This window comes from Enterobacter wuhouensis (assembly GCF_035835995.1).
Lineage (GTDB): Bacteria > Pseudomonadota > Gammaproteobacteria > Enterobacterales > Enterobacteriaceae > Enterobacter > Enterobacter wuhouensis.
Genome location: NZ_CP142124.1, coordinates 2404340 through 2518985, shown reverse-complemented (window position 1 = coordinate 2518985; position 114646 = coordinate 2404340). Strand labels below are relative to the sequence as shown.

Genomic DNA, 114646 nt, shown 5'->3' with positions numbered 1-114646 from the left:
TTAGCGGCGTGCAGACGCTCCTCGCTGAACCGCAGCTGCCCACGATGCTCGGCGGCACGCTTCAGGTGGGGATCGGCGTCGCGCTGGTCAGTGCGCTGATAGGATTCCCCCTGGGCGTGGCGCGCGGCCTGCTGAACCTGCCGCTGCCGCGTCTCTGGGACGTGCTGTTTTTGGTCCCGTTCCTGACGCCGCCCTACATTGCGGCGCTTTCGTGTATGCTGGTGCTACAAACCAATGGCTATTTGCAGCAGCTCACCGGCATCAGCCTCAACGATCTGCTGTTCAGCAAAACCGGCATCGTGCTGGTGATGGCGCTGAATATTTTTCCCGTGGTCTATTTTGCCGTCTCGCGCAGCCTGCTGGCGAGCGGGCAGCGTCTGGCGATGGTCGCCCGCGTCCACGGCGCAAGCGCGGGGAGGGCGTTCTGGCATATCACGCTGCCGATGCTGTCGCCGTCGCTGGCCGCCGGAATGCTGCTGGCGTTTACGCTGGCGATTGAGGAGTTCGGCGTGCCTGCCGCGCTCGGCACGCGCGCGGGCGTGCTGATGCTGACAACGGACATCGAAAAGAAGCTGGCCGACTGGCCGGTCGATCTGTCCGGGGCGTCCATGCTCTCCGTGGTGCTGGTGTTCATTGCGCTTAGCGCCTGGGCGATACAAAAAAAGCTGACCGGTCATCACGACGTAACCAGCATTACCGGCAAACCCACGGAAAACACGGGCGCGGATGCAGGCGTTTTCACGCTGCCGATTGTGGTGGTAATGGCCGCGGTGGGTATGCTCGCCGCGATCCTGCCCGGCGTTTCAATGGCGCTATCCGGCGTGCTGGGAACATTATCAGGCGGTGTGTCGTTCGAAAACGTGACGCTGTCACACTACGGGGCGCTGTTCAGCCAGCAGGGGGATGCGCTTTCCGCCCTGGGAACCAGTCTGTCGCTGGCGCTGGCTACCGCTCTTTTCACCGGAGCCTTAGGCTTGCTGGCCTCCTGGCTGGTGGTGGTGCAGAAGATAAAAGGGCGCGGCGTGCTGGACGCGCTCTCGCTGATGCCCGCCGCGCTGCCGGGGATTGTGGTCGGCGTTGGGCTGATCCTGCTCTGGAACCGTCCTTTCTGGCCGGTTTCGCCCTATAACAGCTGGGTGATTTTGCTGCTTTCCTATTGCTGTCTGCTGCTGCCGTGGCCGGTGCGCTACGTAGGGAGCGCGCTGCGCCAGCTTGGGGGCAATCTTGAGCCCGCCGCGCGGGTTCACGGCGCGTCGGCATTTCAGGCGCTGCGCTTTATCGTGATGCCGCTGGTGTCGCCCGCGCTGCTGGCGGCGATGCTGATGGTGTTTGCGATCGCCTCGCGCGAGCTGGTGACCTCTCTGCTGCTGGCCCCCGCAGGCACCCAGACGGTCTCGGTCTTTATCTGGCGTCAGTTTGAGCAGGGATCGGTCGGACAAGGCATGGCGATGGCAACCCTGACGCTGCTCACGGGGCTGGGGCTGATGCTAAGCGCGCTTGGCATCCTGCAGCGCACAGCGCGACGTTAAAAAGCACTTTTGCGCATATGGGCGTGAGAAAATAGTTTATAAACAGGGAATATCACATCAAGGAGCGAACCATGTCCCCATTTTTGAGTGCTTATTTTGCCCGAACAGGCTGGCAACAGCCTGCTCAGGTTGATATCGACACCCTGCGCGCGCTGCATTTACACCACAACTGCGCGATCCCCTTCGAGAACATCGACGTCGTTTTGCCCCGCGAAATTCACCTTGACGATCAATGCCTGGTGGACAAGCTGGTGACGGCGCGCCGCGGCGGATATTGCTTCGAGCAAAACGGACTGTTCGAACGCGTACTGCGCGAGGTAGGGTTTACGGTGCGCAGCGTTCTGGGGCGCGTGGTTCTTGCTAATCCACCGCAAATGCCGCCGCGCACGCATCGCCTGCTGCTGGTTGAGCTGAACGGTGAGCGCTGGATCGCCGACGTGGGGTTTGGCGGCCAGACGCTGACGGCGCCAATTCGCCTCATCGCCAACGAGGCGCAGGAAACGCCGCACGGTCTGTACCGTTTGCTGAGTGAAGGGAACGACTGGGTTCTGCAGTTCCGCCACCACGAACACTGGCAGTCGATGTACCATTTTGACCTTGTGACGCAGTACTTCAACGACTACGTAATGGGTAACTTCTGGTCGGCCCACTGGCCGCAGTCGCATTTCCGTCACCATTTATTGATGTGTCGCCATCTGCCCGACGGCGGCAAGCTGACGCTGACCAACCTGCACTTTACCCACTGGAAGAACGGGCACGTAGAGGAGCAGATCCACCTGCCGGATGCGAAGGCGCTTTATGCGCTGATGCAGGAACGATTTGGGTTAGGCGTTGACGATCCCAAACACGGTTTCTCGCTGGCCGAGCTGACGGCGGTCATGGCGGGGTTTGAAACGCATCCGCAGGCGGGGAAATAGGGAATAATGGACCCTGCAGGCTGATGCCCTCACCCCGGCCCTCTCCCACAGGGAGAGGGTGCAAACATAAAACGGCAACGAAGGTTGCCGTTCTACTTTTACCTCGCCACCCGACGTATTAACGGCGCGATCTCACCACCTGATACCGACGAGTAAAATACTCAAACGGCGCGCTCCACACGTGCACCAGACGCGTGAACGGGAAAATCAGGAAGATGGTCATCCCCAGCACCAGGTGAAGGCGGAAGATCGGCGCAACGCCGCTCAGCATCTCAGACGATCCGCCCTTGAAGGTCACGATCCCCTGCGCCCAGCCGACCAGCTTCATCATCTCGCTCCCGTCGGGATACTGCGCCGAGAAGGGGATCGTAGTCAGCCCCAGGATGCACTGGAAGAGCAGAATGCTCATGATAATGATATCCGGCGTGGTGGAGGTGGCTCTTACGCGCTGGTTGAACAGGCGGCGGTAGAGCAGCATCGAGCCTCCGACCAGGGTCAGCACGCCGCAAACCCCGCCCGCAATCATCGCCAGCTGCTGTTTCACGGCAACGGGTAAAAACCAGGCGTACATCCAGTGCGGGGTTAACATCCCGAACAGGTGCCCGAAGAATATCCCCAGGATCCCGATATGAAACAGGTTAGACGCCCAGTTCATCCCGCGCTTGCTCAGCAGCTGGCTGGATGAGGCGCGCCAAGTATATTGCCCGTAGTCATAGCGCAACCAGCTGCCGAGGAAGAAAACGGTCGCGCAGATATAGGGGTAAATGTCATAAAAAAACACGTTGAGGTAATGCATCATTTTGGGCCTCCGGCGCTGACGTCCACGTACTGCGGCGCGACGTCCTGGCTAAAGCGTCGTTGATATTGCTGCATCGGCGAGCTGTCGCACGACGTCGCGTTGTCTTCGATAAACTTCACCTGTTCCTCTTCCCAGACGGCGTCGAGCGCCTGACGGGTGTCATCCCGCTTTTCACCTGAAACCTGTTTCGCCACGCTGTCGCTGGTCAGCCGCGTGCCTGCCAGCGTCAGAAGGGCGTCAAAAAGTTGATACTGCGCCACTCCGCGCTGCTTCAGGCGTCCGCCAATCAGCGCCAGAATAGGCGCGACGTTTTGCAGACCCTCCCGCGCCTCCTCGTCGGTCACGATGCTGAGATATTCCAGGTAGAGCGGCAGATAGTCCGGCAGCTCGCGGCAGTCCAGCTGCAGGCCGGCCTTCTCGTACTGGCTCATCAGGTCGACCATCGCCTGACCGCGATCGCGGGACTCGGCGTGAACGTGCTCAAACAGCAGCAGCGAGGTCGCGCGACCGCGTTCAAACACTTCACACCATTCGGCCTGCTTGTCCAGCAGCGGGGCGCTCAGGTGCTGCTGCGCAAACGGCAGCAGCATGGGCGCATCCTGCTCAACCAGAGAAAGCGCCTCATCGCGGTTTTCCCACAGCAGCTCATCGGGATACTCAATGAGCAGCGCGATGATTTTGAGGATCTGCATTATTCTCCCTCCCCGTGTTCGCGCACTTCGGTGATGTTGATCGCGTCGATGCGGCTGCTGTTGAAGAGGTTGAATTTGGTGTCGGAGCCGTGGCAGCCGTCGCCAAAAGTAAAGCCGCAGCCGTTTTTCTCCGGGAAGGCGTCGCGCGCCATTTCGCGGTGGCTGGTCGGGATCACGAAGCGGTCTTCGTAGTTGGCAATGGCCAGATAACGATACATCTCCTCAACCTGCGCCTCGGTCAGGCCCACCTCTTCGATGGCGCGGGTGTCGGTCACGCCTTCCACGGTTTGAGAGCGTTTGTAATGACGCATCGCCATCATGCGCTTCAGGGCGCGCAGCACCGGGCCGGTATCGCCCGCGCTGAGCATGTTTGCAAGGTACTGGACCGGAATGCGCAGGTTCTCTACCGCAGGGAGCACGCCGTCGTTCATCGGCAGGCCGCCCGCGTCGGCGTAAGACTGAATCGGCGACAGCGGCGGAACGTACCAGACCATCGGCAGGGTGCGGTATTCCGGGTGCAGCGGCAGCGCCAGCTTCCAGTCCATCGCCAGTTTATAAACCGGTGAGCGCTGGGCGGCGTCAATGACGTTCTGCGGAATACCTTGTTTGACGGCTTCTTCAATCACCGCCGGATCGTGCGGGTCCAGGAACACGTCGCACTGGCGCTCGTACAGATCGGTTTCATGCTCGGTGCTCGCCGCTTCTTCAATGCGGTCCGCGTCGTACAGCAGCACGCCGAGGTAGCGAATGCGCCCGACGCAGGTTTCGGAGCAGACGGTAGGCTGCCCGGACTCAATGCGCGGATAGCAGAAGATGCATTTTTCCGACTTGCCGCTCTTCCAGTTGAAGTAGATTTTTTTGTACGGACAGCCGCTGATGCACAGGCGCCAGCCGCGGCATTTATCCTGGTCGATCAGCACGATGCCGTCCTCTTCGCGCTTGTAAATTGCGCCGCTCGGACAGGTCGCGGCACAGCTCGGGTTCAGACAGTGCTCGCACAGGCGCGGCAGATACATCATGAAGGTGTTTTCAAACTGGCCGTACATCTCCTTCTGGATCTTCTGGAAGTTGCGGTCGCGGGCGCGTTTTTCAAACTCGCCGCCGAGCAACTCCTCCCAGTTAGGCCCCCAGACGATTTTGTCCATCCGCTTGCCGTCGATGAGCGAGCGGGGGCGGGCGGTCGGGAGATGATCGCCCTCCGGCGCGCGGTGCAGATCCTGATAGTCAAAGGTGAAAGGCTCATAGTAATCGTCGATTTGCGGCATGACGGGGTTAGAAAAAATCTTCGACAGCACGCCGAGCTTGCTGCCAAGACGCGGGGTCAGTTTGCCGTGAATGCCGCGGATCCAGCCGCCTTGCCACTCGTCCTGATCTTCCCAGTTTTTCGGATAGCCGATCCCCGGCTTGGTTTCGACGTTGTTAAACCACGCATATTCCATGCCTTCGCGCCCGGTCCAGACGTTCTTACAGGTGACCGAGCAGGTGTGACACCCAATGCATTTATCGAGATTCAGAACCATGCCAACCTGTGAGCGTATTTTCATTTTTTCGCCTCCTGTACCTGATCCCGACCTTCGCCATCCAGCCAGTTAATGTTTTTCATTTTGCGGATCATGATGAACTCGTCGCGGTTGGAGCCGACGGTGCCGTAATAGTTGAAGCTGTACGCCAGCTGCGCGTAGCCGCCAATCATGTGCGTCGGTTTCGGGCAGACGCGGGTGACGGAGTTGTGGATCCCGCCGCGACGCCCGGTCACCTCTGAACCCGGAATGTTCAGAATGCGCTCCTGGGCGTGGTACATCATGGTCATGCCCGGCGGCACGCGCTGGCTGACCACCGCGCGGGCGGTGAGGGCGCCGTTGGCGTTGAAGGCCTCGATCCAGTCGTTATCCTCGATGCCTAACTCACGGGCGTCGGTCTCGCTGATCCAGACAATCGGCCCGCCGCGCGACAGCGTCTGCATCAGCAGGTTTTCGCTGTAGGTGGAGTGGATGCCCCACTTCTGGTGCGGCGTCAGGAAGTTGAGCGCCTTCTCCGGGAAGCCGTTCGGCGGGATCTCGCGCATATGGGTCACGCTTCGGGTATCGATCGGCGGACGATAGGCCACCAGGCTCTCACCGAAGGCGCGCATCCAGGCGTGATCCTGATACAGCTGCTGACGGCCGGAAAGGGTGCGCCAGGGGATCAGCTCGTGCACGTTGGTGTAGCCTGCGTTATAGGAGACGTGCTCGCTCTCAAGGCCGGACCACGTCGGGCTGGAGATGATTTTGCGCGGCTGCGCCTGGATGTCGCGGAAGCGAATTTTTTCGTCTTCTTTGTTCAACGCCAGGTGGGTGTGGTCGCGCCCGGTTAGCTGGCCCAGCGCTTCCCAGGCCTTCACCGCAACCTGACCGTTGGTTTCAGGCGCGAGGGCGAGGATCACCTCGGAGGCGTCAATCGCCGTCTCGATCAGCGGGCGACCTTTCGCCGGACCGTCGAGCTTGACGTAGTTCAGCTTGCCGAGGAAATCGACCTCGTTTTGCGTATTCCACGAAATGCCTTTCCCGCCGTTGCCGAGCTTGTCCAGCAGCGGGCCGAGAGAGGTGAAGCGCTCGTAGGTTTCGGGATAGTTACGTTCAACGACGGCAATGCTCGGCGCGGTTTTACCGGGGATCAGGTCGCACTCGCCCTTGCGCCAGTCCTGAATATCAAACGGCTGAGACAGTTCCGCCGGGGAGTCGTGCTGCAGCGGCTGCAGCACCACGTCGGTTTCGGTACCCAGATGGCCGACGCAGACTTCGGAGAAGACTTTGGCGAGGCCCTTGTAGATCTCCCAGTCGCTGCGCGATTCCCACGCCGGATCGACGGCGGCGGAGAGCGGGTGAATAAACGGATGCATATCCGAAGTATTCATGTCGTCTTTTTCGTACCAGGTCGCCGTTGGCAGCACGATATCCGAGAACAGGCAGGTGCTGGACATGCGGAAGTCGAGCGTCACCAGCAGGTCGAGCTTGCCCTCGATGGCGGCGGTCTGCCATTCCACCTCCTCAGGCTTCACGTCGTCCGTTGAGCCCAAATCTTCCCCCTGAATCCCGCTTTCGGTGCCCAGCAGGTATTTCAGCATGTATTCGTGGCCTTTCCCGGACGAGCCGAGCAGGTTAGAGCGCCAGACGAACAGGTTACGCGGGTGATTTTTGCCGTTGTCGGGCTGTTCGCAGGCGAAGCGGATATCGCCCGACTTCAACGCCTGAACCGTGTAGTCCTGCGGGGTCATGCCCGCAGCCTCCGCGCGCGCCTTCACGTGCAGCGGGTTAAGGTTGAGCTGCGGGGCAGACGGCAGCCAGCCCATGCGCTCTGCGCGAACGTTGAAGTCGATCAGGTGCCCGGTGAATTTCGACGCGTCGGCCAGCGGGGAGAGCAGCTCCTGCGCGGTCAGCTTTTCATAGCGCCACTGGCTGGCGTGGTTATAGAAATACGACGTGCTGTTCATCTGGCGCGGCGGACGGTTCCAGTCCAGCGCGAAGGCCAGCGGCAGCCAGCCGGTCTGCGGGCGCAGCTTTTCCTGGCCGACATAGTGTGACCAGCCGCCGCCGCTCTGCCCGACGCAGCCGCAGAAGACCAGCATGTTGATCATCCCGCGGTAGTTCATGTCCATGTGATACCAGTGGTTCACCCCGGCACCGAGGATGATCATGGAGCGGCCGTGGGTTTTGTGCGCCGTGTCGGCAAACTCGCGGGCGATTTTTTCTATCAGATAAGCGGGTACGCCGGTAATCTGCTCGCCCCACGCCGGGGTGTAGGCTTTGACCTCGCCGTAGCTGCCCGCCGCGTTGCCGTCTTCCAGACCGCGATCCAGGCCGTAGTTTGCCAGCACAAGATCGTACACGCTGACCACGCGCTTCTGGCTGCCGTCGGCGAGCGTCAGGGTTTTGCTCGGCACGCGGCGCGTCAGCACCGGTTCCTGCTTCACGCTGCGGAAGTGCGGGTTTTCATTGCCGCCAAAGTAGGGGAAGGCGACATCCGCCACGCTGTCATGGGTAATCAGCAGGGAGAGGGTCAGCTCGGTTTCCTGTCCAGCGGCCAGCGACTCCAGGTTCCATTTGCCTTTTTCGCCCCAGCGAAAGCCAATCGAACCGTTCGGCACCACCAGGTTACCGGCTACGTCGAAAGCGATGGTTTTCCACTCCGGGTTATTGGCCTCGCCCAGGCCGTCGGCCAGGTCGGAGGCGCGCAGCATTCGCCCCGGCACCACGCGGCCGTCCTCCTGCTCGTCAAGCAGCACCAGCATCGGCATGTCGGTGTAGCGGCGGCAGTAGTTGAGGAAGTAATCGCTCGGGTTGTCGAGGTGGAACTCTTTGAGGATCACGTGGCCCATCGCCATGGCGAGCGCGCTGTCGGTGCCCTGTTTTGGCGCCAGCCACTGATCGCTCAGCTTGGCGACTTCCGAGAAGTCCGGCGTGATGGCGACGGTTTTTGTGCCTTTGTAGCGCACCTCGGTAAAGAAGTGCGCGTCCGGGGTACGCGTCTGCGGCACGTTCGAGCCCCAGGCGATGATATAGCTGGAGTTATACCAGTCGGCGGACTCCGGCACGTCTGTCTGCTCGCCCCAGGTCATCGGCGAGGCGGGGGGCAAATCGCAGTACCAGTCATAGAAGCTCAGGCAGGTACCGCCGAGCAGGGAAAGATAGCGCGTACCGGCGGCGTAGGAGACCATCGACATTGCCGGAATAGGGGAAAAACCGGCCACGCGGTCCGGGCCGTAGTTTTTGATGGTCCAGACGTTAGCGGCGGCAATCAGCTGGTTTAGCTCTTTCCAGTTCGAGCGGATGAACCCGCCCTTACCGCGCGCCTTCCTGTAGCTCTGCGCCTTTTGCGGATCCTGTTGGATGGCATCCCAGGCCAGCACCGGATCGGTATGTTGTGCCAGCGCCTCGCGCCACAGCTCAATCAGCCTGCGCCGCACCAGCGGGTATTTCAGACGGTTAGCGCTGTAGAGATACCAGGAGTAGCTTGCGCCACGCGGGCAGCCGCGCGGCTCGTGGTTGGGCAGGTCAGGACGCGTACGAGGGTAGTCGGTCTGCTGGGTTTCCCAGGTGACCAGCCCGTTTTTGACGTAAATCTTCCAGCTGCAGGAGCCGGTACAGTTGACCCCGTGGGTGGATCGCACAATTTTGTCGAACTGCCAGCGCTGGCGGTAGCCGTCTTCCCAGTCACGGTTGGTGTTGTACACCTGCCCGTGGCCGTTGGCGAAGCTGTCGCCTTTTGTTTTGAAATAACGAAAGCGATCCAACAGTTTACTCATGACATTTCTCCTGCTTCGATAACATTGCCGGACGGCGCGAGCGCTATCCGGCAAAAGATAATTTGTTATTTTTGTGAGGATTTGCGGCCATACACCAGCCAGGTGACGAACACGCAGACGATGTAAAACACGAGGAATACTTTCATAGCGCCCACGGGCGAGCCGGTCATGGCCAGCGAGGTACCAAACGCCTTAGGAATAAAGAACCCGCCGACCGCACCGATGGCAGAAATAAAGCCCAGCGCCGCCGCGGTTTCTGTCACCGCTTCGTGCTGCGCCTGTTCGTCACTGCCGCCCTGTTGCTTGACGCGGGTGAGGGTGATTTGACGAAAAATAATGGCAATCATCTGGAAGGTGGAGCCGCTGCCCAGCCCGGCGGTGAGGAACAGGCCCATAAAGACCAGGTAGAAGGCAATAAAGCTGCCGGAGCCCGAGCCGGGCAGCGTCAGGAAGATCAGCGCGCTGAAAATGGCCATAAAGACGAAGTTAATCAGCGTTACGCGCACGCCGCCCAGCCTGTCGGAAATCATCCCGCCTGCCGAACGCGCCAGGGCACCAATTAAGGGGCCGAAGAAGGCGAGGTGCAGGATATTCACGTCCGGGAACTGGGTTTTTGACAGCATCGCAAAACCCGCCGAGAAACCGATAAACGAGCCAAAGGTGGCGAGGTAGAGCAGGCTAAGCAGCCAGAGGTGAAAGCGCTTCAGAACCGGAAGCTGGCTGGCGATGGAGGCTTTAGAGCTGGCAATGTCGTTCATACCAAAGAAGGCGGCGATGGTTGCCAGAAGCAGGAGCGGTGCCCAGATCCAGGCCGCGTTTGCCAGCCACATTGTCGAACCGTCGTCCTGAGGTACACCGTGCACGCCCAGGAACGTAAACATCGGCAGGAAGATCACCAGCGGGGCGACCAGCTGCATTACGCTGACGCCCAGATTACCGAGCCCGCCGTTGATTCCCAGCGCGCTACCCTGTTTGGCTTTCGGGAAGAAGAAGCTGATGTTACCCATGCTGGACGCAAAGTTGGCGCCAGCAAAACCGCAGAGGAGGGCAATCACGATAAAGACCCAGTAAGACGTCGCGGTGTTCTGAATCGCGATGCCAAGCCACACGCAGGGAATAATCAGGATCACGGTGCTTAATACCGTCCAGTAGCGCCCGCCGAATATCGGCACCATAAACGAATAGGGTACGCGCAATATCGCGCCAGAAAGGGAAGGTAATGCCGTTAGCATAAAAAGCTGATCGGTGGTGAAATGAAATCCCACTTTATTAAGATTTACCGCAATGGCGCTAAATAACATCCAAACGCAAAACGCCAGCAGCAGACAAGCGACAGAAATCCAAAGGTTTCTTCGGGCAATATGCTTCCCTTTATTCTCCCAAAATTGTTCGTTTTCCGGTTTCCAGTTACTAAGCAGGTAATGATTATTCTTCTCACTTTGTTGTGACATATCGCCCTCTTGCTTACCAAAAAAAAAGAGAAAAATGAAATTAAAACAGAGAGATAACAGAAGAAAAGTCGTTAACGTTATTGGATGTTTTGGGATACTTCTGAAAGGATAGATAAAAAAGCCAACCCCTGAGTTTAGAAAGGGAATAAGGGGTGGCTTTATGTGTTACCAATTGTAACTTTTTTCGGAAAATAATACTTATTAAGAGGTAGCAAACAATTCTAGAGAGATGAGTTTATCGAGATGCTTATTGAACGCGGCATCATCTATTTCGGGCATGTTAAGGACATAAATACCGTCAAGCCCGCATACCAGCCCAATTAGACGCCAGGCAATATTTTCGGCCCGGTCGGTAAGGGTAAATACGCCAGCGTCTCTTCCCGCCCGGATAATGGCAACCGTCTCCTGATGCCACATTTCCATCGTCAGAACATAAGCGCCTTTGATCTCCGCATCGCGGCTGGCGAGGATCTGCGCTTCTCGCCACAGACGGATGTAGGGCTCAAGGCCGCCCTCATCGCTGCCGAGCATGGCGTGCAGGCGCTCGCGCCAGGTTGCGTTTTCGCCGACCACCTCGGCATCCAGCAATTCGCGGATGAGGCGCACAAAGGCCAGCGATTTTAGCTCGCCGCCGGAAGCAAAATGGTGGTGGACCTGTCCGGTCGCGACGCCAGCTTCGTTGGCGATCCGCCGCACCGTCATCGCCCCCAGCCCTTCGGCCAGCGCCACGCGCATGGCGGCCTGCAGAATCTCTTCCCGTCGTTCGTCCTTGCTCAGATAACGCATTTTCACTCACTCTCAATGGGGACGAAACGAGTGTAACAAAGAGCTGGACAAGTGTTCAACTTTACGTAGGATCGCGTTCTGGACATGTGTCCAGGTTTTGAGTGAAAAGGAAATTTATGTTTCGTCAGTGGTTAGCGTTAGTGATTATCGTGCTGGTCTATATCCCGGTGGCGATTGAAGCGACGGTGCTGCACGTGGCGGCGCCGACATTGAGCATGACGCTGGGCGCCAGCGGGAACGAGCTGCTGTGGATTATTGATATTTACTCGCTGGTGATGGCGGGAATGGTATTGCCGATGGGGGCGCTGGGCGATCGCATTGGCTTTAAGCGCCTGCTGATGATCGGCAGCACCTTATTTGGCCTGTCGTCGCTGGCAGCAGCGTTTGCGCCGTCTGCAGGCTGGCTGATTGCCGCACGCGCCTCGCTGGCGATCGGTGCGGCGATGATCATTCCGGCAACGCTTGCGGGTATCCGCACGCTGTTCGTTGACGCGCGTGACCGTAACATCGCGCTCGGCGTCTGGGCGGCTGTAGGGTCCGGCGGCGCAGCCTTCGGCCCGCTGATTGGCGGCATGCTGCTTGAGCACTTCTACTGGGGCTCGGTATTTTTGATCAACGTGCCTATCGTGCTGGTGGTGGTTTCACTTGCCGCGCGCTTTGTGCCCGCCCAGCGAGGGCGACCGGAACAGCCGCTAAACATCAGCCACGCGATCATGCTGATTGTGGCGATCCTGCTTCTGGTGTACACCGCCAAAACGGCGCTGAAAGGGACGCTGTCTCCGTGGATAGTGGCCTGTACGCTGCTCGTCGGGGCGACAATGCTGTTTATCTTCGTTCGCATTCAGCTGCGCGCCCGCGTGCCGATGATCGACATGCGCCTGTTCTGCCACCGCATCATTTTAAGCGGCGTGGTGATGGCGATGACGGCGATGATAGCGCTGGTGGGCTTTGAGCTGCTGATGGCACAGGAGCTGCAGTTTGTGCACGGCTTCACGCCGTTTGAAGCTGGGATGTTTATGCTGCCGCTGATGGTCGCCAGCGGGTTCAGCGGGCCGATCGCCGGCGTGCTGGTCGGTCGGCTCGGGCTGCGTCTGGTGGCGGCGGGCGGGATGGGGCTGAGCGCGGTGAGCTTTATTGGCCTGTCGATGCTGGATTTCAGCACCCAGCAGCTGCTGGCATCGGCCCTGATGGTGCTGCTCGGCTTTAGCGCGGCCAGCGCGCTGTTGGCGTCCACATCAGCCATTATGGCCGCCGCGCCGAAGGAAAAAGCGGCCGCCGCCGGGGCGATTGAAACCATGTCCTACGAGCTGGGCGCGGGGCTGGGGATCGCGATTTTCGGCCTGCTGTTGACCCGCAGCTTCTCGGCGTCAATCGAACTGCCGCAGGGGCTTAACGCGTCGCTGGTCGATAAAGCTTCGTCTTCCATTGGCGAAGCGGTGAAGGTGGCGCAGGATCTCGCGCCGTCGCTGGCGGAGTCGGTGATTGAGGCGGCGAAAGCGGCGTTTATCACCTCCCACAGCGTGGCGCTCGGCAGCGCGGGCGCGATGCTGCTTATGCTGTCCGTGGGGATCTGGTTTAGCCTGGCGAAGGTGCCGAAGCCGTAAAACACGCCCGGTTTGTCCCCTCTCCCTGTGGGAGAGGGTTAGGGTGAGGGCATCAGGACGCAGAAAAGGTTAGATTTCCTGCGCCGCAGCCAACACGCTGTGCAACAGCACGTTGGCCCCTTTCTCTGACCACTCCGGCAGGATCCTTTCCTCTTCGTTATGGCTTATGCCCTTCACGCAGGGGATAAAGATCATGCTGGCCGGCGCGATTTTGCTGACGTAGCAGGTGTCATGCCCGGCACCGGAAACCATCGGCTTCGACGAATAGCCCAGGTCCGCAACGGCTTTCTCGGTACGCGCCAGACACTCCGCATTAAACGCAATTGGCGCATAGTCGAAGATGCGTTCGACGTGAGCGATAACGCCTCGGGCGCTGAGACTCTCCGCAGCCTCATGCAGCGCCGCCTCCATCGCGTCGAGCGCGCTCTGCTCAGGATGACGAAACTCCACGCTGCACACCACGCGGGACGGCACCACGTTGCGCGAATTCGGCGTGATCTCCGCCATGCCGATCGTCGCGCGTCCGTCCGGTGCGTGTTGATAGCCCGTCTCTTCCACCTTCAGCGCAAGCTCGGCAAACGCGGTTAGCGCATCGCGACGGCTGTGCATGGGCGTGGTCCCCGCGTGCGCAGCAAAACCCTCCAGCGTAATCGTAAACCAGCGCTGCCCCATTGCCGCCCGCACCAGTCCGATATCAATGGCTTCATCTTCCAGAATCGGCCCTTGCTCAATGTGCAGCTCGTAACAGGCGTGGACCGGAAACGCGCGGGCAGGCTGTTCGCCCCGGTAGCCGATGGCTTCCAGCGCGTCGCGAACCGTGACTCGCCTGTTGTCCATGCGGGCGTAAGCAAACTCTTCGGTAAGCTGACCCGCCCAGACGCCCGAAGCGAGCATCGCCGGCGCAAAGCGCGCGCCTTCTTCGTTGGTCCAGTTCACCAGCACGATATCGCGTTCGGTTTCAACGCGGTTATCATTGAGCGTGCGCAGCAGCTCAAGCCCCGCCAGCACGCCGTAAATGCCGTCGTAATTGCCGCCGAGCGGCTGGGAGTCGACGTGCGAGCCGGTCATGACCGGGGCAAGATCGGGATTATTCCCCGCGCGGCGGATAAACATATTGCCCATGCTGTCGACGTCGCAGGTAAAACCCGCCTCCAGCGCCCAGTCGCGCAGCAGGTTGCGCGCGATGCGATCCTCCTCGCTTAGCGCCAGGCGGGTAACGCCCCCGGCGGGCGTGCCGCCGATCTGCGCCATCATCGCAAGCGTCGACCACAGTCGTTCTGCGTTTACGCGGATCATGCCGTGTCCTTTTTGCTGCGGTAGCGGAAGTCGCAGCAGGCGCCGCCCTGCATGATGGTGGTGGTGCGGGTTAGCTCGACGTCCGGCGCGTAGCCGACGATGAACTTCTCATCGCGCGCGCACGACAGCAGATGGCCGATCTCGCCCAGACCCATCTCGTGATACATCTCCGCGTAGCGGCAGCGGGTCACGTTGTAGTTGTACTGCCGATCGTCGGCATCGATCACCTTCACGTCCAGGGCGTTATCTTTCTCCCAAAGGTACTGAAGGGCGATAAAGCTCTTTACGTCTGCTCCGTCAGGCTCTTTGCTGGCAAAGGCTTTGCCCGCGTCAATGGCGGCCTGCTCAATGGCCTCGCCGATGACCGCCTGGGCGCGGGCTTTCCCTATCTCGCGCACCAGGATTTCATAAATCGGCTTAATAATTTCCGCTTCAATTTTGCGGCGGGCGAGAATGCCCAGCTCGTTATTATCACTCATCACATTGCCTCGCTGCGGTTACTTCGCTTTCGCGCCGCCCAGCACGGTCTGCGGCTGCCATTTGCCGTCGACAACCTTATAGACGGTGAACGACGGCGATTTGAGGTTGCCTTCTTTATCAAACGCGATCTGTCCGGTCACGCCTGAGTAGCTGATGGCGCGAAGGGCAGGCAGATACTCCGAGGGATCGACGGAGTCGGCTTTTTCCATGGCCGCGACCAGCACGCGAGTGGCGTCGTAGGCGAACGGCGCGTGTAGCTCAATATGCGTGTGGTAGCGCGACTGATACGCCTGCTCGAACGCTTTACCGCCCGGCATCTGGTCAACCGGCAGGCCTGGCTCAAGGGCGACAACGCCTTCACCTTCCTTCTGCGCCAGCTGAAGGAACGTCTGGCTGACAAACCCGCCTGCGCCCATCAGCGTGGCGTTCATGCCGAGCTGTTTAATGCGGCGCGCCAGCGGTGCGGCCTGGCTGTCCACGCCGCCGAAGAAGATCAGGTCGGCATTTTTGCTGCGAATGGCGGTCAGCACGGCGCTGAAGTCCACCGTTTTGTCGTCGACGTACTGACGGTCGACAATTTTCACGCCCTGAGCGTCCAGCGATTTGATAAATTCGTCCGCCAGCCCCTGGCCGAAGGCGGTACGGTCGTCAATTACCGCAATGCGTTTCGCTTTCAGGGTATTGACCGCGTACTGACCCGCAAACTGGCCGCCGTCATCGTCATGGCCCATCACGCGGAAGCTGGTGTCAAACCCCTGTTTGGTATAGGCATGACCGGTTGCCACCGGCGCAACCTGCGCGATGCCCGCATCGTGGTACACGCGCGCGGCCGGAATGCTGGTGCCGGTGTTCCAGTGGCCCACCACGCCCGCCACGCCGCTGTCTACCAGACGCTGCGCGACGGCAACGGCGGTGCGCGGGTCAGACTGATCGTCTTCTGACTGCAGTTTGAAGGTCACCGCTTTGCCGCCGATGGTCGGGTGCTGCTTGTTGATGTCGTCAATCGCCAGCTGCGCACCGTTTTCCAGATCTTTACCGATACGGGCAGACGGGCCCGTCAGCGGGCCGGCCAGACCGATAATCACGGTTTCGCTGTCGGCAGCCCATGCGGCCGAACTGGACAATCCGCTAAGCAGAAGTGCGGCGCTGAGCGCGCTGAGTTTTACTGTTTTCATTGTTATTCCCTGGTGTTGGTTGGTGTTGTTAAACGGGCATTTCGCCCAAATAAATCTGTGCAATCTTGTCGTCTTCGAGCATTGCCTTCGATGCGCCTTGATGAACGATGCTGCCGCTGTCCATCACCCACGCGTTATCGGTCACTTCCAGCGCCAGTCGGGCGTTTTGCTCGATGAGCAGCAGGGCGACGCCGCGCTCGCGCAGCCCGGCGATAACGGCAAAAATGTTCTCGACCATCTTCGGGGCAAGGCCCATCGAAGGCTCGTCGAGGATCAGCAGGCGCGGGCGGCTGAGCAGGGCGCGGTTGAGCGCCAGGAGCTGTTGCTCGCCGCCGGAAAGCAGCCCGGCAAGCTGATGCTGGCGCTCTCCCAGGCGCGGGAAGCGCTCGAAAATGGCATTCATCTCGCGCTTAACGGTGACAGCGTCACGCCTGAGCCATGCCCCCATCTGCAGGTTTTCCAGCACCGTCATGCGGGCGAAGATGCCGCGACCTTCGGGAACCATTACCAGCCCGTCGCGCAGCAGCGCCTCTGACCTGTGCTTGCGCACGTTTTTGCCGTTGAATGCAATCGTGCCGCTAAAGCTTTCGAGCCCGGTAATGGCGCGCACGGTGGAGCTTTTGCCCGCGCCGTTAGCGCCGATCAGCGTGGCCTGTTCCCCTTCGTGCAGGGTGAAGGAGACGTCGCGGACCGCCTGAATGCCGCCGTAATGCACGTCCAGACGTTCAACTTTCAGTAATTCAGACATGGGCATTGCCTCCTAGCCAGGCGGCGATGACCGCCGGATCGCGGCGCACGGTCTCCGGCGTGCCGCTGGCGAGCGTTTTGCCGTAATCAAGCACCGTCAGGCGATCGCAAATGCCCATCACCAGCTTAACGTCGTGCTCAATCATCAGCAGGGTTTTGCCGTCATCGCGGATGCGGGTAAGCAGCTCGCCAAGCGCGACTTTCTCCACGGCGTTCATTCCGGCGGCGGGCTCGTCCAGCGCCAGCAGGAGCGGATCGGTCGCCAGCGCGCGGGCGATTTCGAGACGGCGCTGATGTCCGTAGGCCAGGTCGCAGGCGCGGTAGTGGGCGAATTTGGCAATGCCGGTGTATTCAAGCCAGTGCCACGCCAGCTCGCGCGTCTCGGCTTCTTCTTCGCGGGCGCGCCCGTGGCGGCTAAGCGCTGCCCACAGGCCGTTGCGGGTGCGCACGTGGCGGCCCACCATCACGTTTTCCAGCACGGACATTTCGTTAAAGAGGCGCACGTTCTGGAAGGTTCGCGCAATCCCGGCGGCGGTGACTTTTTCAATCTGTTTCGGGTAATAGGGCCTGTCGGCAATCGAAAACTCACCGCTGTCCGCCGGATACAGCCCGGTGATCAGGTTAAAGCAGGTGGTTTTGCCCGCGCCGTTGGGGCCGATCAGCCCGTAGATTTCACCTTTATTCACGGTGAGCGAAACGTCATCTACGGCGGTAAGCCCGCCGAAGCGCTTGGACATATTGCGTACGGTTAGCAGGCTCATGCCTTCACCTCCTTGTGGCGTACCGGCCAGATGCCTGACGGACGAACCAGCATGACCAGCACCAGCGCCAGGCCGTAGAACAGCTGGCGTAAGATTTCCGGATCGACCAGCACCGTGCCGAACAGCGCCTGCTGAACGGGCGCGGCCTGGCTGCGCAGCAGCTCCGGCAGGGCCGTGAGAAGCACCGCGCCGAGGATCACGCCCGGAATGTGCCCCATACCGCCCAGCACCACCATCGCCAGCACGGCAATAGATTCCTGCAGCGTAAACGACTCGGGTGAGACAAAGCCCTGGAATGCGCCAAACAGCGCGCCCGCCACGCCGCCGAAAGAGGCGCCCATCGCGAAGGCCAGCAGCTTGTAGTTACGTACGTTGATGCCCATTGCGCGGGCGACGTCTTCATCTTCGCGAATGGCGTGCCACGCGCGACCAATGCGCGAATGCTGCAGGCGCAGGCAAACGAAAATAATGGCTACGATGAACAGCATCAGCAGGTAATACCACAGCCACAGGGCGGGCACCTTAAAGCCGAACCAATGGTAGACGCCGCTGAACTTGAGGCCGAACAGGTTCAGCGTATCCACCCCGGTAATGCCTTTTGCGCCGTTAGTAATGTTTACCGGACGATCGAGGTTGCGCATCAGGATGCGGATGATCTCGCCAAAGCCCAGCGTCACGATGGCCAGATAATCTCCCCGCAGCTTCAGCGTCGGCGCGCCGAGTAAAATGCCGCAGGCCGCTGCAGCCAGCGCCGCTATGGGTATAATCAGCAGCCAGGACGTGTGCAGCCCGTCAGGGAACCAGGCGGCAAGGATCGGGAACGTTTCAAGCAGGTGCGGCGAGGCAAGCAGAGCCGCCAGGTAAGCCCCGACCGCGTAAAAGGCGATAAAGCCCATGTCCAGCAGGCCGGTGTAGCCGACCACAATATTTAGCCCTAGCGCCAGCATAATGTAGAGCAGGGCGAAGTCGATCACGCGCACCCAGTAGTTGCCGCCGAGCTGCGTCGCGACGACGGGGGCAATCAGCAGGGCGAGGCAGAACAAGGTCATGCCTGACCAAAATTTACGCGTCGTCGCCGGAGTCTGTAGTTGAAGGGTCGTCATCGTTTTATGCCCTCTGCGCGACGCGCTCGCCCAGCAGGCCCGCCGGACGGAAAACCAACACCAGAATCAGCACCATAAACGCAAACACGTCCTGATAGTTGCTGCCGAACACGCCGTGAGTCAGTTCACCGAGGTATCCGGCGCCCAGCGCTTCAATAATGCCGAGCAGGATCCCGCCGATCATCGCGCCGCGAATGTTGCCAATCCCGCCCAGCACGGCGGCGGTGAAGGCTTTAATGCCGGGTAAAAAGCCCATGGAGAAACTGGCGTTGCCGTAGTTGCTTGCCATCATTACGCCTGCCAGCGCCGCAAAAACGCCGCCAATAGCAAAGGTCAGGGTAATAATGGCGTTCGGATTCACGCCCATCAGCGTGGCGACGCGCGGATTTTCCGCCACGGCGCGCATGCCGCGCCCGAGTCGGGTGTACTCCACCAGCAGCCAGAGTCCGGTCATCACGATGAGCGCCAGCGCGACGGTGACGATACCGGTGACGGTGACAATGGCGGGCGGATGTTCAGCGCTACCGGACGTCACGGCAATCGGCTCCATGGGAAGGATCTGCGGGAACATCAGAGGGTTGCGAGTCCAGATGACCATCGCCACGGTCTGGAGCAGAACGGAGATGCCAATGCCGGAAATCAGCGGCGCCAGGCGTGGCGCATTGCGCAGGCGGCGATAGGCAAAACGCTCCACCGCCATGGCCAGCAGCGCGCAGACGATCGTCGCCACCAGAAGCGCACAGCCCAGCTGTGCCAGTAGCGGCATATGCGGAAAAGTGCCGTTCAGGGCGTTGACGGCCGAGAGCGTGGTTAGCGCACCCACCATCAGAATATCGCCGTGAGCAAAGTTAATAATGCGCAAAATGCCATACACCATGGTGTAGCCCAGCGCGATCAGCGCGTAGATGCTGCCCAGCATCACGCCGTTGATCAATTGTTGTATGAGTGTATCCAACGTTCGTACCCGCAAATGACTTTTTCAGCGGCTACCATCCAATAAATGAATAAAATTGTAAAATACACATATATTATTTCTTATGATAAACCGGTATTGCATTATCTTTATGATTTATATGAAGATGATTCGGAGCGGTTTGAGAGCCAAAAGCCTAAAGAAATCAATATATGAATAAAACAGAACAATCAGAGGGTGCTGCAGCTTACGCAGAAAGTCGCCTGGCGAACGATCCGCCGCTGAGGGCAGTCCGCGCCTTTGAGGCCATTGCCCGGCTTGGCAGCGTGACGCTGGCGGCGCAGGAGCTGGATATTTCGCCGTCCGCCGTGAGCCATCAGCTCAAGGTGCTGGAAGGGTATCTGCAAATGCCGCTGACGGAACGCCAGGGGCGCAGGCTGGCGCTGAGCCAGCACGGGCGGGATTACTATCGTTCTATCCGCGCCGCGTTCAACGTGCTGCGCCAGGCAACGGAACACCTCGTGGAGCAGGCGCAAACGCGGCAGGTGACGATAAGCCTGATCCCGCTCTTTGGCATGGGGTGGTTTATTCCTCGCCTGCCTGCCTTCATGCGCGCCAATCCGCAGACGGAAATTAACGTGGTCTACGCCAACCACCGCAACTACCTGAGCGATGCCTCGGATATGTCCATTCGCTTTGGAAACGGGCAGTGGGCAGGCTATCAGAGTGAAAAGCTGATTTCCGGGCAGATGGTGCCGGTGTGCAGCCGGGCATTTTTACGCATCCACGGGCATATCGACACGCCGGAGCAGCTGCTGCAAATGCCGCTGCTGCACGACGAGGAGCGTTCAACCTGGCAGCAATGGTTTACCCGGCAGGGGGTGAAGCGTCCGGCGCGGCGCAGCGGCCCCATGTTTGAAGATGGGCTGCTGACGCTGGCGGGAGTTCAGGCGGGTTTAGGCTGCGCCCTGATGCGCGAGCCGCTGATTGCGCCGTACCTGGAGAGCGGGGAGCTGGTGAAAATCTTCGATTTACCCATAGATGACGGGCGCGATTACTACCTTTGCGTGCGCTCGGATTCGGATATGACGGAGGATGGGAAGCTGCTGCAGAACTGGCTACGACGGGCGGCCGGCAGCGAGCAGCCGCAGCGCGCGTAAGGCAAAAAAAAGCCAGCTTATTCAGCTGGCTTTTGCACGGGCAAATCTTAGAACTGGTAGGTCAGACCCAGTGCCACGATGTTGTCGGTGCCGATGCCTGCCTGACGGGTAAACTTGTTATCGTCGAGCAGGTTGATTTTGTAATCCACGTAGGTGGACATGTTTTTGTTAAAATAGTAGGTCGTGCCGACGTCTACGTATTTAACCAGATCCTGGTCACCGAAGTTCTCGATGTCTTTGCCTTTAGACTGCAGATAGGCGATGGAAGGGCGCAGACCGAAGTCGAACTGGTACTGAGCAACCACCTCGAAGTTCTGCGCTTTGTTTGCAAAACCGTAGATGTCTGAGCGGTCGCCGTTAGAGGTACCGAAGCGGGTTGCATTGTAGGTCTGAGAATACTGCGCCGCGAGGTACACGTTGTTCGCGTCGTATTTTACGCCGCCGCTGTACACTTCGGCGCGATCGCCTTCACCGTAAACGCCGGCAGCATTCTGGTCAGCGGTACGACGGGAAGAGGACATTGCACCACCCACGCTGAAGCCTTCACCCAGATCGTAGGTCAGGGAAGCGCCGTAGCCGTCGCCGTTCTGGTTCAGCAGGCTGCGACCGTTGGTGTTTTCGCCGCTCACGCTGCCGTTTTTGCCCTGGTACTGCAGAGCGAAGTTCAGGCCGTCAACCAGACCGAAGAAGTCCTGGTTACGGTAGGTTGCAACGCCGTTCGCACGAGACTGCAGGAAGTTGTCTGCACCGTAAGTGTCGCCGCCGAATTCTGGCAGAACGTCGGTCCAGGAGGTCACGTCGTAAATTACGCCGTAGTTACGACCGTAATCAAATGAGCCTGCTTCCGCAAACTTCAGACCGGCAAACGCCACACGAGTCCAGGACTGGTTGTCGCTTTCGTCTTTGTTGCCCTGAATCTGGTATTCCCACTGGCCGTAGCCGGACAGCTGGTCGTTAACCTGGGTCTCGCCCTTGAAGCCGATACGCATGTAGGTTTTATCGCCATCAGCGCCAGCATCGTCAGAGAAATAGTGCAGACCTGTTACTTTCCCGTACAGATCCAGTTTGTTACCGTCTTTGTTATAAATCTCAGCTGCGTTTACAACGCCTGCTGCCAGCATGGAAGTGACCGCCACTGCAACTAATTTAAGTTTCATCTTAAATAATCCTTATAATTTTCTTTAGGTATTTCCTGAGCCATTTTTAAACGAATGCTAAACGAGGCTGCTCGTCAATGGCATGCTATTTTTAAGAATGTTGTAGCTCTCTTTCAATAATAAGTTTCAAATTATTAGCGATAATTTCAATTAGTGTGATCGCGATCGGAAAAATTGCCGTAAAAGGGAAAGGGTGGATTAGATTTTACTCAAATAACGATTATTTACGCGTCAATACCGTTGTGGTGAATATAGTTTTCAGCAGGTGCTATTTCCCGTCGGGACTATTGGGGATTTTAGTTTTCAATGCGATGCTGGAATATAAATACTTCATGATAAACAGGTGCTTGAGTTTATTGCTGTGCAAAATGGCATCGCTTTTTTTGAAACATCCAGAAACACACTATTGCATTTAATGCTATATACGACGTGAGTATATGCCGTGAATTAATAACTAAGGGGTGTCAGTTTGTGTCAATTAATGAAAAGGCGCTTACGGTTGGAGGTTAATATAAACAGAAGCTAAACGCGTTTGCTAACATTCTGATGAATATTTTGACGGGCGATCACATTTTAAATTTATGTTAATTATGTTGCCGGATTGAAATTAATCCGGCAACGGACATAAGAATTATTTTCGGGTGGCGTACCAGCACAGCAGGGAGCCGGCGCATACCATTAGCGCGCCTTGCCAGAAGGCAAACGACAGCGGCGAACTAAGCAATACGGCAGCCAGCGCGGCGGATAATACGGGCGTGAAATAGGAGACCGCAGCCAGTACGGTAACGTTGCCGTGGAGAATGCCGACATTCCATGACGCATAGCCAAATCCGAGCGCAACGCCGCACATTAAAAGCTTCACGACCACCGGGACACTGAACACCATTTCCGGCTGAGCGCTGAGGGCGTATTTCACCCACAGGCTAAGGGCGGTAAGCAATACGAAGAGCGTGATGCCGTTTTGCCCTCTGGCAAATTTGCTCGTCACGGTGCAGTAGGCCGCCCAGATAAAGGCTCCGGCAAAGGCCAGGGCATAGCTCAGCGGGCTGGAGACGACGTTGCGGACGATTTCATCAACGTGCAGCCCATTTTCGCCGCCTAATACCCAACAAACTCCCAGCAGAGAAATCGCTAATCCCGGTATGACCCACAGATTGGATCGTTGTCCGTTAAACAAAATCGCAAATACAATCGTCAGGCTCGGCCAGAGATAATTCACCATGCCCACTTCAATGGCCTGCGAGCGCGTGGCGGCATAGCCCAGGGAGAGCGCCAGACAAATTTCGTAACTGACAAACAGCACGCTGCCCGCAATAAGGTAGCGTGGCGAAAATTTACGAAGATCGGGAAATCCTACCGTCACCAGACACAGCAATCCGCTGACGGTGTATATCATCGCTGCACCGCCAACCGGCCCAAGCCCCTCGCTCACGCTGCGAATCAGGCCCACCATCGTGCTCCATAACAGGATTGCCGCCAGTCCAATGAGCGTTGCTCTTTTTCTGTCCATTACCTTGCCATTGCCATAAAAATCAAAGGAAAAATTTATAGCATTAATTCCGTTGCTGCTGCGAATAATTCTGTTAGTCCGCTAATCATAAAGAGGTAGCTAAATTCAGCGGGGGTGACTATTAAGGGGGCGAAAAAAGATGACCTTGATTTGACGCAAAAAAATCAGGGACTTTGATGTTAGTTTGCGGCCCGAAGTCTTAGCGCCTATCCCATTAGGCTATTTCATTCGCCATTTTGGCAGCGGGCAGTGCTCGAAATCCTCACGTACTACGTGTACGCTCCGGTTTCTGCGCGCTGTCCGCTACCAAACTGGCTTCAACAATTACGCCTACTGGGATAGGCTCTTATTCGAAAACGAGGACAACAATGGACGTCAGCCGCAGACAATTTTTTAAAATCTGCGCGGGCGGTATGGCCGGAACCACGGCAGCCATGCTGGGATTTGCTCCCAAAATGGCGCTGGCTCAGGCGCGCAACTTCAAGCTGCTGCGCGCCAAAGAGATCCGTAACACCTGCACATACTGCTCCGTAGGTTGTGGGCTTTTAATGTATAGCCTGGGCGATGGCGCGAAGAACGCCAAAGAAGCGATTTACCATATTGAAGGGGACCCGGATCATCCGGTGAGCCGCGGCGCGCTTTGCCCGAAAGGGGCGGGCCTGCTGGACTACGTCCACAGTGAAAACCGCCTGCGCTACCCGGAATACCGCGCGCCGGGTTCCGATAAGTGGCAGCGTATCTCCTGGGATGACGCCTTCTCCCGAATCGCCAAATTAATGAAAGCCGACCGCGACGCCAACTTTATTGAAAAGAACGAGCAGGGCGTAACGGTTAACCGCTGGCTTTCCACCGGGATGCTGTGTGCATCAGCGGCAAGTAATGAAACCGGCATGCTGACGCAAAAATTTGTGCGCTCCCTCGGCATGCTGGCGGTAGACAACCAGGCGCGCGTTTGACACGGACCAACGGTAGCAAGTCTTGCTCCAACATTTGGTCGCGGTGCGATGACCAACCACTGGGTTGATATTAAAAACGCTAACGTCGTGGTGGTGATGGGCGGTAACGCCGCTGAAGCACACCCTGTCGGCTTCCGCTGGGCGATGGAAGCAAAAAATAACAACGATGCGACGGTTATCGTCGTCGATCCGCGCTTTACGCGTACGGCATCGGTGGCCGATATCTATGCGCCAATCCGCTCCGGTACGGACATTACGTTCCTGTCCGGCGTGCTGTTGTACTTGATCGAAAACAACAAAATTAACGCGGAATACGTTAAGCACTACACCAACGCGAACCTGCTGGTGCGGGATGATTTTACCTTCGATGACGGGCTGTTTAGCGGCTATGACGCTGAAAAACGCCAGTACGACAAGTCTTCCTGGAACTATCAGTTCGATGAAAACGGCCACGCGATGCGTGACGAAACGCTGACGCACCCGCGCTGCGTGTGGAACCTGCTGAAAGAGCACGTATCCCGCTATACGCCTGACGTGGTGGAGAACATCTGCGGCACGCCGAAGGCCGACTTCCTGAAGGTGTGTGAAGTGCTGGCCTCAACCAGTGCCGCAAACAGAACCACGACGTTCCTGTACGCGCTGGGCTGGACGCAGCATACCGTCGGCGCGCAGAACATCCGCACCATGGCGATGATCCAGCTGCTGCTCGGCAACATGGGGATGGCGGGCGGCGGCGTGAACGCGCTGCGCGGTCACTCCAACATTCAGGGTCTTACCGACCTCGGCCTGCTGTCGACCAGCCTGCCGGGCTACCTGACGCTGCCGTCTGAGAAACAGGCCGATCTGCAAACCTATCTGGCGGCGAATACGCCAAAAGCGACGCTGCCGGATCAGGTGAACTACTGGAGCAACTATCCGAAGTTCTACGTCAGCCTGATGAAATCTTTCTACGGCGACGCGGCGCAGAAGGAGAACGACTGGGGCTTTGAGTGGCTGCCGAAGTGGGATCAGGCCTACGACGTCATCAAGTATTTCAACATGATGGATAAGGGCAACGTCACGGGCTATATCTGCCAGGGCTTCAACCCGGTTGCCTCCTTCCCGGACAAAAACAAAGTCGTTCGTAGCCTGAGCAAGCTGAAGTATATGGTGGTTATCGATCCGCTGGTGACCGAAACCTCTACCTTCTGGCAGAACCACGGCGAATCGAACGATGTCGATCCGGCGTCGATTCAGACCGAAGTGTTCCGCCTGCCGTCCACCTGCTTTGCGGAAGAGGACGGGTCTATTGCTAACTCCGGCCGTTGGCTGCAGTGGCACTGGAAAGGCCAGGACGCACCGGGCGAGGCGCGTAACGACGGCGAGATCCTCGCCGGGATATACCATCGCCTGCGGGAAATGTACCGTACCGAAGGCGGCAAGGGCGCGGAGCCGCTGCTGAAGATGGGCTGGGACTACAAGCAGCCGGACCATCCTGAGTCTGAAGAGGTGGCGAAAGAGAACAACGGCGTGGCGCTGGCGGATCTTTATGACGCTAACGGCAACCTGGTGGCGAAAAAAGGCCAGCTGCTGAACAGCTTCGCGCTGCTGCGCGACGACGGCACCACGGCGTCGTCCTGCTGGATCTACACCGGCAGCTGGACGGAGCAGGGCAACCAGATGGCCAACCGCGATAACGCTGACCCGTCCGGGCTCGGCAATACGCTGGGCTGGGCATGGGCGTGGCCGCTGAACCGCCGTGTGTTGTACAACCGCGCCTCGGCAGATATCAACGGCAAGCCGTGGGATCCGAAGCGCATGCTGATCCAGTGGAACGGGGCGAAGTGGACAGGTAACGACATCCCGGACTACAACACCGCTGCGCCGGGCAGCAACACCGGGCCGTTCATCATGCAGCCGGAAGGTCTGGGCCGTCTGTTTGCCCTCGACAAGCTGGCGGAAGGGCCGTTCCCGGAACACTACGAGCCGATGGAAACGCCGCTGGGGACTAACCCGCTGCACCCGAACGTGGTTTCAAGCCCGGTGGTGCGAATCTACGAAGAGGATGTGCTGCGCCTGGGCAAAAAGGACAAGTTCCCGTACGTGGGAACGACCTATCGCCTGACCGAGCATTTCCACACCTGGACCAAGCACGCGCGGCTTAACGCCATCGCGCAGCCGGAACAGTTTGTAGAGATCAGCGAAACGCTGGCGAAGGCGAAGGGCATTGCTAACGGCGACCGCGTGACGGTAAGCAGCAAGCGCGGCTTTATACGCGCCGTTGCCGTGGTCACCCGCCGTCTGCAGTCGCTAAACGTGCACGGCCAGCAGGTGGAAACCGTCGGTATTCCGCTGCACTGGGGCTTCGAGGGCGTGGCGCAGAAAGGCTACATCGCCAACACCCTGACGCCAAACGTCGGCGATTCCAACTCGCAAACGCCGGAGTACAAAGCGTTTCTGGTCAACATCGAGAAAGCGTAAGGAGCGATTAAATGGCGATGGAAACACAAGACATTATCAAACGCTCCGCGACCAACCCGATAACGCCCGCGCCTCGCGCGCGGGATTATAAGGCAGAGGTCGCCAAGCTTATCGACGTCTCCTCCTGCGTGGGCTGTAAAGCCTGCCAGGTGGCCTGCTCGGAGTGGAACGATATCCGCGACGAGGTGGGGCACTGCGTCGGGGTCTACGACAACCCGGCGGACCTGAGCGCCAAGTCCTGGACGGTGATGCGCTTTAGCGAAACCGACCAGAACGGCAGGCTGGAGTGGCTGATCCGCAAAGACGGCTGTATGCACTGTGAAGATCCGGGCTGCCTGAAGGCGTGCCCGTCTGCCGGTGCGATTATTCAGTACGCCAACGGGATCGTCGACTTCCAGCAGGACAACTGCATCGGCTGCGGATATTGCATCGCGGGCTGTCCGTTTAACATCCCGCGCCTCAATAAAGAGGATAACCGGGTCTATAAATGCACCCTGTGCGTGGACCGCGTCAGCGTGGGGCAGGAACCTGCCTGCGTGAAGACCTGTCCGACCGGGGCAATCCACTTCGGCACCAAGAAAGAGATGCTGGACGTGGCGCAGGAGCGGGTGGACAAGCTAAAAGCGCGCGGCTACGAGAATGCGGGCATTTACAACCCGCAGGGCGTGGGCGGTACGCACGTAATGTACGTATTGCACCATAACGACCAGCCGGAGCTTTACCACAATCTGCCGAAGGACCCGGCGATTGATACGTCAATTAACCTGTGGAAAGGGGCGCTTAAACCGCTCTCTGCGGCGGGCTTTATCGCCACCTTTGCCGGGCTGATTTATCACTACATCGGGATCGGGCCAAACAAAGAGGTGGATGACGACGAGGAGGAACACCATGAGTAAGTCGAAAATGATTGTGCGCACGAAATTTATCGACCGCGCCTGTCACTGGACGGTGGTGATCTGCTTCTTCCTGGTGGCGGTATCGGGGATTTCGTTCTTCTTCCCGACGCTGCAGTGGCTGACCGAAACCTTCGGGACACCGCAGATGGGGCGTATTCTGCACCCGTTCTTCGGCGTGCTGATCTTCGTGGTGCTGATGTTTATGTTCGTGCGCTTCGTGCATCACAACATCCCGGACAAGCAGGATATTCCGTGGGTGAAAGGGATCGTTGAAGTCCTGAAAGGGAACGAGCATAAGGTCGCGAAGGTGGGCAAGTACAATGCCGGACAGAAGATGATGTTCTGGACCATCATGAGCATGATCTTTGTCCTGCTGGTGACCGGGGTGATTATCTGGCGCCCCTATTTTGCGCACTACTTTCCGATTCAGGTGATTCGTTACGCGCTGCTGATCCACGCGACGTCCGCCATCATTCTGATCCACGCCATCCTGATCCATATGTATATGGCCTTCTGGGTGAAAGGATCGATTAAAGGGATGATTGAAGGGAAGGTGAGCCGCCGCTGGGCGCAAAAACACCATCCGCGCTGGTACCGTGACGTTGAACGTCTGGAAGCGAAAAAAGAGAGTACGGAAGGGATTAAGTAAGGTGAGTCCTGCGCCGTCGGCTTTGCCCGGCGGCGCTTCGCTTGCGCAGACAGGATAAATGCCTGACCGGCTGGCGTCATGTGTTAGTCAATAAACGATCGATTGCCGCGATAACGTCATGACGTGTGTTGCGTAAATTACAAACAAAGTCTTTAGGGTTAATTTTGCTGTTGTTAAGGTTCGTTATCATTGGCGAATAAATTAGAAACGTTTCAAAATCGATATTTACTCCAGGAGCCAGATGGCTCTGCCATAACGGTAACGTAGTGTGTTTCGCCAGCGGCACAATTACGCGCGTGGCAAGATCGTCATAACAATCATCCTGAATGAGCATATAGTAGGGAAGATTTTCCCGGGTAGCTGCCGATGTATTACGGTAAATATTAAATTGTCGCAGCATTAAAGCACCCTGAAAAAATCATCGTCAGTAATGGTTCCATGTTTTTCCACAAACTCATTCATTGTTCGAATAAATGAACGATCCGCTTCCGATGGCTGACGCGGGGCAACGACGTCTGACGCGGTGCGGCGCGGCGGTGCTGTTGGTTTGATACGTCGGGAGGGCGTGTGGTCTGCTGTGTGTTTCATCAATATCTCCTTTGTTGGTGCGGCCATTATCGACCGCAGCCAACAAAAAACAATACCCTTTGCTCTGGTAATATTAACTCTGCGAGCCGTCTTCCAGTAATCTTAGAATTTCTCATCTATATAGCGGAAAGGATATTTAGTCGGTTTCACTTTGCCAATTTTACGCTTCGGTAAATCCATCGCTTCTATATGCAGATCTTTATAAGGGATCTGCGAGAGCAGGTGTGAAATTATATTCAACCGTACCCGCTTCTTATCCTCAGAACGCGCGACAAACCACGGTGCCCAGGCCGTGTCGGTGGCTTTAAACATCGCGTCGCGGGCGGCGGTATATTCATCCCACATATTGAAGGATTTAACATCCATCGGTGAGAGCTTCCAGGTTTTGCGGCCATCGTTAATGCGATCCCGCAGCCTGCGCTCCTGCTCTTTTGGCGTAACCTCAAGCCAGTACTTCAGCAGAATGGTTCCCGCGTCAACCATGGCTTTTTCCATCACCGGCGTTCCGTCCAGAAATTTCTCCACCTGTTCCTCGGTGCAGAACCCCATCACCCGCTCAACGCCCGCGCGGTTATACCAGCTGCGGTCGAAGATGACGATTTCACCCGCAGAGGGCAGATGCGGCACGTAGCGCTGAAAGTAGAGCTGGCTTTTTTCCTTTTCGGTTGGCGCGGGCAGCGCGACAACGCGAAACACGCGGGGACTGACGCGCTCGGTAATGGCCTTGATGGTGCCGCCTTTTCCCGCGCCGTCGCGACCTTCAAAAACAATGCAGACCTTCAGCCCCTTGGCGACGACCCACTGCTGGAGCTTGACCAGCTCAACGTGCAGGCGGCGCAGCTCTTTTTCGTACTCTTTGTTCTTCAGGGCGGGTTTAACCACCTTATCGACGCTGGCTTTGCTCACGGTTTTTGTTTTGATTTTGTCCTGCTTTGCGTTTGCCATAATAACCCTCATCTCCGGATCGGGTGATGTGCTGAACGGACCTTACACGTTGAAGTGTAATTCTGACAGGCAGCCTTCGCGTGAATTTTTGACGTACGTTCCAGACAAGGCAGTTTCCCTTCTTGATGCATCGGGTTAGAATGTTGCGATATACTGTATAAATAACCAGGGTGTTGCAATGGCATTGATTCTTGAGGGTGAAAAAATAGGTCGCCACCGCTTTACCGGTGAAAAAATTGAAAACGCGGTCTTTCGCAACTGCGATTTTTCAGGCACGGATTTAACCAGCACGGAATTTATAGGCTGTCAGTTCTATGACCGTGAAAGCCAGAAGGGCGGCAACTTTAGCCGGGCGCAGCTTAAAGATGCCGTCTTCAAAAGCTGCGACTTATCCATGGCCGATTTCAGGCACGCCAGTGCGTTAGGGATCGAAATTCGTGAATGCAGGGCGCAGGGGGCGGATTTTCGCGGGGCCAGCTTTATGAACATGATCACCACGCGGACCTGGTTTTGCAGCGCTTACATTACAAAAAGCAACCTGAGCTACGCCAATTTTTCGAAGGTGGTGCTGGAAAAATGTGAGCTGTGGGAAAACCGCTGGAACGGCGCGCAGATCCTCGGTGCAACATTCAGCGGTTCAGATCTTTCCGGGGGCGAGTTCTCATCATTTGACTGGCGTGCGGCCAATTTTACCCACTGCGATCTTACCAACTCTGAACTGGGCGATTTGGACGTGCGTAGAGTCGATCTGCAGGGCGTCAAGCTGGACAGCTATCAGGCTGCACAGATGATGGAGCGCCTCGGTATCCTTGTGATGGGCTAGCCGTATTCACAACTCACTCCGAAATAATGGATTAACGTGTCAGACGGCTGATTTGAACTGGCTCACCATACAAGATTGTTCAATAATGCTTGCAGCAAACTTTTATCAAGTGGTTGTGGTATATGAAAAAGACGATTTTTTCGTTGGCACTTGGCACCTTTGGCCTTGGCATGGCTGAATTCGGCATTATGGGGGTGTTGACGGAGCTGGCGCACGATACCGGTATCTCGATCCCTTCCGCCGGGAATATGATCTCGTTTTACGCCTTCGGTGTGGTAATAGGCGCGCCGATCGTGGCGCTTTTTTCCAGTAAGTTCTCGTTGAAAACGACGCTGCTGTTTCTGGTCGCCATGTGCGCGGCTGGCAACGCCATTTTTACCTTTTCATCATCCTATTTCTGGCTTGCGGTGGGGCGGTTGATCTCCGGTTTCCCGCACGGGGCCATCTTTGGCGTTGGGGCGATTATCCTGTCGAAGATTGCGCCTCCGGGCAAAGTGACCGTCGCGGTCGCGGGGATGATCGCCGGCATGACGGTCGCCAATCTGGTGGGGGTTCCGCTGGGAACCTGGCTGGGGCACGAATTCAGCTGGCGCTACACGTTCTTCGTGATTGCCATTTTCGATACGCTGGTGATCCTCTCGGTGCTCATGTGGGTGCCAAAAATCCATGATAAATCTGAAACCAAACTGACCGAGCAGTTCCACTTCCTGAAAAAACCGGAACCCTGGCTAATCTTTGCCGCCACGATGTTTGGAAATGCCGGTGTGTTCGCGTGGTTCAGCTTCGTGAAGCCGTTTATGGTCAACGTCTCGGGCTTCTCCGAGGGGCTGATGACGATCATCATGATGCTGATGGGTCTGGGCATGGTGCTCGGGAATCTGTGCAGCGGCAAGCTATCCGGACGCTTAAGCCCGCTGCGTATTGCGGCGACCACCGATATGGCGATCGTGGCATCGCTGCTGCTGCTTTTCGCTTTTGGTGAACACAAAACGGCCTCGCTGGTGATGGGCTTCATCTGCTGTGCCGGGCTGTTCGCGCTCTCCGCGCCGCTGCAAATCCTGCTGCTGCAAAATGCAAAAGGGGGCGAGATGCTGGGCGCCGCAGGCGGGCAGATGGCCTTTAACCTGGGCAGCGCGATTGGCGCCTATTTTGGCGGGATGATGATTACGCTCGGCTTTAGCTGGAGCTACGTCACGCTGCCGGCTGCCATTTTGTCCTTCTCGGCCATGACCTCTCTCTTACTTTATGGCCATGTGATCGCCAAAAAACGTCAGGCCAACGCGCGCGCGCTGGCCTGATCCCGATCAGGAGAGCCAGGGTTCGCCCAGGGTCAACATCAGACGGTTGGCCCAGGCGAAGAACGCGGTAGACTGGACCAGATCCAGCTGTTCAAGCGTGCCCAGCGTCTCTTTTTCCAGTGCTGAAAGGTGCAGGGGAGTCACTGCAGGAGGCGTGACCGACAGCGCTGCCGCAAAGTTGATTTCCGCCTGCCAGCGTGCAGACTGACCCTTGCTCAGGGATTGCCCCGGACGCACCGCCAGCAGCGCCTCTATCGCATTGTCATCCTTCGACAGCTGGCTTGCCTTACGCGCATGGACAGATGCGCAGTAAATGCAGCCGTTGATTTTGCTGACGACCGTGGCCGCCAGCTCGCGTTCAGCGCGCGGCAGGCCCCCCGGCGTATAAAAAATCCCTTTATCCGTCAGCGTGCGCTGTTCAAGAACGGGCAGGTTGCGTGCGAGCAGGCGGAAATAATCGGAGTCGGTATGGCCAAATTTCGCCAGAATGGCGACCTCATCGTCGCGAAAATCTGCCAGCGGTTTGGCGGCCAGCCACGGCTCCCATCCCAGCTCCCGTTGGGTAAATGCCACCGGTGCCGCTTTGCCGGTTATCGTCGTGGGATTGGTGTGCCAGACGCCAGCCACGGCCTCGACATCGCTCGCGGCCACGGGTTTATCATTCAGCACGCGCAACCCGACGAGCAAACGGCTCTGGAAGCTGACAAAGGCGATCAGCTGTGCCAGGGTGACGATGCCTTCTTTGCTCCATCCCGCCTGTGTCAACGCGTGAAGCGCGCCCGGCGTCGCCTCAACCGGTGAAAAGGTGAGCAGGCGGGCGAAGCTGAGCGCCGGGGTTAGCCGCGCGGAAGTCGGGTCGCCCAGGCCAAAGCCGGCATAGTGTGCTGCCAGCGCCTCAACGTTATGCCATTTGGCGACTTTGGCCGCCACCGCGAAGCGTTCATCCAGCGCAAAGTCGCTCTCCTGCTGGCTGAATAAGGTTTCATAGCTGCCCTGGGCGTGACGGGTTGCAGCCTCACGCGTGGTGCGCGCCTCTGCTAGCGGCGTGCCTGGGACGATCTCCGCCAGCTCGGCAAGAATATCCTGACTTAATGCCATAGGTTTCTCCTCAAAGAATGTGGGGGGCAATATGTTCTGCAATCAGCTCAATCGAGCGCAGGGTGTCGCGGTGCGACGGTTCGACCGAATGCACCTGGAATGAGACGTCCGTTGCGCGCGTGAGCACCGAATCTGCTTTTAGCGAGGCCAGCACCGTTTCAGGCGAGCCAATATGGGCATCAAACTGGCGACGATAATCGTGGACGGTCTCGCCTTTCACCACGTGTCCGGCGGCACGATGCTGCTGAGCCTGCCTGGCTAAGCCCGGCGTGGCGACCTTCAGCGCATAGTCATCGCTATCGGCAACGAACGCGGTGCGGGAGGCGAGGATCCGTGGCGCCACGCCTGCGGGCAGCGCATCAAGATAGGCATCGATAATCGGGTTCTGGATCGCGTCGAGCGTGAGGTCCAGCCCCTCAGCCGGGCGCGGCTGGGTGCGGGAAAGCATCAAGCCGTGTCCGGCCCGCGCGGCGCGCATGGCACCGTCAACGGAGAAGGTCGCTATCCAGATGCGTTCAGCCAGCTGCGGTGCGGGCGGGTAAAGATGGTTATCGGGATGGGTGAGCGAATCCCCGCGCCAGGCGCTTTGGATAAGGTGAAGATGGTCAGCAAAGGCCGCGCCGCGTTCTTCAAACGTCAGGCCAAACGGCAGGAAGGAGGTCGGGGTGCCGCCGGAACCGAAACCCACTTCAAGGCGTCCGTCTGAGAGCAGATCCAGCACGGCGGCATCTTCAGCAACCCGCAGCGGATTTTCCATCGGCAGGGTGATAATGGCCGTGCCAAGGCGGATGGTTGTCGTATGGGCGGCAACCTGCGCGAGGAACAGCAGCGGCGACGGCAGCCCGCCTTCGTGCTCATGAAAGTGGTGCTGGGCAATCCAGGCGCTGTTAAAGCCGTGGCGTTCGGCGTGGCGGATTTGTTCCGTCGCCAGGCGATAGCGCTCCTTTGGCGAGGCATCATCCAGCAGGCGGGTGAAAAATCCCAGGCGTTTTCGCGTCATGCGAACTCCTCCGTAGCGGGTGAGAAATGGGGGATGGCGTCAATCAGTTCGCGGGTGTAGTCGTTCAGCGGTGAAGCAAACAGCGTCTCGACCGTGCCCTGCTCAACGATCTGGCCGCTGCGCAGCACGGTGACGCTATGCGCAATGCGGCGAACCGTGGCCAGATCGTGCGTGATAAAGAGATAGGTCAGCCCCAGCTGCTGCTGCAGCTGCTGCAGGAGCGCCAGAATCTGCGCCTGCACGGTGACGTCCAGGGCCGAGGTGGCTTCGTCCAGTACCAGAATGGTCGGGTTAAGTATCAGCGCGCGGGCGATGGTGACGCGCTGGCGTTGCCCGCCGGACAGTTCTCGCGCGGTGCGCGTCAGTATATCAACGGGTAGGGCAACACGCTGCGCGACGGTCTCCACGCGGGTTTTGCGTTCCGCTTTAGTGATGCGGGTAAAGTTCTTCAGCGGCTCTTCGATAATGTCAAAGAGCGTCTGTCGCGGGTCGAGGGAGGCAAACGGATTTTGGTAAACGAACTGAATTTTTTGCCGCAGCTGCCGACGCGCTTCCCGGCTGAGGGTGGTCGCATCAATATCATCGATAATCACGCGACCGCTATCGGACTGCTCAAACCCGAGCAAAATGCGGGCGAGGGTGGTTTTACCCGATCCCGATTCACCGACCAGTGCGTGGGTGCTGCCTCGCGTCACTTCAACGCTGACGTTATCGAGCGCCTGCAGGTGGTGCCCTCTACCCAGGGAGAATTTTTTGCTGATGGACAGCGCCCGAATAGCGGGCGAAGCCAGCGGACGGCCTGCTACTGGCGGAATGGTCAAACGCTGACCCTGCAAGTCACTCAACAGCTGGCGGGTATAGGCGTGCTGAGGAGTACGAATGATATCGCTCGTGATCCCTTGCTCCTGGACGTCGCCGTGGCGAAAGACCAGCACCCTGTCGGCGCGCTGAGCGGCAAGCGCCAGATCGTGGGTCACCAACAGGACGGCGGTTCCGGACTCCCGACGCAGTACGTCAAGCAGGTCCAGAATGCGCTTTTGCACGGTGACATCCAGCGCGCTGGTGGGTTCATCGGCGACGATGACGTCCGGCTTTAGGGCAATGGCGATCGCAATCAGTACGCGCTGCTTCATGCCGCCTGAAAGCTGATGGGGATACTGCTTCATGCGCTGCTCCGGGTGGCTCAGGCCGACCTTTGTCAGCAGGGCGAGCACCTGCTCGTCGCGCTCGGCGCGGGTCACCTTCTGGTGCAGCTGAATAATTTCGCCCACCTGGGCACCGATGGTTTTCACCGGATTCAACGAGTTACCCGGATCCTGCGGGACGAGGCTGATCCGCGCGCCGCGCAGCGCGTCGAGCCGTTTAGCCGACCACTGGCTTATCTCCTCGCCGTTGAGGCTGATTTTTCCGCCATCGCGCCGGGCGTTTTCCGCCAGCAGGCCAATAATCGCCTGCGCCGTGGTGGTTTTCCCGGAGCCGGATTCGCCGACGAACGCCAGCATTTCGCCGCGCGTGAGGGTAAAGCTGACGTGATGGACCACCTCGCGCCACTGGCGCGCGGTGCGGTAGCTGATCGTCAGGTTTTCCACTGAGAGAACGGTCATGAACGGCCTCCGCTAAACTGTTGGCTGATACGGTTGGTGGCCAGCACGACGGCGATGACCACCAGACCGGGGAAGGTGGTTAGCCACCAGGCCGTAGAGAGATAGTTTCGGCCTTCGGCGATCAGCAGCCCCCACTCGGGAACGGGCGGCGGCGTGCCGTAGCCGAGGAAGCTCAGCGTCGACAGCGCCAGGATAGCCTGACCGAACTGGAGCGTCGCGAAGGCGAGAACCGCCGTTAGCGAGTTGGGCAGAATGTGTCGCCACAGCACGGCAAAGAACGTTCCGCCGCTCCCGTAGGCCGCTTCGACATAATCCGTGTGGCGGATGCGTACCACTTCACCCCGCGCCAGGCGGGCGAAGCTGGCAATGGAGGCGACGCCAACGGCAATCGCCGCGTTGACGGTGCCAAATCCGAGCAGAATGATAACCGTCAGCGACAGCAGCAGGGACGGAATGGACAGCAGCACGTCAACAAAGCGCATCAGCAGGGATTCCACGCGCCCGGCGAACGCCCCGGCAGACACGCCCAGCCCGGTGCCAACCAGCAGCCCCAGGGTGATGGCGGCGAGGGCGGCACTGAGGGAGTGCGATGCCCCGTAAACAATGCGGGTATACACGTCACGGCCAAGCTGATCGGTGCCGAGCCAGTGGCCCGCCTGCGGTGCCAGACGCTGCGCCCCGGCGATCCCTTCAATCGGGCTGAAGTGGGTAAACAGGCCCGGCGCAACGGCCGCGAGGGCAGCGGCGATAATCACCGCCCACGCCAGCCAAAGCCCCGGCTGCCATTGCAGCCCTTGCCACGAGGGGACGCGTTTTCGCGCAGCGGCAGCATAATCGACAAGACTCATGAAGTACCTCCGGTAACGGTTTGCAGGCGCGGGTCAAACAGCGGCATCAGCAGATCGACCAGCAGGTTTATCAGCACAAAACCGAGTGCGGAAATCATGACGACGGCCTGAAGCACCGCGATATCCTGGTTATTCACCGCCTGCTGGGTCAGCTGCCCGAGCCCGCTGCGGCCAAAAACGGTTTCCGTTATCAGCGCCCCGGCAGTCAGCTCGCCTAACAGCAGTCCGGCAATATTTAGAACCGGCAGCAGGGCGTTGCCGGTGACGTGGCGCCACAGCACGGCGGTTTCGCTTAGCCCTTTTGCCCGCGCAACGGCCACAAACGGTTGCGCTGCCACCTGGTCCAGGCTGCGCATCAGAATTTGCGCCAGCGGGGCGGAGATCGGAATGGCAACGGTCACGATCGGCAGGATCAGACCCTGCAGGGGCGACGGGTTAATCACCGGGATCAGCCGCAGCTGGAACGAAAAGAGTTGAATCAGGGCGATGCCCAGCCAAAACGTCGGCAGAGAGATAAACAGCACCGGCACTGACTGAATGGTATTGCTCAGCCAGCGTAATCCCGGCAGACGCGATGCAAAGGCCAGGGCAAACGCCAGCAGGACCGCCAGTACAAACGCGGGCAGGGCCAGGCTCAGGGTATCCGGCAGATTGCTGGCAATCAGCTCGCTGACCGGCACGCCCGCCTGCAGTGAATAGCCGAAATCCCCGTGCAGCATCGCCAGCAGCGTGTGGGCATACTGTTGCCACAGGGGGCTGTCCGCGCCGTAGGCCACGCGCATCTCCTCGATTTGCGCCGGGCTTAAGCCCAGATCCGGGTTCTGGAATTTAATGAGCACCGCGTCGCCCGGAAGCACCTGAAGCAACACGAACGAGAGGGTGAAGGCGGCCCACAGTACCAGCAGCCCGTGCCCAAAGCGTTGAAGAAGTGCGTGGCGCATCGTCAGCTCCTCAGTGTTTTTCAATCCACGCGCCGTAGAACGACGGGCGGCCTACCGCTTCAAAGCTCACGCCTTTCAGCCAGGGGGCACCGGCAAAGACCTGCGGCTCCTCGAAGATCGGAATAACGTAGGCGTTATCCAGCAGATAGCGCTGGGCGTCTCCGGTCAGCTGCAGGCGCTTTTGCGGATCGACCTCAGCCGAGATGTTCACCAGAAGTTCATTCAGCCTGTCGTCACGGAAGCTTTTAACCTTGTCGCTGGAGCCGCCTTTTTGCAGCAGCGCGTCGCGGTTAGCGGGGTAGAACATACTTTTCACCACGTCCGGGTCGGCGCGGCCTACTTCGGAGACGGTGAGCGGGGTTTTCAGCGGGTCGAGGTTATCCAGCGTGCGGCTGCCCGCGTCACCGGCTTTCACGCTCAGCGCCACGCCAACCTGGCGCCACTGCTGGGCCACGAGCTGCAGCACCTCTTTGTTTTGCGGCTGCGGCAGGGATTCATAAACGGTCAACGCCAGGCGCTGACCGTCTTTGGTGCGGATCCCGTCGGCACCCGCCTTCCAGCCTGCTTCATCAAGCAACGAATTGGCTTTGGTCGGGTCGAAAGTAAGCTTGTCGCTGAGGTCGACAAAGCCCGCCGCGGAATCAGCGATAACCGATTTGGCCTGCGGATAGTTTGGTGAGAAAAGGGTATCGACCACCTGTTTGGAATTGGTGGCGTGCAGCAGCGCCTGACGTACGCGAAGGTCGGAGACCAGCGGGTTGTCCGGCCGGAAGCTGATGCTGTCGTTTACCCCGCGCGTAGGGGCGGCGTAAATTTTATAGCCCTGATCCGTAGCCTGTTTTTCATCATAGGCCTGAACCTGACGAATAAAGTCGGCCTGACCTGCCAGCAACGCGCCGACGCGCACGCTGTCTTCCTGGGTCACAATAAATTTGATGCCGTCGAGATTGGCTGGCCCCTGCTGCGCCAGATTTTTTGGTCCCCACCGGTAGTCCTTGCGGGCTTCAAGCGTCACTTCGCGACCGAGCTTCTCGTCCTTCACCACAAACGGGCCGGAGCCGATGATATGGCGGGCATCGCCCAGCGCTTCAAAGTTACGCTTCAGCGTGCTCAGCGAGACAAGGCCCGAACCAATGGTTGCCGTGCCCTGAAGGAAGCCTGGCGACGGCTTTTTGAAGTAAAACTTCACGGTCAGCGGATCGACCACTTCGCTGCGATCGTAGTTATTGATCACTTCTGACACCGGCAGGCGCTGCGCCTTGTTGCCCAGTCCGTAGGTATCGAAGTTTTTGGCCACGGCGTTAGCATCCAGCGGCGTCCCGTCAGAGAAGGTGATGCCGGGACGGATTTTAAAGGTGTACTCGGTTTTATCGGCGTTGGTGGTCCAGCTTTCAGCAACCCAGGGTTCAACCTGCAGCGTTTTCGGGTTCTGCCAGGTCAGCTTGTCCGTGATTTGATTCAGGATCCCGCCGTTGGGATAGAAGCCACCGGCAGGCGGATAGAGGTTTGTGTGCGCCTGTTGCTCCAGGTAAATCAGCGTGCCGCCCTTGACGGGTGACTCAGCAGCCCATGCGCCGGTGGTAGCCAGAATCAGCGCCGTCAGCAGCGGCAGGCGAAAGGGAGTTTGCATGGTGAATTCCTTTGTTATCTTCTTGTTAGCGTCGGGATCATCATCGGGCGCGTGGGAAAACAAGGGAACAAAGGAATTGAGATAAGGATTGCCGGAAACTGAAAATAAAAAGCGCCCCGGAAACGGGGCGATGTCAGTGTACTAGACGAATTTCGCCAGCGGGTCGGCGGCGGCAAAGGCCACCGTTTTGTCCGCTGCCGGGGGGTAGATCAGCTCGTTGGTGATGGCGATTTTGATCTTCTTCGCCTCGTCGCGCACCGATTTGATCTCCTGCTCCCAGCCCTCGGTGTAGACCGCGCCCCATGCGCCTAAATCCAGGCAGGTCACGTAGTTCACCTGGCGATAAGGGTAGGGCTCAATGTTGAGCAGGCTGGCTGCTGCGTTGTGTCCGGCGAATTTCCCTAGCTGGATCGCGTGCTGGCAGGTCATCAGCGCCGTGTTACCCGCGTCGTCCGTTTTCGCGTGCGCCATATCCCCTGTGGCATACACGTCCGGACAGTCGGGAACCTGCAGCGACTCGGTGACGATAAGGCGTCCCTGATTATCACGTTCACCCTCAATCTGCTGGCTAAGCGGGTTTGCCTCAACGCCCGCCGTCCACACCACGGTAGAAGCGGCAATACGTTCCCCGTTTTTTAGCGTTACGCCGTTCGCATCGATTGCTTCAACCTCGCTGTTAAGACGCCATTCCACGCCCAGCTCGCGGCTTGCGTCTTCAACGGTTTTGCGCAGGGCTGCACTGTAACGCCCGCCGATGACGGCACCGCGTTCAACTACGATAATTTTAATCTCAGTATTTTCACCCAAGCGTCCGCGGAGGCGGGCAGGAAGCTCGGTCGCCAGCTCAATGCCGGTAAAACCGCCGCCGCAAACCACCACGGTATTGCGCTCAGGAGAGGCGGGGCGTGAGGTCAGAGAATCCAGGTGCTGCTCGAATACCTGCGCCGATTCCAGCTGGTCGATATCAAAGGCGTGTTCGGCCAGCCCGGCAATGGAAGGACGTTTGGTCTGGCTACCGGTTGCCAGCACTAAACGTTCGTAGGCTACCGTGGCTTTAAGACCGTCGGCATCCAGGTAGGTAACTTTTTTTGCCTTCGTATCAATACATTCTGCGCTACCCGCAATAAACGCTATACCCAGTTCCGCAAACAGTTCGGTAAGCGGCGCGACCAGCGTCGATACGCTTTCTTCATAGAAGCGTGGGCGCACGCGCAGTTCAGGAGCTGGTGCCAGTACGGCGATATTCAGACCGTTATTCCCCTCAAGCGAAGATAGGCGAGCGGCGCTGACCGCGGCCCACATACCGGAAAATCCACTACCCACAATTAAAATCTGCTTCTTCATGTTCGATCCTTTTGATCGTCAGGCCGGATGTCTGACATAACTGCCACTATACTTGTCGGAGTTAACTGCGACAACTTCTTTCTGAGTTAAAAATCGTTATAATGGCCCGAACAGCAAACTGGAGTTACCCATGGCGTTTTACAGTTCCGGTGTGGAATATGGCATTCACAGCCTGATGTGCATGGTGGATGCGAAGGGCAACGAGCGGGAGATGAGCGTCCGGGAAATGGCGGCCCTGCAGGGCGTGCCCTATGATTACCTGGGCAAAATCTTTACCCGACTGTCGCGTGCCGGGCTGGTGATTAGCACCGAGGGCAAGGGCGGGGGATTTAAGCTGGCCAGACCGGCGGAACTGATCACCGTGCTGGATGTTGCCCATGCCATAGATGGTGAAAAAAATATGTTCGAGTGCCGGGAAGTGCGCCAGAGGCTGGCAGTTTTCGATGAAACGCCTCCAGCCTGGGTGTGCGAAGGCCCGTGCGGGGTACGTTCGGTGATGGACAGCGCGCAGCAGCGAATGGAAGAGGAGTTAGCGCGCCACACCATTCTCGACCTGGCGCGCAAGATGTACCGCAAAGCGCCGGACACGTTCCAGATTGAGGTTCAGGCGTGGATTTCTGACCGGCGTTCGTCGTAGAAGTTGGCCGGGTAAGGTGAAGCCTCACCCGGCAGAGACGTTTAGGAACGTAAATCAATCACCATACGGCCACGGATTTGGCCCTGTTCCATCTCTTTGAAAATGGCGTTGATATCTTCCAGCGGGCGCATCGTCACTTTCGGCACCACTTTGCCTTCTGCGGCAAACTGGAAGGCTTCCTGCAGATCCTGGCGCGTACCGACCAGCGACCCGACCACCTGAATGCCGTCCAGAACCAGACGTGGAATATCCAGGCTCATCGCTTCTGGCGGCAGGCCAACCGCGACCACGCGACCACCGGCACGAACGGCGTCAACCGCCGAGTTGAACGCCGCTTTTGCGACAGCAGTGACCACCGCGGCATGTGCGCCACCGGTTTTTTCCTGAATGACTTTTGCTGCGTCTTCATTGCGGGAGTTTACGGTTAAATCCGCGCCCATGCTTGCCGCCAGTTTCAGCTGTTCATCGTTCACGTCGATAGCGATAACTTTGGCATTAAAGACGTTTTTGGCGTATTGCAGCGCAAGGTTGCCCAGCCCGCCCAGGCCATAGATCGCAATCCACTGACCCGGTTTGATATCTGATACCTTCACGGCCTTATAGGTGGTCACGCCCGCACAGGTAATGCTGCTGGCCTCGGCAGAACCCAGACCCTCTGGCACATTAACCGCGTAATCCGCCGTTACGATGCACTCTTCCGCCATCCCGCCGTCGACGGAATAACCGGCATTTTTCACATCGCGGCACAGGGTTTCGTTCCCGGTATTACAATATTCACAGTGTCCGCAGCCCTCGAAGAACCACGCCACGCTGGCGCGATCGCCCACTTTCAGCGAATGGACGCCCGGCCCAATCTCTTTTACGATCCCAATCCCTTCATGGCCCAGGATCACACCGGTTTTATCGCCGAAATCGCCATTTTTTACGTGAAGGTCGGTGTGGCAAACGCCACAGCATTCCATCTTCAGAAGGGCTTCGCCATGCTTCAGCGAGCGTAGGGTTTTTTCGGTGACGTTGACCTGATGATCCTGTGTAACGACAGCAGCCTTCATGTATTTCTCCTTGTTCATGATGAGTGTCTGCATAGCAGGGTATTACTCACTAAGGATTAATGGATTGGCGCTGTAATGCAAGGTGACGGCAACATAATGTCATAATTTCATTCGATTTCAGATTAAGAATACAGCGTTCCTCTAATAATCAGGGGGGAATAAAAGTGCCAAAAAAACGTCATGTTTCTGTCATGACCCAAACGTAACGTGTTGTCTTCCAAATAACCGAAGAGTTAAAAGACAATGCATCTGGTGAAAAAGCTTCTCGCAATCAGCATCCTCCTGTCCGCTTCCGTACAGGCGCAAAACATCCTCGACTTCCCTCAGCCGGAAAACAATCCGGAAGAGTTTTATGCCGTCACAGAGATCCCGGCGGGAGGCATTATCAAATATGAAACCGATGCCAAAACCGGCTTTATCGTCGCGGATCGTTTCCAGTCCATGCCGGTAGCATACCCGGCGAACTACGGTTCTTTGACCCAGTCCCTGGCAGGTGATGGCGATCCGCTGGATGTAATTTTCTACACCCGCGCACCGATGGCGCCGGGCACGCTTATCAAGCTGCGCGCGATCGGCGTGCTGAAGATGGTCGACGGCGGTGAGAAAGACGACAAAATCGTTGCGGTCCCGGCGAGCAAAATCGACCCGACCTATGACGACGTTAAAGAGCTAAGCGACCTGCCGAAAATAGAAGTACAGCGCCTGGAGTCGTTTTTCCGCGTGTACAAACAGCTGCCGGAAGGGCGCAAAAAAGTGGAGCTGAGCGGCTTCAACGACGCCGCGACGGCGAAGCAGGAAATTAAACAGGCATGGGATGCCTGGAAAGAGAAAAAACCGCAGTAAAAAACTGGCCCGGCGAGGCTACCGCCGGGCCCGGTTTTACAGCTGTGCTTCTATCATCTCAATCTCTTTACGCCATTGCGCCTGCAGCTGCGGCTTTTGATGCTTCGGCTTACGCGCCAGGTCTTCCTCGAGCAGCGTTTCCAGCGCGACCAGCCGTTCAAGCAAATCGTCAAACTCTGAACAGGACTCACCGTTGACCACTGGAGCAGATATCGGTGATGTAAGCCCAGTGCTTTCACGCAGCCGTTCAAATACCGCCTCAGCATCGTGCCATTCGCTCAGCTTTCCGTCCTCAATCAGCCAAAAACGATTGCAGCTTTGGCTGATTAACTGACGATCGTGGCTGACCAGCAGCACGCCACCTTCGAACTGTTGCAGGGTTTCCGCCAGCGCCTCTTTGCCTTCCATGTCCAGATGGTTGGTGGGTTCATCCAGCATCAGCAGGCTATAGCGGGCAAGCGTCAGGCCAACAAACAGCAGGCGAGAACGCTCGCCGCCGCTCAGGGTGCTGACCTTTTGTCCGTGGCGCGCCCAGGGGAACCCGGCGCTAATCAGGGCCATTTTGCGGTTCTGCGGATCGGGGGCAAACGGCTCCAGGGCGTCAAGCAGCGAGGCATCGTCCGGCAGCTGGTGCAGCGTCTGGTCGTAGTAACCTGGCGATACGCGAGGATGGATCTTCAATCCATCGTCTGTCCGTGCATCCGTAAACTGTCGCCAGATGAGCTTCATCAGCGACGATTTACCGCAGCCGTTACGACCCACAATCGCCACCCGATCGCCGCTTTTTAGCCGCGCGATGTCGATGTTGAACAGGTTCGGAAGGCCCGGCGCTGGCGGCACGCCGAGGTTTTCCATCTCCAGCAGGCGGTCAGCCCGAAGCGCGTCGCCGCGAAGGGTTAACGTCCACTGGCTGCCGGCCGTCACTTCCGTCTGGCTCTCCTTTAGCCGTTCGACCTGTTTTTCCATCTGTTTGGCCTTGCGGGACAGATCTTCGTTGTCGTAAACCTTGCCCCAGGTCGCCAGCCGCCTGGCGCTGGCGGCCACGCGGTCGATCTCCTTTTGTTCAGCTTTATGACGCTGCGCATCGCTTTCGTCCCTGGCAGCCAGCGCGCGGCGCGCGGCGGTGCAGGGAAGGGCAAAGTAATGCAGCGTTTTGTCACGCAGGAACCAGCTGCCGTTGGTCACGGCGTCCAGCAGCTGACGGTCGTGCGAAACCAGCACGAAGCTGCCAGCCCAGTTCTGTAAGAACTGCTCAAGCCATAGCATGGTGGGCAGGTCGAGGTGGTTGCTGGGTTCATCCAGAAGGAGGAGATCCGGCTCGCCTATCAGCGCGCGAGCCAGCAGCAGGCGCGTATGCTGTCCGCCGCTCAGGGTGGCGGATTGCAGCGCCATGTCCTGCGGCGTAAAGCCCATGCCCGCCAGCAGCGTTTCGGCTTTCCAGCACAGGCTGTCGCGTTCAGCAGACGGCAGCTGAGCCAGTACCGCATCCAGCATGGTCAGGGGATAAATCGCTTCCGGCAGATGTTGCTCCACGCGCGCCATCAGGCAGTGGCCGGCCAGCGCTACCGTTCCGGCAGCAGGGGAGTCCGTACCGTCCAGAATTTTTAAAAGCGTACTTTTTCCGCAGCCGTTATCGCCCAGCAGACCAATGCGGTCGCCTTTTTTCAGCGTAAAGGAGAGTGAGTCGAAGAGCGTGCCAAACGCCGTATCAACGCGTAAAGATTGTGCAGTGAGTAAAGTGCTCATTGTTGCTTACCCAAGAGTTACAGGCATGGTTATGCCTCGTCAAACATCGCTGACGATAACTCAGTAAGCCCGAGAGAAGGGATTTCAGGGGTTGGTGTCTTCGCTCAAGCAGAAGTTATCGCAGCACGATACCGATAACGCTTGAGCGAGTGCGATCGCCAAATGTATGTGAAACATTGAAAATTTCACGATACAGCATAATTAGCCTCCTTATATGTTGTGAGTTTATAGGTAGCTATCACTATATAACGTTTTTAAGCATAAGCCTACCTTTACCACTTATGGCAGCTCTGCGGTTAACTTAAGCATTTTCACTCTTCATCAGGGTCAATGGAGGTAAAGTACCTTTTGGTCCCCTTCGTTATCATGCGCAACAACGATCGTTCCATGAATCACGATAGATAATATTACCCTCCGTATACTTCCAGGTTATCGCTTCATAGCGCAATTCGAGCGTTTCAAGGTGTGTACTGCTCATACTGTTAGGAGCCAGGTAGGGTGCAACCGTTGTGAACTTGACGTTTTCCAGAATGATATTGAAATACTCGGCCTCAATGCCTGATTCGAGAATTCGGTACATTTTAATTGTGGCTTTCTTCATAGTTCGGCCTTCACAGACAGCGCGGTATAAAAGTGGTGTTGTCTGATCAAACTCCTTTACTATTGTGATAGGGCGATGAACTCGCGTTCCTGTCAGTTTTCCCCAGCTTGGATCTACTGGGATAGTGACACCGTGTGAGAAGGATTTTAACTCGATAGACCCCAGGCGAAGTGGCATAAGGCAATTGCCAACGATCGGAGAACCATTTTCATCTTCAAGCCATAAGTGTGCGGGTGTAGACATAATATTTCCTTATAAATAAGATAGCCTTTGACGGCTACCATTTAACATATCGATAAAAGACAACGATAACGAAAATGCAGAATATGGGGACAGGCCATATCGGTCCATCAGGGAAAAATTGAAAAAAGACAACAGCAAATGCAAGTGTCAATAAGGCAGGGCCGTACATCGATATCAATGACCTGAATATTCGCCTGAAAATCCGTTTAATAAGAATCATTATGCTCATCAAATCAGCCTTCTGATGATATCTGCAATTTCACCATCCAATCCCCATTGTGCTTTAAACGCTCCTGCTCGCTCAAACAATGGTTCTATCAGGAAGTACATCATTTCCAATTCCTGTGCATATAATGCCGAGTAGTACTCTGGATAGGTAATCTGAAGACGACTCGCGCTATCTGCCGCTTTCTGCACAACGCCATATACGCCAATAATCCCAACAAAACCGCCTGCTCTTCGTCCTGTCTGTACACTGAGTTCAAGGCTTATATTCAAGCCTGCAGCAACAAATGATGCTGTTGCTAAAGCAAATCCCGAGTTTGTCAGTGAACTTGCGGCGATATGAATATTTACTGCCATTAGTAATTTTTTGATGTGCTCTAGTTGATCGGAGGTTTTGTGCCGGAATACTTCTTCAAAATAGATTTTGAGCATTTCACACACAACATCTCTATGCCATATTACATGATATACACCCTTAGCAAATCGCATGTCTTGGGACTTTTGCTTCTGACATACATCCTGATATTCAGCAGTAAAGCAAGACGTATAATACAGCGCGCGCGTAGCACCTGCGCCGATCGTTTCAATCTGATTTGATACGGCTTTTCCTACACCCGCTAATGCGTGGTCGAGTTTTAACGCAAGGATGTTATTCGCCTGTAAATAACGTATCACTTGATCGCTATAGTACATAACCGCTCCTTTTTAGTGATGGGAAATGCTAATAAACCCTTAAAACAATCTTTTATTTAGGCAAAAAGTGTTATGCGTAATATTTATATTTCTACGGAATATGCATGGTTGTCGAAATATTAATTTTTTAAATACAGGGCAGGGAGTGCTGTAGTAGCAGAAAAGAAAATAAAGGAAGGAGGGGTTCACGTTCCCTCTCCCGTTGAGGAGAGGGAACGGTCGGAGCGTAGAATTAAATCGAAGTACGACGATAGCTGCGGTATTCCGGCATCCAGTAGTTATCGTCAATGGCCTGCTGCAGCGCATCGGCAGAGGTATTTACCGCCACGCCCTGCTGCTGGGCCATTTTGCCGACCGCAAACGCAATGGCACGGGAGACTTTCTGGATATCTTTCAGCTCCGGCAACACCAGGCCTTCACCATCGTTCACCAGCGGGGAGTGGCCCGCAAGGGTCTCACTTGCCGACATCAGCATTTCGTCAGTAATGCGCGACGCGCCGGAGGCGATAACGCCCAGACCAATGCCCGGGAAGATATAGGAGTTATTGCACTGGGCAATCGGATAAACCTTGTCTTTCCAGACTACCGGATCGAACGGGCTGCCGGTGGCAACCAGCGCATTGCCTTCGGTCCAGGCGATGATGTCCTGCGGCGTCGCTTCCACGCGAGAGGTCGGGTTAGAAAGCGGCATCACGATTGGGCGTTCGCAGTACTTGTGCATCTCGCGAATGATCTCTTCGGTGAAGAGGCCGGTTTGCCCGGAAACGCCGATCAGAATATCCGGCTTCACGTTGCGTACCACGTCGAGCAGGGAGAGCACTTCGTTGTCGGTGTCCCAGTTCTTCAGTCCTTCGCGCTTTTGCACCAGCTTCGTCTGGAACGGGAGCAGGTTTGGCATACCATCCGTCAGCAGGCCAAAGCGATCGACCATGAACACGCGGGAGCGTGCCAGCTCTTCGCTTAATCCTTCGCGCTGGGTCTGGGCGATAATCTGTTCGGCAATGCCGCAGCCCGCGGAGCCTGCGCCGAGGAACACTATTTTCTGATAGCTCAGCTGGCTGCCCGCCGCGCGGCTGGCGGCAATCAGCGTGCCCACGGTGACGGCTGCAGTGCCCTGAATGTCGTCATTAAACGAGCAGATCTCATCCCGATAGCGGTTCAGCAGCGGCATCGCGTTTTTCTGCGCGAAATCTTCAAACTGCAGCAGCACGTCCGGCCAGCGGTGCTTAACGGCCTGGATGAAATCATCAACGAACTGGTAATACTCGTCGTCGGTAATGCGCGGGTGGCGCCAGCCCATGTACAGTGGATCGGTCAGCAGCTGCTGGTTGTTAGTACCCACATCAAGCACCACCGGCAGCGTATAGGCCGGGCTGATACCGCCGCACGCGGTGTACAGAGAAAGCTTACCGATTGGAATGCCCATTCCGCCGATGCCCTGGTCGCCCAGGCCAAGAATACGTTCACCGTCGGTCACCACAATCACCTTGATGTTGTGGTTAGGCACGTTCTGCAGAATGTCATCCATGTTGTGACGATTCTGATAGGAGATAAACACGCCGCGTGAGCGACGGTAGATTTCAGAGAAACGCTCGCAGGCCGCGCCGACCGTCGGGGTGTAAATCACCGGCATCATCTCTTCGAGATGATTTTGTACCAGGCGGTAGAAGAGGGTTTCGTTGGTGTCCTGAATGTTGCGCAGGTAGATGTGCTTGTCGATTTCGGTTTTGAAGCCCTGGTACTGTATCCAGGCGCGCTCTGCCTGTTCTTCGATGGTTTCAACCACTTCCGGAAGGAGGCCCAGCAGGTTAAAGCTGCTGCGTTCTTCCATGCTGAAGGCACTGCCTTTGTTCAGGAGGGGGAATTCCAGTAATACCGGACCGGCGTATGGAATATATAAGGAACGATGTTTTTTCAGTTTGTTGTCCATGTCACTCACTCTTTTTTTGAAGATCCGTCCCTGACACTGCTGTTTGTCATCTTTCTGGCCTGTGCTGCGGGGCGCGGTCGGGCAGTATTATAGAGGAGCTAAATATTAATTACCGCAACACATAAAAAAAACACCATCGGGATTACCGATGGTGCTGTGGATTTCGTGCCGGAACTTACTTGCCTGCGTGGCGTTTCCTGCCCGTGGCGTGGGTGACCTGGGTTTCGCTGTCGCCCTCAATCACCACTTTGCGCTGGTTAGACAGCTTGTAGTTCAGTCCCAGAATATGGCGTGCCTGACGGTTCGATTTCATATTAACTCCTCAATCCTGTTGATAGTTTTAAGGACAAGCCTGCTTGCGCAAGCGAAATGTAACCCCTTAGGTTGCAGATCCAGCTTAGCAGGTTTTTACAAAGGTGCGCTTTGCCCGCTCACAACGTAATTAATGGTCTGCTGGTAGATGTCACTGAGGATGTCATTGTCTGTGGCTTCCACCCACCGGGTCAGTTCCATCAAAATGTCATCTTCAGTCACAGCACCGTGCTCGGCGTGAAGACCCTGCGCAATCGCGTTCACGAGTTCTGGTTGTGCTGATGTAGTATTTGCCGGGTAATAAGTAAACATGCTGCCTCCGTTCGTTATCTGTTTAATGTTACGGCTTGCAAAATCGTAATTCGCATTCAGAGTGACAAATATTTTTGCCGTTGTGGTTCAGATTCGTCCTGGAAATAAAAATATCATATGCCTTAGCACAGAAATAAAATTTAGGGTTTCCAGCGGCGTAAATTTGTTGTTTTTTCGTAGGGCATCGGTGAAGGCCAGGAAATCATTTCCACAATGCTGCCCCATGGCGTTTGACCATAACAGAAAGCATTCCCTTCGCCCTGCTCGTCCGGGAAGTTGAGCGGCTTCGGCTCTGTAAACATTTCGCCCCCGGCGGCGGTAAATGCAGTGACGGCAGCGTCAAAATCATCAACATAAACAGCAAAGTGCTGCAGGCCGAAGTCGCTTGCGCGGGCAGGCATACCCTGCTCAGGGCCGTGCATTTCGAAGAGTTCTATGCCGGGTCCGTGGGGCATGGCGAGCATGCGGATGGCGCGGATTTTAGTGCCGGGGAATAATCTCAGCGTGTGCTGCTGGGCGGAGTGGTCGATATTATCCGTTTCGGCATCGACAGAGTGATATAAAACCTGTGCGCCGAAAGCGCGTTCAAAAAATAGGGTGGCTTTTTCAATGTCGGGCACCGTAATACCGATGTGGTCGATGCCCCTTACCGATGAATGCATATATATCTCCTGCTATAAAAAATATAAATATAGCAGGAGATTGTCAGGCTATTACCACTTCATTTCGCCGGTATTGACTTTGGCGCTCAGTTCCAGCGAGCTGTCCTCAGCCAGGTTCGGCCACTGTTTTTTCATCGCGCTGATGACGCCAGCCGAATCTTTATGCTTCGCTAACGCCACGTCAAACTGCTGCAGATACTGGCGGGTAAAGTCGATAGCGCCCGTTCCCGCAGGAGGGGTTCCGAGGTAATGCCCCGGAATAACGCGCTCTGGCTTATGGGCGGCCATGTTATCCAGCGTTTGCTGCCACTGCTTACGGCTTTCTGGCGTTTGCGTATCCGCCGTCCACAGGTGAATGCCCCAGGAAATGCCGGTCCCGCCGAGGATCGTTTTCGCCGATGGGACCCACACGTAGGCCGCGTAGCTGTCTGCCTGCTCGATATCAACCTTCTCGCCATCCACCATAAACGTGTTGGAGGCAATGACCTGCGGCACAACCAGCTGGGTTGGCGCACCGTCCTTCATCTGCGGACCCCAGAAGGCGAGCTTGGCATCTTTTGTGGCGTTGATATGGTCAACGACCTGCTGCGTCGCCACCACCTTCGCATTCGGGAAAGCCTTCACCAGCGGCTGCAGCCCGAAATAGAAATCCGGGTCGCCAGACGTGATCACGATCTTGTTCAACGTTTTACCGCTTCGGCGAATTTTCTCCACCAGCGCTTCGCCGTCCTTAACGCTGAACTGCGCGTCAAACAGCACGGCCTCGGTTGGGCCGGAAACCAGCGTGGAAGAGACGGCAAAAATACCGTTTTCCTGCGGGTTATAGGTATCAATGGTCAACGGCGCAGCGAAAACGGCCGGGGTGAAAAGGGCGCACAGCGCAGCAAGGCGGGTGATTTTCATTCTGTTATCTTTGTTCTTCAGGAAAGTCTCTATTGTACGGATCTCTTCATTTGCCAGAATTCCTGAAACAAGACATGCTTAGTTTCATAATCCGAGCAAATGGAGCAAAGAATGGATCGCGTTATTGCCGCCCAGGTCTATAACCGCATATGCGAGCTGGGGAGCTTAAGCGCCGCGGCGAGAGCGCTGGGGATCTCCCGGCCCATGGTCAGCCGCTATCTCGAACAGATGGAGAAATGGGCGGGTACGCGGCTGGTGAACCGGTCTACGCGCAAGCTGACGCTTACGGCGGCAGGGGAGAAAGTGCTGTTGAAAACACGCACGCTTTCGCAGATCTCACAGGAAATTGAAGATCAGTCCGCGAAGGATTTACCCTCCGGCACGCTGCGGGTCGCCTGCGCGCACTTTACCGCCATGCACATGATTGCCCCGGTGCTGCCGCAGCTTCTGTCTCGCTATCCCCAGCTGCGCATCGAGCTGGACGTGAACAACCATCCGGTGAGCCTGGTCGGGGAGCGCATTGATGTCGCCGTCCGCATCACCGATAACCCCGAGCCGGGGATGATTGCCCGCCGTCTGGGGGAGTGCCGATCCGTACTGTGCGCATCGCCGCAGTATCTCGCGACCCACGGAACGCCGCAGCAGCCGGCGGATTTAGCCGGACACAACTGCCTTCACTACAGCTTTTTCGCCGGTCAGTCGTGGCACTTTCTGACGCCAGAAGGAGAAAGCCTGAGCGTCGCGGTGAGCGGCAATCTTAGCGCCAGTATCTCCTCGCTGCTGATGGATGCGGCGGTCAAGGATTGCGGCATTGCGATGCTGCCCGAGCGCGAAGCGCAGCAGGCGCTGGAGCAGGGATTGCTGGTTCCCGTGCTGGAGCAACTGACGCCGAAACCCCTGGCCATCCATGGCATTTATCAGTCCCGCGACTATCAGCCCGCAGCGCTGCGCGTGCTTTTGGACGAGATTGCCCGTTACCTGAGCTGACCTATTTTGCCGCCAGCCAGGGCGTTTCCGTGCTCCAGAAGATAATGTCTGCGCCAAGATAATCCTCGGCGAACTGCACAAACTCGTCCCGGGTGAAGGGTTTGCCCGTGTTCGGGTTTTTGTAGGTCAACGTCGGCTCCTGAACGGCCATCGCCACCAGCGGCAGCCTGCCTTTGTAGTGATTGAACAGAGGGTATGCGTTTTTCATCTGCGCCTTGCGGTGTGGAACGATATCCGGACCGCCGAGGCCGATGCCGTTGGCGCTGGCAAAGGCAAACAGTCGCCCCATGTAGTTGTGGTCATTATTCCATTCGCACGGCCAAAAGTTGACGTACTGAACTACATGGGATTTTGTGAACACTTTCCGCGCGAAGGCCAGGTTTTCCATTTCCCCGGCAAAATAGCTGTCGCAGGTGAAGCCCTTAGGCGGTTTTTTCTCGTCAAGGTCGATAGCGGTTTCCGGCAGGTTGACGCCGTACACCTCGCCATCAAAACGCCTGGCGATAGCGGCCAGCAGCGCCTGATAACGTTCGCGTACGGCCGGGTTCCACTGTTGCGCCACCCAGCCTGCGCCCACCGGTTTTCCTTCGCCCGGGTTATCAAACTGCGGCGAAATGCCTCCGCCGTAGCGGGCATCCTGCATCAGATAATCAGGAACGTAACGGGCGTCCTGTTCGAAAAAACGATCCTGGATCTGGATGAAGAGCTTTTTGTTGGTGGCCTTGAGGCGGGCCAGATCCTCTTCAATTTGCGAAAAATTGTATTTGTCTTTCTCAGGCTCAAGCGCGCGCCAGCTGTAGACGATCTGCGCTCCGCTTATATCGCTGCGGGAGATCGGCAAAGCGGCGGCGTCCAGTTCGCCCGAGCTGGTATAGATAAAATTCTCGGGCGTTTTCGCCAGCAGGGGAAGCGCTACGACCAGCGATGTTAAGGCAGCGGCCATTCTGATAGTCAGGGTCATGATCAAGTCCTTTATGTCATCAGATACTCAGATTTCTCTGCGTTCCGGGGCGTGTCGGATGTGTAGTCTATACTTAACCCTTTGTAAGCCAAAAGGAGAGCAAGAATGACGATTCATAAGCACGGTTCAGCACACTGGTCTGGCGACATTAAGCGCGGCAAAGGGACGGTTTCCACAGAGAGCGGCGTTCTTAACCAACAACCCTACGGCTTTAATACCCGTTTCGAAGGTGAAAAAGGCACTAACCCGGAAGAGCTGATTGGCGCGGCGCACGCGGCCTGCTTCTCAATGGCGCTGTCGCTCATGCTGGGTGAAGCGGGTTATACCGCCGATTCCATTGATACCACGGCAGACGTATCGCTGGATAAAACCGACGGCGGTTTTGCGATTACGAAAGTCGCGCTGCAGAGCAAGGTAACGGTGCCGGGCATCGACCCTCAGCAGTTTGACGGCATTATCCAGAAAGCGAAGGCGGGTTGCCCGGTGTCGCAGCTGCTCAAGGCAGAAATTACGCTGGATTATAAGCTGAACTAAGCCCGAGCCGGGTTAACGCCCGGCTATCCTTTTAGCCCCGCCGGAAATACCTCTGCAAGCCACGCAATAAATACCCGAAGTCGATGGGTCAAATGCCGGTTCTGCGGATAGACCACGTGAAAAGGGTAGACCTTAGGCCGCCAGTCCTGCAGGATTTCAACCAGGCTTCCCGACTTTAGGTGATGCTGCGCCGCATATCCAAACGTCTGAATAATTCCCAGCCCCGCCAGCGCGGCGGCCAGATGCGCATTACTTTCATTTACCCCCAGATAGTGCGGCACGCTTATTTCAAGCGCCTCGCCGTCTTGCCTGAAGCGGAACGGAAAGGCTCGGCCGCTCACGGGCGAAAGATAACTTACCAGCTTATGGCCGTTGCGCAGCTCCTGTGGGTACGCCGGTACGCCGTGGTTTTTTAGATAACCCGGCGCGGCGCAGGTGACCATTTCCGCATCGCCAATGTGGCGCGCGATGAGCGATGAATCATCCAGCGGGCCCCCCCGGATCACGCAGTCTACATTGCCGCTAATCAAATCAACGGGTCGGTCAGCGACGCCCAAATCGATGCGGATATCCGGGTTACGCTGCATAAAGTCAGGAAGGAGGGGGATCAGCACGTCCCGCGCCGTTGAGCCCCCGATGTCAATGCGTAAATGGCCCTTTGGCGTACAGCAAGACGCCCGAAACGAGGTGTCGATATCCTCGATATCGATGAGCACCCGCGAGGCTTTTTCATAATACTCCTCACCCTCCGGCGTGGTGACGACGCGGCGCGTGGTGCGGTGCAGGAGGCGGGTTTCCAGGTGCGCTTCCAGCGATTTTACCAGCTTGCTCAGCGTGGCAATCGGCATGTTCAGGGAGTCAGCCGCTCGGGTAAAGCTCCCTGATTCCACTACGCGCGCGAAGGCGCGCATCGCCATAAGTTGATCCACGCGTTTCCCCTCTGATTATTTCTCTGTGTGAATAGTCATTTTCATTTTTGCCCATTTTTCACTAATCCTGCAAGCGCTACAGTCTGTCCGACGCATCCTAAACCACGACAAAAGGTACACGACATGAATACATCGCTTTCAGGAAAAATTGCACTGGTCACCGGCGGCAGCACCGGCATTGGTCTTGCTACCGCGCAGGAGCTGGCGGCGCAGGGCGCTAAGGTCTATATCACCGGGCGTCGTCAGGCAGAGCTGAACGCAGCGGTAGCGGAAATCTCCCCGGCGGCAGCGGGCATCCGTGCTGATGTTTCAAAACTGGCGGACCTGGACCGGGTCTATGCGCAAATCGCCAAAGAAGAGGGGCGCCTCGATATTCTCTTCGCCAACGCAGGGGGCGGTGACATGCTGCCGCTGGGGGCCATCACGGAGGAGCAGTTTGACCGAATTTTTGGCACCAACGTGCGCGGCGTGCTGTTCACGGTGCAAAAGGCGCTGCCGCTGCTGTCCGCCGGGTCGTCCATTATCCTGACCGGATCGACGGTGTCCGTCAAAGGAACCGCCAACTTCAGCGTGTATAGCGCCAGCAAAGCGGCGGTGCGCAACTTTGCTCGCTCCTGGGCGCTGGATTTACAGGGGCGCGGCATCCGCGTCAACGTGGTCAGCCCCGGCCCGATCAAAACGCCAGGCCTGGGCGACCTGGTGCCGGAAGAGCATCGTCAGGGATTGTATGACGCGCTGGCCGCTCAGGTGCCGCTGGGCCGCCTGGGCGCGCCGGGTGAAGTGGGTAAAGCGGTTGCGTTTCTGGCTTCTGACGCCGCGAGCTTTATCAACGCCGTCGAGCTGTTTGTCGATGGCGGCATGGCGCAAATTTAAGGCTGATATAACGCGGTGAGATCGCCACCGAGGCGGCGGTTTTTCAGAGGACGAGCGGCGTCGCGCAGCGATTGCGTGACGCTGTCACATTTCACGAGGGTACAGTACGGCTCAAGCCACTGGCGATCCTGCCTGTCGTTACGCAAAACATACGATGCAAGCCGCTGGAGTGCATGGTTATTTTCCGCAAGGAGATCCACATGATTTGCCTGCGCAAAGCTCGCTATCATCACCAGGGGCTGCAGGGCGTAGTTGTGATAGGCCACCGCGCGAGCGCGTCGTTTACGCTCGTTCGGCAGCGTGCCGTCTGCGCCGATCTGCCCGGCAGCGATGCGATACTCTTTCACCGACCAGTCAAACAGATCCTGTCGATTCAGCGCCACGGATGTCGCCATCACCGACCAGGCCGCCCAGTAGCTGTGGTTGTTGGTTTTTTCCAGCGGCAGTCCGTCCCAGTCTGCAATCGTCTGGTCTGCAAGCCGCCCCAGCCAACGGTCGACGCTTAACGGGGCCTTCAGCGGTTTTCCAGGCATAAACTTCAGCTCCAGCCAGCCGGTTGCCAGCGTGGCAAGCGCCCATTTGCGCATTGAACGTCCGGTATGGTTTGCCCTGCGGGAGGTTAACGCGTTCGCATCGGCCCAACGCTGGTAGCCTGTGACAATGCACGATAGCGTTTGGGGATCGCCGCTTCGCTTATATCGCCAGATCATCTGCGATATGCCGCGCTCAAAGTCGGTTATGGACTGCGTCTCTTCCCGAAATGCTTTCTCAGCCTGCGGATTGAGCGTAGCCCGGGCGCTATCCGAGCCCTCGTATTTGCTCCGAAACTCCAGCGGGGAGGTATAAGGCGCGGGCAGATCGAGACATTGACCCGCCTCAGCGTGAGGCAGGGGTTGGGTAAAACCAGACGGGGGAACGAGCTGCGCTGCACAGACGTATGCCGGCGAGCACAGCAGGAGTATTAGGCTACGCATCAGTTCACTTTACGCCAGCAGCTTAGATCGCGCCAGCGCCACGCTTTCTGCCGTTTCGCTTCGGTGAAGAGGTCAGCGCCTTCACATTTTTGTTAAGATATAAGCACTGTGAATAAGAAAGGGATAGCGGCATGGCAAATCTGCCCTGGCGTATCAGCGTGCGGCTGATGGTTTTCTTAAAGAAAACCGCGATGGTTCTGGGGATTGTGCTGCTTGTGCTGCTTGCCGTGCGGGTGTATCTCTCGCAGCAGGGGCCAGAACTGCACCTGTGGCACACGTGGCGCGCCGACGAAATGTCAGTGCAGGAGATGGATCGGGCCAGCTTCGCGCAGTATGTATCCCGCGAAAATACGATCTTCTCCAGCCTTGATGCGGACGTAACGGCAAAAACGGATCGGGATGAGCGTACGCCGCTGAACCGCTACTATCGCCAGAGCCTGGTCTGGCCTGGACAGTTTTCGCCCGACGCCAACCGTTCCTTTGTGCTGATGCCCAGCGGCAAGCCGCGCGGGGCGGTCGTGCTTCTGCACGGGCTGACCGATTCGCCCTACAGCGTTAAGCACATTGCGCTGGATTATCAGCAGCACGGTTTCGTGGCCGTGGTGCCCCGGCTGCCTGGACACGGAACGGCGCCCGGTGCCCTGACGAACGTTGACTGGGAGATGTGGCTGGCGGCGACGCGGCTTGGCGTACGCGAGGCGACCCGTCTGGCGGGTAAGGATGTTCCCCTGCATCTGGTGGGCTACTCTAACGGCGGGGCGCTGGCGATGAAATATGCGCTCGATGCGCTCGATTCGTCGACGCTTCGCAGGCCGCAGCAGCTTGTCCTGCTCTCGCCGATGATCGGCGTCACCGCATTCGCGCGTTTTGCCGGATTCGCCGGACTGCCCGCGCTGCTACCCGCCTTTGCGAAAGCGGCGTGGCTCAATATTGCGCCGGAATATAATCCCTATAAGTACAACTCGTTCCCGGTCAATGCGGCGCGCCAGTCGTGGCTGTTGACGCAGGCGCTGCAGCAGCAGCTCAGCCAGGACGCGCACGAGAATACGCTGGCACGGCTGCCGCCGGTGCTGGCGTTTCAGTCGGTTATGGATTCAACCGTCAGCACCCGCGCGGTGGTGACAGAGCTTTTTGATCGGCTTCCGGCCAACGGCAGCGAACTGGTGGTGTTTGATATTAATCAGGCCGGGAGCTTCCGGCCGCTCTTCAGGCCGTCATCATGGACCGCGCTCTCAGAATTACTCCCCGCGGCATCCCGGCGTTACAGTGTCACCGTTTTGACGAACGCCCGCGCCGACAGCTTCGATACGGTAGCCAAAACGACCCCGGCGGGCAGTACGCGTGAAACCACCGTGCCGCTGTCGGTCTCTTATCCACAAGAGGTTTATTCGCTGTCGCACGTGGCGGTGCCGTTTCCGCCGAACGACGATCTGTATGGTCGCCATCCTGATGAAAAAAATCGCTACGGCATCAGCCTGGGAACGATTGCCCTGTGGGGAGAGACGTCCGTGCTAAGCGTCGGAAAAGACGCGCTGATGCGCGTGACCTCGAATCCGTTTTACAGCTACATGCAGGAGAGAATCGACAGGCGTATCGAGGGTGAAAAAACGCCGTGAAACATATGTGCAATGAATGCATTAGCCAGCAAACATAGAGTATGCTAGAGAATCATTTTCAGGCGCATTGCTCACATCGGGACCGGTTACTGTGCTGACTACTCTAATTTATCGAAGCCAGTTAAATTCTTCCTGCGATTCCGCGCAGCTCGGTGCGCTGGTTGAACGGGCGAGGTTTCGCAATGCGGGACTTAATATCACCGGTATTTTGCTCTCCAACGGGCACGAGATCCTGCAAATTCTCGAAGGTTCGGAAGAGAGCGTTGTTACGCTTTTTCATAAAATTCGCGATGATAAACGCCACTATGGTGTGGTAGAGCTGATGCGGGACTACGGCCCTCGCAGGCGTTTTGAGAATGCCGGAATGCTGCTGTTCGATCTCCAGGTCAAATCACCAAAACAGGTTTTGCAGTCGGTTCTTCACTACAGCAAGCTCAATAGCTACCTGACATCTGACGATCGGGTATTTAAGTTTATCCAGACGTTTATCACCGGAAAAAAAGCCACTCCCTCCGCTGCGCTGTTTGACGCGAATAAATGGACGCTCTCGCGTGAAAACTTACCCTTTGGCGAGGGCGTCGGCCTTATCGCCAATCAGTCCTGCCAGTTTGCCCTCCAGCCGATAGTCGAGCCGACGCAGGGAAAAATCAGCTCCCTTGAGGCGCTGATCCGCGGCAACGACGGCGGTAGCCCGGAGCATTTCTTTAATACCCTCGACCCGGAGAAGATCTACGAAGTCGATTTGAAAACCAAAGCCTATGCGTTTGCCCTGGCGAAAACGCTGGGGATTGGCGACCACAAAATTGCGGTTAATTTGCTGCCGATGTCGCTGGTCAAAGTGCCCGGTGCCGTCGAGTTTTTGGTTCAACAGATCAAGCTCAACGGGCTGCAGCCGGAGCAGGTGGTTGTCGAAGTCACGGAAAACGAGATGATTTCCGGCTTCAACAAGTTTAACAGCGCCATCAAACAGCTGCGTGCCGAAGGCGTTGGCCTGGCCATCGATGATTTCGGTTCCGGCTATGCGGGGCTGTCTCTGCTAACGAAATTCCAGCCGGATAAAATCAAAATTGACCGGGAAATCATCAGCAACATCCATCTGAGCGGCCCGAAGCAGGCGATTGTGAAGTCGATTGTGAGCTGCTGTACTGACCTGGAAATTACGCTCGTGGCGGAAGGTATCGAAAAGATTGAGGAGTGGTGTTGGCTGGAGTCCGCCGGTATTCGCCGTTTTCAGGGCTTTTTGTTTGCCCGACCCCAGCTTAACGGCGTGGGTAATATCAGCTGGCCGCACCTGGCGCGCTAGCGTAATTCACGCGCTGACGTTTCCTCCTGTTGCACTCCTGTGCTTAAATAGCTAAAACGGTTTAACATTGTTTAGCTGAGGGTGAAATGGAAAAAATTTGGGTACTGGGCGATGCGGTTGTAGATTTACTGCCCGATGGCGCAGGGAGATTGCTGCAATGTCCCGGCGGCGCACCGGCAAATGTGGCGGTAGGGATTGCCCGTCTGGGCGGCAAAAGCGCGTTTATCGGCAGGGTGGGTGACGATCCCTTTGGTCGCTTTATGCAGCAAACCCTCACGGACGAGCGGGTTGACGTGGAGTGGATGCGCCGCGATCCGGCGCATCGCACCTCAACGGTGGTGGTCGATCTGGACGCGCAGGGCGAACGCTCGTTTACCTTTATGGTTCGCCCGAGCGCGGATTTGTTCCTGGAGCCCGGCGATCTGCCGCCGTTTAACACTGGCGATTGGCTGCACGTCTGTTCCATTGCGCTAAGCGCCGAGCCCAGCCGTTCCGCGACGTTCGAAGCGATGGCGAGGATGAAACAGGCTGGCGGCTCCGTCAGTTTTGACCCCAATATTCGCGCCGACCTCTGGCAGGACGATGCCGAACTGCGCCGCTGTCTTGAAATGGCCTTAGCCTGTGCGGACGTGGTGAAACTTTCCGTTGAAGAGCTGGCTTTTCTCACCGGCAATGCCCGGGTGGAGGAGGGACTGTCGGCCCTGATGAGCATCTGCAGGGCCAGGCTGGTGCTGATCACCCAGGGCAAAGAGGGGGTTAGCGTCTGGCATGAAGGGAAAATCGCGCATTACCCCGCTGCACCAGTCGAATGCATCGATACCACCGGCGCGGGAGATGCCTTCGTCGCCGGGCTTCTTTACGGCCTGGCACGCGACGGTAGCGGCACGGCTGACGTTGCCCCCATTATTGCGTTGGCCCAGCGCTGCGGGGCGCTCGCGACAACGGCAAAGGGCGCGATGACCGCGCTGCCGTACCAGCACGAACTCTAACGCCTCTTATCAAGGCCGCATTCGCGGCCTGAACTGTCGCCCCGATCACACTTACTAAATCGGTTTAGCAAAATAGGTTGCCCATCCAAAATTCATCAGTTTAGTATCAGCAACCTAAACCGGTTTAGCAATTTAGCAGAGAATAAACACTTTATTAAGGGATGCGACAAAATGTATAAAAAACGCAGACTTGCCGTGATGATAGGCATGCTGGCCGGAAGTACCTCTGTTTTTGCCCAAACGGATATGACGAGTATCGAATCGCGTCTGGCAGCGCTGGAGCAGCGTCTGCAGGATGCTGAAACCCGCGCGCAGCGGGCTGAAAAACGCGCCGCTGCGGCTGAACAAAAGACGCAGCAGCTGGTGGTGGCTCAGCAGCAGGCGCAAACCACCGCGCATGACGTTTCCCGGCGTACCGCCGCGCTTGAGGAGAAAGCGGATCGGAGCAGCGGGTTTGAGTTCCATGGCTACGCCCGTTCAGGCCTGCTGATGAACGACGCGGCGTCCAGCAGCAAAAGCGGTCCGTACCTGACGCCTGCCGGGGAGACCGGTGGGGCAGTTGGACGTCTGGGTAACGAAGCGGACACCTACGTTGAGCTGAACGTGGAGCATAAGCAGACGCTCGACAACGGCGCGACCACGCGCTTCAAAGCCATGCTTGCCGACGGGCAGAAAACCTATAACGACTGGTCTGCGGACAGCAGCGACCTGAATATACGCCAGGCCTTTGCCGAACTGGGCAATTTGCCCGACTTTAGCGGCGCGCTGAAGGGCAGCACCTTCTGGGCGGGGAAACGCTTCGACCGGGACAACTTTGATATTCACTGGCTGGACTCCGACGTGGTGTTCCTGGCAGGCACGGGCGGCGGCGTGTATGACGTGAAGTGGAATGACGCCCTGCGGAGCAACTTCTCGATTTATGGTCGTAACTTCGGCAGCGAGGAGGAGATCGACAATAACGTTCAGAACTACATCCTCAGCATGAACCACTTCGCCGGACCGCTGCAGGTGATGGTGAGCGGCCTGCGGGCAAAAGATAACGACGATCGCAAAGACAGCAGCGGCGATCTCATCAAAACCGACGCGGCCAATAAGGGCGTTCATGCCCTGGTTGGCCTGCACAACGAGAGCTTCTACGGCCTGCGCGAAGGTTCTGCCAAAACGGCGCTGCTGTACGGCCACGGGCTGGGGGCTGAGGTGAAAAGCATCGGTTCGGACGGCGCGCTACTGCCAGAGGCCGATACCTGGCGCTTTGCAAGTTACGGCGTCACGCCGCTCGGAAGCGGATGGCACATTGCGCCCGCCGTGCTGGCGCAGAGCAGCAAAGACCGCTACGTCAAGGGTGACAGCTACGAGTGGGTTACGCTCAACGCCCGCCTCATCAAAGAGGTTACGCAGAACTTCGCCCTCGCGTTTGAGGGCAGCTATCAGTACATGGACTTAAACCCGGAAGGCTACAAGGATCGTAATGCCGTGAACGGCAGCTTCTACAAGCTGACCTTCGCGCCGACGTTAAAGGCGGGCAAGATCGGCGACTTCTTTAGCCGTCCGGAGCTACGCCTGTTCGCCACCTGGATGGACTGGAGCAGCAAACTGGATAACTACGCGAGCGATGACGCCTTTGGCAGCAGCGGATTCAACGCTGGCGGGGAATGGAACTTTGGGGTTCAGATGGAAACCTGGTTCTAACCTTTTACGCTCCCGCGCGGCGGGGGCGTTTTCAACATCATAAAAATGAAGTCAGGCAGAGGTTACTATGGATTTTGATAATATCGCCCGCGAGCTTATTCCACTGCTCGGTGGCAAAGAGAACATCGCCAGCGCCGCGCACTGCGCAACGCGTCTGCGTCTGGTGCTGGTTGACGATGCGCTGGCCGATCGGCAGGCTATCGGTAAGGTGGACGGCGTAAAGGGCTGTTTTCATAATGCCGGACAGATGCAGGTGATTTTCGGCACGGGCGTGGTCAATAAGGTCTATGCCGCGTTCATTCAGGCGGCGGGAATCGGCGAATCCAGCAAGTCCGAAGCGGCGAATATCGCGGCGCGGAAGCTGAACCCGTTCCAGCGCATTGCGCGTCTGCTCTCCAATATTTTTGTGCCAATTATCCCGGCGATTGTGGCCTCTGGCTTGCTGATGGGCCTGCTGGGCATGGTAAAAACCTACGGCTGGGTTAACGCGGATAACGCGCTCTACATCATGCTGGACATGTGCAGTTCGGCGGCCTTTATCATCCTGCCGATCCTGATTGGCTTCACCGCGGCGCGTGAGTTTGGCGGTAACCCGTATCTGGGGGCGACGCTTGGCGGGATCTTAACCCATCCGGCGCTGACCAACGCCTGGGGCGTGGCCTCCGGTTTCCACACCATGAATTTCTTCGGGCTTGAAATCGCCATGATCGGCTATCAGGGCACGGTATTCCCGGTGCTTCTGGCCGTCTGGTTTATGAGCATCGTGGAGAAAAACCTGCGCCGTGCGATCCCGGACGCGCTGGATCTAATTTTGACACCGTTCCTCACAGTCATTATTTCCGGCTTTATCGCGCTGCTGATCATCGGCCCCGCCGGTCGCGCGCTGGGCGACGGCATCTCGTTCATTCTCAGTACGCTAATCGAGCACGCGGGCTGGCTGGCCGGACTGCTGTTTGGCGGCCTGTATTCGGTGATTGTGATCACCGGTATTCACCATAGCTTCCACGCTATCGAAGCCGGTTTGCTGGGTAATCCGTCCATAGGGGTTAACTTCCTGCTGCCGATCTGGGCGATGGCGAACGTGGCGCAGGGCGGCGCCTGCCTGGCGGTATGGTTTAAAACGAAGGATGCGAAGATCAAGGCCATTACCTTACCGTCTGCTTTCTCTGCGATGCTGGGCATCACCGAAGCGGCCATTTTTGGTATCAACCTGCGCTTCGTGAAACCCTTTATCGCCGCGCTGATCGGCGGCGCGGTGGGCGGCGCCTGGGTGGTGTCGGTCCACGTTTACATGACCGCGGTAGGGCTAACCGCTATCCCGGGGATGGCCATCGTGCAGGCCAGCTCGCTGCTCAACTATATTATCGGCATGGTCATTGCCTTCGGCGTGGCGTTTACCGTCTCGCTGCTGCTGAAATACAAAACGGACTCTGAATAATGCTATTACCGTCTCGCTGGCCTGCCGTGCTGCAGGCCGTCATGAAAGGTCAGCCGCGCGCGCTGGCGGACAGCCATTATCCGCAGTGGCACCCCGCGCCGGTGACGGGGCTGATGAACGACCCCAACGGCTTTATCTTTTTTGCCGGGCGCTATCATCTGTTTTATCAATGGAATCCGCTGGGCTGTGACCATCGCTACAAGTGCTGGGGCCACTGGAGCTCCGCCGACCTGGTATGCTGGGCGCATGAGCCGATGGCGCTAATGCCCGATGAAGAGTATGACCGCAACGGGTGCTACTCCGGCAGCGCGGTGGATAACAACGGCGTGCTGACGCTGTGCTATACCGGCAACGTGAAGTTTGACGACGGCGGCCGCACGGCGTGGCAGTGTCTGGCCGTAGAGAATGAAGATGGCAGTTTCACAAAGCGGGGGCCCGTGCTGCCGCTGCCAGAGGGCTATACCGGACACGTTCGCGACCCGAAGGTCTGGAAGCACGAGGGCACCTGGTACATGGTGCTGGGCGCACAGGATCTTCAGAAACGGGGCAAAGTGCTGCTCTTTGCCTCTGACGATTTGCACCGCTGGCACTCCTGCGGCGAGATTGCGGGCCATGGGATTAACGGCCTCGCGCAGGCCGGGTATATGTGGGAGTGTCCGGATCTGTTTGCCCTCGACGGGACGCACGTTTTGATTTGCTGCCCGCAGGGGCTGGCGCGCGAGCCGCATCGCTATCTCAATACCTACCCGGCGGTCTGGATGAGCGGGGCGTTTGACTATCAGGCGGCTTCGTTTTCGCACGGCGAGCTGCACGAGCTGGATGCCGGATTCGAGTTTTACGCCCCGCAAACCACCCTGGCGGAAGACGGGCGCCGCATTCTGATTGGCTGGATGGGCGTACCGGACGGAGAAGAGATGCTGCAGCCAACGCGCGCCCGCGGCTGGCTCCACCAGATGACCTGCCCGCGCGAGCTGCGGTACCGCGACGGCAAGCTGTGGCAAACTCCGGCGCGCGAGCTGGAACAGCTGCGAGAGTCCGAACATCAGTGGCGGGGTCATGCCAGCGCTGCGCCGGTGCTGGATGCCACTCGCCTTGAGTTTGAGCTGAGCGCGCCTTTCGTTAACGTCGATTTTGCCGGAGCACTGCGGCTCTGCCTGGACGACGGCGGATTACGCCTGGAGCGCGCCAGCCTGCAAACCGGTGAAACCCTGACGCGCTACTGGCGGGGTGAGGTCCACCGTTTGCGCATACTCTGCGACCGTTCAAGCGTTGAAATTTTCATCAATAACGGCGAAGGGGTGATGAGCAGCCGCTATTTTCCTGACCATCCTGCCCGGGTTCGCTTCGAAGGTGCGTCAGACATCACATTACGATACTGGTCGCTGCGCGGCTGCATGATAGAATAGCGGTTTTGGCAGCCGGATCTAAGTCGTTGTGAGAAAAACAAAACGCGTCACAATAAAAGACATCGCGGAGCTGGCGGGGGTATCAAAAGCCACCGCCAGCCTGGTACTGAACGGACGCAGCAAAGAGCTTCGGGTGGCGGAAGAAACGCGCGAGCGCGTGCTGGCGATTGCGAAAGAGCATCACTATCAGCCCAGCATACACGCCCGCTCGCTGCGGGATAACCGTAGCCACACCGTTGGCCTGGTGGTGCCGGAGATCACCAACTACGGTTTCGCCGTCTTTTCTCACGAGCTGGAGACGCTCTGCCGCGAGGCGGGCGTCCAGCTGCTGATCTCCTGCAGCGATGAAAACCCGGGGCAGGAAACCGTGGTGGTCAATAACATGGTTGCGCGCCAGGTCGACGGCCTTATTGTCGCCTCCAGCATGCTCAGCGACGCTGACTATCAAAAGCTGAGCGAACAGTTGCCCGTTGTTCTGTTTGACCGCCACATGAACGACAGCTCTCTGCCGCTGGTCATAACCGACTCCATTACCCCCACGGCGGCACTGGTGGCTGACATTGCCCGCCAGCATCCTGATGAGTTCTATTTTATCGGCGGCCAGCCGCGCCTTTCACCGACGCGCGATCGTCTTGAGGGGTTTAAGCAAGGCCTGCGTGAGGCCAACGTTGAGCTGCGCCCGGAGTGGATCATTCACGGCAATTACCACCCAAGCTCAGGATATGAGATGTTTGCCGAGCTTTGCGCGCGCTTAGGCCGCCCGCCAAAAGCGCTTTTCACCGCCGCCTGCGGCCTGCTGGAGGGCGTGCTGCGCTATATGGGCCAGCATAACCTGCTGCAAAGCGATATCCGTCTTGCCAGTTTTGACGATCACTACCTCTACGACTCGCTCACGCTCCCTGTCGATACCGTCCGTCAGGATAATCGCCAGCTGGCATGGCACTGCTTTGATCTGATCGGCAAGCTGATTGAAGGTGAATCCCCGGAACCGTTGCAGCGAAAGCTGGATGCGACCCTGCAGCGGCGGTATAAGCCTACAGGGATGTAGGCCGGATAAGCGCAGCGCCACCCGGCAAAAAAAAACTGCACATATTCAGCAATATTTTTCCCTCTCATTCGTCTACCTCATCACACGCCATAATCATTGAAAGCAAACGAGGTAAAGATGAGAGATTTCACTCTGCACGGAAGAGAACGCGGACGCGGGTTTGGTCGCCATCGTATGGGCAAGGGGCTGGTGATTGGCGCGGTGATTTTCGTCGCGCTGGGCCTGCTGGTAATGTCCCTGTGGAACGCCTTACTCCCGGCCATTCTGGGCGTGAAGGCCATCGGATTCTGGCAGGCGCTGGGAATTCTGGTCCTGAGCCGAATTTTGTTCGGCGGCCTCGGATTTCGTCCGGGCATGTTCGGCGCGCACCGACGCATGCATGAGCGCTGGACGAAGATGACGCCAGAGCAGCGGGAAGCCTTTATGCAGCAGCGGCGCGAAGGGTTTGGTCGTCACGGGCATGGTCACTGCGGCAGGCACGGGCATCGGGAAGATAAACGTGACGACACTACCGCAAAAGCGCCGGAAGCGGAGTGAACGAGGTGAAGGCCGGAGACGCGGGTGGCTCCCTGCTCATGTCGGCCATCAGCGCCTGCCGCTCCCGGCTTAGCGCCTTTATACGCGGACGAACGGCAATCCGCGATGATGCGGAAGATATCCTGCAGGAAGTGACCTACCAGCTGATGAAAGTGGAGCAGCCGGTAGAGAACGTCGCCGCGTGGCTGTTCCGCGCTGCCCGCAACGAAATGACCGACCGGGCGCGGAAAAAGCGTGAAGTTCCGTTCTCCGGCTATTTCACCGCGGATGATGAAGAGGGTTTTGCGGAAGATGAGATAGCCGAAACGCTGTTCGGCGTACCGCAAACGCCGGAGGAGGCGTATCTCAACGCGCTGCTATGGGAGGAACTCGAGCAGGCCCTGAGCGAGCTTCCGCCGCCCCAGCGCGAGGTTTTCGAGAAAACCGAGCTTCAGGGGTTCAGCATTAAAAGGCTGGCGGAGGAAACGGGCGCCAGCGAGCAGGCGTTGCTATCGCGCAAGCATAAAGCGGTCCTTTCTCTGCGCACGCGGCTGCGGGACGTGTATGACGCGCTAACGGGCGAGTAAGCACGTCAGACAAAACCTTACAATGCCGGGACTTGTAGATTCATCACTATCGTTTATGATCGGGGCGTCTGATAATTCTGGAACGTTATGCGCAACCGTCAGCTTCCTGGAAAACTGCTTTTGATAATCACGTGCCTGGCGATGGTGATCTGCCTCGTTCAGCGTGCGGTCTATCTTAACCATTTTTTACAGGGACTGGGGCAGGAGACGCAAACGACCCTGATTGTCGACGCCCCCGTTCAAAAAGGGGATGTTGAGCCATCCGGGCCTTCTCCCTGTCAGCTAGGCGCTCACTCGCTGCTTTGCGCTCAGCCGCTGTTCTTCGACGGCGCGCTGGCGGCCATCATTATCTTCCTCGCCCTGATCCCGCTCCTCGCTGAAGCCCAAATCCGGCCTTTCAGGGAACAACCCGTTCAGGCGCCGCCCCCCAGGATACACCTCAAAAACTGCGTTTTCCGTGAATGAAAATCATCGTCACCACACGATAATTTTCACTATTCACGGAGTAAAACATGTTTAAGGTATTCAGGGGATTCGTCTTCCTGTTGCTGTCCTGCATTGGCATAGCCCATGCGGCAGATACAGGCTGGCTGGTTTCTCCGCAAAACGATCATGCCCGTATTCGCTTTCAGGCGGAAAGGGATCACAACCGCATTATTGGCCTGCTGAGCGTCGAGCTGCAGCCCGGCTGGAAGACCTACTGGCGTTCACCCGGCGAGGGCGGCGTTGCGCCGAAAATCAGCTGGCCGAGCGGCGTAAAAGACGACTGGTACTGGCCGGTGCCTTCGCGTTTCGACATCTCAGGTATGACCACCCAGGGCTACCATAACCGCGTCGCTATTCCGATAGTGCTCACCGGAGCGCAGGCCGACGCGCTTGAGGGTACGCTTACGCTCTCGACCTGCAGCAACGTCTGTCTGTTAACGGACTATACGCTGCATCTCGACTTAAGCATCCCTGCACCAGAGGGGTTTCGTGCTGCCTTTGAACAGGCGATGCGTTCAATTCCCGATGATTCCGGCGTCTCATCGAATCTCACCGCCTGGTTTTCGGACGGCAACCTGATGATTACCGGGACGACGGAGGGCGAATGGGTCACGCCGGGGATCTACTTTGATCCGCTGGAGGGCGATATTCTGCCGGGCGAACCGGTCATCAAGCACAGCGGGAACCAGCTGAACGTATCCGTTCCGGTGACGGATGAGTGGGGCGATAAGCCTGCCTCGCTGGAAGGGAAGGCCGTGTCGTTTGTGCTCACCAACGGCGATAACGCCCAGCAAACGGTGATAAACGTGGGGGCGAAGCCTGCTGAATCGGGTGAACAAGGGCCGTCTGCCGGGGTGGGCAAAATGCTGGCCTTTGCGCTGCTGGGCGGGCTGATCCTGAACCTGATGCCCTGCGTGCTGCCGGTGATGGGCATGAAGCTCAGCGGCGTCCTTCAGGCAGGTTCAGACCAGCGAAAGATTCGCCTGCGTTTTCTGGCGACCAGCGCCGGTATCCTGACGTCCTTTGCGCTGCTGGCGGCGATGGTGACCGCGCTCAAGCTAGCCGGCGCGTCGCTGGGATGGGGAATTCAGTTCCAGAACCCCTGGTTTATCGGCCTGATGGTCGCCGTGACGTTTCTCTTCGCCCTGAATCTCTTCGGTGCTTTTGAGGTTTTACTCCCTTCTTCCGCAACCGGGCAGCTGGCGACGGCAGGCGGAACGGGGATTACCGGCAGCTTCTGCGAAGGCGTATTTGCCACGCTGCTCGCCACGCCGTGCTCGGCACCTTTCCTCGGGACCGCCGTGGCCTTTGCGCTGGCTGCACCGCTGCATTTGCTGTGGCTCATCTTCCTGATGCTGGGCGTGGGCATGAGTTTACCCTGGCTGTTCGTTGCCCTGATCCCTAAAACCGCCGGGTGGCTTCCAAAACCAGGACGCTGGATGAGCGCGCTGAAGGTCATACTCGGCCTGATGATGCTGGCCTCCAGCCTCTGGCTGACGACGCTGCTCGGCCTGCATCTTGGCGAGGCGGTCAGCCACGTTATGATGCTGATCCTGACGGTGGTAGCGATCGCGGCGTACGGGATTACCGGGCAAAAAACGTCACCACTTTTCTGGTGCGTGGTCATCGCATTGTCTGTTTTTGCGGGATATCAGCTGCGCGGGGCGATCATCCCATCGCCCGCTACCGCTCAGCGAAATGATGCTCAGACGATCCCGTGGCAGCCGCTAAGCGAAGAGGCTATACGGGCTGCGCTTGCGCAGGGGAAGCGCGTTTTTGTGGATATCTCGGCGGACTGGTGCGTCACCTGTAAGGTCAATGAGCATCGGGTGCTGAACCAGCCCGATCTGATTGCCGCCCTGCGTCAGGAGGACGTGGTGGCGCTTCGCGGCGACTGGAGCCGGCCCTCCGCGCTCATCGCGGATTTCCTGGAGAAGCGAAACCGCTATGCCATCCCGTTCAATCAGGTGTATGGCCCCGGATTACCGGAGGGAGAGATCCTCTCTCCGTTGCTGGATAAAAACACGCTGATGACGACCCTGAACAACGCTAAAGGCTAACCCTGCTATGAAAAAAATCGTTATTACGCTGCTGCTGCTTTTCGTGTCGGCACAGGCCATGGCCGCGGAACCGCTGACGGCAGAACAAGAGCAGCGCGCTCAAAAGATGGTGTACGATTTCCTGTTTAACGACCCTGACTCACCGCGGATCGGAGCCAAAAATCCTACGCTCACGCTGGTGGTGTTTACGGACTATAACTGCCCGTACTGCAAAAAATTCGATCCTTATTTAGAGAAGATCGTCGAAAAATACCCGGACGTGGCGGTAGTGTTTAAGTTTCTGCCCTTTCGCTCGGAAAGCTCGCTGACCTCCGCGCGCGATGCCCTGACCGTCTGGCGTTCGCATCCGGAACAGTTTATGAAGCTCAACGAAACCCTGATGGCGAAAAAGGGCTATCACGACGACGCGAGCATTAAGGAGGCGCTGAGGCGGGCCGGGGTGAACGTCACGGCGCCTGATGATGAAAGCCTGATAACCATCAAACGCAGCCTGATCGTTGCCGAAAAAATGGGTATTCAGGGAACGCCTGCAACCCTAATAGGCGAGGGGCTGCTGCCTGGCTGGGTGCCGTACGAACAGTTCGATGAAATGGTCAGCGACGCGCTGAAAAACCGCTAACCTGAAGGGGGCTTGATGCCCCCGACAATACCGGAGAGGGAAATGAAAAAATTAGCGTTACTTTCGCTGCTGATGGCGTCAGGGCTTGCTCAGGCAGCCGAGTCGATTCCGGACGTCATAAAAAATTTCGGACAGCAGCAGGATATCAAGATCGTGAAGAAGATCGCCGCGCCCGGTGGCGCACCCGCCTGGCTGGGGCAGTATCAGGATATGGGCGTGATGCTCTTTTTAACGCCCGACGGGAAGCATGTGATTTCCGGTTATCTCTATGATGATAAAGGCAAAAACCTCAGCGAAGGCTATTTCCAGAAGGAGCTCTACGCGCCGATGGGGCGCGAAATGTGGAAGACGCTTAACGCGGCGCATCCTTTGAAAGAAGGGGCGGATAACGCGCCGCGCAAAGTTTTCGTGTTTGCCGATCCGTTCTGCCCGTACTGCAAGGCGTTCTGGGCTGAAGCGCAGCCGTGGGTGAAGGCGGGTAAAGTCCAGCTGAACACGCTGCTGGTGGCGTTTCTCAACCCTAACAGCGGGCGCAATGCGTCCGCGATCCTGAACGCTAAAGATCCGGTCGCTGCCTGGAAAGAGTATGAGCTTTCCGGCGGGAAAAAGCTGCCGAAACCAGAAGGCGCGGCCACGCGCGAAACCGTTGAAATACTGCAGAAGCACCAGGCGTTAATGGACAGCCTCGGGGCGAACGCCACGCCGGCGATTTACTACCTGAACGATGAAAACGAACTTCAGCAGGTGGTCGGTATGCCGAACGCGGCGCAGCTTGAAGCGATGTTTGGGCCGAAGCCGTAAAAACAAAAGGCAGGAGCATTGCGCTTCTGCCTTTTAACCGTTTAACTTCCCCAGCGGTTGCGGAGGTAGCTCACCGCTTCCTGCGTTTGCGGCTGGTTGAGATAGTCCTCGCGGAAGAGAATGGTGCCATTGACGTTCGGCAGGGAGTCGTTCAGATCGAGCTGTTTCTTCAGCTCCGGCACGCCGCCCTGGACCGTCCAGTCCGGCTCATTTTTCGATGGCTCACCCACCTTATAAAACGCAATGCCAATATACAGGCGCGTATGCGTCGGTTTCACCACCTCGGCCCACCATTTTGTCAGCACGTCATAGCGGGCGGCATCCCGGGCGAACGGCCAGTATATCTGCGGCGCGATGTAGTCCAGCAGCCCTTGCTGCACCCACTGGCGCGTGTCGGCATAGGATTCGTCATAAGCCGCCGCCCCCCGGGTGTCGGAACCCGCCGGATCGAACGAACGGTTGCGCCAGACGCCGGCCGGGCTGACGCCAAACTCAACGTCGGGTTTCGTCTGTTTAATCGCTCTGGACACCTGCACGATCAGCTGTTGGGTGTTGTGGCGTCGCCAGTCGGCTTTGGAGGCAAAGCCCTGGCCGTACCGTCTGTACGTCTGCAGGTCATTGAGCGCAGAGCCTGGCGATTCGGTGTAAAAGTAATCGTCAAACTGGACGCCGTCTATCGAGTAGTTCGCCACCACTTCGGTAACGACTTTGGTTATCCAGTCGCGCACTTCCGGGATGCCGGGATCGAGAACAAAGCGATCGCCGGAGACGCGAACCCACTCGGGATGCTGCACGTACACGCTGGAAGGATGCTGCGACGACGTCCGGTTAAGGGCCGCAATGGTTGAAGGCCGGGTATTCGTGGATACGCGATAAGGGTTGAACCAGGCATGGACCTTCATCCCGCGCTTATGCGCTTCATCCAGCATAAACTGCAGCGGATCGTATCCCGGGTACTCGCCAATATTCCCCGTCAGCATATCGGACCAGGGCAGGATTTTCGACGACCAGAGCGCGGTGCTGTCGGGCTTTACCTGGAAGAAAACCGTATTGATGCCGAGACCCTGCAGTTTATCCAGCTTATCCTTCAGCGCCTGCTTTTGCTGCGCGATGCGCATTTCCGCGCTTTTACCGTTTACCGATGAAACCGGAGGCCAGTCGAGTCGGGAGACGGTTGCCAGCCAAATCCCACGCATCGGCTCGCCGGCCTGCTGAGAGGGTTTACCCACCGGCGGAAGGGGGGTGACGAGTGATTTCGGTGGTTTAGATGCACAACTAACAAGTAAAAGTGCGCAGCCAACCAGCGCACCAATCCGTTTTACATGTCGCGTCATTTGCGTATTAGCTCTTAGTGATCCGACTATTGGCCCAGGGGTTAAAGGCGGGTTCTTCCGGTTCGCGTGTTTCCTCATCGTTCAGGGAATCGAGGTACAGGGCCTCAACCTCCGCGCGCGCCCACGGCGTGCGGCGCAGGAATTTCAGGCTCGACTTCACGCTTGGGTCTTTTCTGAAGCAGTTAATTTTGATTCGGTCGCCCAACTCGCTCCAGCCATATCGCGCCACCAGGGCGTTGACCTGCATTTCGAGCGTTACGCCATGTAAAGGATCTTTAGAACCAGGAGTACTCATAGGCGTCAGGTTGTCTCATTGTTAGTGGGGATGAACGATGAGAGGGTACAAGAAAGCGGGAAAGGGGGCAATTCAAGCATGAGATCCTTCACCACAGAAAAGGGTGAAGGATCGGGTTTTCGCCGTTCGCGTTATTTTTTAAACAGTTCCGGTGCCCACGGCGTTGGGTCCACGTCCATAAACGGCGCGCGTTCAAAGCGGGACTTCAGCGCCCACGGCACGGTGCAGTCGAAGATCGTTTTACAGCTGATGCCGTTGCCGCGAATCGAATGGCTGTAGTCCGATGCCTGGGACGGGTCCAGCTGGTGGCCGCGGATCCCCGGCAGATTGGTGATGCTGACATCCCCCTGCATTCGGGTGGTCATCGCCCAGAGAATGTCGTCGCTGTCGAAGATATCCACGTCTTCGTCGACAAGGATGATATTTTTAAGCTCCGAATAGGTGGCAAGGGCGATCAGCGCGGCCTGGCCCTGACGTCCTTCGTCGGAAGGCTGACGTTTTTTCACCTGCAAAATACCGAGGAATTTACCGCCGCCCGCGGTATGGGCATAGACGTTTTGCAGAAAACCGGGGATCGCTTCTTCAACCGCGTTGCGGATGCTGGCCTCCGTGGGTAAACCGGCCAGAGTGGTGTGCTCTTCGCCCGGCCCGACCAGCGTCTGCAGGATGGCGTGATTGCGCATCGTCACGGCTTTGACCTTGATAACGGGCAGGGAGGGATTCGCTTCGCCGCAGTAGCCGGGGAATTCCGGCATCGCGTGTCCGGTATTGGTGTGCTGATCTTCCCGGACGCGCACGCCCGGCAGCAGTTCGCCTTCAATGATGATTTCCGCACGGGCAATGGCTTTTTCCTGCACCGCCACGCCTTGTACCAGCTCAACCGGTTTCTGGCGTAATGCGCCCGCCACGCCTAACTCGTTGTAGCCAAACGGCGTGGTAGGTGCCTCAAAGCAGGCACCGATATAAATAGCCGGGTCCAGCCCCATATTGATGGTCACCGGCAGCGGTTTTCCCGCCTCTTCGGCTTTCTTACGGAACACTTCGATATGGCGACCGGCGGCAAGGAACATGGAAAGCTCGTCGCGCTCCTGCACGCAGAGGCGGTGAATGGTGACGTCGGTCAGCGAAGCGTCTTCCGGATCGCTCGCCAGCACCAGGCCAAGGCAGAAAAACGGGCCTGCATCTATCGGGGTGTTGGTCGGGGCGGGCAGAAGCTTACGCAGGTCAAAATCAGGATCGTCGGCGTAAAATACCTGTTCCTGACAGGGGGCCTGCGTGCCCGGAACGACGACCGGCGCGATCGGCGCTTTTACCGCCTGGCCCACGTGCTTTGCCAGTTCGGAGGGTTCGCAGCCCAGCAGCAGCGCCGCGCGCTCCCGGCTGGCATGCATCCCCACCAGGATGCGTGAGCCAGGGTAGCCCTTCACGCTGTTAAACATCATGGCCGGCCCGGTGCGGGTAGGCCGTTTTACCGTACCGCCTGCGCCGATGTGGCGATAGACGCCCGCCAGCTCGGCGTTGGGATCGACCGGGTGATGAGTTTCAATATACTGCCCTTCGTGTTGCTGCAGCAGGTCGATGGCGCTTCTGAGATCGTTGATTGGGTTTTCCATAGTTTTCTCCCTCGGATGAATGCCACCATTGTTATTCGAACGAGGGATACCATCAATTGCATCATTAATGCTATTTTGATATGAAAATTAATATCATTTTCGGAGGCCCGCTATGCAGTTTCGACTGATGCGCAATTTCATCGCTGTCGCTGAGGAACTCCACATGCACCGGGCGGCAGAGCGCCTGAACATGGCGCAGCCCGCGCTGAGCCAGCAGATTAAAACCCTGGAAGAACGCCTGGGCGTGACGTTATTCAGCCGGGCGAACCGGCGCCTGACGCTGACGCCGGCCGGGGAAGCGTTCCTGAATAAATCCAGAGTCGCCATCGCCATGACGGAGCAGGCGATCCTTGACGCCCGACAAACGGCGAGAGGCGAGCAGGGGTTATTAAATCTGGGATGCGTATCGAGCGCGATGTTCGACAGCAGGCTGCCTGCGGTCCTGCGCGAGCTGCACGCTAAGTGGCCAGCTATCAACATTTCCCTGATGACGGGGAACGTGCAAAACCTGTATGCCGCCGTGCAGAGCAACCAGCTGGATGTCGCCATCATCCGCGCACCGCTCCCGCTGCTTCCCGACGATCTGCAAAGCCGCCCCTTTACCACCGAGAAAACGGTGCTGGCGCTGCCGCGTCAACATTCGCTCGCCGGTTCCGCCGCGCTGACGCTCGCATCCGTGAAGGACGAAAAGTGGATTTCCCTGCGCGATCCCGAGGGCATGGGTCTGGAGCAATACTTTTATGACGTCTGCAGCGGCGCAGGGTTCCAGCCTCACGTCGTGCAAAACGCCACCGATGTGCCTACTGTGATTAGCCTTGTCGCCGCGGGGTTTGGTATCGCCTTGCTGCCCGCCTCGGCGCGGGCGGTGAGTTTAGAAAATGTGGTCTATGCGGATATCATCGACCGCCTCAAGGAGAGCGAGCTGACGCTGGTGTGCCACCGCGTCATTCGCTCGGAGGTGTTAAAGCGGTTTCTGCATACGCTTGAAGGCTAGCGCCCCGCGTATTTTTATTTGGCATCGCGGTTGGTATAGGTCACCGGGACCCAGGCGTAGCCGCTACGTTCGCCCTTCATCACGTAGCCAATGCCCGGAAACGGCAGGTGCGGTGCCGCAATCAAATCTCTGTTTTCCACAAAATCCGCAAAGGCATGATTGCGCACGCGCGCCGCGCCGTCCTGGTCTTGATCGTAGACGATAGTGATATTGGGCTGCGGGAACTGCACTGCCGCGACGTGGATAATATCGCCAACAAAGGTCACCTTTTCACCTTTGCTCTCCAGCGTGTAAAACGCCGAACCCGGCGTGTGTCCGGGGTGAACCGTGCCGGTAATGCCAGGCAGCAGCGCCTCGGTGCCGGAGAACGACTGAACTTTACCGGCATCAAGGTACGGCTTCAGGGTTTTGCGCGCGACGTCGAAGAAATTCTGGCTGTAGCCGGTTTTTTTCTGGTTTTCTTCGTTAAAGAAAAAGTCGATATCCGGTTTGCCGACGAACACCCGTGCGTTGGTGAAGACACGCTGTCCGTCTTTCACCAGGCCCCCAGCGTGGTCGGAGTGGGCGTGGGTCAGCAGGATGTCGGTGATATCCTCCGGCTTGATGCCCTGCGTCGCCAGGCTTTCCATCAGCCGCCCGCCGTTGCCTGGGCCAAAGAGCTGGCCGGACCCGGTGTCCACCAGAACTTTGTGGCCGGGTAAGGCGAAGTAGTAGACGTTAATAGAGGCTTCAACGGGATTGGTCTGGGCGTTTTTCGCCAGCAGCGCGTCGGTGTTTTGCTCGCTCGTGCGGCGCAGTAGTTTGTGAAGGTCCTGCGCCACGCTGCCGTCGGTAAACGACGTCACAATGACGCTTCCTACCTGAACGTTGTAGCCGCCCGCCTGCTGCTTCACAACGTGCTGTGGCGTATTGGCCGCCGCATGCATGACAGGGTAAAAAAGCAGTGAACCGGTTAACAGCGTTGATAGCGCGAATTTTTTAACGGTGAACATGATGGGCTCCTCGATCGTTACTCCATCATAGTTCAAACAGAGTGTTTCAGGAGGCGTGACCTGCCCCTAAAATGAACAGGTCACAGGAGACATTAGAGAACGCCGGTACCGCCGTCGGAGCACCACACCTGGCCGGAGGCGTAGGAACAGGTATCCGAAGCAAACAGCACGTACAGCGGGGCGATTTCAACCGGCTGGCCCGGTCTGCCCAGCGGCGTGTCTTCGCCAAACTGCTGAACCTTCGACTGCGGCTGACCGCCGCTCGACTGCAGCGGCGTCCAGTACGGACCGGGCGCTACCGCGTTAACCCGGATGCCGCGCGGCCCAAGCTGCTTGGCAAGCGATTTGGTAAACGCCACGTTGCAGGCTTTGGTCTGCGCGTAGTCCACCAGAATTTCGCTGGGTTTGAAGGCCTGAACGGAGGAGGTATTGATGATAACGGCGCCTTCCTTCAGATGGCGCAGCGCGGCCTTGGTGATCCAGAAGGGCGCGTATACGTTGGTCTTGAACGTGGCGTCAAAATCGGCGGTGGTAAGATTGTCGATGGATTCGCAATACTGCTGGCGACCCGCGTTATTGACCAGAATATCCAGCCCTCCAAGCTCCGCAACGGCTTTTTCTACCAGCGTGTCACAAAACGACTCAACGCGAATGTCGCCGGGAATGGCAACGGCCTTGCGGCCTTCGGCCTGGATCAGCGCAATTACGGCTGCCGCGTCAGACTCTTCCTCCGGCAGGTAGCCAATCGCGACGTCGGCACCTTCTCGCGCATAGGCGATGGCAACCGCGCGGCCAATCCCGGAATCTCCGCCGGTGATCAGCGCTTTTTTGCCGGCCAGCTTTCCTGAACCGATATAACTTGTTTCACCATGATCCGGTAACGGTTTCATTTCCGATGCCAGCCCGGGTGCCAGCTGCGGTTGTTCCGCAAAAGGCGGACGAGGGTAATGCAGCGTGTGGTTATTTCCTGTAGACATACCGGCCTCCTTAATAGTGAATTTCAAGATTAGCCGCAAATTAAGCGCTGGTTTGCAAAATTCACAAATTCAGATAAATCTCTGTTTCTTGTTCAGGCATAAATATCTGCGTCACGTCAGCATGTAATACCAGAACAGCGCGACCTCATCTTTTTCCGGTAATGCATTGTAGAGATAACGATCGTATCCCCCCAGGGTAAAGCCATAATGACGGTAGAACAGGCACGCCGAAACGTTCACGTTTTGCGTTTCAAGCCTGAGCCCGGGGGCATTCACGCTGCGCGCCCAGACGTGCGCTGCAGCCATGAGCTTATGCGCCGCTCCCGTTCTGCGTTTGCCGCGCTCTACGGCGATGTAATCAACGGAAATAAATTTATTCCAGCCCAGGGATGCGGTAATAAACCCTACGATATCGCCCTCATCCGTTTCGGCGACAAGAAATATCGCATCCGGGTTGACGCAATGATTTTCCAGCGTCTGGAGATCGAGCTCATACGTTTTTAGATAAGGCTCATTAAGCGCCTCGATATGCAGGTCACAATGGATAAAAGGCTCTCTGGCAATTTGATTCACCGTAAAAGAAAAATCACAACATTCAATGCGGGGGAGGTCCGTACTTAATCCTTTTCGAATCTGCATGGTATTCCTTATGTCAGCGTAATAAATAAAGAATAGACGAAGCGGCAAATAATGGTGGCGTAACGCACTTTAGTTCCTGGTCTAAGCTTGTACTTCATGCTGCGTAAAATGTGGGTCAGTTGAGGACGATGAATGGAATTCAGAACGTTTAAAAAGCAGTGGGGCGCTGAGTTTATTTCCAGTGACGTTGTGCGTTTTCGCGTCTGGGCGGAAGGGCAAAAAGATCTCACGCTGCGTCTGTCGGATAACGATATTCCGATGATGGCGACCGGCAACGGCTGGTTTCAGGTAGACGTGCCCGGTCTTGCGCACGGCGTGGAATATCAGTACGTATTGCAGGACGGAATGGCCATTCCCGATCCCGCTTCCCGCGCGCAAAAAGGCGACGTCAACGGTCCTTCCCTGGCGATCGATCCTGGCCGATACCTGCACGCTAACCGTGGCTGGAAAGGGCGGGCGTGGGAAGAGACCGTCGTTTACGAACTGCACATCGGCACCTTCACGCCTGAGGGAACCTTCAGCGCGGCCATTGCGAAGCTGCCCTATCTGGCCGAGCTCGGTATTACCCAGCTTGAAGTAATGCCCGTCTCCCAGTTTGGCGGCGCGCGCGGCTGGGGATATGACGGCGTGCTGCTGTACGCCCCGCATTCGGCCTACGGTACGCCGGAGGATTTCCACGCCTTTATCGATGCCGCGCACGGGCTGGGAATTGCCGTGGTGCTGGATATTGTGCTTAACCACTTCGGGCCGGAGGGGAATTATTTACCCTTGCTGTCGCCCGCGTTTTTCGACGAGGAGCGCACGACGCCCTGGGGCAGCGGCATCGCCTACGAGAAACCTGCGGTCAGATCCTATATCACCGACGTTCCCCTGTACTGGCTGACGGAATACCATCTTGATGGCCTGCGGTTTGATGCCATCGACCAGATAAAAGATCCCTCGCCAAAGCATATTCTGGTTGAGATCGCCGAGCGGATCCGCGAAACCCTTCCGGATCGCCATATTCACCTCACCACGGAAGACAGTCGCAACGTGATTTTCCTGCACCCGCGCGACGAGCGGGGCGATGCGCCGCTGTTCACCGCCGAGTGGAACGATGACTTTCACAACGCGGCCCACGCGTTTGCGACGGGTGAATCGCACGCCTATTACCAGGATTTTGCGCTTGAGCCGGAAAAGAAATTTGCCCGGGCGCTCACCGAGGGGTTTGTCTATCAGGGCGAGGTTTCGCCCCAGACCGGGGAGCCGCGCGGCGTAGCGTGTCTTGCCCAGCCGCCCCAGTTTTTTGTCGATTTTATCCAGAACCACGATCAGACAGGCAATCGCGCGCAGGGCGAGCGGCTTATCACCCTGGCCGGGCCGGATAAAACGCGCGTGCTGCTCGCCGCGCTGCTGCTTTCCCCGCATATCCCGCTGCTGTTCATGGGGGAAGAGTATGGCGAAACTCATCCCTTCCTGTTCTTTACCGATTTTCACGGCGATCTGGCTAAGGCCGTGCGCGAAGGGCGCGCAAAAGAGTTCACGGGACACGCCGGACACGATGAGTCCGTGCCGGACCCGAATGACGTGCATACCTTTGTTCGCTCGCGGATCGACTGGAATAAGATCGCAACCGATGATGGAAAAACCTGGCTTCGGCTAACGCGAAACCTGCTTACGCTGCGACACCGCCATATCGTGCCCTTGCTTCGCCAGGGGGCACGCGCTGAGGGGCAGGTTCTCCAGACGTCTTCCGGCATGGTGGCCGTGCGCTGGCGCTTCCCCGGCGGGACGCTGTCGCTGGCGCTGAACATCGGCAAGGAGGCGGTAGATAAGCCCGCTTTGGCCGGTAAACCGCTTTTTGCCTGGCCGGAGCCGAGCGGGCATTTGCCTCCGAACAGTATCGTCGTGCATTTTGCTGATGGAGAAGCATCGATATGATCCCTTCCGCTACGTACCGCATTCAGTTTCGCAACGGCATGACCTTTGACCGGGTGGTTGGGCTTATCCCGTACCTGAAGGATTTGGGCATTAGCCACCTTTACGCTTCGCCCGTCTTCACGGCAGCATCAGGTTCTACGCACGGCTATGACGTGACCAACCCTAACGAGATAGACCCTGAGATTGGCGGACGGGAAGGCTTCGATCGCATGGCCGCCGCCCTTAAACGGGCAGGCATGGGGCTGATACTAGACATTGTGCCAAACCATATGTCGACCTCGCTGGAAAACCGCTGGTGGCGAGACGTTATTCAGCATGGCCAGCAGAGCCGCTATGCGCGCTATTTTGATATCGACTGGTCGCGTCCGCTTACGCTGCCTTTCCTCGGCGACACCTTTGAGGCGGAGCTGGAGAAAGGGGCTATTACGCTAAAGCGTGACAGTGTCACCGGTGAGGTCTCTCTGGCCTATTATGATAATGACTATCCGCTCAATCCCGGCACCTTTTCGGAGGATAAGCGCATTGCCGATATCCACGAGGCGCAAAGCTGGCGGCTGATGTCCTGGCGGGAAGCGCCTAAAAATCTATCCTGGCGTCGCTTCTTTGAGATCACCGGCCTGGTCGGCGTCAGGGTGGAGGACGAGGCGGTATTTGACGATACGCACCGCCTGATCCTTGAGCTGGTTCACGGCGGCGGCGTCGACGGACTGCGCATTGACCATATCGACGGCCTGGCGGATCCGCTGGGCTATCTTCAGCGCCTGCGCCAGGAGACGGGTCCGGAGTGCTATATCACGGTGGAAAAAATTCTCGCGAAGGGAGAACAGCTTCCGGCGGAATGGCCGGTATCGGGCACCACCGGGTATGAATTTATCGCCTCGCTTGCGGAAGTGCTGGTGGACGATAGCAGCCTTGAGCGGCTTGAGGCGATCCATAACGAGACGTTGGGTGTAGCAGTAGACAGGCACGCTGAACTGCGCGATGCCAAAGGATTGATGACCGATCGCAATTTTGAGGGGGAGTTCACCACGCTGCTTACCCTCGCGACCGCGCTGGCCGAACGCAACGGCGTTGAGCTGCAGCGCGACGACGTACGCCACGCGCTGCGCGAGCTGCTCATCGCGTTTCCGGTTTATCGCACCTACGGCACGGCGGAGGGACTAACGCCGCCTGACGTTGCGCTGCTGAATCGGGTGATTGCCAGCGTGAACGCCTCTGAAGCCGCGCTGAGCCTGATCGTGCGTATCCTCACCGGCGACCTGCCCGTAAGCGATCGCGATACGGCAGCCCTGTTCAGAACCCGCTTCCAGCAGCTAACCGGCCCGTTAATGGCAAAATCCGTGGAGGACACGCTGTTCTTCCGCCACAACCTTGAGCTTGCCCTTAACGAAGTGGGTGCCGACCCCACGCCGCGCGCGTTTTCGCTATCGCGGTTTCATCAGGAGATGCGCATCCGGCTCGCGCGACAGCCTGACGCGCTGCTCGGCACGTCGACGCACGACACCAAGCGCGGCGAGGATGCCAGGGCGCGTCTGTATACGCTCACCGAGGCCCCCGAACGGTGGGGGGCAAACCTGGCGCGCTGGCGGCAGATGAACCAGACGCAGGTGCGTTTTCTCAATGACGGTACCGCACCGAACGCCGCCGATACGTGGATGATCTATCAGGCGCTGGCCGGGGTCTGGCCTGCAACCCTCTCCCCGGACGACTGGGAAGGGCTCACGTTGCTTGAAGCGCGTTTCCTCGGCTTTATCGAAAAAGCGCTGCGCGAGGCCAAGCAGCGTACCGACTGGATCGACAGCAACGAGGGCTACGAGAGCGTGGTGATGGACTATGTCCGGCACCTGCTTTCACCGGACAACACGCTGTTCCTGCATGATTTTAGTGAGTCTTTACAGCCCTTTATTCGCGCCGGGCTGATGAACAGCCTGAGCCAGACGGTAATCAAGCTCACCGCGCCCGGCGTGCCGGACATCTACCAGGGCAGCGAAGCGCTGAATTTCAGCCTGGTCGACCCGGATAACCGTCTGGAGCCGGACTTTCCTGCGCTGGTCGAAAACCTCAGCAACGCCGATCCCGGCGTGTTTAGCGATGAACAGCGCTGGCGCGACGGCAGCGTAAAGCAGTATGTCACCGCTACGCTGCTACGGCTCCGGCCGCATTACCCCGAACTTTTCCGCTATGGCGACTGGCTGCCGCTGAAGGTTTCCGGCGAGCGCGAGGAAAACCTGATTGTCTACGCCCGCGTGCAGGGCGACGAGGCGCTTATCGTTGCCGTTCCGCGACTGGTCTTTGACGTCTCGGCCAATGAAAAGCTGTGGGCCAATACCCTCGTCACAGTTCCGCAGGAGCTGGTTGGGAAACGCTATCGGGACGTGTTTAGCGGTGAAAGCCGAATTCTGCAGGAGACGCTGGATTTAACCTCAGAAAAGGGATGTGTGCTGGTTCTGCTTACCTGCGAATAATCGTGGAGAATAACAATGGATAACAGGTTTGAAATTCGGGCCGGTCACGGCCAGCAGTTAGGGGCGAATTACGACGGGAAAGGGGTCAACTTTGCGCTGTTTTCCGCGCACGCGGAGCGGGTGGAGCTGTGCCTGTTCGATCCGTCCGGGAGCACGGAAATCGCCCGCCTTGAGCTGCCGGAATATACCCATGAAGTCTGGCACGGCTACGTGCCCGATCTGAAGCCCGGCGCCCTATATGGATACCGCGTCTACGGCCCATACGATCCGGAAAACGGACACCGCTTTAATCCGCATAAGCTGCTTATCGATCCCTACGCGCGTGAACTGGCAGGCGACCTGAACTGGAACGAAGCCCATTTTGGCTACGAGCTGGGGCACGACGAACTCGATTTGAGCTTTGACGCGCGCGACAGCGCGGCTTTTACGCCGAAATGCAGGGTTATCGATCCCAATGCGTTCGACTGGCAGGATAGCAACCGGCCCAGCGTGCCCTGGCCGAATACCGTCGTGTATGAAAGTCACGTTAAAGGGTTTACCCAGATGAATCCGGCGATCCCCTCCGGGCTGCGCGGTACGTTCGAAGGCATGGGGCATAAAGCCTCGGTCGATTACCTCAAAAGCCTCGGCGTTACCTCGGTTGAGCTGCTTCCCGTGCACTGGTTCCCGGATGACCAGCATCTGCTCGATCGCGGTCTGAAAAACTTCTGGGGATATAACACGCTCGGCTTCTTTGCCCCAGCGTCGCGCTATTACGGCCCGGCGGGCATCCAGGGATTCCGCGATATGGTGCGCGCGTATCATGACGCGGGCATCGAGGTGATCCTCGACGTGGTCTATAACCACACGGCGGAAGGTAACGAGCTGGGCCCTACGCTCTCGTTCAAGGGCATTGATAACTACAGCTACTACCGCACGCTGCCGGACCAGCATCGGTACTACATTAACGACACCGGGACGGGAAATACGGTCAACACCTCGCACCCGCGCGTGCTGCAGATGGTGATGGACTCCCTGCGCTACTGGGCCGAATCCATGCACATTGACGGCTTCCGCTTTGATCTGGGAACGATATTGGGACGCGAACCCGAAGGCTTCGATCCGCGCGGCGGCTTTTTCGATGCCGTGACGCAGGACCCGGTGTTATCGAAGCTGAAGCTTATCGGCGAGCCCTGGGATATCGGCCCCGGCGGCTATCAGGTGGGCGGCTTCCCGCCGGGCTGGGGCGAGTGGAACGATAAATACCGCGACACCGTGCGCGAATACTGGAAGGGCGATAATGTCTCTAACGACTTTGCCGCACGCCTGCTCGGCTCCGGTGATTTGTACGATCTGCGCGGACGTCGCCCCTGGGCCAGCGTCAACTTTATTACCGCCCACGATGGCTTCACGCTAAATGACCTGGTGTCGTACAACGAGAAGCATAACGCCGACAACGGGGAGGACAATAACGACGGGCATAACGATAACCGGTCGTACAACTACGGTGAAGAAGGCCCGACGGACAATCCGGATATCCTTGCGACGCGCGAGCGGCAGAAGCGCAATTTCCTGGCTACGCTGCTGTTTTCTCACGGCACGCCGATGCTGCTGGCGGGCGACGAGTTTGGCCGCACGCAGAAGGGCAATAACAACGGTTACTGTCAGGACAGCGAGATCTCGTGGATCGACTGGAAAGGGCTATCCGAAAACGATGTCGCGCTGCGCGACTTCACCCGCCGTCTCATTGCCCTGCGCGCAGCACAGCCGTTACTACGCCGTGAGAGCTGGCGCGACGGGCTGGAGATCCGCTGGTTTAATGCGGGCGGCGGGCCGCAGCAGTCAGAGCAGTGGGACGAAGGCTCGACGCTGGGCGTATCCATCAGCCGGCCCGACCTCGTTCAGGAGGAAGGCGTCTGGCACGATATGCTGATGTTGTTCAATCCGTTTGAAGGCCCGGTTCCGTTCCAGATCCCGCAGTTTGGCGAAGGCGGCTGGGTGCTTGAACTGTCTACGGCTGAAGATACTGCAGGCGGAACGGTTATCACCCAGGCCGTGGATTACGAGCTGGCCGGACGCAGTATCTCGCTTTTCAGACGCCCCTAACTCACAGCGATGCCGCCGCCCGCGCGGCGGTATCGTACAGGGAGGAGATCGTGCGCAGCAGCTGCGCGGTTTCCCCGATAGACGTTCCTGAAATCCCGCTTTCCCCATGGATGTTGATCAGACAGGTTTCCCGCACGTCGCGGTATTTCATGCACAGCGCTTTTCCCTCATCCGTTGTGGAGAAAAAGAGCTCTTTCCCCGCTTTTTCACTGGTCACGTAGCCCGCCTTAACCAGCTTTTTCAGGGCATACGTCACCACGTGGGTATCCTCCACGTTTAGCACGAAGCAGATATCCGCCAGCTTTTTCTTGCGGTTGCGGTGATTCACGTGGTGCAGCAGAGAAACGTCAAACGCCCCCATATCCGGCTCGCCCGCCGCCGTCATGCAGCGCACCATCCACTTATTGAAAGCGTTGCTGGTCATGATCAGCGCGTATTCCAGTTCCGATAGCTCCGCGCAGCGCTCGGATACCAGGTGACGGGACGAGACAATACGGCCATCCGAAATATCGTCGTGGTTTGAGGCAACACTCTTTTTTGCGGTCATAACGTTCCTTAGCCAGAAATGTAAACTCATCGATAAAATAAGAACATTTTATTGATAAATTGTTTACATGTTTTTGCGGTTCAGATATAGCTTTTTAGCGCAGGTTTTGTGGAGCCTGACGCAAAACACAACATCGCACGCCGCAAATTAAAAAAATAGCCGACGGCGCGCAACGCTCACTTTGGATAGGGTAAACGTTTATGGACGGTTCTACGCTGTTGCCGCTGATCGGGATTCCGATCGTGGTTATTGGTTTTGCACTGCGCTTCAACCCGCTGCTGGTTGTGGTGGTGGCGGGGCTGGCGACGGGTCTGCTGGTCGGTATGGATTTCGGGATGCTGCTGGAGACGTTTGGCGAGAAGTTTGTGAATAGCCGATCGCTGGCCACCTTCATCCTGATCCTGCCGGTCATTGGCCTGCTGGAATACTACGGGCTTAAGGAACGCGCTCAGGCCTGGGTGGCGAAGATCGCCAGCGCTACCTCGGCGCGTATTCTGATGCTCTACTTCGTGGCGCGTGAGGGGACGGCGGCGCTGGGGCTGATGTCCCTGGGGGGCCACGCCCAGACCGTGCGTCCGCTGCTGGCACCGATGGCCGAAGGGGCGGCGCTGAACGAATATGGCGAGCTGCCGCAGCATATTCGCGACAAAATTAAAGCCCATGCCGCCGCGTGCGACAATATCGCGGTCTTCTTCGGGGAGGATATCTTTATCGCCTTCGGCGCGGTGCTGCTGATCGACGCCTTCCTGAAGGAGAACGGGATCGAGGGGATCGAGCCGCTGCACATCGGCCTGTGGGCCATTCCGACCGCCATTGCGGCATTGATTATTCATATGACGCGCCTGCTGCGTCTGGATGCCAGCATCCGCCGCGACGTGATGGCCTGGAAAGCCGCGCAGGGAACGCAGGAGGCCGCGCAATGATGACCTTAATCACCATTAACCGCGTTTACTACTTGATCGGCTTTGTCGTGATGCTGCTGGTGGTCATGACCCTGCGCGATCGCGCCAATCCTAAACGCTTTACCACCGCGCTGTTCTGGTTCCTGTTCGGCGGGATCTTCCTCTTTGGCGACCTGATGGTGCAGGAGCTGGGAAAATCGCTGGCTTATCGCATCATCGGCGGCGCGGTTATCGTTATTGCGCTGCTGGCGGGCTTTGGGCTGGTCGGGAAAGGACACTATAAAATGTCCACCGAGGAGGAGCGCGTCGCCTCGTCGGAACGGCTGAAAAACTGGCTGTTCTTACCGGCGCTGATGATCCCCGTGGTGACGGTGATCGGCACGTTGTTCCTGAAGGGCGTGTCGATTGGCGGCGTTTATTTGCTCGACCAGAAGCAGCTCACCCTGGCCGCGCTCTGCGTTGCCTGTGTCGCGGCTATTCTGACCGGCTGGTGGCTGACGAAGGGTACGCCGCTTCACGCCGTGCGTCAGTCCCGTCGACTGGTGGATACCATCGGCTGGGCGGTGATCCTGCCGCAGATGCTCGCCATGCTGGGCGGGGTGTTTGTGGTCGCCAATACCGGCGATTCCGTGCAAAAGGTGGTAAGCCTGTTTGTGAACCCGGATAGCCGCTTCATGCTGGTGGTGATCTACTGCGTGGGGATGGCGCTGTTTACCATGATCATGGGTAACGCGTTTGCGGCCTTCCCGGTTTTAAGCGCCGGCATTGCGCTGCCGTTCCTGATTAACGTCCACCACGGTAATCCCGCGCCGCTGCTGGCAATTGGCATGTACGCAGGCTACTGCGGCACGCTGATGACGCCGATGGCCGCGAACTTCAATATCGTTCCCGCCGCGCTGCTGGAGCTGAAGGACAAATATCAGGTGATCAAAATCCAGATCCCGACCGCGTTGACCCTGCTAGTGGTGAACGTGTTCTTAATGTATTTCCTCGTGTTTCGCTAAGGAGCTGTTATGGAATTAACGCAACATCAGGCCGACGCGTTTGCCCGGATGCCTTTGACCTACCTGCGCCAGGAATATCCGAACCACATTATGCATCTGCTTAATGATGACGGCGACGTTCTGCCGCCGCGCGAGCTGCACCCGATTTTCTACGGCTGCTTTGACTGGCACTCGGCGGTGCACGGCTACTGGCTGCTGCTGCGCTGCGTTCGCCTTTATCCGGCGCTGTCGTGCCGGGACGAGATCGTCGCGCTCTTTGACGAGCACATAACGCAGGAGAAGGTGGCGCAGGAGCTGGCCTATTTCAACGCGCCGTTCCGCGCCTCGTTTGAGCGTCCATATGGCTACGGCTGGCTGCTGGCGCTGGCGCAGGAGCTGAAGCTGTCTACCATCCCGGAGGCCCGGGAGTGGTACCAGACGCTGCAGCCGCTAACCCTGGATATCCGTAACCGGCTGGTGGACTACCTCAGCAAGCTTACCTATCCCATCCGCGTCGGGACGCACTACAACACGGCGTTTGCGCTGGCGCTAGGGCTGGACTACGCCCGTGAAGTGAAGGACAGCGCCCTTGAGCAAGCCATACTTGAGGCCTCAACGCGGTTTTACCTCGCGGATACGCGCTATCCTGCGCACTACGAGCCGGGCGGCGATGAGTATATTTCCGGGGCGCTGACCGAAGCCTTGCTGATGAGCAAGGTCGCGGATAACTTCCCGGCGTGGTTCGATGATTTCCTGCCCGACGTGGCGTCCATTACGGCACTGATGAACCCGGCGGAAGTGAGCGATCGTACCGATCCGAAAATCGCCCATCTTGATGGGCTAAACCTGAGCCGCGCCTGGTGCATGAAGCATATCGCGAAGGCATTGCCGGACAATCATGCCGCGCAGCAGGCGCTAAGCAACGCGGTAGAGAAGCACCTGGCGGCGAGCGTGGAGCACGTGGTGGGAAGCCACTACAGCGGCGGCCACTGGCTGGCGAGCTTTGCGCTGCTGGCGCTGGAGTAAGCAGGATTCGGGTGCAGCGATAACGCAACGCTGCACCCGACGTTATGCGGACGCCCGCACCGCTTTTCGCAGCCGGCTGACGCTGAACGTCACCGCCGTCAGGGAAGCCGCCACGGCAATCCACAGAGCCAGGTGTATAGCCGCCTGAGGCGCCATCGCCAGCAAAACCTCGACAACGGCGGCACCAAGAGATTGTCCGAACGTTCTCGCGATGGACAATACCCCGGAGCCATAGCTCGAATATTCTCTGGAGACGTTTGACAGCATCTCCCGGTTGTTAGGACTCTGGAAACACCCAAACCCCATGCCGCACACCAGGCTGCGCAGGCAGATATCCCAGGCCGCAGGGCTGGCGGGCAGGGTCGCCAGCAGAATTAACCCCAGAACGAAAATCATCAGCCCCAGGGTAGAAATCAGCGGCGCAGACAGGCTATCCGCCCAGCGTCCCGCATGTGGCGCAACCAGCACGATACCAATAGGCCATGGCGTAAACAGCAGCGCGGAGGCGACGGGGCTAAAGCCGTACGCGCTCTGAAACAGGAACGGCAGCGCGATAAAGGTGATGCCCTGGCTGACAAAGGAGGCCAGCGACGTTAACGCGGCGAGGGTAAAGCGGCTATTGCGAAAAATGACGGGGGGTAACAGCGGATTGCGGGTGCGGCGAATATGCCAGATAAACGCCAGGCCGCTGGCCAGGGCGAGGATCCCCCATCCAGCGGACGCCAGGCTGTTGGCTGCCATAACCGCTGCGCCCAGAAAGGTGGCTGAAAGAACGGCACCGGCCGCATCAAAAGGCGCGCTGGCGGACGACGTTTTTCGCGGCAACGACCGGAACGCCAGCAGCAGGGCAATACTCCCGGGAATAATGTTGATTGCAAACAGCCATTGCCAGCTGAACGTATCCAGAATTGCGCCGCCCAGCACCGGCCCGATGGCGCTGCTGCAGGCAATCAGCAGGGCGTGCAGCCCAAGAATGCGGCCAAGCAGCCGCCCGGGAAAAACGGATCGGAGGATCGCCGGCGCAATGCTTAGCGTTGCCGCGCCGCCGATGCCCTGCAAAATGCGCATCCCAATGAGCAGTTCCGGCGTGCGCGCCAGGGCGCAGCCGATTGAGGTCAACGTAAAGATCGCCAGGCCTGCCAGAAAAACAGGGCGATATCCCACTCGGGTGGCGAGTGCTGCGAAAATTGCCAGCGTCATTGCCGCCGAGAGCAGATAACCGTTGGCGAACCAGACCGCCACGTTCGCCGGGATCTGCATCGCGCTCTGCATAGCGGGCAGCGCAATGCCGATCATGGTGCCGTCAAATACCCCCATCAGCGTGGTCGTCATCACGGCGGCCATCACCCGCGCGCGTTCACGCCCCGGTAGCCCCTCATCGCCGGGCAGGTTTGTAAAAAGCGTCATCGTGTTTACTCCAGGAGAGAATGTTGATGACGAAACTATAATCATGGGTTATACAGGGCGGAAGACGCAGCAGTTGCACTTGATAGTTGCATACAACGCCCGCTATGAGGATTTCACGTGGCCGATCCGGATTTCAATTTACTCGTCGCGCTGGACATACTGCTGGCCGAGGCCAGCGTCGCAGGGGCGGCGCGACGCTTAAACCTGAGCACGTCCGCCATGAGCCGCACCCTTAGCAGGCTGAGAGAGGTGACCGGCGACCCGATCCTGGTGCGGGCAGGGCGTAACATGGTGTTAACGCCCTGGGCCGAGGCCACGCGCGATCGCGCCCGACGCGCGGTGCACGAGGCGAGGGCGGTGCTGCAGCCCTCGCTGGAAACCCTAAAGGTTGAAACGCTTGAACGGCTCTTCACTATTCGCGCCAACGATGGCTTTGTGGTGGCATTCGGGCCCGCGCTGATCGCTGCGATAGCGGAGGCTGCGCCCGGCGTCTGTATCCGCTTTGCGCCCAAGCCGGAGAAAACGTCGCGCTACCTTCGCGAAGGACTGGTCGATCTGGAAGTCGGCGTGCAGAGCAATATGGGGCCAGAAATTCGTCTGCAGAGGCTGTTTCAGGACCGGTTTATCGGTGCGGTTCGCAAGGGACATCCGCTCGCATCGCTGCCGGTAATCGGCGTCGACGACTATATCGCCTGGGGACACGTGGTGGCCTCGCCAGAAGGGACGCTGCACGGGTTTGTGGATGACGTGCTGGCGGAGTCCGGCCGGACGCGAAACGTGGTCAGCGTTGTGCCCGGGTTTCCGACGGCGCTATCCGTGGCGCTGGCATCGGATTTAGTTGCCATGGTTCCCGCGCTCTACCTGCTTAACCCGCAGATGACCGACAAACTGCATCTTTTTGAACTGCCGTTCAAAACCCGGAGCATAACGGTGTCGCAGATGTGGCATCCGAGAATGGAAAACGATCCGGGGCATCGATGGCTGAGGGCGAAAATTCTTGAGGTATGCGGCGCCGTGCGCGAAAGGTAAGGCAGCCATCCGCTGGCTGCCTCATTCGGCTTGCGCCATTACGCCGCGCTCTTGAATTCCCGGGCGGGCAGCAGCGTTTTACCGCCCTTTAGCGTGAACAGGGAAATGACGGTAAAACTCAAGGTAATACAGCCGAGAACGAGATAGGCCTGGTGGAACCCCACGGTGTCATACATTCGTCCGACCCACGCCGACTATACAACGCCCGACAGCTGCTTCGACAGGTTGAAGCCAATTAAGAACAGCGTTGCCGACAGTTTGGGGTTAAACGCAGAGGATATATATTTAAAGGTCCCGACCAGCAGGAAAGGCAGCTCAAACATATGCAGCATTTTCAGAATAACCACCTCGACTGCCGATGAGGCAAATGACGAACCTAAAATACGTGCCGACATAATAACGCCTGCGGCTAACAGCGCGTTTTTCGCGCCAATCCGGTTCACGATAGCGGGGGCGAAGAACATTATTGTCGCGTTCAGTAATTCTCCTCCGGTCGTCACAAAACCAAAGACTTCGGTTCCACGCTGTGGGCTGGAGAAAAAGCCCTTAAAGAAGTTGGCAAACTGCTGGTCGAAGACGTCATAGACGCTCGCAACGCCCACAACGTAGACGATAAATCCCCAGAAGCGCGGCATGCGCAGCAGCTCGGCCGCGGTGCGCATTGAGAACGCCTTCCGGTTCGCGCCCAGCGCGTCGATGACAAGCTCGCTGTTGCTGCCTTCGGGTTTTGACATCCACAGCAGTATGCCGAGCACGAGGGCGAATCCGGAGGCGATCCAGAAGGTAATGTTCGGGTCGATGCCAAACAAAATGCCGGTTATTGACGCGCACAGCGCCCAGCCTACGCATCCTGATACGCGTACTTTTCCGTACTCAAAGCGGTTAGCGCGGCTGACGCGTTCAATATAGGCCTCGACCGCCCCAGATCCGCTGGAGAACACGACCCCAAGGTAGATCCCTCCCACCAGCGCACCGGCGAAAATGTTCATCTGCAGCAGCGGCGACAGTACAAAAATAAAGAAGGGCGCGAACAAAATCAGTAAGACGGTAATGGTCCACAGCAGGTGCTTACGCAAACCCAGCTTGTCAGAAATCAGACCAAAAACCGGCTGGAAGATAATCGCAAAGAGCGAAATAGAGGAGAAAACTATCCCCGTCTCCGTCTTGGTCAAATGATTAACGTCCGCCAGCCAGACGGGGAAAAAGGGGAAGTAGGCAGACATAATGAAGTAGTAGAAGAAAAAGAACAGCATAAAGTAAATGAAATTATGCCGTTCCTTTGGTGCAAGTTCAGAGAGTTTCATTGTGACTGTTCCATAGGGTTATACCTTCAAGAATCGGAGTATTGTTTTAAATGTCATTCGCTGGACAAGATGGATGATTTATCAAATATTTCCGCGTAAGCCGCAACGGTAGAGAATTTGAAATTTATTGACGATCACGAAATGCCACCATCCCGACGTCGTTTCTGAGCGTACCCGCGAGAAGGTCATTCGTGCGATGCAGGCGTTGCACTATGTCCCCAACCGCTCGGCACAGCTGCTGGCGGGTAAATCATCCCCGTCGATCGGGTTGATTACGGCCTCCCTGACCCTGCACGCACCCTCGCAAATCGCGGCGGCGATAAAAAGCCACGCGATCGTGCATCAGCTTGAGGTCGCGATTGCGATGCCGGCGATGGCGGATTACGACTCGCTGCAGGCGCGGCTCAATGAGTTTCGCGCGCAGAACATACGGGGCGCGATCGTCAACCTGCCGCTTGAGGGCAGCACTGCGGAAAGGCTGGTGAGTGAGAATCCGGATATTTGCTGTCTGTTTTTAGATATTTCGCCGGACACTAACGTCAGCTGCGTCCGTTTTGATCATCATGATGGCTGCGGGGCCTGCGTCAGCCATCTGTGGGAGCTGGGGCACCGGCATTTCGGACTGCTGGCAGGGCCTGAAAGCTCCGTCTCGGCGCGGATGCGCCTGAGCAGCTGGCGCGAAACGCTGCATCGACACGGCGTGAGCAATGCGGTCACCGTGTTCGGTGACTGGAGCGCGGCCAGCGGCTGGCATAAGGCTTTCGAATTGTTACATCAGCATCCCCGAATGACCGCCATCGTGGTGGCGAACGATCAGATGGCGCTGGGCGTGCTGAGCGCCCTGGCGCAGCTAAACCGCACGGGAAGCAGGGCTGTTTCCGTTACCGGCTATGACGATACGGCGGACAGCCTCTATTTTCAGCCGCCGCTGACGACCGTGGCGCAGGATTTCAACAAGCTCGGCAAGCGGGCCGTTGAGCTGTTAATTCAGCAAATGGCCGCACCGCAGATCCGTGTTCGCGAGCTGCTGCCGACGCGCCTGGTTGTTCGTCAGTCAACCTGGCCATTATCCAATGACGCGAGGAGTGATAACGCGCCGTTAATCGCGCAGCTTAAATCTCTGATTGAGAAACTGTGAGGATCGCCGCCCATGCTCACGGCTTCTGTTCCGCCCGCTCTTTACCCACGAGCAGGGTGGTTAAGACGAAAGATAAAACCAGCGCCATCGCTACGCCCGCAAGGGCAAACATGAAGTACGGACCGATGTAGGCCGGCAGGCTGAAAATGCTCGACAGGATGTAACCATAAAGCCGCACGCCGAAAAAGGCGATGAAGGCCGAGGCCAGCGAGCTGGCAACCGTGGCGGCAATAAAGGCCTTTTTATAGCGGGTCAGAACGCCAAACAGTGCAGGCTCGGTAATCCCCAGCAGCGCGGAGATGGCGGCGGAAAGCGTCACGGTTTTTTCCTGGCGATCTTTACTTAAACGCCAGATGGCGAACGTCGCGCCCGCAATGGCCATGTTGGCCATAAACATCATGGGCATCAGCATGTCATAGCCGCGGTCGCTGAAGTTTTGCAGCGCAATTGGCGTCATGGCATGGTGCATGCCGGTCAGGATAGCAATCGGGCGAATCGCGCCAACAATCAATCCGGCAAAGCTTGCCGACACGCTGAATAACCCTTCAATAAACAGCGCCAGCCCTTTGCCTAACCAAATCCCAATAGGGCCGATCACCACCAGGGCCGCCAGCGCGCCGATAAACAGGGTCAGGGTAGGGGTGAACACCGTTTTGAGCACATCAGGCATAATGCTGTCGACCCAGCGGTGAATATAGCTCAGGGCCAGGATCGAGAAGATCACCGGAATGACGCTGGCGGAATAGTTGAATACCGAGACCGGGATTGCATTAAGCAGCCAGAGCGCGCTTACGGCCCCCTCCTGGTGCGTCGCCAGCGCTTTCGCCGCGTCGATCAGCGACGGATACATCAGACAGGCCGCAATGGCCGCCGCCAGATATTCGTTGGTTTTAAAGATTTTCGCCGCCGATACCGCAAGGAAAAACGGCAGGAAATAAAACACGCCGCTTGCGATCAGATCGATAATCATCACGGTTTCGCTTTTTGCGGAAACGACCTTCAGCGCAATGAGGCCAGCCAGTAAACCTTTGATCATCCCGGCACCGGCTATCGCCGGAACAATCGGGCCAAACACGCCGGAAACCGTGTCCATAAACAGGGAGACCAGGCTTTTACGCCCCTTGGCCGACTCCGTCTCTGAAGGCGTGTTGTCGTCCATAACGCTGAGCATATGCTCGTACCAGGTATTGACCTTCGGACCGATAATGACCTGAAACTGATCGCTCTGGAGCTGGGCACCCAGCACGCCCGGCAGTTTTTTAATCTCGTTTTGATCCACTTTATTATCGTCAATGAGATCGAAGCGCAGCCGCGTCATGCAGTGCCAGACTTTATTGATATTCCCCTGGCCGCCGACCAGACGAATAATATTATTGATGGCTTCTTGCGTCCCCATGAAAAACTCCTGCCGAGTGTTGTTGTCGTTTTAATGTCGTACTGAAGGATAATTAAACTCAAACGACAAAACAAACCAATGAAATTTGATTTTGCTCACAAAATCTTTACGCATGAGCCTTTTTGAACATGCCGATAAGGAATTGGTCTGGTTTTTGTAGGATATTGAATCATATTTCGGACCAAAATAAATAATAAAAAAAAGGTTTACCCATCCTCATTTTTAGGGCGATGATATTCAGCAGATTGTATTACTACTGCGCTGTTAAGGAGTTATTTCGTGAACCCCGTCATCATCAAGAATATCGAATGTTTTATTACCCGACCGGACAGGCATAATCTGGTGACGGTGCGCGTCACGACGGAGCAGGGCGTGACGGGGCATGGTTGCGCGACGTTCCAGCAGCGGCCACTGGCGGTTAAAACGCTCGTCGATGAGTATCTAACACCGCTGCTGATTGGCCGCGATGCTAACAATATCGAAGACCTGTGGCAGATGATGAACGTCAACGCCTACTGGCGCAACGGTCCCATCATGAACAATGCTATTTCAGGCGTAGATATGGCGCTGTGGGATATCAAAGGACAGATTGCCGGAATGCCGCTTTATCAACTCTTTGGCGGAAAATCCCGTGATGCGATCCCGGCCTACAGCCACGCCAGCGGGGAGACGCTGGAACAGCTGTTCACCTCCGTAGATGCGCTGATTGCGCAAGGTTATCGCCATATTCGCTGTCAGCTCGGGTTTTACGGCGGTACGCCGTCTGAACTGCACGCCCCGGATAATCCGACCTCCGGGGCCTGGTTCGATCAGCAAGAGTACATGAGCAATACCGTCGAGATGTTCCGGGCGCTGCGCGAGAAATACGGCTGGAAGCTGCACATTTTGCATGATGTACACGAACGTTTATTCCCACAGCAGGCCATACAGCTGGCAAAACAGCTCGAGCAATATCAGCCGTATTTTATCGAAGACATTCTTCCACCGCAGCAAAGCGCGTGGCTGGAACAGGTGCGTCAGCAAAGCTGTGTTCCGCTGGCGATGGGGGAACTGTTCAACAATCCAGCCGAGTGGCATGACCCGATCGTTAACCGGCGTATCGACTTTATCCGCTGTCACGTCTCGCAAATCGGCGGGATCACGCCCGCGCTCAAGCTGGCGCATCTCTGTCAGGCCTTCGGCGTACGCCTTGCCTGGCATGGTCCTGGCGATATGACGCCAATCGGCGTTGCGGTGAATACGCACCTGAATATTCATCTTCACAACGCGGCCATTCAGGAGTTTATTCCACGGTCAGAGATGACGGATCGGATTTTCCCAGGCGCTCCGGAAGTCAAAGAAGGCTTTGTGTATCCGCCGCTGAAGGCCGGAATAGGGGTGGGATTTAACGAGGAACTGGCGCTGGCGCATCCGGTTGTCTATCGCCCACATGAATGGACGCAGAGCCGCTTACCGGACGGCGCCATTCATACTCCCTGATTTTGACGCCAGGTCAAATTGTCGTGGTTATAGGGAATGACGTAGGTGCAGCTATAGTTGATATCAATAATATCGCTGACCTCAAATACCCGGCCACCCTCGAGAATTCCCCGATTGTTGATATGCATTGCCGGGCTGCCTTTCTTGCAGCCCAGTATTAGCGCCTGTTCTCGGTTCACGCTGACGGCGCGATAGGTGGTTAACATATGGGAGATCGTCAATCCCTTGCTCAATACATATTGTTGAATTGAGCGTTCAATCGCCTGCTGATTGAGGTCGGGAAAATCCGCCACCGGCATGCTGGAAATTTCCAGCTGCACGGGCGCGTCGTCAACGTAGCGCAGGCGGCAGAAATGCCAGATGAAGCTTTCGTCATCGATACCAAAAATCTGCTGGGCTGCACGGTCCGGACGTCTTTTATGCAGGCTAATCATCCGGTAGCGGATCTGGTCGAAGCGTTTCTCGGTTATGGAGTTATAGACCAAAGGGTTAGTGCGCGCATGCTCGTTAATCCACGTGCCGGAGCCCTGAACAATTCGCACAACGCCAATGCTGACCAATTTTTCGAGCGCTTCGCGGATGGTAGATCGCGAAACGCCATACTCCTCGGCGAGCTGTCTTTCCGGCGGAAGCTTGCGCGGCCCAGGGCTGGTCTGCTGGTAGATTTTGCTGAGCAGATCCTGGGTGACAAACTCTTTTTTCTTCATCGTGTTTACCTGAAAATCATCCATCATTGGCACTAACGGCAAGATTATCATTCTGGGGTAATGGATTAAAAGGCAAGGGCGGCTGGGAGGTATAAAACTAATGAGATGACAAGGAGGATGACGGGCTTATGATGGGTAGATATCGCATTTAACATAATATACATTATGCGCACTAACTGTATCATGCGTCCAATCTGACATTTCATGGATAACCGAGGCTTCATCTTTTTTAGCCCGAAATGCTCATCACCCCAGCCACAAACCACCAATCAGCTTCTATACTACTTTCCAACGTATCAGCTTTTTAGGATCTGACGATGTTTGACCATGTTAAGTTCGGCGTTAGCGATTATGAAAAAAGTAAAACCTTTTTCCTCAAGGCCCTTCAACCGCTTGGCATCGCCATCATTGATGAAGGTACTCCAGACTACGGGGTTGAAATGAGTTCCGGCAACGTGTCGCTTTGCCTTTTTCAGACGCATGAAAAACCTGCGCCACTTCATCTGGCATTTGTGGCAGCGACGCGTAATCAGGTCGATGAATTTTATACTGCCGCTTTGCTCGCCGGTGCGCAGGATAATGGCGCTCCTGGGCTGCGGCCTTACGGCGAACACTATTATGCCGCATTCGTTATTGCGCCTGATGGCCATAACATTGAAGCCGTGTGTCATGCTACCGATGAGATTTAACGCCGTGGTTCCCGTGCTTATCTAAAACTCCACTGCGCCGTAATGACAAAAACAGATGGAATGATAATGCCGACGTCCATGCCAAAGTAAGAGGTAAAGTTGTACTGAAACCCGTGATAAATATAGGGAGAAAAACCTATGCCTGTGACTTTCTGGAAATCATGATATGAGCCGTGATCGCCACAATCCTTGAACGCATCGAAGAAAAACTCGCCGACGTATCCATATATCCCTTTAAATACCCAGCCGTTTTCCCAGCCAACCCAGTCTCGGCGCACGCCGGCAGCCAGGCATCTGTCGTTAAAGCTGTTCTTCATCGTTCCCAGCACAACGCTATTTTTCGAATCTTCAGAAAATTTTCTCTCCACGGAAAAGAAGTTATTCTCAAAATTTTCAGTGTATTGACCATGATTATTCGTTAAGTGATAAACATATGACCCCGTATTAATGGAGTACAGGTTTATCTCTTCGGCGTAGCTATTCATGGCGATAAAACACAAAAAACAGGCTGAATACCCTCTCCTGCCGGATCTTACCGTGTCGACCTTGCTCATATTCACTCGCATCTGAAGGTGAACTGTACAAATTTTAGCATAGTTTTGCGCTCAGCAGTCCGCATGAAACTGCTTGTATGTGCACAATGTTGCACGTTAATATGCTTTGGTGGATTCTGGCTAGCGCAGAGTACGCAATTACGTGCTATATCGTGCATTATAACCGTATAAACATTTCGCGAGGCTGTATGACACAACAATTGATCCTCATCGCCGGGCCCTACCGCAGCGGCACCGACGGCATTCAGGAACGAATCGATGCTAATCTGCAAAGGCTGGAAAGCGCCGCGCTTGAGGTTTACCAGCGTGGACATGTACCGGTGATCGGTGAATGGCTGGCCTTGCCGCTGGCAAAAGCTGCAGGTTCGACAGCAATTGGCGACGAAATCAGTGAAGCGATGCTGTATCCCGTTGCGCACAGGCTGATTGCAAAATGTGATGCAATCTACCGTATTCCGGGAGCATCCAAGGGCGCGGATATGGATATTGTGGTCGCCCAAAAGCTTGGGCTGAATATTTATACCAACATTGAGAGTATCCCTCAGGCTTAGTGATTCACGAAAACCTGTCCTGGCTCAGGCTACCTGACAAACGAGCATGCAGTCTGAGCACATTCGATGTAATGGTTTCTGCCACTTTCTGCGAAAAATCCTCCGGTAATGACGCCCTCACCGCCTGCAGGGACTGCGGGACTTTCTCTGCGAGCTCTCTCAGGATTTCCAGCATCCGGTCCTGCGGGAACTTCACGGCTTTTGCGGTGGCCAGCAAATGACGCGGCTGGATCTTATCAATAGCACTTTTGCGACCTTTTGAAGCATTCAGGCTCATTGCCAGTTTCAAATCGCTGATGTGTATACCGGCTCCGCCGAGTACGGGAAACGCGGAGATAATGTCGTAAAAGGGCGTTAAACGATAGCTTCCACCCGGCTGAATAAAGACCGAGAAGTTTTTTGCATGCCCATCCGTCGCCCCCAGAAGCCACTGAAAAACCTGAAACTTCATGAAATTATCACGATCGCCCAGGGCGTCGCTGGAGCCGAGTAAAAACGTCATAATCTGCGCAATACCCGGGCCGCCATCGGATTCATATTTTAGTGACGACGGCAGCCCGAAGGCCTGGCACATATCTTCCTGCGGCAGCCGGAACAATACGGAGCGATCGGCGTTCCAGCGCCTGTCAAAGCGTTCAACCGCCAGCGCCCGCATCCCGCCAGCCGTGATTATTTCGGCATTCGGCACGTCAAAACCGAGTGTTTTTGCCAGTTGCAGACAAAAGTACTCGTTATCAACGCTGTCGCTCAGATCCAGCGTGGCGTTAGGCTGCTTAATCTCGCCAATAGGTAGCTTAATGATATGGGTTGTCGGCGTCGTACCTTTGGGAATACACCACGTGTTTCCCATTTTGAGCAGCGCCGTTTTTTCCTGCGCACCGGCAACGGAAATGCGAAAATCATTTTCACCGTCAATCATCCCCAACGGAATATCCGATTTATACGCGGACAGAACGGCTTCCAGCTTTTTCTCGCTCAGCGTTTCCCACGTCAAGCGTTGCGCGCTGACATCCTCATCTTCGGGAAGCAACGTCACGGCACCCACGCTGTCTCGCCCTACTTCTGCGAGTAAATCAAAGGGTTGCTTTGAGCGCGCACGGTAGCGTTTCACAATACGGTCCCGAACCACCGGGCTGTCGGGCAGCAAATTATCAAAGAAGTTGAACACGGCATCGGACGTTATATTGCCAAACTGCAAAGGCAGCGAAAGTGACAACGGCCGCGCGTGGCGATTGTCCATCCAGTCGCGAGAATATTTAAACGTGTGCGCCCCGTTCGGCTGCTTTGTTAATTCACCGACGCGTTCATTGTTCATCCACGTCACGAGCTTAGGCATTACCAGTCAAGATCCTGTTGGTTAGTATCCTCGTCGAGCATGGCATCAGCGCTTTCATACAGCGCCATCGTCATACCCAGCGACTGTAAAATCTTAAAGAAGGTTGTCAGCGTCGACTTATCAGGATTATTTTCGAAATTGGATACGGTGGCTTGCTTGATGCCGATTTTTCTCGCCAGCGCGACCTGCGTCCAGCCATTTTTCTGGCGAACCAGCTTCATATAATTCGCCAGCTGGGTCGGGCTGTAAATCATGGGTGGTTTCATGGCGTTCACTCTCCAGGGCTTATCCTCTTGCAGGGATAATGAGAGTATTATCCCCACAAGCGGATAATGCAAGCTATATCCGCTTGTGGGGATAAATCACGGCTTAGCGCTCGTAGCTGTCATTACAATCGCGCGTGATTTCCGCTGCGGTGACATAGACATCGTCGAAGCGTAGCCCTTCAACGCCCGATATTTTACCGAACTCATTCGCCTCCACGAAAATTGATGACAGTGCTAACTCGCGTACAGGCCGCTCCGGATAACCCTCGATGAAGAACGCGCGTGAAAAAGGCTGACTGGCTGAACGGCGGGCAGTGATATTTTCCAGCGTCACATGGCTTACCTCCGTGAGGCCAGCCTCTCCTTCGACACCTTCAGCGAGCTTGCGCCAGTGTTCGGGCTTCCCCGAAAGATCATCTTTGGCGGCGTAGCTGTACTGCGGAAACCAGTTTAGCTGGATAAGAACCGGGAAGCGCACGTCGACCAGCTGCAGATCCCGGACGGTGATATTGCGTATAAACCCGCCGCGGTTGCGGGCCGACTTAATGCGAAACCCAACGCCCGTGCCGTTAAAACGGTTCTTCTCGATCGCTACGCGCTCGATACCGCCAGACGTCTCGCTGCCCAGCGTAATGCCGGACCCTTTGTTCAGCGTACAATCGCGAATGATAATGTCTCTGGCGGTGCGTAGCTTTTGCGCGGCTTCAAGACCGCGGCCCGCTTTAATACAAATATTGTCGTCATTGCAGGATACCGTACAGCGCTCAATGCGAACCCGTTCACAGGAGTCTATGTCGATACCGTCAGTGCTCGGCCCCGCCGAATTGGCGATCTGAACCCCAGCGACCTGGACATCTCGTGAATAACACAGGTGCACATTCCAGAAGCCTGACTCACGGCTGGTGAAATCCTGGAGGGTAATATTGTCGCTTTCGTAGACCAGAATATTACGCGGACGCTGGCAGTCATAATCCACGACCCAGCGCAGGCCTTTGGCACTGTATTCCCCCACCATACCGCCTTGCTCATCGTCCCCCCAGAAGCGCTGCCACCACGTCAGGCCCTGCCCGTCGATGACGCCGGGACCGGTTATGTTAACGTTCTGGCAGTTGATCATATTGATGATTGCCGCGGGCCATCGCATATCGATGCCGGCAACGCGGGTATCGATCGTCGGGTAATCGCTGAGGTCCTGACTGCCGATCAGCTGCGCGTCGGCCTCAAGATGCAGCGTAATGCCACTTTTCAAAAAGAGTGAGCCGGTAAGAAAACGCCCTGCGGGGATAACCACCCTGTCACCGGGCCGGGCGGCGGAAATTGCCTCCTGAAGCGCAGTCGTCGATGGCCGTTGAGCTGTCGGATCGGCGCCATATTCGCAAACAGTAATGTCAGTCATGATAGGTCCTGATTTTAGACAAATCATGAGTATATGAAGCGATGCGCAGGATAACCTTTATCTCATCGACACGATGCCGCTGCGGATGGCAATACCACCGTGGTACGCGTGCGTTATGACTCAGACGTTTTCACTACCGAAACACCCTTCTCTTCTATGGCGCGTATCCAGGCAGCGTCGGTGTCCTTTTCAACAACAAGCGTATTCACCAGCGAAAGATCGCCAATGGCAAAGGACGATGCGGTATTAATTTTTTCAGGTGATGCCAGAACGATGGTTTCAGCCGCTCTGCCGGAAAATGCACGTTTGATACACGCTTCTTCAAAATCGCCCGTGGTCAGCCCTGCTTCTGGGTGGATGCCGGTGACGCCCATAAAGAAGAGATCGGCATGAATTTTTTCGATTCCCTCAATCGCTGCCGCTCCCACTGTGACAATGGAGTGTTTGTACAGCCGGCCACCGATAAGGATCACCTCAATGGAAGGATGCTCAACCAGCCCAATAGCAATGCTCGGGCTGTGCGTAACCACGGTGATGGGTAAATCTGGAGGCAAGAACCTTATAAGCTCGGACGTTGTCGTGCCACCGTCGATAATGACCACCTGACCTGCAGAAATCAGCTGGGCGCCTTTACGCGCCACCTTTTTCTTGGCATCCATTTTTACCGATTTGCGCTCGGCAAACGGGGCAATCGCCGTAGAAGACGGCAGCGCCCCGCCGTGTACCCGCTGTAGGCGCCCTTCTGCCGCCAGCTCACGTAAATCACGACGGATCGTATCCTCAGACACGGTAAAGAGAACGCTGAGCGCTTTCGACTGGACCTGACCTTCCGCCTCGAGTTTTTCGAGGATTAACTGCTTGCGCTGGCTGGTGAGCATCATGGATTCCCGATGTTGCATGTTTTATCTTGAATGCGCACGATAATGCTGTTTATGATAATCACTCTACGTAAGGAGGAACAAACGTGCAATCGAAACGCGCAGATATACGCATCATCGCGAGTGAAACGCTGTCGGATAACTGGTACATCCTCAAAAAATACACCTTCGATCAGCGTCATCGCGATGGTGAATGGCAGCGGCAGGACCGTGAGGTTTACGACCGGGGCAACGGAGCCACAATCCTTCTGTATAACCGCGATAAAAAAACGGTGATCCTGACCCGCCAGTTCCGCTTCCCGGTATTTATCAACGGTCATGAGGATGACCTCATTGAAGCCGCCGCCGGTCTGCTGGACAACATGGAGCCTGAAAGCCGCATTAAAGCAGAAGCAGAAGAAGAAACCGGCTTTAGGGTAACGCACGTTCAAAAGATATTCGAAGCCTACATGAGCCCGGGCTCCGTTACGGAGAAGCTCTATTTTTATGTTGCAGAGTACCATCCGCAGGATCGGTTACACGCGGGGGGCGGAATCAAGTCTGAAGGTGAAAATATCACCGTACTGGAAATGACGCTGGAAGAGGCATTGCAGGGAATTGAAGCGGGCAAAATCGTTGACGGAAAGACCATTATGCTGCTTTACCACGTCGCCCTTAAGGGCATTATGTAGTATTCACGTTCGCAGAGATCTGCCGCGGCGCAGGTGTCTGCCTGTGCTATTCTTGGGGAGTATTCAAACGGAGACGCACTATGGCCGACTGGAACCCTTCGCTATACCTGCAGTACGGTGCTGAACGAACGCGCCCTGCCGTTGAACTGCTTGCCAGAGTCACGCTGGACGAGCCCGCCGCCATCGTTGATTTAGGCTGCGGGCCGGCCAACAGCACCGCCCTCTTAAAGCAACGCTGGCCTTCCGCACACATTACCGGCGTGGATAATTCCCCGGCGATGCTGGCGGAAGCGCGTAGCAATTTGCCTGACTGCAGCTTTGTTGAAGCGGATATTCGCCACTACAGGCCGGGCCGCCCGCTGGATCTGATTTATGCCAACGCCTCGCTTCAGTGGCTCCCCGACCATTACGACCTGCTGCCTCATCTTGTCTCTTTGCTGACGATACGGGGCGTTCTGGCGATCCAGATGCCTGATAACTGGATGGAACCCACGCACGTTTCCATGCGCGAGGTGGCTTATGAGCAGGGCTATCCCGATCGGGGCCGCGAGCCGTTGCCAGGCGTGCATGCCTATTACGATATTCTTACGGATGCAGGATGCGACGTGGATATCTGGCGGACAACCTATTTCCACATAATGCGTTCACACCAGGCGATTATTGACTGGGTGAGCGCCACGGGGCTGCGGCCATGGCTGAAGGAACTAAACCAAAGCGAGCAAGAGGCTTATCTGAGGCGGTATCATGAGCTGCTTGAAGAGCAGTATCCGCTCCAGGAAAACGGGCAGATACTGCTGGCATTTCCACGGCTGTTCATCGTCGCTAAACGTCAGCCCTGAGCGGTTCTTTAATAAGTATCAGGAGCGTGCCTCTTTAAGCAGCTGTTGAATGACCTTTTCCTGCTGGTCGTCATTTCCTTCGCCAAACGAGGTATAGCGCAGCTGCCCTTTTGCATCGAAAAAGTAATGTGCAGGCCAGTACTGGTTACCAAATGCATTCCAGATCCGATAGTTGTTATCCGTCACAACCCGATAGGGCAACTGCCATTTGTTCACCGCATTTTTTACCGACGAAATCGGTTTTTCCCAGGGATATTCCGGCGTGTGGACACCGATGACCACAAGGCCCTGTGGCTGGTACTTATTCGCCCATTCACGCACGTGCGGGAGCGTGTGCTGGCAGTTGATACAGTCCCAGGTCCAGAAGTCGATCAGCACCACCTTGCCCCGCAGGGACTCAGACGTGACAGGGTCACCGTTTATCCAGCCGGTACCTCCGCTTAATGACGGCAGCTGACTGCGGGGCACGGGCATCTCCACCGGCTGGAGCTTCACCGAAGGCGCAGCCGGTTGCGTCAGGCTCAGCAGCGTATTTTCCAGCCTGTCCGCCACGCCGTTGGCCCCTTTTACTGCCGACGTCATGCCCGTAGCGTTAAACACCACCGCTGCCAGCATCATAACCCCCGCGCCCTGACGCAGCCTTGCCATGAGCGCAGACTTCGCGCGCAGGGGTGCCATCAGCGCTTTGCCTCCCATGATAAGCAGGCCCAGCATCAGGGCACATCCGCTGCCGTAGGCGGCCAGCAGCGCCCCCGTGGCGATAGCCGAGTGCCCGGAAATATTGATGCTGAAAATGGCGCCCAGTATTGGGCCCGCGCACGGCGACCAAAGCAATCCGACGGCCAGTCCCGCCAGGAAGGCAGAGCCCATGCCGCGCGTTTGCCCGCTTCGGGTATTCAGGATATTGCCCGCGCTGACCGCAGGCCCCGCAATGCGCTGGGCGAAGGGAGGAAAAATAAGCGCCAGCGCGGCAATCGCCAGAATGGTAAGCGCCACCCAACGCCCTATTATCGTGGCGCTGGCGATCCACTCGCTGGCAACCGTGACGACCATGGCTACCAGCGTGAACATCACAATCATACCGACCAGGAGCGCCAGTATATGTCGCCGCTGGCCCTGAAAGCCGGCAAACAGCAGGGGAATAACGGGAAGCGTGCACGGGCTAAGCAGGCTTATCATCCCGCCTAAAAACGCGATTATTAAAAACATATTGACCTCACATGACAAGTTACCTGCGAAGCTGCAGTAAGGTCATTTCAACGCGCGGATATGTTCAGGATATGTGCAAAACGGGGTGTTTTGTCTGCCTGCGTATCGACACGGCAGGCAGATACAAAACCGTACAATCAGCGGCGCGGTAAGGTGATGGACACGTCCAGACCGCCTTCGGTACGGTTAGCCAGATGCAGCTTACCCTCAAGCTGTACGGTCAGCTGCGCCGCGATCGCCAGGCCAAGCCCTGTGCCCCCGGTATCCCGGTTGCGTGACGTTTCAACCCTATAGAACGGCTGCAGGACGGCGTCAAGTTCGGCCTCGGGTATGCCCGGCCCACCGTCAATAATATGAATAACGACCTGCTCGGGATCGACCTCCTCAATCTCAATGATGGCGTAATCCCCAAACTTAAGCGCGTTATCCAGCAGGTTTGTCATCACCCGGCGGAGCGCCTGCGGACGAGTGACGATGGGCAATCGTGCTTCACCTGCCTGAAACTGCACGTTTTTACCAATATCCTGATAATCACAGGCAATGCTGTTTACCCAGGCGTTTAGCTCCATCCTGAGCGGCGTCTCTTCAAGGGATTCTGATGACCGGGCATAGGCAATGCCCTCGCGTACGAGACGCGACATGTTGTCCAGGTCGTTCATCAGCTTGTCGCGCAGTTCGGGGTGATCCGCCATTTCGACGCGCAGCTTCATCCGGGTGATTGGGGTTTGCAGGTCGTGAGAAATCGAGGCCAGGATCTGGGCGCGCTCGCGAAGATAAGACTGGATACGCGACTGCATGGCGTTGAAGGCGTGCGCTGCCCGCTGAACCTCTACGGGCCCCTGCTCCGTCATCGGCGTATTTGCCGCCGGGTCAAGCGAGTCCACCGCGCGGGTAAACAGCGAAAAGGGTCGTACCACCTGACGAACGGCAATCCATGAACAGGCCGCTACGAGCAGCAGCTGCAGGACAAGCACAACCGGCAACCAGCTGGCGACGGGCGGCATGCGGGGGATCAGATCGATGGTTAACAGCGCGCCGTCGCTCAGGGTGAGATGGGCCTGAATATGGGAAAAGGGTCCGGGAACGGCGGTAAAGCTGAGAGGATAATCTCCCGAGAGCGTCTCTTTCAGGGTGCGGATTGCATCCTGAGAGCGCTTATCCTTCGGCGCCGCCCCCGGCTCGCCGGGACCAAGAATGTAACGGTAGTTGCCCCGATCCAGACGCCCCAGCCAGGCCGCGCGCTCTTTCGCCGGCAGCCTGTCGAGGATCGCCACGCTGGTCGCGACATCGTACTCCAGATTGCCTAGCATCACCGTACGGGCGCTGCGCATCCGCTCGACCATCACCAGCGTCAGGCTAAGCGCATTTGCCAGCAATAGCCCAAGAAGCACGATGATCAGCAGCCGGGCCAGCAACGAACGGGGCCAGAGCGTCATTCATTGGCCTCTTTTATCGTGACAGGCATGGTGAATACGTAACCTTCGCTGCGCACGGTCTTAATATAGGCAGGCGTGCGCGCATCTTCGTTCAGACGCTGGCGGACGCGGCTCACCAGCAGATCGATTGAGCGTTCAAACAGCTCGGCATCGCGGCCCTGCGTCAGGTTGAGTAGCTGATCCCGCGTCAGAACGCGCTGAGGATGATCGAGAAAGACGCGCAACAGCCGGTACTCCGCCCCGCTCAGCGCCACGATCGTCCCTTCGCCGTCTATTAAATGACGCGCCACGGTGTCCAGCTGCCATTCACCGAAGCTTACCAGCCGCCCGGCTTCCGTTACCTGAAGATTAGGCGGCATCGTGCGAAAACGTCGCAAAATAGCCTTGATACGTGCGAGCAGCTCGCGGGCAACAAACGGTTTGACCACGTAATCGTCTGCGCCCATCTCCAGGCCCAGGATGCGATCGGTATCTTCGTTACGCGCCGTCAGCATCAGGATCGGCAGATCTTTATGCTTGCCGCTGCGTAGCTGTCGGCACAGCGTAAGCCCGTCATCGCCCGGCATCATCACGTCCAGCACCACAAGGTCGATATGCTGTTTGTCGAGCACGGCGCGCATCTCTTTGCCGTTTGCCGCCCCGGACGCGTGATAGCCGGACTTGATGAGATAGTCGACAACCAGTTCACGGATATCCCTGTCGTCATCGACGACAAGGATATGATCAATATGCTCCACCGGACTCTCCTGAATGAGGGGTAACGTATTGAAAATAGCACATTTCAGAGTTTATCAGCGTCGATAACCGCTTTGACAAAGTCCTGAGGATCTTCCTGCGGCGGGTTATGTCCGACGGTAGCCCCAAAGGTGCGATGTTCATATTTGCCGGTGAACTTACTCGCATACGCCTGCGGCGCAGGATGCGGTGCCCCGTTGTTTCCGCCTTCGATAGTGATGGTCGGAACGCTGATGTTCGGCAGCGTGGCCAGTTTCTGCTCGTAGCGGTCGTATTTGCGTTCCCCTTTTTCCAGACCTAAACGCCAGCGGTAGTTGCTGAGCGTGACCGCAACGTGATCCGGATTATCCAGCGATTTGGCGCTGGCGTTAAAGGTAGCGTCGGTGAATTTCCAGTCCGGCGACGCCTGGGACCAGATCAGGCGGGCAAAATCATGGGTATTTTTAGCATAGCCTTCAGCACCGCGCGGGGTGGCAAAATAGAACTGATACCACCACTGCAACTCCGCTTTCGGCGGCAGCGGCTGTTTGCCAATGTCCTGGCTGCCGATCAGATAACCGCTTACCGAGACCAGCGATTTTACGCGCTCAGGCCAGAGCGCCGCGACGATGTCCGCGGTGCGTGCCCCCCAGTCGTACCCCGCGAAAACGGCCTGCTTAATATTGAGGGCATCCATCAGGTTAACGATATCTTTCGCCATGGCTGAGGGCTGACCGTTGCGCGGCGTTTTGGCAGAGAGGAACCGCGTGGTGCCGTACCCGCGAAGCGAAGGAACGATGACGCGATAGCCTTTAGCCGCCAGCGCGGGTGCGACGTCGGCGTAGCTGTGAATATCATACGGCCAGCCGTGAAGCAGAATCACCGGCTGTCCATTTTTCGGCCCGAAATCGACATACCCGACGCTGAGATCGCCGGCGTTAATCTGCTGAGGTTGAGTAAACGCTGCGGCGTAGTCGGCGCCGGCTGCTTCGGCCTGACATGACATCACGGTACCGAGAGAAACGGTTAAAGCCAGAGCTGAGTATGCAAGTTTGCTAAACATGGTGTTATCTCCGATTGGGTTTAAATCACGGGGATATAACACCATTTATTTGTATAGCGGATATGTGCGAAAAGGTCTTTATTGTATGCCCGTGTAGGTATCCGGAAACTCGATACACTGTGATACAAACGCAGGCGATTAAGCCTGGGTTACAAATCAAGCGCCATTGCAAAACAGCGTAGTTTCGCACCGGCCATGCGGGAATCATGTTCATTTTCACCCAGCGTGACGAACCCTTGCTTCTGATAAAAAGCGTGAGCGTTGGGTGTTGCATCAAGCATTAGTCGCGTAATACCGCGGGCCTGAGCCTCTTGTTTCAGTGCTTCCATAATCTGCGTCGCCAGCCCCTTTCCTCCGGCCTCCGGCAAGGTGAATATCGCCTCTATGCAATGGGTTTTAAGATCCAGATAGCCGGTAGCGGCTATGTCGCCGTTTACATCTTCGACCACGTAAAAGGGATTTTCGATCACCATCTGGCGATAGTGTTCCGGCATTTTCTCGGGCGTCCAGCGCGTAATGACGTCCGCGTCGTAGCTGGCTTTGCAGCCATATCGGATTGCCTGGTTGCGAACGTTCCAGAGTATTTCCGCCTCATGGGGTTCAGCCCGTCTTAACGTCATTGGCACCTCCGCAAATTTAAGTAGTGATGAAATCAAAGAGAGTGTGTTAAAGATAAAAAATACCAGAAGGCCAACAAAAACATAACGCTTAAATAAGGAGATCGCGGATGGCTTTACCGACGCTGGAGACAGAACGTTTGCTGCTAAAACCGCTGGTTGCCGGGGATGCGGTACCGATCCAGAGGCTGTATCCTCGCTGGGAAATTGTGCGCTACATGGTCTCCTCCGTGCCCTGGCCCTACCCTGAAAACGGCGCGGAGAACTATGTGAACAACGTGGCGCTGCCGGATATGGAAAAAGGCATCGCCTGGTTCTGGAGCATCCGCCGTCGCGAAACGCCGGATGAACTGATGGGGATTATCTGCCTGTATGACGTGGAAGATAACAACCGTGGATTCTGGCTGGCACCTGAGTATCAGGGCCGGGGATATATGCGTGAAGCCAGCATTGCCGCCACGGATTATTGGTTCAATACGCTGAATAAGCCAGTGCTGCGCGCGCCGAAAGCGGCCTGCAACAGCCGCTCCCGGCGTATTTCAGCCAGTAGCGGCATGCGGCTAATCAGAACGGAAAAGAAAGCGTATGTCAGCGGACTGCTGGACTCGGAGCTGTGGGAGATCACCCGCGAAGAGTGGAACGCCCGTCACGTCAGCTGATAGTACTTATCCGGGAATCGTCTTTCGGGAATGTTTTCTTCGTCGTTCATCTGCAGCAGATCGCGCTCCATCATGTTGCAGATGGCGTCCAGCGGCAGGTCGTTATCTTCCGTACCAAACGGATCTTCCAGCTCTTCTGCCAGCGTATCCAGCGAGATAAAGGTATACGAAATCAGCGCTGAGACAAACGGCGTCATGTAGTGCAGGTCAACAACCAGCGCAAACGGCAGCATGATGCAGAACAGGTATACCGTCCGGTGCAGGATCAGCGTGTAGGCAAACGGCACGGGGGTTGTGGCAATACGCTCACAGCCGGAAAGAACAATCGACATATCATTAAGACGATTGTTCAGGCTGTGAAACAGGATGTCTGAAAGCTGTCCGTTTCGGCGGCGCACGGCCAGCCACTCCCCCATGATCAGTAAAATGCGATTCGCTGGCGAATTAGCGCCCATGACCTTGTGCAGATCGTCCGCGGTGAGATAAGGAGAGAGCTGTTCAGCATTGGTTTCACGACGCAGCGTCATGCGCAGACAGTTTGCAAAGGCAATCTGCAGTCGAACAAACTCCCCCAGATGCTTATCGTCCGGTAAGGTATTTTTTACCTCGCGAAACAGAGAGCGTGCCGCTATCATCAGTTGCCCCCAAAGCTGGCGAGCTTCGACGTAGCGCGAGTAGCAGGCGTTGTTTCTGAAGCCGAGAAATATCGCGATTGCCACGCCGAGGATGCTAAACGGGGCGACGGTAAATTTGATGCCAAGCGAGGTGTACCATGGCAGCATCAGAATAACGGCGATAGATAGCAGGAAGTTAAGCAGCAGCCGGGTATAAATTTTGGGTAATACCGAACCGTGCCAGACGAAAATCAGTTGTAACCAGTGCTGTTGAGGACGAACAATCATAGTCAGTTTCAGGCAAGTAAAGAGCGTGGCTATTAAACGTGATCCCCATCACGGTTGCAAGCTTGTTAACAGGCCATTGCATTTTCTGTCCTGGCTGGCCTAAACCGCACGGTGCTGCAGGCTATTTTTAAAAACGGGGTAAATAGTATGTTGTAACTAATATTATGTTATTAAAAACCCGGCCTGAGCCGGGCAATGTTGTTAGCAGAGCGGTTTAACCGCGGCACGCATACCCTGCTGCAGAATCGCATCAAGATCCCGCGTAACCTGTTCTACCAATCCGGTAACCTGAGTGAGATCGTTTTCCCAATGCTCGGCCACGCTCAGCACCGACGTCACCAGCTCGCGGGTGCTAATCTGCCTGTCGTGATGCTGGGTCCACAGCTGTTGGTAACGCTCAATCCAGTGAGCATCGTCCTGCACCGGATAGCTTTCGCCGTTACGCTCGCCGCGATAAAACGCAATCAGCGCAGCCAGGGCAAACGTCAGGCGTGACGGCAGTTTACCGGATGCCTTCTGCCCCGCCAGCAGCTGCGGCAGAATGCGCGTGCGGTACTTGGTCATCCCGTTGAGGGCAATCGACAGCAGCTGATGCTTGATGTACGGGTTACGGAAGCGTCCCGTAACCGCACTGGCAAAGGACTCCAGCTCATCACGCGGGAGATCCAGCACGGGGATAATTTCCTCGTAAATCGCTTTTTCGACAAACGCACACACGTCTTTATCGTTCATCGCTTCGCCGACCGTATCGAGGCCCGCCTGAAACGCGACGGGCACCAGCGCCGTGTGCGCACCGTTCAGAATCGCCACCTTACGCTCTTTGTACGGCTTAATGTCATCAACAATCAGCACGTTCAGCGGGAGTTTATCCAGGCGCAGCTCGCTGGCGAGGGATTTAGGCCCCTGGATCACGAACAGATAGAAGTGCTCGGCGGTATCAAGGAAGGCATCGTGATAGCCCAGCTCGCTCTCGAGCGCAGCCACTTCGTCACGCGGATAGCCGGTAACAATACGGTCGACCAGGGTCGAGCAGAAGCTATTGGCATCGTTGAGCCACTGGGTAAAGGCCGCAGGCAGCGCCCACTCCTGGGCATAACGCAGCACAAGCTGACGCAGCGCATCGCCGTTGTAGTCAATCAGCTCGCAGGGAATGACGATCCAGCCTTTATCCGCTGCGCCGTTGAAATGGGTAAAGCGCTCAAACAGCAGTCGCGTCAGCTTCGCCGGATAGCTCACTGCGGGCGCGTCGTCGAATTTGTCGTTGGCGTGATAGCTGATGCCCGCTTCGGTCGTGTTTGAAAAGACAAAGCGCATCTCCGGATTGTGGGCAAGTTTAAGAAACTCGTCGTATTGGTCGTAAACGCTGATTTCGCGGTTAACGGAGCGGATAAGACGCGCATCGCTGACCGCCTCGCCCTTCCCGTTCAAACCGCGAATAATCGTGGTATACAGGCCATCCTGGGTGCTCAGGGACGGCGGGAAGTCGCTCTGGATCGGGCGCACTATCACCACGCCAGAGTTCAGATCGGTATGTTCGTTTAGCAGATCGATTTGCCAGTCGACGAACGCGCGCAGGAAGTTGCCTTCACCAAACTGAATGATGCGTTCTGGGTAGAGAGCTCCGGGGAAATCACGACGGTTGAGTGTGTTCACGGTGGGGTCCTTTAATGATTAGTCATACAGCCTGATAAGATTGGTGTAATAACTTATCAAACATTTCGACCAGGAACCCCTGTTTCGATCAATTCATGACGTAATTGTAAAAAATAATCATAAGAACTTATAGAAGACGGACGTGGCCGTCATTTCTCCGTCCGGCATTAGCGCATAGCGCGGGATCTCCCCGACCTTTTGCCAGCCGGCACGGTGGTAAAAACGTTCCGCACCGCTCCCTGTTGACGTGTCGAGCACCAGTACAGAAATCCCCCTGGCGCGGGCCTCAGCTTCAAGCGCTTCCATCAGCGCCATTGCGGCCCCTTTGCGACGCGCTTTTTCATGCACCAGCAGTTTCGCCACGTCCGCGCGGTGCGGTTGGTTCTCTGGCAGATCGGTGATCAACTGTACCGTACTGATAAGCCCGTCCTGCGGGTCGAGGCAGCCGAGCACAGCGCGCTCGCTGCGCCCGACGCTGCGGGCGATACCGAGCCAGAAGGTGCGCGCCTTTTCCAGGCTGAAGGGCAGCATAAAGCTGACGGATGCGCCGCCGTTGACGCAGTTTTCGAGTACGGCGGCCAGCGCATCAAGGTGTGTGAGTATCTCTTCCCGGGAGAGGGTTTTAACGTGCAGTGAGGACATCGTTGTTTTTCCTTACGTAGAATGCCCTCACTTTGCATTTAACATTTTTGCAACGCAACTACATCGGACATAGGGTTTTGTTATGTCACTTTGCATGCTGACGCTGTTGCTTCATGGCATACATTTTTTCATCGGCCTCTTTCAGCCACTGCTGGATGTCGTTGCCATTATGATCGAATTCACTCAGCCCCCACGAAAACGCTAAGGCCCACGGATGCAGCCTGCGCGCGTTGTACGCTTCTACCTGCTCGGCCAGATGCTGCATGGCGATCCAGGCACCCTGCTCATCCGTATCGGCAAAGAGCACGGCAAACTCGTCACCGCCAAAGCGCACCAGCAGATCCGCCTCGCGGAACGACTTCCGCATAATGCCCGCCATGGCCTTCAGCGCATTATCGCCCTCTTCATGGCCGTAGCGATCGTTAATGGCCTTGAAATGATCCAGATCCAGCCAGCCCAGGGTTAACGGCTCGGCCCGGCGCTGTGCCACCGAAAGCGTAAAGCGAACAAACTGGTTAAACCCGCGGCGGTTAAACAGCCCGGTGAGTTCATCGGTGGTTGCCGCGCTCACCGCGGCAAATTCGTCTTCCACCAGCGCCCCAAGGTCATCTAAAACCGCAAGATCCCCCTCCGTAAACGCGCGTGGTGCATAATCTATAAGGCACAGCGACCCTACGCTCGCGCCATCCCTTAATCGCAGCGGAATACCGGCGTAAAAACGGATCCCCGGCTGACCCACCACCAGCGGATTATCAACAAAACGGGGGTCCTGTTGTGTGTCGTGGACCACCAGCGGATTCTGGCTCAGGATCACATGGCCACAAAATGAGATATTGCGGGGAACGGTGTCGGGCGCGTCGCCGTCAGCTGATTTGATCACCAGCGAATGTTCTTCTACCAGATTGACCATCGCCAGAGGAACCCCGAAAAAGCGCTTTGCCAGGCGAGTCAGTCGATCGAACGCCGGTGAGCGCTCAATCTCCAGCAGCCCGGACTCGCGCAGCGAGTTCAGACGGTCCATTTCGTTTTCAGGGGTTGCAGGTGTTTTCATAACGTCTCCTGACGCATAGCTCTACTAAAAGCGTAGCTTAAACAGAGACATTTTCAGTGTGCGAATATTCTGTTCTTACCATCCCGCTTGGCGCGATACAGGGCGTCATCTGCCGCCTGCAGCCAGTCGGTTACGCTTGCCATTTCACGCGTGGCGCTGGCGATGCCAATGCTGAGCGTACAGCGCACAGCCTCCTGCGCCACCTCCTCCATCACCGCAGTCGCGTCCATAATGCGCGTTGCGACGATATGGGCCTCTTCAATGGAGGTATTGGGCAGCAAAATCACGAACTCATCGCCGCCCAGCCGCGCCGGGGTATCCGCCGGGCGCGTTGCCAGATGCAAAATTTGCGACACGGTCGCCAGCATCGTATCCCCCACTTTATGCCCAAACCGATCGTTAACCTCTTTGAAATTGTCGATATCAATAAACATCAGGACGGACTCGCGGCACGTCTGACGCAGTTTCTTCAGCTCATGGTCAATGCGCTTTTCCAGCAGCCGACGATTGGCGATGTCCAGCAGCGGGTCCATCATGGCAATCCGCTCAAGCTCCCGACTCTTGATGCGCAAACGGAGCGCGATGCTGTCCGTCAGCACGCTCAGGGCAATAAGATAAATGGCGATCAGCGGAAGCGTCGCAAACATCGTGCGCTGCGTGACGACGGTATCCACCGCCATTCCCTGCGTTAGCCAGGCTGCGAGAAAAACGCCAAGCATCAGTGCCCCCGCCTTTTTCATCAGCGTATAGCCGCCCGCGGCGAGCCTGTCGGCAAGCAGGATAGTGGCAATAACCACTGAAGGCAGAGGATTAACCGCCATCATGGCGATCCAGAAACCCCCTGCGCCGGCATCGAGCACCAGATTTTGGTGTTCTGTGGCCAGCGGAATGGCAGATTTACGCGCGCGTTGCCATGCAAGCGTGGGCCAGATAAAGGCGTTGATACCCAGCAGAATCATAAGCCAGGCGGAACGTTGATGTTCAATCAGGACGGAGAGGATGGGAATGAAGCAGAGCAGCGTACCGAGAATACGCATCAGGTACATGCGTGTGACAAACCGACTGCCTGGCGCGCGAGGTTTTTTACTCAGCCTGTCAATTCCATTCATTCTGCGATTTTTCCGATATATTTCTCTCGGTATCTTATTGAGCTTAAAAATACGTAGCAAGCAATTTATCAGCTTATCGTTAACATCAATGCCGCATTCTGCCTGGCGTGGTTACGTTTACACCCGTCAGGCTTCACTTTCGGGCGTGGCGGCGACCGGTTCGCCTGTCAAACGGGCACTGGTACGATTTCGCCCTGCTTTTTTCGAACGATAGAGATAGTCATCCGCTTCGGCCATCAGCCTGTTAAAAACCTCGGTCAGCTGCCAGGAGCCCGCCCTTCCGCTTCCAAGGCCAATGCTCACCGTCAGAAACAGCGTTTGCTGCCGCCAGATAAAAGGATGATTAGCGATCGTGACTCTTATACGTTCCGCCAGATTGAAACCGTGTTCGGCATCCCCGGTATTCACGACAACCGCGAACTCTTCGCCCCCCATACGCGCGACCAGCCCGTCCTCACCCACGACCTGCTGAACCTGGCGGGCAAAGGTCGCGAGCACGCGATCGCCACACTCGTGCCCGTAGTTGTCGTTAATGCTCTTAAAATAATCAATATCTAAGAGCATCACCGTCAGGAACCGAGAATGGCGGTGGCGCTCTTCTTGCTTAAGCGCTTCGTAAAGCCCGGAACGGGAATAGACGTGGGTCAGAAAATCAAAATCCGCCCGCAGGGAAACCTGCTGGATAAGAGAATTGATCGCCGCCACGCTGACGGAAACCATGATCGGGCAGATTGCCATCGTGGCGATGCCAAGCCGCGCCGAG

The 114646-nt window shown here is 57.1% G+C and carries 106 protein-coding genes and 1 pseudogene (2 of these 107 cut by a window edge); 42 read left to right on the top strand and 65 right to left on the bottom strand.

All coding sequences use genetic code 11. From position 1 onward, the window contains the following. Both VPX56_RS12115 and nhoA read left to right on the top strand, forming a co-directional pair. Positions 1-1529, top strand: partial view of an ABC transporter permease gene (locus tag VPX56_RS12115; protein WP_131632549.1) — the 3' portion only. Its footprint begins 127 nt before the window's first position; the window shows 1529 of its 1656 coding nt (coding positions 128-1656); its start codon lies off the left edge, out of view; its stop codon occupies positions 1527-1529. 71 nt (positions 1530-1600) lie between these two features. Beyond that, the gene (nhoA, locus tag VPX56_RS12110; RefSeq protein ID WP_131632550.1) at positions 1601-2446 is read left to right on the top strand and encodes an N-hydroxyarylamine O-acetyltransferase; all 846 of its coding nucleotides are present in this window, start codon (positions 1601-1603) and stop codon (positions 2444-2446) included. Between the two features lie 118 nt (positions 2447-2564). On the opposite strand, the gene narI is transcribed toward nhoA, so the two are convergent. From narI to VPX56_RS12080, 6 genes are all read right to left on the bottom strand, one after another. Further along, positions 2565-3245, bottom strand: a complete 681-nt coding sequence (narI, locus tag VPX56_RS12105) for a respiratory nitrate reductase subunit gamma (RefSeq protein ID WP_131632551.1) — start codon at positions 3243-3245, stop codon at positions 2565-2567. Continuing rightward, positions 3242-3937 carry a nitrate reductase molybdenum cofactor assembly chaperone gene (narW, locus tag VPX56_RS12100; protein WP_131632552.1) on the bottom strand — a complete coding sequence of 232 codons (696 nt, stop codon included), beginning with the start codon at positions 3935-3937 and terminating at the stop codon, positions 3242-3244. The genes narI and narW overlap by 4 nt, the downstream gene beginning before the upstream one ends. After that, complete coding sequence (narH, locus tag VPX56_RS12095; protein WP_131632553.1) at positions 3937-5481, bottom strand: nitrate reductase subunit beta; 1545 nt, start codon at positions 5479-5481, stop codon at positions 3937-3939. The genes narW and narH overlap by 1 nt, the downstream gene beginning before the upstream one ends. Then, positions 5478-9218, bottom strand: a complete 3741-nt coding sequence (locus VPX56_RS12090; RefSeq protein WP_131632554.1) for a nitrate reductase subunit alpha — start codon at positions 9216-9218, stop codon at positions 5478-5480. Before VPX56_RS12090 ends, narH begins: the two co-directional genes overlap by 4 nt. Before the next feature lie 65 nt (positions 9219-9283). Beyond that, positions 9284-10669, bottom strand: coding sequence for a NarK family nitrate/nitrite MFS transporter (locus VPX56_RS12085; RefSeq protein ID WP_131632555.1), 1386 nt, complete (start codon positions 10667-10669; stop codon positions 9284-9286). Between the two features lie 201 nt (positions 10670-10870). Continuing rightward, the gene (locus VPX56_RS12080) at positions 10871-11455 is read right to left on the bottom strand and encodes a TetR family transcriptional regulator (RefSeq protein ID WP_326472045.1); all 585 of its coding nucleotides are present in this window, start codon (positions 11453-11455) and stop codon (positions 10871-10873) included. 116 nt (positions 11456-11571) lie between these two features. On the opposite strand from VPX56_RS12080, the gene VPX56_RS12075 reads away from it, so the two are divergent. Next, complete coding sequence (locus VPX56_RS12075) at positions 11572-13059, top strand: MFS transporter (RefSeq protein ID WP_326466519.1); 1488 nt, start codon at positions 11572-11574, stop codon at positions 13057-13059. A 69-nt stretch (positions 13060-13128) separates the two neighbouring features. Here the strand turns inward: VPX56_RS12075 and VPX56_RS12070 are convergent, their stop codons facing one another. From VPX56_RS12070 to VPX56_RS12040, 7 genes are read right to left on the bottom strand one after another with little or no spacing between them, the layout of a single operon-like run. Next, positions 13129-14355, bottom strand: a complete 1227-nt coding sequence (locus tag VPX56_RS12070) for a Zn-dependent hydrolase (RefSeq protein WP_131632557.1) — start codon at positions 14353-14355, stop codon at positions 13129-13131. Further along, the gene (locus tag VPX56_RS12065; protein WP_131632558.1) at positions 14352-14834 is read right to left on the bottom strand and encodes an L-2-amino-thiazoline-4-carboxylic acid hydrolase; all 483 of its coding nucleotides are present in this window, start codon (positions 14832-14834) and stop codon (positions 14352-14354) included. Before VPX56_RS12065 ends, VPX56_RS12070 begins: the two co-directional genes overlap by 4 nt. Positions 14835-14852: 18 nt before the next feature. Next, a complete protein-coding gene (locus tag VPX56_RS12060; protein WP_326466514.1) occupies positions 14853-16010 on the bottom strand; it encodes a branched-chain amino acid ABC transporter substrate-binding protein in 1158 nt (385 codons plus the stop codon). Positions 16011-16038: 28 nt separating this feature from the next. Beyond that, positions 16039-16758 (bottom strand): ABC transporter ATP-binding protein, encoded by a 720-nt coding sequence (locus VPX56_RS12055; protein ID WP_326466513.1) that lies wholly within the window; start codon positions 16756-16758, stop codon positions 16039-16041. After that, the gene (locus tag VPX56_RS12050) at positions 16751-17518 is read right to left on the bottom strand and encodes an ABC transporter ATP-binding protein (protein ID WP_326466511.1); all 768 of its coding nucleotides are present in this window, start codon (positions 17516-17518) and stop codon (positions 16751-16753) included. Before VPX56_RS12050 ends, VPX56_RS12055 begins: the two co-directional genes overlap by 8 nt. Further along, the gene (locus VPX56_RS12045) at positions 17515-18621 is read right to left on the bottom strand and encodes a branched-chain amino acid ABC transporter permease (protein ID WP_326466509.1); all 1107 of its coding nucleotides are present in this window, start codon (positions 18619-18621) and stop codon (positions 17515-17517) included. The genes VPX56_RS12050 and VPX56_RS12045 overlap by 4 nt, the downstream gene beginning before the upstream one ends. A gap of 4 nt (positions 18622-18625) precedes the next feature. After that, entirely contained in the window at positions 18626-19576 is a 951-nt protein-coding gene (locus VPX56_RS12040; RefSeq protein WP_131632563.1) for a branched-chain amino acid ABC transporter permease, read from the bottom strand. Positions 19577-19746: 170 nt separating this feature from the next. On the opposite strand from VPX56_RS12040, the gene VPX56_RS12035 reads away from it, so the two are divergent. Beyond that, a complete protein-coding gene (locus VPX56_RS12035; protein ID WP_131632564.1) occupies positions 19747-20694 on the top strand; it encodes a LysR substrate-binding domain-containing protein in 948 nt (315 codons plus the stop codon). Positions 20695-20741: 47 nt separating this feature from the next. On the opposite strand, the gene VPX56_RS12030 is transcribed toward VPX56_RS12035, so the two are convergent. Together VPX56_RS12030 and yddG are read right to left on the bottom strand one after the other, a co-directional pair. Then, positions 20742-21851: a porin OmpC gene (locus tag VPX56_RS12030; RefSeq protein WP_131632565.1), complete on the bottom strand. Its 1110-nt coding sequence runs from the start codon at positions 21849-21851 to the stop codon at positions 20742-20744. A 631-nt stretch (positions 21852-22482) separates the two neighbouring features. Then, on the bottom strand, positions 22483-23361 hold the full coding sequence (gene yddG / locus VPX56_RS12025; protein WP_131632566.1) for an aromatic amino acid DMT transporter YddG: 879 nt from the start codon (positions 23359-23361) through the stop codon (positions 22483-22485). A 368-nt stretch (positions 23362-23729) separates the two neighbouring features. On the opposite strand from yddG, the gene fdnG reads away from it, so the two are divergent. The 3 genes from fdnG to fdnI are packed head-to-tail and all read left to right on the top strand — an operon-like array spanning position 23730 to position 28322. Further along, positions 23730-26777 carry a formate dehydrogenase-N subunit alpha gene (fdnG, locus tag VPX56_RS12020; RefSeq protein WP_326466505.1) on the top strand — a complete coding sequence of 1016 codons (3048 nt, stop codon included), beginning with the start codon at positions 23730-23732 and terminating at the stop codon, positions 26775-26777. An 11-nt stretch (positions 26778-26788) separates the two neighbouring features. Further along, the gene (fdxH, locus tag VPX56_RS12015) at positions 26789-27673 is read left to right on the top strand and encodes a formate dehydrogenase subunit beta (protein WP_326466503.1); all 885 of its coding nucleotides are present in this window, start codon (positions 26789-26791) and stop codon (positions 27671-27673) included. After that, complete coding sequence (gene fdnI, locus VPX56_RS12010; protein ID WP_326466501.1) at positions 27666-28322, top strand: formate dehydrogenase-N subunit gamma; 657 nt, start codon at positions 27666-27668, stop codon at positions 28320-28322. Before fdxH ends, fdnI begins: the two co-directional genes overlap by 8 nt. 76 nt (positions 28323-28398) lie before the next feature. Here the strand turns inward: fdnI and VPX56_RS12005 are convergent, their stop codons facing one another. From VPX56_RS12005 to ppk2, 3 genes are all read right to left on the bottom strand, one after another. Beyond that, complete coding sequence (locus VPX56_RS12005) at positions 28399-28722, bottom strand: CcdB family protein (protein ID WP_131632570.1); 324 nt, start codon at positions 28720-28722, stop codon at positions 28399-28401. Next, positions 28722-28910 carry a hypothetical protein gene (locus tag VPX56_RS12000; protein WP_242673378.1) on the bottom strand — a complete coding sequence of 63 codons (189 nt, stop codon included), beginning with the start codon at positions 28908-28910 and terminating at the stop codon, positions 28722-28724. Before VPX56_RS12000 ends, VPX56_RS12005 begins: the two co-directional genes overlap by 1 nt. A gap of 102 nt (positions 28911-29012) precedes the next feature. Continuing rightward, positions 29013-29855, bottom strand: coding sequence for a polyphosphate kinase 2 (gene ppk2, locus VPX56_RS11995; RefSeq protein WP_242673379.1), 843 nt, complete (start codon positions 29853-29855; stop codon positions 29013-29015). A 178-nt stretch (positions 29856-30033) separates the two neighbouring features. Here ppk2 and VPX56_RS11990 point away from each other — a divergent pair, with 178 nt between their 5' ends. Further along, positions 30034-30678, top strand: a complete 645-nt coding sequence (locus VPX56_RS11990) for a Qnr family pentapeptide repeat protein (protein ID WP_326466493.1) — start codon at positions 30034-30036, stop codon at positions 30676-30678. A gap of 122 nt (positions 30679-30800) precedes the next feature. Next, positions 30801-31976: an MFS transporter AraJ gene (araJ, locus tag VPX56_RS11985; protein WP_326466491.1), complete on the top strand. Its 1176-nt coding sequence runs from the start codon at positions 30801-30803 to the stop codon at positions 31974-31976. A gap of 6 nt (positions 31977-31982) precedes the next feature. On the opposite strand, the gene VPX56_RS11980 is transcribed toward araJ, so the two are convergent. The 7 genes from VPX56_RS11980 to VPX56_RS11950 all read right to left on the bottom strand — a co-directional run bounded on the left by VPX56_RS11980 (position 31983) and on the right by VPX56_RS11950 (position 40441). Then, positions 31983-33074 (bottom strand): alkylhydroperoxidase domain protein, encoded by a 1092-nt coding sequence (locus VPX56_RS11980; RefSeq protein WP_326466489.1) that lies wholly within the window; start codon positions 33072-33074, stop codon positions 31983-31985. A 10-nt stretch (positions 33075-33084) separates the two neighbouring features. Then, positions 33085-34074, bottom strand: coding sequence for a putative FMN-dependent luciferase-like monooxygenase (locus tag VPX56_RS11975; RefSeq protein WP_326466487.1), 990 nt, complete (start codon positions 34072-34074; stop codon positions 33085-33087). Next, positions 34071-35678 (bottom strand): ABC transporter ATP-binding protein, encoded by a 1608-nt coding sequence (locus VPX56_RS11970; protein ID WP_326466485.1) that lies wholly within the window; start codon positions 35676-35678, stop codon positions 34071-34073. The genes VPX56_RS11975 and VPX56_RS11970 overlap by 4 nt, the downstream gene beginning before the upstream one ends. Further along, positions 35675-36526 (bottom strand): ABC transporter permease, encoded by an 852-nt coding sequence (locus VPX56_RS11965; protein ID WP_326466483.1) that lies wholly within the window; start codon positions 36524-36526, stop codon positions 35675-35677. Before VPX56_RS11965 ends, VPX56_RS11970 begins: the two co-directional genes overlap by 4 nt. Further along, entirely contained in the window at positions 36523-37467 is a 945-nt protein-coding gene (locus VPX56_RS11960) for an ABC transporter permease (RefSeq protein WP_326466482.1), read from the bottom strand. The genes VPX56_RS11965 and VPX56_RS11960 overlap by 4 nt, the downstream gene beginning before the upstream one ends. A gap of 10 nt (positions 37468-37477) precedes the next feature. Continuing rightward, the gene (locus tag VPX56_RS11955) at positions 37478-39097 is read right to left on the bottom strand and encodes a TIGR04028 family ABC transporter substrate-binding protein (RefSeq protein ID WP_326466480.1); all 1620 of its coding nucleotides are present in this window, start codon (positions 39095-39097) and stop codon (positions 37478-37480) included. A 141-nt stretch (positions 39098-39238) separates the two neighbouring features. Further along, complete coding sequence (locus VPX56_RS11950) at positions 39239-40441, bottom strand: NAD(P)/FAD-dependent oxidoreductase (RefSeq protein ID WP_326466478.1); 1203 nt, start codon at positions 40439-40441, stop codon at positions 39239-39241. A gap of 130 nt (positions 40442-40571) precedes the next feature. On the opposite strand from VPX56_RS11950, the gene VPX56_RS11945 reads away from it, so the two are divergent. Beyond that, positions 40572-41078: an RrF2 family transcriptional regulator gene (locus VPX56_RS11945; protein ID WP_131632580.1), complete on the top strand. Its 507-nt coding sequence runs from the start codon at positions 40572-40574 to the stop codon at positions 41076-41078. 41 nt (positions 41079-41119) lie between these two features. Here the strand turns inward: VPX56_RS11945 and adhP are convergent, their stop codons facing one another. Further along, positions 41120-42130 carry an alcohol dehydrogenase AdhP gene (gene adhP / locus VPX56_RS11940; protein ID WP_326466476.1) on the bottom strand — a complete coding sequence of 337 codons (1011 nt, stop codon included), beginning with the start codon at positions 42128-42130 and terminating at the stop codon, positions 41120-41122. 243 nt (positions 42131-42373) lie between these two features. Between adhP and VPX56_RS11935 the strand changes: the two genes are divergently transcribed. Continuing rightward, positions 42374-42973, top strand: coding sequence for an inorganic diphosphatase (locus VPX56_RS11935; protein WP_131632582.1), 600 nt, complete (start codon positions 42374-42376; stop codon positions 42971-42973). Positions 42974-43009: 36 nt separating this feature from the next. On the opposite strand, the gene VPX56_RS11930 is transcribed toward VPX56_RS11935, so the two are convergent. The 9 genes from VPX56_RS11930 to VPX56_RS11890 form a co-directional block, all read right to left on the bottom strand. Continuing rightward, positions 43010-44719: an ABC-F family ATP-binding cassette domain-containing protein gene (locus VPX56_RS11930; RefSeq protein WP_131632583.1), complete on the bottom strand. Its 1710-nt coding sequence runs from the start codon at positions 44717-44719 to the stop codon at positions 43010-43012. A 364-nt stretch (positions 44720-45083) separates the two neighbouring features. Next, complete coding sequence (locus VPX56_RS11925; protein WP_131632584.1) at positions 45084-45563, bottom strand: Hcp family type VI secretion system effector; 480 nt, start codon at positions 45561-45563, stop codon at positions 45084-45086. A gap of 34 nt (positions 45564-45597) precedes the next feature. Next, complete coding sequence (locus VPX56_RS11920; protein ID WP_120158352.1) at positions 45598-45786, bottom strand: hypothetical protein; 189 nt, start codon at positions 45784-45786, stop codon at positions 45598-45600. Between the two features lie 5 nt (positions 45787-45791). Continuing rightward, positions 45792-46481, bottom strand: coding sequence for a hypothetical protein (locus VPX56_RS11915; protein ID WP_131632585.1), 690 nt, complete (start codon positions 46479-46481; stop codon positions 45792-45794). A gap of 232 nt (positions 46482-46713) precedes the next feature. Continuing rightward, the gene (locus VPX56_RS11910; RefSeq protein ID WP_263609641.1) at positions 46714-48411 is read right to left on the bottom strand and encodes an NAD-dependent malic enzyme; all 1698 of its coding nucleotides are present in this window, start codon (positions 48409-48411) and stop codon (positions 46714-46716) included. A gap of 175 nt (positions 48412-48586) precedes the next feature. Further along, entirely contained in the window at positions 48587-48724 is a 138-nt protein-coding gene (sra, locus tag VPX56_RS11905) for a stationary-phase-induced ribosome-associated protein (protein WP_013096533.1), read from the bottom strand. Between the two features lie 95 nt (positions 48725-48819). Continuing rightward, entirely contained in the window at positions 48820-49035 is a 216-nt protein-coding gene (gene bdm, locus VPX56_RS11900) for a biofilm-dependent modulation protein (protein WP_131632587.1), read from the bottom strand. A gap of 140 nt (positions 49036-49175) precedes the next feature. Continuing rightward, a complete protein-coding gene (locus tag VPX56_RS11895; protein ID WP_326466464.1) occupies positions 49176-49697 on the bottom strand; it encodes a VOC family protein in 522 nt (173 codons plus the stop codon). 51 nt (positions 49698-49748) lie between these two features. After that, entirely contained in the window at positions 49749-50600 is an 852-nt protein-coding gene (locus tag VPX56_RS11890) for a Vmh family MBL fold metallo-hydrolase (protein WP_326466462.1), read from the bottom strand. 111 nt (positions 50601-50711) lie between these two features. On the opposite strand from VPX56_RS11890, the gene VPX56_RS11885 reads away from it, so the two are divergent. Then, positions 50712-51587: a LysR family transcriptional regulator gene (locus VPX56_RS11885; protein ID WP_207389433.1), complete on the top strand. Its 876-nt coding sequence runs from the start codon at positions 50712-50714 to the stop codon at positions 51585-51587. A gap of 1 nt (position 51588) precedes the next feature. Here the strand turns inward: VPX56_RS11885 and VPX56_RS11880 are convergent, their stop codons facing one another. Beyond that, positions 51589-52548, bottom strand: coding sequence for a hypothetical protein (locus VPX56_RS11880; protein ID WP_326466457.1), 960 nt, complete (start codon positions 52546-52548; stop codon positions 51589-51591). 105 nt (positions 52549-52653) lie between these two features. On the opposite strand from VPX56_RS11880, the gene VPX56_RS11875 reads away from it, so the two are divergent. Next, positions 52654-53082, top strand: coding sequence for an OsmC family protein (locus tag VPX56_RS11875; protein ID WP_131632592.1), 429 nt, complete (start codon positions 52654-52656; stop codon positions 53080-53082). A gap of 23 nt (positions 53083-53105) precedes the next feature. Here VPX56_RS11875 and VPX56_RS11870 read toward each other — a convergent pair whose 3' ends face one another. Beyond that, positions 53106-54011 carry a LysR family transcriptional regulator gene (locus VPX56_RS11870; protein ID WP_326466454.1) on the bottom strand — a complete coding sequence of 302 codons (906 nt, stop codon included), beginning with the start codon at positions 54009-54011 and terminating at the stop codon, positions 53106-53108. Between the two features lie 123 nt (positions 54012-54134). Between VPX56_RS11870 and VPX56_RS11865 the strand changes: the two genes are divergently transcribed. Then, positions 54135-54884 (top strand): SDR family NAD(P)-dependent oxidoreductase, encoded by a 750-nt coding sequence (locus tag VPX56_RS11865; RefSeq protein ID WP_326466452.1) that lies wholly within the window; start codon positions 54135-54137, stop codon positions 54882-54884. Here the strand turns inward: VPX56_RS11865 and VPX56_RS11860 are convergent. After that, positions 54881-55858: a mannuronate-specific alginate lyase gene (locus VPX56_RS11860; protein WP_326466450.1), complete on the bottom strand. Its 978-nt coding sequence runs from the start codon at positions 55856-55858 to the stop codon at positions 54881-54883. The two genes, VPX56_RS11865 and VPX56_RS11860, sit on opposite strands and share 4 nt — an antisense overlap. Before the next feature lie 131 nt (positions 55859-55989). Between VPX56_RS11860 and VPX56_RS11855 the strand changes: the two genes are divergently transcribed. The 13 genes from VPX56_RS11855 to dsbG all read left to right on the top strand — a co-directional run bounded on the left by VPX56_RS11855 (position 55990) and on the right by dsbG (position 70416). Then, positions 55990-57474: an alpha/beta hydrolase gene (locus VPX56_RS11855; protein ID WP_326466448.1), complete on the top strand. Its 1485-nt coding sequence runs from the start codon at positions 55990-55992 to the stop codon at positions 57472-57474. Positions 57475-57565: 91 nt separating this feature from the next. Continuing rightward, entirely contained in the window at positions 57566-58777 is a 1212-nt protein-coding gene (locus tag VPX56_RS11850; protein ID WP_326466446.1) for a diguanylate phosphodiesterase, read from the top strand. Between the two features lie 86 nt (positions 58778-58863). Further along, positions 58864-59766: an aminoimidazole riboside kinase gene (locus tag VPX56_RS11845; RefSeq protein ID WP_326466444.1), complete on the top strand. Its 903-nt coding sequence runs from the start codon at positions 58864-58866 to the stop codon at positions 59764-59766. Between the two features lie 171 nt (positions 59767-59937). Then, the gene (locus VPX56_RS11840; RefSeq protein ID WP_326466442.1) at positions 59938-61455 is read left to right on the top strand and encodes a carbohydrate porin; all 1518 of its coding nucleotides are present in this window, start codon (positions 59938-59940) and stop codon (positions 61453-61455) included. Between the two features lie 67 nt (positions 61456-61522). Further along, positions 61523-62893: a sucrose-specific PTS transporter subunit IIBC gene (locus VPX56_RS11835; RefSeq protein WP_131632600.1), complete on the top strand. Its 1371-nt coding sequence runs from the start codon at positions 61523-61525 to the stop codon at positions 62891-62893. After that, complete coding sequence (locus VPX56_RS11830) at positions 62893-64299, top strand: sucrose-6-phosphate hydrolase (RefSeq protein WP_326466439.1); 1407 nt, start codon at positions 62893-62895, stop codon at positions 64297-64299. Before VPX56_RS11835 ends, VPX56_RS11830 begins: the two co-directional genes overlap by 1 nt. Before the next feature lie 28 nt (positions 64300-64327). After that, a complete protein-coding gene (locus tag VPX56_RS11825; protein ID WP_263609653.1) occupies positions 64328-65347 on the top strand; it encodes a LacI family DNA-binding transcriptional regulator in 1020 nt (339 codons plus the stop codon). 117 nt (positions 65348-65464) lie between these two features. Continuing rightward, the gene (locus VPX56_RS11820; protein ID WP_263609654.1) at positions 65465-65884 is read left to right on the top strand and encodes a hypothetical protein; all 420 of its coding nucleotides are present in this window, start codon (positions 65465-65467) and stop codon (positions 65882-65884) included. Beyond that, positions 65881-66450 (top strand): RNA polymerase sigma factor, encoded by a 570-nt coding sequence (locus VPX56_RS11815; RefSeq protein WP_263609655.1) that lies wholly within the window; start codon positions 65881-65883, stop codon positions 66448-66450. Before VPX56_RS11820 ends, VPX56_RS11815 begins: the two co-directional genes overlap by 4 nt. An 87-nt stretch (positions 66451-66537) precedes the next feature. Then, entirely contained in the window at positions 66538-66915 is a 378-nt protein-coding gene (locus VPX56_RS11810; protein WP_263609656.1) for a hypothetical protein, read from the top strand. Between the two features lie 47 nt (positions 66916-66962). After that, complete coding sequence (locus tag VPX56_RS11805; protein WP_326466432.1) at positions 66963-68996, top strand: protein-disulfide reductase DsbD family protein; 2034 nt, start codon at positions 66963-66965, stop codon at positions 68994-68996. Between the two features lie 7 nt (positions 68997-69003). Next, positions 69004-69615: a DsbA family protein gene (locus tag VPX56_RS11800; protein WP_326466431.1), complete on the top strand. Its 612-nt coding sequence runs from the start codon at positions 69004-69006 to the stop codon at positions 69613-69615. Between the two features lie 42 nt (positions 69616-69657). After that, on the top strand, positions 69658-70416 hold the full coding sequence (gene dsbG / locus VPX56_RS11795) for a thiol:disulfide interchange protein DsbG (RefSeq protein WP_131632608.1): 759 nt from the start codon (positions 69658-69660) through the stop codon (positions 70414-70416). Between the two features lie 41 nt (positions 70417-70457). Here the strand turns inward: dsbG and VPX56_RS11790 are convergent, their stop codons facing one another. From VPX56_RS11790 to VPX56_RS11780, 3 genes are all read right to left on the bottom strand, one after another. Continuing rightward, a complete protein-coding gene (locus VPX56_RS11790) occupies positions 70458-71750 on the bottom strand; it encodes a glycoside hydrolase family 10-like protein (RefSeq protein ID WP_326466427.1) in 1293 nt (430 codons plus the stop codon). A gap of 7 nt (positions 71751-71757) precedes the next feature. After that, entirely contained in the window at positions 71758-72045 is a 288-nt protein-coding gene (locus VPX56_RS11785; RefSeq protein WP_326466425.1) for a VF530 family protein, read from the bottom strand. A gap of 131 nt (positions 72046-72176) precedes the next feature. After that, a complete protein-coding gene (locus VPX56_RS11780) occupies positions 72177-73658 on the bottom strand; it encodes a UbiD family decarboxylase (RefSeq protein ID WP_326466423.1) in 1482 nt (493 codons plus the stop codon). A gap of 112 nt (positions 73659-73770) precedes the next feature. Here VPX56_RS11780 and VPX56_RS11775 point away from each other — a divergent pair, with 112 nt between their 5' ends. Next, the gene (locus VPX56_RS11775; RefSeq protein ID WP_326466421.1) at positions 73771-74652 is read left to right on the top strand and encodes a LysR substrate-binding domain-containing protein; all 882 of its coding nucleotides are present in this window, start codon (positions 73771-73773) and stop codon (positions 74650-74652) included. A 14-nt stretch (positions 74653-74666) separates the two neighbouring features. On the opposite strand, the gene VPX56_RS11770 is transcribed toward VPX56_RS11775, so the two are convergent. The 3 genes from VPX56_RS11770 to VPX56_RS11760 all read right to left on the bottom strand — a co-directional run bounded on the left by VPX56_RS11770 (position 74667) and on the right by VPX56_RS11760 (position 77260). After that, positions 74667-75644 (bottom strand): MBL fold metallo-hydrolase, encoded by a 978-nt coding sequence (locus VPX56_RS11770; RefSeq protein ID WP_326466419.1) that lies wholly within the window; start codon positions 75642-75644, stop codon positions 74667-74669. A 92-nt stretch (positions 75645-75736) separates the two neighbouring features. Further along, positions 75737-76621, bottom strand: a complete 885-nt coding sequence (locus VPX56_RS11765) for an SDR family oxidoreductase (RefSeq protein ID WP_131632614.1) — start codon at positions 76619-76621, stop codon at positions 75737-75739. Positions 76622-76732: 111 nt separating this feature from the next. Continuing rightward, entirely contained in the window at positions 76733-77260 is a 528-nt protein-coding gene (locus VPX56_RS11760) for a GNAT family N-acetyltransferase (RefSeq protein ID WP_326466415.1), read from the bottom strand. 132 nt (positions 77261-77392) lie between these two features. Here VPX56_RS11760 and treZ point away from each other — a divergent pair, with 132 nt between their 5' ends. Genes treZ through glgX form a run of 3 tightly spaced genes read left to right on the top strand, consistent with a single transcriptional unit; the run spans position 77393 to position 83730 of the window. Next, complete coding sequence (gene treZ, locus VPX56_RS11755) at positions 77393-79180, top strand: malto-oligosyltrehalose trehalohydrolase (RefSeq protein WP_326466413.1); 1788 nt, start codon at positions 77393-77395, stop codon at positions 79178-79180. Then, entirely contained in the window at positions 79177-81645 is a 2469-nt protein-coding gene (treY, locus tag VPX56_RS11750; RefSeq protein ID WP_326466411.1) for a malto-oligosyltrehalose synthase, read from the top strand. Before treZ ends, treY begins: the two co-directional genes overlap by 4 nt. Before the next feature lie 15 nt (positions 81646-81660). Then, positions 81661-83730: a glycogen debranching protein GlgX gene (glgX, locus tag VPX56_RS11745; protein ID WP_407655042.1), complete on the top strand. Its 2070-nt coding sequence runs from the start codon at positions 81661-81663 to the stop codon at positions 83728-83730. 1 nt (position 83731) lies between these two features. Here the strand turns inward: glgX and VPX56_RS11740 are convergent, their stop codons facing one another. Continuing rightward, positions 83732-84277, bottom strand: coding sequence for a winged helix DNA-binding protein (locus tag VPX56_RS11740; protein WP_131632619.1), 546 nt, complete (start codon positions 84275-84277; stop codon positions 83732-83734). A 200-nt stretch (positions 84278-84477) separates the two neighbouring features. Here VPX56_RS11740 and VPX56_RS11735 point away from each other — a divergent pair, with 200 nt between their 5' ends. From VPX56_RS11735 to VPX56_RS11725, 3 genes are read left to right on the top strand one after another with little or no spacing between them, the layout of a single operon-like run. Further along, positions 84478-85200, top strand: a complete 723-nt coding sequence (locus tag VPX56_RS11735; RefSeq protein ID WP_131632620.1) for a DUF969 domain-containing protein — start codon at positions 84478-84480, stop codon at positions 85198-85200. Next, positions 85197-86183: a DUF979 domain-containing protein gene (locus VPX56_RS11730; protein WP_131632621.1), complete on the top strand. Its 987-nt coding sequence runs from the start codon at positions 85197-85199 to the stop codon at positions 86181-86183. The genes VPX56_RS11735 and VPX56_RS11730 overlap by 4 nt, the downstream gene beginning before the upstream one ends. A 9-nt stretch (positions 86184-86192) precedes the next feature. Then, positions 86193-87188, top strand: a complete 996-nt coding sequence (locus VPX56_RS11725) for a DUF2891 domain-containing protein (RefSeq protein ID WP_326466407.1) — start codon at positions 86193-86195, stop codon at positions 87186-87188. Between the two features lie 42 nt (positions 87189-87230). Here the strand turns inward: VPX56_RS11725 and VPX56_RS11720 are convergent, their stop codons facing one another. Continuing rightward, positions 87231-88595 (bottom strand): MFS transporter, encoded by a 1365-nt coding sequence (locus VPX56_RS11720; RefSeq protein WP_326466405.1) that lies wholly within the window; start codon positions 88593-88595, stop codon positions 87231-87233. A gap of 117 nt (positions 88596-88712) precedes the next feature. Here VPX56_RS11720 and VPX56_RS11715 point away from each other — a divergent pair, with 117 nt between their 5' ends. Further along, positions 88713-89624, top strand: coding sequence for a LysR family transcriptional regulator (locus VPX56_RS11715; RefSeq protein ID WP_326466403.1), 912 nt, complete (start codon positions 88713-88715; stop codon positions 89622-89624). A 38-nt stretch (positions 89625-89662) separates the two neighbouring features. Here the strand turns inward: VPX56_RS11715 and VPX56_RS11710 are convergent. Next, positions 89663-90928: pseudogene (locus tag VPX56_RS11710) on the bottom strand (oligosaccharide MFS transporter). Between the two features lie 127 nt (positions 90929-91055). Between VPX56_RS11710 and VPX56_RS11705 the strand changes: the two are divergent. Beyond that, positions 91056-92066 (top strand): LacI family DNA-binding transcriptional regulator, encoded by a 1011-nt coding sequence (locus tag VPX56_RS11705; protein WP_326466401.1) that lies wholly within the window; start codon positions 91056-91058, stop codon positions 92064-92066. A gap of 16 nt (positions 92067-92082) precedes the next feature. On the opposite strand, the gene VPX56_RS11700 is transcribed toward VPX56_RS11705, so the two are convergent. Next, positions 92083-93462 (bottom strand): PTS transporter subunit EIIC, encoded by a 1380-nt coding sequence (locus tag VPX56_RS11700; protein WP_326466399.1) that lies wholly within the window; start codon positions 93460-93462, stop codon positions 92083-92085. Between the two features lie 279 nt (positions 93463-93741). On the opposite strand from VPX56_RS11700, the gene VPX56_RS11695 reads away from it, so the two are divergent. Next, on the top strand, positions 93742-94941 hold the full coding sequence (locus VPX56_RS11695; RefSeq protein ID WP_326466397.1) for an enolase C-terminal domain-like protein: 1200 nt from the start codon (positions 93742-93744) through the stop codon (positions 94939-94941). On the opposite strand, the gene VPX56_RS11690 is transcribed toward VPX56_RS11695, so the two are convergent. After that, positions 94929-95648 (bottom strand): GntR family transcriptional regulator, encoded by a 720-nt coding sequence (locus tag VPX56_RS11690; protein ID WP_326466395.1) that lies wholly within the window; start codon positions 95646-95648, stop codon positions 94929-94931. The genes VPX56_RS11695 and VPX56_RS11690 overlap by 13 nt on opposite strands. Positions 95649-95965: 317 nt before the next feature. On the opposite strand from VPX56_RS11690, the gene VPX56_RS11685 reads away from it, so the two are divergent. Further along, complete coding sequence (locus tag VPX56_RS11685) at positions 95966-96337, top strand: VOC family protein (protein ID WP_326466393.1); 372 nt, start codon at positions 95966-95968, stop codon at positions 96335-96337. 17 nt (positions 96338-96354) lie between these two features. On the opposite strand, the gene VPX56_RS11680 is transcribed toward VPX56_RS11685, so the two are convergent. Beyond that, positions 96355-96822 carry a hypothetical protein gene (locus VPX56_RS11680; RefSeq protein WP_131632807.1) on the bottom strand — a complete coding sequence of 156 codons (468 nt, stop codon included), beginning with the start codon at positions 96820-96822 and terminating at the stop codon, positions 96355-96357. A gap of 257 nt (positions 96823-97079) precedes the next feature. Here VPX56_RS11680 and VPX56_RS11675 point away from each other — a divergent pair, with 257 nt between their 5' ends. Then, positions 97080-97442, top strand: coding sequence for a TIR domain-containing protein (locus VPX56_RS11675; RefSeq protein WP_131632635.1), 363 nt, complete (start codon positions 97080-97082; stop codon positions 97440-97442). Positions 97443-97446: 4 nt separating this feature from the next. Here the strand turns inward: VPX56_RS11675 and VPX56_RS11670 are convergent, their stop codons facing one another. From VPX56_RS11670 to VPX56_RS11655, 4 genes are all read right to left on the bottom strand, one after another. Then, entirely contained in the window at positions 97447-98778 is a 1332-nt protein-coding gene (locus VPX56_RS11670) for a type II toxin-antitoxin system HipA family toxin (protein WP_131632636.1), read from the bottom strand. Then, on the bottom strand, positions 98778-99044 hold the full coding sequence (hipB, locus tag VPX56_RS11665) for a type II toxin-antitoxin system antitoxin HipB (RefSeq protein ID WP_131632637.1): 267 nt from the start codon (positions 99042-99044) through the stop codon (positions 98778-98780). Before hipB ends, VPX56_RS11670 begins: the two co-directional genes overlap by 1 nt. A gap of 103 nt (positions 99045-99147) precedes the next feature. Then, on the bottom strand, positions 99148-100440 hold the full coding sequence (locus tag VPX56_RS11660; protein WP_326466388.1) for a glycoside hydrolase family 28 protein: 1293 nt from the start codon (positions 100438-100440) through the stop codon (positions 99148-99150). A gap of 113 nt (positions 100441-100553) precedes the next feature. Continuing rightward, on the bottom strand, positions 100554-101318 hold the full coding sequence (locus tag VPX56_RS11655) for a DeoR/GlpR family DNA-binding transcription regulator (RefSeq protein ID WP_326472038.1): 765 nt from the start codon (positions 101316-101318) through the stop codon (positions 100554-100556). Positions 101319-101404: 86 nt separating this feature from the next. On the opposite strand from VPX56_RS11655, the gene VPX56_RS11650 reads away from it, so the two are divergent. Next, the gene (locus tag VPX56_RS11650) at positions 101405-101989 is read left to right on the top strand and encodes an NUDIX hydrolase (RefSeq protein WP_326466387.1); all 585 of its coding nucleotides are present in this window, start codon (positions 101405-101407) and stop codon (positions 101987-101989) included. An 80-nt stretch (positions 101990-102069) separates the two neighbouring features. Next, a complete protein-coding gene (gene tam / locus VPX56_RS11645) occupies positions 102070-102828 on the top strand; it encodes a trans-aconitate 2-methyltransferase (protein ID WP_326466385.1) in 759 nt (252 codons plus the stop codon). 18 nt (positions 102829-102846) lie between these two features. On the opposite strand, the gene VPX56_RS11640 is transcribed toward tam, so the two are convergent. The 5 genes from VPX56_RS11640 to VPX56_RS11620 form a co-directional block, all read right to left on the bottom strand. Then, complete coding sequence (locus tag VPX56_RS11640) at positions 102847-104037, bottom strand: cytochrome c biogenesis protein/redoxin (protein WP_326466383.1); 1191 nt, start codon at positions 104035-104037, stop codon at positions 102847-102849. Between the two features lie 137 nt (positions 104038-104174). After that, the gene (locus tag VPX56_RS11635; protein WP_326466381.1) at positions 104175-105473 is read right to left on the bottom strand and encodes a HAMP domain-containing sensor histidine kinase; all 1299 of its coding nucleotides are present in this window, start codon (positions 105471-105473) and stop codon (positions 104175-104177) included. After that, positions 105470-106210: a response regulator gene (locus tag VPX56_RS11630; RefSeq protein WP_131632643.1), complete on the bottom strand. Its 741-nt coding sequence runs from the start codon at positions 106208-106210 to the stop codon at positions 105470-105472. Before VPX56_RS11630 ends, VPX56_RS11635 begins: the two co-directional genes overlap by 4 nt. Positions 106211-106254: 44 nt before the next feature. Further along, complete coding sequence (locus VPX56_RS11625; RefSeq protein WP_326466378.1) at positions 106255-107250, bottom strand: alpha/beta fold hydrolase; 996 nt, start codon at positions 107248-107250, stop codon at positions 106255-106257. 149 nt (positions 107251-107399) lie between these two features. Continuing rightward, positions 107400-107870 carry a GNAT family N-acetyltransferase gene (locus VPX56_RS11620; protein ID WP_131632645.1) on the bottom strand — a complete coding sequence of 157 codons (471 nt, stop codon included), beginning with the start codon at positions 107868-107870 and terminating at the stop codon, positions 107400-107402. Between the two features lie 107 nt (positions 107871-107977). Between VPX56_RS11620 and VPX56_RS11615 the strand changes: the two genes are divergently transcribed. Next, positions 107978-108526, top strand: a complete 549-nt coding sequence (locus VPX56_RS11615) for a GNAT family N-acetyltransferase (protein ID WP_131632646.1) — start codon at positions 107978-107980, stop codon at positions 108524-108526. On the opposite strand, the gene VPX56_RS11610 is transcribed toward VPX56_RS11615, so the two are convergent. The 6 genes from VPX56_RS11610 to VPX56_RS11585 all read right to left on the bottom strand — a co-directional run. Continuing rightward, positions 108514-109428, bottom strand: a complete 915-nt coding sequence (locus VPX56_RS11610) for a bestrophin family protein (RefSeq protein ID WP_326471920.1) — start codon at positions 109426-109428, stop codon at positions 108514-108516. The two genes, VPX56_RS11615 and VPX56_RS11610, sit on opposite strands and share 13 nt — an antisense overlap. A gap of 201 nt (positions 109429-109629) precedes the next feature. After that, positions 109630-111081 carry a tagaturonate reductase gene (locus VPX56_RS11605; protein ID WP_326471918.1) on the bottom strand — a complete coding sequence of 484 codons (1452 nt, stop codon included), beginning with the start codon at positions 111079-111081 and terminating at the stop codon, positions 109630-109632. Between the two features lie 117 nt (positions 111082-111198). Then, positions 111199-111723: a GNAT family N-acetyltransferase gene (locus VPX56_RS11600; protein ID WP_326471916.1), complete on the bottom strand. Its 525-nt coding sequence runs from the start codon at positions 111721-111723 to the stop codon at positions 111199-111201. 85 nt (positions 111724-111808) lie between these two features. After that, on the bottom strand, positions 111809-112774 hold the full coding sequence (locus VPX56_RS11595; protein WP_326471914.1) for a sensor domain-containing diguanylate cyclase: 966 nt from the start codon (positions 112772-112774) through the stop codon (positions 111809-111811). A gap of 53 nt (positions 112775-112827) precedes the next feature. Beyond that, positions 112828-113820 (bottom strand): diguanylate cyclase, encoded by a 993-nt coding sequence (locus tag VPX56_RS11590; RefSeq protein ID WP_326472037.1) that lies wholly within the window; start codon positions 113818-113820, stop codon positions 112828-112830. 189 nt (positions 113821-114009) lie between these two features. Further along, positions 114010-114646 carry the 3' portion of a sensor domain-containing diguanylate cyclase gene (locus VPX56_RS11585; protein WP_326471912.1) on the bottom strand. It continues 803 nt past the right edge of the window, so 637 of the gene's 1440 nt are visible here — the last part of the coding sequence; its start codon lies beyond the right edge, outside the window — the gene reads right to left on this strand; the stop codon is at positions 114010-114012.

Bases quoted from the DNA above. Each gene is read 5' to 3' on its own strand.
- nhoA (WP_131632550.1), top strand. From the start codon at position 1,601: ATGTCCCCATTTTTGAGTGCTTATTTTGCCCGAACAGGCTGGCAACAG.
- VPX56_RS12080 (WP_326472045.1), bottom strand. From the start codon at position 11,455: ATGCGTTATCTGAGCAAGGACGAACGACGGGAAGAGATTCTGCAGGCC.
- VPX56_RS11865 (WP_326466452.1), top strand. From the start codon at position 54,135: ATGAATACATCGCTTTCAGGAAAAATTGCACTGGTCACCGGCGGCAGC.
- VPX56_RS11980 (WP_326466489.1), bottom strand. From the start codon at position 33,074: ATGGCATTAAGTCAGGATATTCTTGCCGAGCTGGCGGAGATCGTCCCA.
- VPX56_RS11885 (WP_207389433.1), top strand. From the start codon at position 50,712: ATGGATCGCGTTATTGCCGCCCAGGTCTATAACCGCATATGCGAGCTG.
- VPX56_RS11635 (WP_326466381.1), bottom strand. From the start codon at position 105,473: ATGACGCTCTGGCCCCGTTCGTTGCTGGCCCGGCTGCTGATCATCGTG.
- adhP (WP_326466476.1), bottom strand. From the start codon at position 42,130: ATGAAGGCTGCTGTCGTTACACAGGATCATCAGGTCAACGTCACCGAA.
- VPX56_RS12050 (WP_326466511.1), bottom strand. From the start codon at position 17,518: ATGAGCCTGCTAACCGTACGCAATATGTCCAAGCGCTTCGGCGGGCTT.
- VPX56_RS11660 (WP_326466388.1), bottom strand. From the start codon at position 100,440: ATGACTGACATTACTGTTTGCGAATATGGCGCCGATCCGACAGCTCAA.
- glgX (WP_407655042.1), top strand. From the start codon at position 81,661: ATGGATAACAGGTTTGAAATTCGGGCCGGTCACGGCCAGCAGTTAGGG.
- VPX56_RS11960 (WP_326466482.1), bottom strand. From the start codon at position 37,467: ATGCGCCACGCACTTCTTCAACGCTTTGGGCACGGGCTGCTGGTACTG.
- VPX56_RS11890 (WP_326466462.1), bottom strand. From the start codon at position 50,600: ATGAAAATCACCCGCCTTGCTGCGCTGTGCGCCCTTTTCACCCCGGCC.
- VPX56_RS11965 (WP_326466483.1), bottom strand. From the start codon at position 36,526: ATGAGTCTTGTCGATTATGCTGCCGCTGCGCGAAAACGCGTCCCCTCG.
- VPX56_RS11735 (WP_131632620.1), top strand. From the start codon at position 84,478: ATGGACGGTTCTACGCTGTTGCCGCTGATCGGGATTCCGATCGTGGTT.
- VPX56_RS11875 (WP_131632592.1), top strand. From the start codon at position 52,654: ATGACGATTCATAAGCACGGTTCAGCACACTGGTCTGGCGACATTAAG.
- VPX56_RS11915 (WP_131632585.1), bottom strand. From the start codon at position 46,481: ATGTACTATAGCGATCAAGTGATACGTTATTTACAGGCGAATAACATC.
- VPX56_RS11720 (WP_326466405.1), bottom strand. From the start codon at position 88,595: ATGACGCTTTTTACAAACCTGCCCGGCGATGAGGGGCTACCGGGGCGT.
- VPX56_RS11760 (WP_326466415.1), bottom strand. From the start codon at position 77,260: ATGCAGATTCGAAAAGGATTAAGTACGGACCTCCCCCGCATTGAATGT.
- VPX56_RS12055 (WP_326466513.1), bottom strand. From the start codon at position 16,758: ATGTCTGAATTACTGAAAGTTGAACGTCTGGACGTGCATTACGGCGGC.
- narI (WP_131632551.1), bottom strand. From the start codon at position 3,245: ATGATGCATTACCTCAACGTGTTTTTTTATGACATTTACCCCTATATC.
- VPX56_RS12030 (WP_131632565.1), bottom strand. From the start codon at position 21,851: ATGAAACTTAAATTAGTTGCAGTGGCGGTCACTTCCATGCTGGCAGCA.
- treY (WP_326466411.1), top strand. From the start codon at position 79,177: ATGATCCCTTCCGCTACGTACCGCATTCAGTTTCGCAACGGCATGACC.
- VPX56_RS11800 (WP_326466431.1), top strand. From the start codon at position 69,004: ATGAAAAAAATCGTTATTACGCTGCTGCTGCTTTTCGTGTCGGCACAG.
- VPX56_RS11685 (WP_326466393.1), top strand. From the start codon at position 95,966: ATGTTTGACCATGTTAAGTTCGGCGTTAGCGATTATGAAAAAAGTAAA.
- VPX56_RS11785 (WP_326466425.1), bottom strand. From the start codon at position 72,045: ATGAGTACTCCTGGTTCTAAAGATCCTTTACATGGCGTAACGCTCGAA.
- VPX56_RS12065 (WP_131632558.1), bottom strand. From the start codon at position 14,834: ATGAGTGATAATAACGAGCTGGGCATTCTCGCCCGCCGCAAAATTGAA.
- VPX56_RS11680 (WP_131632807.1), bottom strand. From the start codon at position 96,822: ATGAATAGCTACGCCGAAGAGATAAACCTGTACTCCATTAATACGGGG.
- VPX56_RS11625 (WP_326466378.1), bottom strand. From the start codon at position 107,250: ATGTTTAGCAAACTTGCATACTCAGCTCTGGCTTTAACCGTTTCTCTC.
- VPX56_RS11910 (WP_263609641.1), bottom strand. From the start codon at position 48,411: ATGGACAACAAACTGAAAAAACATCGTTCCTTATATATTCCATACGCC.
- VPX56_RS11925 (WP_131632584.1), bottom strand. From the start codon at position 45,563: ATGTCTACACCCGCACACTTATGGCTTGAAGATGAAAATGGTTCTCCG.
- VPX56_RS11690 (WP_326466395.1), bottom strand. From the start codon at position 95,648: ATGAAGAAAAAAGAGTTTGTCACCCAGGATCTGCTCAGCAAAATCTAC.
- VPX56_RS11860 (WP_326466450.1), bottom strand. From the start codon at position 55,858: ATGCGTAGCCTAATACTCCTGCTGTGCTCGCCGGCATACGTCTGTGCA.
- VPX56_RS11615 (WP_131632646.1), top strand. From the start codon at position 107,978: ATGGCTTTACCGACGCTGGAGACAGAACGTTTGCTGCTAAAACCGCTG.
- VPX56_RS11945 (WP_131632580.1), top strand. From the start codon at position 40,572: ATGGCGTTTTACAGTTCCGGTGTGGAATATGGCATTCACAGCCTGATG.
- araJ (WP_326466491.1), top strand. From the start codon at position 30,801: ATGAAAAAGACGATTTTTTCGTTGGCACTTGGCACCTTTGGCCTTGGC.
- VPX56_RS12035 (WP_131632564.1), top strand. From the start codon at position 19,747: ATGAATAAAACAGAACAATCAGAGGGTGCTGCAGCTTACGCAGAAAGT.
- VPX56_RS11620 (WP_131632645.1), bottom strand. From the start codon at position 107,870: ATGACGTTAAGACGGGCTGAACCCCATGAGGCGGAAATACTCTGGAAC.
- VPX56_RS12000 (WP_242673378.1), bottom strand. From the start codon at position 28,910: ATGAAACACACAGCAGACCACACGCCCTCCCGACGTATCAAACCAACA.
- VPX56_RS11770 (WP_326466419.1), bottom strand. From the start codon at position 75,644: ATGTTCACCGTTAAAAAATTCGCGCTATCAACGCTGTTAACCGGTTCA.
- narW (WP_131632552.1), bottom strand. From the start codon at position 3,937: ATGCAGATCCTCAAAATCATCGCGCTGCTCATTGAGTATCCCGATGAG.
- VPX56_RS11950 (WP_326466478.1), bottom strand. From the start codon at position 40,441: ATGAAGAAGCAGATTTTAATTGTGGGTAGTGGATTTTCCGGTATGTGG.
- dsbG (WP_131632608.1), top strand. From the start codon at position 69,658: ATGAAAAAATTAGCGTTACTTTCGCTGCTGATGGCGTCAGGGCTTGCT.
- treZ (WP_326466413.1), top strand. From the start codon at position 77,393: ATGGAATTCAGAACGTTTAAAAAGCAGTGGGGCGCTGAGTTTATTTCC.
- VPX56_RS11855 (WP_326466448.1), top strand. From the start codon at position 55,990: ATGGCAAATCTGCCCTGGCGTATCAGCGTGCGGCTGATGGTTTTCTTA.
- VPX56_RS12060 (WP_326466514.1), bottom strand. From the start codon at position 16,010: ATGAAAACAGTAAAACTCAGCGCGCTCAGCGCCGCACTTCTGCTTAGC.
- VPX56_RS12070 (WP_131632557.1), bottom strand. From the start codon at position 14,355: ATGATCCGCGTAAACGCAGAACGACTGTGGTCGACGCTTGCGATGATG.
- tam (WP_326466385.1), top strand. From the start codon at position 102,070: ATGGCCGACTGGAACCCTTCGCTATACCTGCAGTACGGTGCTGAACGA.
- VPX56_RS11820 (WP_263609654.1), top strand. From the start codon at position 65,465: ATGAGAGATTTCACTCTGCACGGAAGAGAACGCGGACGCGGGTTTGGT.
- VPX56_RS11835 (WP_131632600.1), top strand. From the start codon at position 61,523: ATGGATTTTGATAATATCGCCCGCGAGCTTATTCCACTGCTCGGTGGC.
- VPX56_RS11640 (WP_326466383.1), bottom strand. From the start codon at position 104,037: ATGTTTTTAATAATCGCGTTTTTAGGCGGGATGATAAGCCTGCTTAGC.
- VPX56_RS11725 (WP_326466407.1), top strand. From the start codon at position 86,193: ATGGAATTAACGCAACATCAGGCCGACGCGTTTGCCCGGATGCCTTTG.
- VPX56_RS11590 (WP_326472037.1), bottom strand. From the start codon at position 113,820: ATGTACCTGATGCGTATTCTCGGTACGCTGCTCTGCTTCATTCCCATC.
- VPX56_RS11895 (WP_326466464.1), bottom strand. From the start codon at position 49,697: ATGCATTCATCGGTAAGGGGCATCGACCACATCGGTATTACGGTGCCC.
- fdnI (WP_326466501.1), top strand. From the start codon at position 27,666: ATGAGTAAGTCGAAAATGATTGTGCGCACGAAATTTATCGACCGCGCC.
- VPX56_RS12090 (WP_131632554.1), bottom strand. From the start codon at position 9,218: ATGAGTAAACTGTTGGATCGCTTTCGTTATTTCAAAACAAAAGGCGAC.
- hipB (WP_131632637.1), bottom strand. From the start codon at position 99,044: ATGAAACCACCCATGATTTACAGCCCGACCCAGCTGGCGAATTATATG.
- VPX56_RS12085 (WP_131632555.1), bottom strand. From the start codon at position 10,669: ATGTCACAACAAAGTGAGAAGAATAATCATTACCTGCTTAGTAACTGG.
- bdm (WP_131632587.1), bottom strand. From the start codon at position 49,035: ATGTTTACTTATTACCCGGCAAATACTACATCAGCACAACCAGAACTC.
- VPX56_RS11930 (WP_131632583.1), bottom strand. From the start codon at position 44,719: ATGAGCACTTTACTCACTGCACAATCTTTACGCGTTGATACGGCGTTT.
- VPX56_RS11670 (WP_131632636.1), bottom strand. From the start codon at position 98,778: ATGCCTAAGCTCGTGACGTGGATGAACAATGAACGCGTCGGTGAATTA.
- yddG (WP_131632566.1), bottom strand. From the start codon at position 23,361: ATGGACAGAAAAAGAGCAACGCTCATTGGACTGGCGGCAATCCTGTTA.
- VPX56_RS11675 (WP_131632635.1), top strand. From the start codon at position 97,080: ATGACACAACAATTGATCCTCATCGCCGGGCCCTACCGCAGCGGCACC.
- VPX56_RS11805 (WP_326466432.1), top strand. From the start codon at position 66,963: ATGTTTAAGGTATTCAGGGGATTCGTCTTCCTGTTGCTGTCCTGCATT.
- VPX56_RS11655 (WP_326472038.1), bottom strand. From the start codon at position 101,318: ATGCTCACCAGCCAGCGCAAGCAGTTAATCCTCGAAAAACTCGAGGCG.
- VPX56_RS11845 (WP_326466444.1), top strand. From the start codon at position 58,864: ATGGAAAAAATTTGGGTACTGGGCGATGCGGTTGTAGATTTACTGCCC.
- sra (WP_013096533.1), bottom strand. From the start codon at position 48,724: ATGAAATCGAACCGTCAGGCACGCCATATTCTGGGACTGAACTACAAG.
- VPX56_RS11810 (WP_263609656.1), top strand. From the start codon at position 66,538: ATGCGCAACCGTCAGCTTCCTGGAAAACTGCTTTTGATAATCACGTGC.
- VPX56_RS11840 (WP_326466442.1), top strand. From the start codon at position 59,938: ATGTATAAAAAACGCAGACTTGCCGTGATGATAGGCATGCTGGCCGGA.
- VPX56_RS12005 (WP_131632570.1), bottom strand. From the start codon at position 28,722: ATGCTGCGACAATTTAATATTTACCGTAATACATCGGCAGCTACCCGG.
- VPX56_RS12045 (WP_326466509.1), bottom strand. From the start codon at position 18,621: ATGACGACCCTTCAACTACAGACTCCGGCGACGACGCGTAAATTTTGG.
- VPX56_RS11730 (WP_131632621.1), top strand. From the start codon at position 85,197: ATGATGACCTTAATCACCATTAACCGCGTTTACTACTTGATCGGCTTT.
- VPX56_RS11740 (WP_131632619.1), bottom strand. From the start codon at position 84,277: ATGACCGCAAAAAAGAGTGTTGCCTCAAACCACGACGATATTTCGGAT.
- VPX56_RS11880 (WP_326466457.1), bottom strand. From the start codon at position 52,548: ATGACCCTGACTATCAGAATGGCCGCTGCCTTAACATCGCTGGTCGTA.
- VPX56_RS11970 (WP_326466485.1), bottom strand. From the start codon at position 35,678: ATGACCGTTCTCTCAGTGGAAAACCTGACGATCAGCTACCGCACCGCG.
- VPX56_RS11830 (WP_326466439.1), top strand. From the start codon at position 62,893: ATGCTATTACCGTCTCGCTGGCCTGCCGTGCTGCAGGCCGTCATGAAA.
- VPX56_RS11935 (WP_131632582.1), top strand. From the start codon at position 42,374: ATGCATCTGGTGAAAAAGCTTCTCGCAATCAGCATCCTCCTGTCCGCT.
- ppk2 (WP_242673379.1), bottom strand. From the start codon at position 29,855: ATGGCAAACGCAAAGCAGGACAAAATCAAAACAAAAACCGTGAGCAAA.
- VPX56_RS11780 (WP_326466423.1), bottom strand. From the start codon at position 73,658: ATGGAAAACCCAATCAACGATCTCAGAAGCGCCATCGACCTGCTGCAG.
- VPX56_RS11955 (WP_326466480.1), bottom strand. From the start codon at position 39,097: ATGCAAACTCCCTTTCGCCTGCCGCTGCTGACGGCGCTGATTCTGGCT.
- VPX56_RS11610 (WP_326471920.1), bottom strand. From the start codon at position 109,428: ATGATTGTTCGTCCTCAACAGCACTGGTTACAACTGATTTTCGTCTGG.
- VPX56_RS11775 (WP_326466421.1), top strand. From the start codon at position 73,771: ATGCAGTTTCGACTGATGCGCAATTTCATCGCTGTCGCTGAGGAACTC.
- VPX56_RS11595 (WP_326471914.1), bottom strand. From the start codon at position 112,774: ATGAAAACACCTGCAACCCCTGAAAACGAAATGGACCGTCTGAACTCG.
- VPX56_RS11990 (WP_326466493.1), top strand. From the start codon at position 30,034: ATGGCATTGATTCTTGAGGGTGAAAAAATAGGTCGCCACCGCTTTACC.
- VPX56_RS11600 (WP_326471916.1), bottom strand. From the start codon at position 111,723: ATGTCCTCACTGCACGTTAAAACCCTCTCCCGGGAAGAGATACTCACA.
- narH (WP_131632553.1), bottom strand. From the start codon at position 5,481: ATGAAAATACGCTCACAGGTTGGCATGGTTCTGAATCTCGATAAATGC.
- VPX56_RS11700 (WP_326466399.1), bottom strand. From the start codon at position 93,462: ATGGGGACGCAAGAAGCCATCAATAATATTATTCGTCTGGTCGGCGGC.
- VPX56_RS11975 (WP_326466487.1), bottom strand. From the start codon at position 34,074: ATGACGCGAAAACGCCTGGGATTTTTCACCCGCCTGCTGGATGATGCC.
- VPX56_RS11765 (WP_131632614.1), bottom strand. From the start codon at position 76,621: ATGTCTACAGGAAATAACCACACGCTGCATTACCCTCGTCCGCCTTTT.
- VPX56_RS12075 (WP_326466519.1), top strand. From the start codon at position 11,572: ATGTTTCGTCAGTGGTTAGCGTTAGTGATTATCGTGCTGGTCTATATC.
- fdxH (WP_326466503.1), top strand. From the start codon at position 26,789: ATGGCGATGGAAACACAAGACATTATCAAACGCTCCGCGACCAACCCG.
- VPX56_RS11790 (WP_326466427.1), bottom strand. From the start codon at position 71,750: ATGACGCGACATGTAAAACGGATTGGTGCGCTGGTTGGCTGCGCACTT.